The following is a 115006-nucleotide window of genomic DNA, read 5'->3' on the forward strand; positions in this document are numbered from 1 at the left end:
CCTGGCCGTTCATCATGTACTCGCCGTCGCCCGCGAAGGTGATCACGGTGCGCGCCGGGTCGATGATCTTGGCCGCCACGCCGGCAGGCACGCTGTAGCCCATGGCGCCGCTGGTGGGCGCCAGCTGGGTGCGCATGCCGCCGTAGCGATGGAAGCGGTGCGCCCAGGTAGCGTAGTTGCCGGCGCCGTTGGTGATGATGGTGTCGGCCGGCGTCAGCGCATCCATGTCCTGCACCAGCTGCCACAGGTCCAGCGGGGCCTTGCCGTCCTGGAAGATCGGCGGCTGCTGCTGGAAGGCCAGGTAGTCGGCCCTGGCCTCGGCCACGCTGCCCTGCCAGGCGGAAGCGTCCACCGGCTCCATCTGCGCCAGCATGGCGGCCGCTTGCGGCATGCCGCTGGCGATCATCAGCTCGCCCTGGTAGACGCTGCCCAGTTCCTCCGGGCTGGCGTGGATGTGCACCAGGCGCTGCTGCGGCACCGGCGAGGACAGCAGCTCGTAGCCGCTGGTGGTCATCTCGCCCAGGCGCGGGCCGATGGCGATCAGCACGTCCGCGTTCTTCACGCGCGCGGCCAGTTTCGGGTTGATGCCGATGCCCACGTCGCCTGCGTAGTGCGGGTGATGGTTGTCCAGCAGATCCTGGAAGCGGAAGGCGCAAGCGACCGGCAGCGCGTTCGCCTCGGCGAAGCGCTGCACGTCGGCGCAGGCCTGCGCATTCCAGCCGCCGCCGCCCAGCAGTACCAGCGGGCGCCTGGCCTCGGCCAGCATGGCGCGCAGCTGCGCCATCTGCGGCTGCGACGGTGCGCCCTGGGTCGGCTGGTAGCGGCCGGTGTCGGCCACCGCCGCCATGGTGGTCAGCATGTCTTCGGGCAAAGCCAGCACCACCGGGCCGGGGCGGCCGCTGGTGGCCACTTGGAAGGCGCGCGCCATGTATTCGGGGATGCGGTCGGCGCGGTCGATCTGCGCCACCCATTTCGCCATCTGGCCATACATGCGGCGGTAATCGATTTCCTGGAAAGCCTCGCGGTCCATGAAATCGCTGCCCACCTGGCCGATGAACAGGATCATCGGGGTCGAGTCCTGGAACGCCGTGTGCACGCCGATGGACGCGTTGGTGGCGCCCGGGCCGCGCGTGACGAAGCAGATGCCTGGCTGGCCGGTCATCTTGCCGTAGGCCTCGGCCATGAATGCCGCGCCGCCCTCCTGGCGGTTGATGATGAAGCGGATGCCGGACTCGTGCAGGGCGTCCAGCACGTCCAGGTAGCTTTCGCCGGGCACGCCGAAGGCGGTGTCGACGCCGTGGATCTTCAGGGCGTCCACCAGAATCTGGCCACCGGTGCGGGAGGGATGCGTCATGGTCTAACCTTTATGGTGAGAAATGCGGGAAAGTGATGCGGCATTCTACGGCCACCCCGGCGCTGCGGCTTTTGAAATGGCGACATCAAATTTCCAAAATGGGGTCAGGGTTAATTTTCACGGCAACTTTTCGCGTGGCGAAAACTAACCCTGACCCCATTTTTTTTGCGACAGGGGCGCGTGGTACAATATGCCCTGAAGCAAGCCAGACAGCCGCTGGCCGATGCAGCAATGCAGAGGCGGGAGGAAGGTCCGGACTCCATAGAGCGGGGTGACGGTTAACGGCCGTCCGCTGAAAGCCGCAAGGTATAAGGCGAGGAATAGGGCCACAGAGACGAGCGTATTAAGTTACGGTGAAACGCGGTAACCTCCACCTGGTGCAATTTCAAATAGGCACGCGATGATGCTGCTCGCGGAGCGTGCGGGTAGAAAGCTTGAGCGCTGGAGTAATCCAGCGCCTAGAGGAATGGCTGTCATAGCGCGGACCCGCAAGGGCGAGCGCCGTAACAAAATCCGGCCTATCGGCTTGCTTCAACTGAATACATTGTTTTGCATGGGGACATGCCAATGAAACGATACATCCTGGCGCTCGACCAGGGGACCACCAGCTCGCGCGCCATCCTGTTCGATCATCAGGGCCACATCCACGGCAGCGCGGCGCTGGAATATCCGCAGCATTACCCTCGTCCCGGCTGGGTCGAGCACGACCCCAACGAAATCTGGAACAGCCAGCTCACCGTCGCCCGCAAGGTGCTGCACGACAACCATGTCGACCCGCAGCAGGTGCGCGCCATCGGCATCGCCAACCAGCGCGAAACCACCGTGGTGTGGGACCGCAAGACCGGCGAGCCGATTGCGCCCGCCATCGTCTGGCAAGACCGGCGTACCGCCGACATCTGCGACCAGCTGCGCGCCGACGGCAAGGCCAGGCAGATCGCCGAGTGCACCGGCCTGGAGCTGGACGCTTACTTCTCCGCCACCAAGATCAAATGGCTGCTGGACCACGTGCCCGGCGCGCGCGAGCGGGCCCGCCACGGCGCCCTGGCCTTCGGCACCATCGATTCCTGGCTGGCCTGGAAGCTGTGCGGCGTGCACGTGACCGACGTCAGCAACGCCTCCCGTACCATGCTGTTCAACATCCACCTGATGCGCTGGGACGCGGACCTGCTGGCGCTGTTCGACATCCCCGAGCAGATGCTGCCGCAGGTGGTGTCTTCCAGCGAAGAAATCGGCATGACGCGGGCAGCCCTGTTCGGGCGCGAAATCCCGGTGGCGGGCATCGCGGGCGACCAGCAGGCCGCCACGTTCGGCCAGGCCTGCCATCAGCCGGGCATGGTCAAGAACACTTATGGCACCGGCTGTTTCATGCTGATGCACGCCGGGCGGCACGCGGCCGTGTCGCGCAACCGCCTGCTGTCCACGGTGGGCTGGCGCGTGGACGGGCACACCGACTACCTGCTGGAAGGCAGCGTTTTCATGGGCGGCGCCACGGTGCAGTGGCTGCGCGACGGCCTGGGTATCATCAAGCAGTCCAGCGACGTGGAAGCGCTGGCCAGCAGCGTGCCCGACAGCGATGGCGTGCTGCTGGTGCCGGCCTTCACCGGTTTGGGCGCGCCGCACTGGGACCCGTATGCGCGCGGCACGCTGATGGGCATGACGCGCGGCACCACGGCGGCGCACATCGCGCGCGCGGCGGTGGAGGCCATCGCCTACCAGAGCGCCGAGCTGCTGGCCGCCATGCAAAGGGACGTGGCCACGTCGCACCGTTCCATTCCGGTGACGGAAGTGCGCGCCGACGGCGGCGCCGCCCGCAACGACTTGCTGATGCAGTTCCAGGCCGATTTGCTGGGCGTGCCGGTGCTGCGGCCCAAGGTCACCGAGACCACGGCGCTGGGCGCGGCCTACCTGGCGGGGCTGGCGGTCGGGTTCTGGGAGTCGACCGCGGAGATCGCCGCACAATGGCAATGCGAACGCCGCTTCGAGCCCGCCATGGGCGCCGACCAGCGCGCCGCGCTGCTGTCCCGCTGGTCCCGCGCCGTCGAGCGCGCCAAGGGCTGGGACGCGCCGCTCTGAGCGGCTGGCGTTCCCGACTACCTCATGGGCAACACATTCCATACCGCCGTTCCGCTCCTCCAGACCGGGCGATTGACGCTGCGTGAATACCGGCGTGCGGACTTCGGCGCATTTGCGGACCATTTGACGGACCCGGAAAGTTCGGCTCACCTGGGGCCGTCCGATCGTTACACGGCCTGGCGAATTTTCAGTTCCCAGTCTGGCCTTTGGCTCATAGATGGCGCTGGCTGGTGGGCTGTGGAGAACAGCCACACCGGCCAGCTTGTCGGCAACGTAGGCGCGTTCTTTCGCGAGGACTCCACCGCGATGGAGATCGGCTGGAATACTTACCGGGCGTTCTGGGGACAGGGTATCGCCATCGAAGCAGCAGCGGCAGTCCTGGACCATGTGTTCGACGTTCGGCGCGAGCCGAAAGTTCGCGCGCTGATCACCGCTGCCAATGTATCGTCGCGCCGCGTTGCCGAGCGGCTTGGCATGACTTACGAAATGGAAACTGAGCTTCACGGCAAAGTTATCCAGAGCTATATGCGTGAACGCTGACGGCCGTTTGCATTAACGGACGATTTTTGCGTTGCGGCCCCGAAAGCATGTCGATTTCGTGCGCCGCTATCCGTCGTAGGGAAGAAGCACCGCATGCCCATTCCACTTTTCGAAGGAAGACGCCATGAAAAAACAAATCATCCTCAACTTGCCGGTAAAAGACTTGAACAAGTCGAAGGCCTTCTTTTCCGCACTCGGCTTCACATTCGATGCCCGGTTCAGCGGCGAGAACGCAGTCTTCATGCACATCGCCGGCGACACCATCCAGGCCATGCTGACGAGCGAGCCTTTCTTCCAGTCCCTGATCGACAAGCCCGTCGTGCAGGCGAAGGAAGCCAACGAGGTCGTCATCTGCCTGAGCTGCGAAAGCCGGGAAGAAGTCGACATGCTCATCGCCAGGGCCGTCGCCGCGGGCGGCCGCACGCCGCACCCGCCGGAGGACCACGGCTTCATGTATGACCAGGGTTTCGAGGACATTGACGGCCACCTGTGGAACCTGGTCTGGTCGGCGCCGGAAGCCTGAACGCCTGCGCTTTGTGTCAACCGCCCATCATCGGCAGGAAGCTCTTGCTGAGCGGGACCGTCACGGCCGCCAGCAGGGTTTGCAGGGTGATCAGGGCCGCCATCAGGCGCGTGTCGCCGCCCAGCTGCTTGGACATGATGTAGGCGTTGGGCGCGGCCGGCAGTGCGCAGTAGAAGGTGGCCGCCAGCGCCACCGGCGCGGACACCGCAAACAGCACGCATACCTTGGCCGCCACCAGCGGCAGCGCCACCAGCTTGAGCAGCGAGGCCCAGCCCAGCGCCACCGGCCGCAACCCCTGCAGCGAGAACACCAGCCCGCTGCCCACGCACACCAGGCCCAGGCACAGCGCGGCCTTGCCCAGGATGTCGAGCGTGTTCATCAGCGGCAGCGGGACGGCGATGCCGGACAGGCTCACCAGCATGCCCGCCAGCGTGGACAGGATGATGGGATTGCGCGCCAGCGTCTTGCCGATCTGGCGCAGGTCGGCCTTGCTGCCGCTCCACCATGACAGCGCAATGATGGACACCACGTTCACCACCGGCAGGCACAGCGCCAGCGACAGCATCACCAGCGCGGCCGTCCCGGCGTCGAAAAACAGCGAGGACACGGCCAGCCCGAAGTAGGTGTTGGGCCGCATCGCGCCCTGCACCACGGACGAGCGGCTGGCGCCGGGCAGGCCGCGCGCGCCCAGCATGCCCAGCAGCGTGACGCCGATGATGATGAAGGTCGGCAGCAGCGTGGCCAGCGCCAGTTCCCCCACCTGGCCGCCGGCAAAGCTGAGCCGTGCCGTGCCGGCGAACAGCAGCGCGGGGAAGGCGATGTTGTAGGAGAACTTTTCTATCGAGGGAAAGAACGCTTCCGGCAGCCACTCGTAGTGGCGGATGGCCACGCCCAGCAGGATGATCAGAAAAACGGGAAGGATGGATGCGAGCATGTCAGTCTGCCGAAATTCCCGACGGCCCGATGCGCCGGGCGTTGGGCGTGTTGGAAATGCGGATGCGTATCAAATGCCGCGCCGGATCGGTGTAGCTGGCCCGGCCGTGCAGGGTGCGGTGGTTGTCTGCCCACAGCAGGGTATCGTCCGGCAGGCAGCGGTCGAAGCGCGGCGCACGCCGTTCGATGATGTCGTTCAGCAGTTCCACCGCGGCCGACAGCTGCGGCGTGGCCAGGTCGGGCCGCGCCGCCAGTCCTTTGACGATGGCGTCGTAGCGCCAGCGCATCGCCGGCCCGTTCTCCAGCGTGAACACCGGTGCCAGATGATACTCGACTTGCTGTTCGCTTGCTGCGTAGACCGACGGCACGCGGAAGGGCACGGGCTGCGCGCATAGCAGCTGGTAGGCGGCGCGTCCGGCGGCCGTCCTGTTCAGCTCGGCCACGATGTCTTCGATGTCGATCAGCAGCGAGGCGCCGCCGTTGCAGCGTGCCGCGTTCACCACGTAGAGCAGGAATTGCTCTTCCGGCATGGGGTAAAACGAGGAGTCGGTGTGCATGTCGGCGTTGCCCACCCGCTCGGAAAAGGTCACGAAGCGCGCCTGCGCGGCCTCGGCGGCAGGGGCTCCCGCGCCGCCGCGGGCGCGCACGTCCCAGGCCACGCGCCGGGTGCGCTGGTCGGTGGAGGTGGGGTAGCCCTGCGTGAGGGCGATGGCGTACAGCGCGGCGTTGCGGCGCGCCTCGTCGAGTTCTGCCAGCCCCAGGCCGGTGATGGCCAGGCCGCGCGCAGCGCGCCCGGCGATGGCCTGCGCCAGGCGCTGCAGGGTCGGGATGGCCAGCAGCTGGCGCCGCAGCGCTTCTTCGTCCGGATGGGGGTAGAAGCCGTTGCCGTTGAAATCGTCGAAGTGCTGGGCCACGAGGGCGTACGTGGCGTCCAGATCCGCACCCCAGGAGAAGTTGCGCTTGACGATGGAAATTTTGCCGGATTGTTCGATGGTGGTCAGCATGATGGCTCCTGGTCATTGTTGCCACACGGCAACTATGCGCAAATAGTACTACGGCAGGAGCGAATTGCAAGCATTTTGTTGCGATGCGTCAATTTACGAAAAAGCACGGCGGTATACGCTGGAAAAATTGCTAAGTGTCAGGAGATCAACACTTTCTCATAGGTGATTTTTGCTGTGGATGGGCAATTGTGGATAACACGTAGTTACCAGCACACGTACGCTATTCATCGTGAAACAGTCCGTTCCACGGTAGGGCAAGCAAAAAATATTGCGATGCGGTAGAATATTTCCATACGGAAAAATACTTGTCAAAAGGATTAAATATGAAATGGCTGCGTGAACTCAAGCTATCGACCAAGCTGGGACTGGCTTTCGCCTCGGTGCTGGCGCTGACGGCGTGCGTCGGGGTGTTCTCCATCGTCAAGCTGGCGGACGTGAACCGCACCGCGAACGAGCTGTCGTCCCGCTGGATGCCCAGCATGCGCGTGATCCAGGACATCAAGTCCCAGATCGCCCGCGTGCGCACGCGCGAGTTCCAGTACATCATCTCGACCGAGCAGGCCGACATGGACAAATACGACAAGGTGATCGCCAATGACCTGGTGGAGCTGGGCAAGATGCAGGCCGAGTACGTGCAGCTGCTGGCCACGCCGGAAGAGAAGGAGCTGTACGCTGGCTTCCTGGCCATGTGGGAGCGTTACCTGGCCGAGGACGCGAAAATCCGCGCCGCCGCCCGCGCCAACGACGACGTGGCCGCCAAGGCCCTGATCCGTGGGGAATCGAACAAGCTGATCGTGGCGCTGCGCGGCCAGGTGGACAAGCTGGTGGCGCTGTACGGCGCCGGCGGCATGCAGGCGGCGCAGGACGGCGAGCGCCTGTACACCTCGGCGCGCAGCTGGATCATCGGCTTGCTGGCGGCCAGCGTGGCGCTGGGCGCACTGGGCGCGGCGCTGATCACGCGCTGGCTGGTGCGCCGCCTGGGCGGCGAGCCGGACTATGCGGCCGAGATCGCCAACCGCATCGCGGCCGGCGAACTGTCGGTGGCCGTGCGCACCGCGCCCGGCGACGAGAGCAGCCTGCTGTACGCCATGAGCAGCATGCGCGCCAGCCTGGCCCACATCGTCGGCCAGGTGCGCGCGGCAACCGACACCATCGCCAGCGCCTCGGACCAGATCGTGGCAGGCAACCTGGACCTGTCCTCGCGCACCGAGCAGCAGGCCAGCTCGCTGGAGGAAACCGCCGCCTCGATGGAGGAGCTGACTTCGACCGTGAAGCAGAATTCGGCCAGCGCGCGCCAGGCCAACCAGCTGGCGCTGACGGCCTCCGGCATCGCCGAGAAGGGCGGTGCGGTGGTGGGCCAGGTGGTGGAAACCATGGGCAGCATCAACGCTTCCGCGCGCAAGATCGTCGACATCATCGGCGTGATCGACGGCATCGCGTTTCAAACCAATATCCTGGCGCTAAACGCGGCCGTGGAAGCGGCCCGGGCCGGCGAACAGGGGCGCGGCTTTGCCGTGGTGGCCTCGGAAGTGCGCAACCTGGCGCAGCGCTCGGCCGCCGCCGCCAAGGAAATCAAGGTGCTGATCGGCGACTCGGTCAACCAGGTCGAGGCGGGCAGCATGCTGGTCAGCCAGGCCGGCGCCACCATGGAGGAAGTGGTGGTGAGCGTGCGCCGCGTAACGGAAATCATGAGCGAAATCACCCTGGCCGGCCAGGAGCAGAGCGCCGGCATCGAGCAGGTCAACCAGGCCATCGCCCAGATGGACAGCGTGACCCAGCAGAACGCCGCGCTGGTGGAGGAAGCCACGGCCGCCTCGCAAAGCATGCGCGTGCAGGCCGGCGGGCTGGAGTCGCTGGTGAGCATCTTTACGCTGGACGGCGGCGCTGCGCCAAGCGCGCGGCGCGCGCTGGCCGTGGCGCCGGGCGGGCGCGCAGGCGGCACCCCGCGCCCCCGCGCCGCGCTGGGCCACAGGCTCGGCAAGGCGGCCTGAGCCGGGCGGCCGGACGCCGCGCAGATCGGGTAATATCCGCCGTTATTCCTACAATAATGCGGCGGAGGGGACATGTTCCATGTAGAACTGGCGGCCATCGAAACGCTGTTCGATGCCTTGAGCGACGTGGCGTTTTTCGTCAAGGACCGCGACGGCCGCTACCTGGCCGCCAACCATACGCTGGTGCGGCGCTGCGGCTTGCGCAGCAAGCAGGAGCTGGCCGGCAAAACGGTGCTGGAAGTGCATCCGCGCGCGCTGGCGCAGACCTATATCGCGCAGGACCGCCAGGTGATCGAGCTGGGCTGCACCATCCGCCAGCACCTGGAACTGCACCTGTATCCCAACCGGCGCCACGGCTGGTGCCTGACCCACAAGGTGCCGCTGCGCGACGCGGCGGGCGCCATCGTCGGCCTGGTCGGCACCTCGCACGACCTGGGGCTGGCGGACGAGCACCATCCCGTTTACCGGCAGATCGCCGGCATTGCCCAGCACATCCGCGAGCATTACCGCGAACCGCTGTGCCTGAAGCAGCTGGCGCGCGAGGCTGGCTTGCCGCTGGCGCGCGTGGAACGGCTGTTCCAGCGCGTGTTCCACTACAGCCCGCGCCAGCTGTTGCTGCAGACGCGCCTCAACGGCGCGCTGGCCTTGATCGAGTCCGGCCGCGAGTTGAGCATCGCCGAGATCGCCGGCGAGTGCGGCTATACCGACCACAGCGCGTTCAGCCGCCAGTTCAAGGCGCTCACCGGGCAGACGCCGGTGCAGTACCGCGCGCAGTGCCGGGCGGGCGCGGCCGGCGGCAGCCAGACCAGCCGCGCCGCCGCATCGCTGCTGGCGTCGCTCTCCCATTGATAGCTGTGGCTTTTGCGCGCCGCCGGTGCGCCGCCATTGTGCCGATCCCCAGCCCCTTGCCGTTTAAATAGAGCGAACGGCTTCGCAAGACTGTTTTTGCTGTCATTCCGGAAATCTTGCCACGCTAGTATTTCCTGGCCGGGCTCGTCCCGGTGACCTTATCGACAACAAAAAACAGGAGCGGTAAAACATGTCATTTCCAAGAAATGCAGCAACCTTGGCGGCGCTGATAGCGTCCTGCTGCGCCAGCGCAGCCGACACCCACGACGGCGAGCACGCCCGCCTGCGCCAGGCGCCCATGCCCCATGCGCGCCAGACCTTGCCGCCGTCGGCCGAACAGAGCCGCTACAACCTCCCCATGAGCAAGAAGCCGCGCCACGACCTGATGCCGCGCCAGCTGCGCAGCAGCGCCCCCGCCGACGCCGGACCGGCCGCCCTGGCCGCCACGCCCGAGTGCAAGGACATGGCCAGGCTGGCCACCTACAGCGGCGCCGCGCTGGCCGACTACCTGGCCGGCCTGCCGGATTACGAGTGCACCTATGGCCTGTTTTCGCTCGGCGCGCAGCAGGCCGCCGTCATCTATTCGGCAGCCAACATGGGCGCCGTGGCGAGCCGGCTCACGCAGGAGGCCGCCGCCTACAACGCCAGCAACATGAAGCTGGTGAACCTGGTGCTGTACCTGCGCGCCGGCTACTACCTGGCCGGCGCCGGCACCATGCCGGAACCGGCCGCCGCGCTGGCCGCGTCGCTGCGCACGCCGATCAGGCAACTGGCCGAGGGCGCGGCGCTGTACCAGGCGAACGCGGCGGCCGACAGCACGGCCATGGAAACCTTCAAGCTCATCACCAATATGCACGACGAGCTGTACTACCTGCCCACCGTGAAGAGCGTGGTGGCCCGCTTCACCAACCGCAGCGGCTACCCGAACGCGGCCGATGCGCTCAAGCAGAGCAGCGCGGCCGGTGGCCTGACCGGCGCGCTGACGGTGCTGTTCTATGCGCACGGCCGGCCGGGCGGCGCCGACTTGCTCAAGGCCGACCTCTCGTATGCCACCACGCTGAACACCTTCGTCACCGCCAACAAGGCGGCGCTGCTGGGCAGCAACGCCGCCTACCAGCTGACCGACGCCGCCAGCGAAGCGTTCCGCTTCATGCAGTACGCGACGATCAAGGCCGGGGTCAAGCCCATGGTGCTGAATACGCTGCAGGGCAGCAGCATGACCGGCGCCGACAGCGGGCTGTGGCTGGCGGCCGCGTCCGCCGTGAAGTATTACGACAGTGCGGCGTGCGCGGAATACGGCACCTGCAACTACGAGCAGCAACTCGCGGACACCGTGCTCAAGTTCAGCCGCCAGTGCAGCCCCAGCCTGCGCCTGCGCGCCCAGGACATGACCGAGGCCCAGATGACGGAGGTGTGCGCCGCGCTGCAGCAGGAGGAGGGCTATGCGCACGCGATGCTGCAAACCGGCCGCACGCCGGTGGCCAGCGACAACAACACCGCGCTGGAGCTGGTGGTATTTGACGACTACAGCAACTACAGCAAATACGCCGGTATCATCTACGATATCGGCACCGACAACGGCGGCATGTACCTGGAGGGCAATCCGGCGCAGGCGGGCAACCAGGCGCGCTTCATCGCGCACGAGGCGTCCTGGCTGCGGCCGGCGTTCAAAGTCTGGAACCTGGAGCACGAGTACGTGCATTATCTGGACGGCCGCTACAATATGTACGGCGATTTCGGCGCGTCCACCGCCGTGCCCACGGTCTGGTGGATAGAAGGCATCGCGGAATACCTGTCGCTGAAGAACAATAACCAGGTTGCCATCGACATCGCGCGAACCCGCGCCTACCGCCTGAGCGAGATCTTCGGCAACACCTACAGCATGGGCGACTACACCAACCGCGCCTACCGCTGGGGCTACATGGCCACCCGCTTCATGATGGAAAAGCACCGCGCGGACGTGGACGGCATGCTGGCCAAATTCCGCCTGGGCGACTACACGCGTTATCAAACCGCCATCAGCCAGATCGGCACCGCCTATGACAACGAATTCGCCGCCTGGGCGGACACGGCCACCACGGCCGGCGAGCCGCCGATGCCGAACGACGACCCGGGCGCCAGGCTGCCGGATTGCGCCTCGTCCACCAGCCTGGGCAAGAACTGCACAGTGCGCAACCTGGCGTCCAGCTACCGTTCCTACTTCACCTTGATGCTGCCGGCCGGCGCAAAGAACCTGAAGCTGGCCACGCGCAACGGCAGCGGCGACGTGAATATGTATCTGGCGCTGGACCGCTGGCCCACGCCGTCCAGCTATGACCTGGCGTCGGCCAGGGCCGGCAATGCGGAGGACATCGCGCTGGCCAGCCCGGCGGCGGTGCGCTGGTATTACATCACGCTGGACGCGAAACAGCCCTTCAGCGGGGTGTCGCTGAGCGTCATGTACGAGTAAAGAACAGGATGCAAGCTGCGCTTTGCGTATAATGAGAGCAGGTCAGGCCCGCGCCTCGTGGGCCTGAATTTGTCTAGACAAGTTGTCGCGGTGGCAGTCAGAAGGAAATGTTCAGCACTGGTTCGGTCCCAAGATTCCCCATCCTGCCTGATCGCGCGCAAAGCGCGGCAGAGTGCCAAATCCCACGAAAAATCCCCACTCCGTCCGTCCCGGCATAGCCGCATCCGCATCGCGCGCAGCTGTTGTCAACTTGCTACGCTGTTGTTGTCATATGGCAACCTTATAATTATTTTTCAATTTTTTCTTGACATCTTTTTGACCCTGAGACTAGCCATGTTGGGCGGCAGATTGATGAGGTAGCACTTTCAGTATCTTGTGTAAGTCTCTAATTTAACGAAACATTTTTACTAGAGCCTGCATCAAGGATCGACGCTAAGTCCTTAATTTCATTAATAAAATCCATGTTTTCCCAATAGGAAAGCGCTTGACCACTATCTTTCCATCCTCTAAAGTGGGCAACTGTGTGAAAAAGTGTAGTTTTGTGGGATTTTCCAGCCTCTTTTTCTGCCTCCTCATTTAAAAGGTAATACGTGTTTCAAGGCGCTTCCGCGATCACTCTCGATGCGAAAGGCAGGATGTCCATCCCGGCCAAGCATCGCGACGCACTGGCTATCCAGTGCGAAGGACGCCTCACGCTTACCAAGCACCCGGATGGCTGCCTGCTGATGTACCCGCGCCATGTGTGGGAAGCCAAGCGCGACCAGATCGCTGCCTGGCCGATGTCCGCCCGCGGCTGGCAGCGCATTCTGCTGGGCAACGCTAACGACGTGGAAATGGACTCGGCCGGCCGCATCCTGGTGGCGCCCGAACTGCGCGACGCAGTCGGCCTGGGCCGCGAAGTCGTGCTGTCCGGCATGCTGACCCATTTCGAAATCTGGGATCCGGCCCGCCGTGCCGAAAACGAGCAAGCCACCATCGACGTCGGCATGCCCGACGCACTTTCCGATTTTTCTTTCTAAGGCCCGCCCAAAATGACTTCAGTTGCGGTGCCAGAATTCCAGCATCGTACGGTGCTGCTAGACGAGGCGGTCGACGCGCTCCAGCTGGAAGGCGAGCGCGCCAACGGCCTGTATATCGACGGCACTTTCGGGCGCGGCGGCCACAGCCGCCTGATCCTGTCGCGCCTGGGCGCGCAAGGCCGTTTGCTGGCCTTCGACAAGGACTTGCAGGCCATCGCCACCGCCGAGCAGATTACCGACCCCCGTTTCCAGATCGTGCATGACAGTTTCGCCACCATGGCGTCCGCACTGGCGGAACGCGCCATGCCCAAGGTGGACGGCGTGCTGCTGGACCTGGGCATCTCTTCGCCGCAGGTGGACGACGCCGCCCGTGGCTTCAGTTTCCGCAACGATGGTCCGCTCGACATGCGCATGGACACCACGCGCGGCATGTCGGCTGCGGAATGGCTGGCTACCGAAACCGTAGAGACACTGGAAAAGGTGATAAAAGAATATGGGGAAGAACGGTTTGCTTTTCAGATTGCAAAGGCGATTGTTGCTCGCCGGGCAGTCGAACCAATTTCAAGCACACGACAGCTTGCCACAATCGTGGCAAATGCGGTCAAGACCCGTGAAAAGGGCAAGGATCCGGCCACCCGGACTTTTCAAGCTATCCGGATTCACATCAATAAGGAACTTGAGGATCTCGAAGCCGGACTGACCCACGCCTACGACTGCGTGGCGCCGGGCGGCATCCTGGCCATCATCAGCTTCCATTCGCTGGAAGACCGCATGGTCAAGCGCTTCTTCGCCTCCAAGGCCAATGTGCCGCAGCCGGACCGGCGCCTGCCGATCCGCGCGGTGGACTTGCCGCAGCCGGAACTCAAGCTGCTGGCCAAGATCAAGCCGTCCGACGCCGAAGTCGAGGCCAACCCGCGCGCCCGCTCGGCGGTGATGCGCGTGGCGCGCCGCCTTCCCTACGACGAGAAGGCGGCGGCGTGAGTTTCAAGATCAACATCGTCCTGGCGGCCCTGCTGGTGGGCTGCGCGCTCTCGCTGGTGAACGCGCAGTACCAGGCACGCCACCTGTTCATCGACCTGGAGCGCGCGCAAGCGAAGGCGCGCCAGCTCGACATCGACTGGGCGCAACTGCAGCTGGACCAGTCCAAGCTGGGCAAGCACGCCCGTATCGAGGAAATCGCCCGCCGCGACCTGAACATGACGCAGCTGACGCCGAACCGCACGCAGTACCTCACGCAAGGGGAGCAGTGATGCGCGCAGGCGGCGGAGCAAACAGCGCACGCGTGGCACGCTCGAAGGGCATGCCATTCTCGAAAAGCCCGATGCTGGCGGTGAGCCTGCCGCCGTGGCGTTCGCGCGTGGTGCTGTTCGTGCTGTTCGCCGCTTTCGCCGCGCTGGGCATACGCGCCGTGTGGCTGCAGGGCGTGAAGACCCAGTTCCTGCAGCAGCAGGGCGAGAACCGCTACGCCTTCACGCTGGAACTGCCGGCCACGCGCGGCAAGATCACCGACCGCAACGGCCAGGTGCTGGCCTCGTCCGTCCCGGTGAAAGCCATCTGGGCGATTCCGGAAGACGTGCTGGCCGCGCCGGCCGACAAAATCCGCGCGCTGGCGGCCTTGCTGGAAATGAGCGAGGCCGACCTGCGCAAGAAGCTGGATTCGGACCGCGACCTGGTCTACCTGAAGCGCCAGGTGGAAATGGACGTGGCGGCCAAGATCGCCGAACTGAAGATCGACGGCATCGAGGCGCGCAAGGAATACAAGCGCTTCTACCCGCAGGGCGAAGTAATGACGCACGTGGTGGGCTTCACCAACGTCGAGGACGTAGGCCAGGAATCGATGGAGCTGGCGCAGCAGAAAACGCTGCAGGGCGCCACCGGCAGCCGCCGCGTGATCAAGGACCGCCTGGGCCACATCGTCGAGGACATCGGCTCCGTCCACGAGCCGCACGACGGCAAGGACCTGACCCTGTCGGTGGACAGCAAGATCCAGTACATCGCCTACACCCAGCTGAAAGGCGCGGTGGAGAAGTTCAAGGCCAAGGCCGGCGGCGCCGTGGTGCTGGACGTGCATACCGGCGAAGTGCTGGCGCTGGCCAACTACCCGAGCTACGACCCGAACGACCGCCGCTCGCTGACCGGCGCGCAGCTGCGCAACCGCGTCATGACCGACACCTTCGAGCCCGGCTCCACGCTGAAGCCCATCACCGTGGCGCTGGCGCTCGACAGCGGCCGCGTGAACCCGAATTCCTATATCGACACCGGCGCCGGCCGCTATACCATCCTGGACCGCACCATCAGCGATACCAAGGGCCACGGCGTGATCAACGTGTCGCAGATCATCGAGATGTCGTCCAACATCGGCACCTCGAAAATTGCGCTGAGCATGCCGCCGCAGGAAATGTGGGAGATGTTTACCAAGGTCGGTTTCGGCCAGCAGCCGAAGTGGGGCTTCCCCGGCGCGGTGGCCGGCCGCGTGCGTCCTTATAAATCCTGGCGCCCGATCGAGCAGGCCACCATGAGCTACGGTAACGGCATTTCGGTGTCGCTGATCCAGCTGGCGCGTTCCTACATGATGTTTGCCCGGAACGGCGACACCATCCCGCTGTCGTTCCAGAAGGTGACCGAGCCGCCGCAGGGCCAGCAGATCATCAAGCCCAGGACCGCCGAGCAGATGCGCGCCATGCTGGAGAGCGTGGTGTCGGGCAAGGATGGCACCGCCAAGCAGGCACAGATTCCAGGCTACCGCGCGGGCGGCAAGACCGGCACCGCCTACAAGGTGGAAAACGGCCGCTACGCCATACCGCGCAAGTACATCGGCTCCTTCGTCGGCATGGTGCCGATGTCGAATCCGCGCTTCATTATCGCTGTCATGATCGACGAACCTACCCAGGGCGGCCACTTCGGCGGCCAGGTTGCAGCGCCGACCTTCGCCGCCGTTGCGGCCAACGCCTTGCGTTCCCTGAATGTGCCGCCGGATTCGTCCGTCACCGAAATCGTCATCCCTGCCGACGGCGGGGCGGACGTTATGTAATGAGCGCCATGACACCTAACGAAATCAGCAACTGGATAAAGCAGACCGCGCTTGCAGGCCAAGCCGGGCAACTGGCCTCCGACTCGCGCCGCGTCAAGCCGGGCGACGTGTTCTTCGCCTATCCCGGCGACGGCAAGGATGGCCGCGCCTTCATTGCCGCCGCCATCGCGCAGGGCGCGGCCGGCATCGTGTATGAAGAGCAGGGCGCCGAGGCCTGGCCGTGGGACGCGTCGTGGACCACGCCGCGCCTGGCCGTGGCGGACCTGAAACGCCGCTCCGGCCTGATCGCGCACGCCTTCTACGGCTATCCGGACGCCAGTATGTACACCGTGGGCGTGACCGGCACCAACGGCAAGACCTCGTGCGCCGTCTGGCTGGGCCAGGCCCTGAGCCGCCTGGGCGACCTGACCGCCGTCATCGGCACGCTGGGCGTGGGCATGTCGCGCGCGCGCGGCGAAGTGGAATTCGACCCCACCGGCTACACCACGCCGGACGCGGTGCTGCTGGCCCAGAAGCTGGCCGAAACGCGCGACCAGGGCGCCACCGCGCTGGCCATCGAAGTGACTTCCATCGGCCTGGACCTGGGCCGCACCGACGGCATGCACTTCGACGTGGCGCTGTTTACCAACCTCACGCGCGACCACCTGGACCACCACGGCAGCATGGACGCGTACGAGGCGGCCAAGACCAAGCTGTTCGACAGCCCCGGCCTGCAAGCCTCTGTGGTCAACCTGGACGACGCCATGGGACGGCGCCTGGCCGACCGCATCGTGGCGCGCAAGGACCGCGTGGTGGGCTACACGCTGGCCGATGCCGCCGCGCTGCCGGACCTGCCGGGCGTGGACATGCTGCGCGCCGGCCAGCTGCGCACGCGCAGCGCCGGCACCGAGTTCCATCTGGATACGCCGCAGGGCAGCACGCTGGTGAAGACCCATCTGGTGGGCCAGTTCAACATCAGCAATGCGCTGGCGGTGCTGGGCGCGCTGCTGGTGAAGGGCGCCACCCTGCGCGCCGCCGTGGAAGCCATCGAGAGCCTGACCCCGGCGCCCGGCCGCATGCAGCAGATCGGCGGCAACGACGCGCCCATGGTGGTGATCGACTACGCGCACACGCCGGACGCGCTGGAAAAGACGCTGGAGACGCTGCGCAGCGTGGCGGCCGAGCGCGGCGGACAGCTGTGGTGCGTGTTCGGCTGCGGCGGCGACCGCGATCCGGGCAAGCGCCCGCAGATGGGCCGCATCGCGCAGATGGCCGAGCACGTGCTGGTCACCAGCGACAACCCGCGCAGCGAAGAGCCGCACGCCATCATCGAGCAGATTATCGCCGGCATGGACCCGCAGCACCCGACTTCCGTGTTCCAGGCGGTGGACGACCGCGCAGCGGCCATCCTGTCCGCCATCAAGCACGCCGCCAAGCCGGACGTGATCCTGCTGGCCGGGAAGGGCCATGAGCCCTACCAGGAAATCAAGGGCCGCAAGATCCCGTTCTCGGACGCCGACCACGCCCAGCTGGCGCTGTCCGCCCGCCTCACCATGATGAGGACCAATTGATGCAAGCAACACTGGCCCAGCTGCTGACCGCTATCCCTGGCGCGGTGTATGTCCCCGCGCTCGGGCCGGGGATCGCCGTCTCCGCTTCCGCTGCGGCCGCCGCCACGCCTGACGCCGTCGTCTTCGACGGCGTCTCCACCGACAGCCGCAACGCGCCTGCCGGTTCGCTGTTCGTCGCCCTGCGCGGCGAGAACTTCGACGCGCACGACTTCCTGCTGGACGGCCCCAACGCCGTGGCGGGCAAGGGCGTTGCCGCCGTCGTCGCCGAGCGCCTGCCCGAAGGCTGGACCCTGCCGGCCCTGCTGGTGCCGGACACGCTGGCGGCCCTGGGCCGCATCGCCAACTACTGGCGCAGGCAGTACGCGCTGCCCGTCATCGGCGTCACCGGCAGCAACGGCAAGACCACGGTCAAGGAAATGATCGCCGCCATCCTGGCGGCAGCGCACGGCGAAGACGGCCGCCTGGCCACGCGCGGCAACCTGAATAACGAGATCGGCGTGCCGCTCACGCTGTTCCGCCTGGGTGCCGCGCACCGGTCGGCGGTGATTGAGCTGGGCATGAACCACCCCGGCGAAATCGGCCGCCTGAGCGCCATCGCCGAGCCCACCATCGCCATGGTGAACAACGCCCAGCGCGAGCACCAGGAATTCATGCATACCGTGGAAGCGGTGGCGCGCGAGAACGGCGCCGTGCTGGCAGGGTTGCCGGCGGACGGCGTGGCCGTGTTCCCGCAAGGGGACGAGTTCACACCCATCTGGCGGGAACTGGCCGCTGGCCGCCGCACGCTCACCTTCGGCCTGACCAAGGAAGCCAACGTCTCCTGCACCTACCGCGCGGGCGATTTCGGCAACCAGATGTTCATCACCGTGCAGGAAGGCGACGCTGCAGCCGAGCCGCTGCAGTTCTTCGTCGCCCTGCAGGCGGCGGGCGAGCACAACGTGCTGAACGCACTGGCTGCCGTGGCATGCACCCACGCCGCCGGCATCGGCGCCCAGCACATCAAGCTGGGCCTGGACACCTTTGCGCCCGTCAGCGGCCGGCTGCAGAAAAAGCTTGCCGTAAACGGCGCCACCGTCATCGACGACAGCTACAACGCCAACCCGGATTCGGTGCGCGCCGCCATCGACGTGCTGGCCAAGGCCGCCGCGCCGCGCGTGCTGGTGCTGGGCGACATGGGCGAGGTGGGCGCGCAGGGCCGCGAATTCCACGAGGAGATCGCCGCCTACGCCGCCGGCAGGAACATTGAACACGTCCTCGTCACCGGCGCCCTGGCGCGCTTCATGAGCCAGCCCGGCGCGGCTGGCAACGTTCGGCATTTTGAAGAATTCGACGCGCTGCTCGCCGCTGTGGACGCGGCAGCAACGCCGGATGCAACCGTATTGATCAAGGGCTCCCGCTTCATGAAAATGGAACGGGTCGTGCAGCATTTGATTGGATCGCAACAAGCTAACAAAGGAACTCACTAATCATGCTGCTCTGGCTCGCACAGATGTACCAGGACGACTTCGGTCCCCTGCGCGTATTCAACTTCATTACCGCGCGCGCGGTGTTCGCCACCATCACGGCGCTGGTGATCGGCCTGTGGGCCGGCCCGTCCGTCATCCGCAAGCTGACCGCCATGAAGTACGGCCAGGCCGTGCGCACCGACGGTCCGCAAACCCACCTGAAAAAGCACGGCACCCCCACCATGGGCGGCGTGCTGCTGCTGATCGCCGTGGGGGTGTCCACGCTGCTGTGGTGCGACTGGTCCAACCGCCTGATCTGGCCCGTCATGGTTGTCACGCTGGGCTTCGGCGCCGTGGGCTGGGTGGACGACTACCGCAAGGTGGTGCGCCAGGACCCGGAAGGCATGCGCTCGGCTGAAAAATACTTCTGGCAGTCGCTGGTGGGCATAGGCGCAGCGCTGTACCTGGCGTTCTCGGTGTCCGCGCCCACGCCGGCCAAGGTGTTCGAGCTGTTCTTCGCCTGGGTGCAGTCGGGCTTCTCGATGGACCTGCCGCCCAAGGCCGACTTGATCGTGCCGTTCTTTAAAACCATCAGCTATCCGCTGGGCGTGTGGGGCTTCATCGCGCTGACCTATTGCGTCATCGTCGGCACCAGCAACGCCGTGAACTTCACTGACGGCCTCGATGGCCTGGCCATCATGCCGACCGTGATGGTGGGCTCGGCGCTCGGCCTGTTCGCCTACCTGACCGGCAGCACCGTGTACTCGAAATACCTGTTCATCCCCTACATCCCGGGCGCAGGTGAGCTGATCATCTTCTGCGGTGCCATGGCGGGGGCCGGCCTGGCCTTCCTCTGGTATAACACCCACCCCGCGCAAGTGTTCATGGGCGACGTCGGCGCGCTGGCGCTGGGCGGCGCGCTCGGCACCATCGCCGTCATCGTGCGCCAGGAAATCGTGCTGTTCATCATGGGCGGCATCTTCGTGGCAGAAACCGTGTCCGTCATCATCCAGGTGGGCTGGTTCAAGTACACCAAGAAGCGCTACGGCACCGGCCGCCGCGTGTTCCTGATGGCGCCCTTGCACCACCACTTTGAACAAAAGGGCTGGAAAGAGACCCAGGTCGTCGTCCGTTTCTGGATCGTGACGATGATGCTGGTATTGGTTGGCCTCTCCACCTTGAAGCTGCGCTGATGAACTACGAAGGCAAACGGGCACTGGTACTCGGGCTGGGCGAATCCGGCCTGGCGATGGCGTTGTGGCTGGCCCGCGGCGGCGCGCGCGTGCGCGTGGCCGACACGCGCGATGAAAGCGCCGTGGCGGACCGTCTGGCCGCGCTGAAGGCCGCCGCGCCGGACGCCGGATTCATCGGCGGCCCGCTCGACATCGCGCTGCTGTACGACACCGACTTCGTCGCCATCAGCCCCGGCCTGGCGCCCAAGGGCGACGTGGCGGACCTGATGCGCGCGGCGGCCGCCGTGAGCATTCCCGTGTGGGGCGAAATCGAACTGTTCGCGCAGGCGCTGGCTTCGCTGAAAGAAGAACGCGGCTACGCGCCGAAAGTCATCGCCATCACCGGCACCAACGGCAAGACCACCGTCACCAGCCTGACCGGCCAGCTGTGCCAGCGCGCCGGCTTCAGCGTGCGCGTGGCGGGCAATATCAGCCCGGCCGCGCTGGACGTGCTGCGCGACGTGCTTGACGCCGACGCGCTGGCGCCGCAGTTGCCTCAAATCTGGGTGCTGGAACTGTCCAGCTTCCAGCTGCACACCACCTTCAGCCTGCAGGCCGATGCCGCCACCGTATTGAATATCACCCAGGATCACCTGGACTGGCACGGCTCGATGGACGCCTACGCCGCCGACAAGGCGCGCATCTTCGGCGCCGGCACGGTGCGCGTGCTCAACCGCGACGACGCCACCGTGATGCGCATGGCGAACCCGGTCGGCGAGAACGTGAGCTTCGGCACCGGCGAGCCGCAGGAAGCGGGCAGCTTCGGCCTGCACAACGAGCGCGGCATCTACTGGCTGGCGACCTCGGTGCCGGACGAGGATGCCGAGCCGCCCAGGAAGCGCAAGAAGAACGGCCCCGCGCCCGAGCCTGTGCCGACCACCGTCAAGAACCTGATGCCGTCGGATGCGCTGCAGATCCGCGGCCTGCACAATGCCTCCAACGCGCTGGCCGCGCTGGCCCTGTGCCGCGCCATCGGCCTGCCGTTCGCGCCGCTGCTGCACGGCCTGCGCGAATACCGGGGCGAGCCGCACCGCGTGGAGCTGGTGGCGTCCATCAACGAGGTTGAATACTACGACGACAGCAAGGGCACCAACGTGGGCGCCACCGTGGCCGCGCTCAATGGCCTGGGCAAGAGCTTCACCGGCGCCGGCCAGCGCTTGCTGCTGATCGCCGGCGGCGACGGCAAGGGCCAGGAATTCGATCCGCTGGCCGAACCGGTGTCGCGCTATGTGCGCGCGGTAATGCTGATCGGCCGCGACGCGCCGGCGCTGCGAGCCGCGCTGGAGCAGGGCGGCGTGGCTGAGGCGGGCGTGGACCTGGCCGACTGCGGCAGCGACCTGCCGTCCGCCGTGCGCCTGGCCGCCAAGCTGGCCAAGCCGGGCGACGCCGTGCTGCTGTCGCCCGCCTGCGCCAGCCTGGACATGTTCAAGAACTACGCGCACCGCGCGCAGGTGTTCATCGACAGCGTGCGCGAGATCGCGCTCGACGCCGGGCAGGAGCTCTGATCCATGGCCTTCCAGCTGCCATTCCGTTTCGCGTCGCGCCTGTCGTCCTCCTCGGGCTCGACGGCGATCGACAGCCGCGCGCGCCCGTCGAAGATGATGGAGTACGACCAGCTGCTGGTGTGGGTGGTGCTGATCCTCATGCTGCTGGGGATGGTGATGGTGTATTCGGCGTCCATTGCGCTGCCCGATTCGCCCAAGTACGCCGCCTACAAGAACAACTACTTCCTGGTGCGCCAGGCCATGTTCATCGGCATCTCGGTGATGGTGGGCCTGATGACCTTCCGCATCCCGGTCGCCGTCTGGCAGCGCAGCGCGCCCTACCTGTTCATCGGCACGCTGGTGCTGCTGATGGCCGTGTTCCTGCCCGGCCTGGGCGTGACCGTGAACGGCGGCAAGCGCTGGATCTCGCTCAAGGTGTTCAACTTCCAGCCGTCCGAGCTGATGAAGGTGGTGATCGTGCTGTACGCGGCCGATTACACCGTGCGCAAGCAGGAATACATGCACAAGCTGACCAAGGGCTTCATGCCGATGGCGCTGGCGGTGAGCTTCGTCGGCCTGCTGCTGCTGCTGGAGCCCGACCTGGGTGCGTTCGGCGTGATCGTCTGCATCGCCATGGGCATCCTGTTCCTGGGCGGGATCAACGCGATCTGGTTCGGCGGCATCGGCGCCATGCTGGTGACGATTTTCGTGTCCATCATCGCCTTGTCCAAGTTCAGGCGGGACCGCTTCTTCGCCTACCTCAATCCATGGGAAGAGGACAACGCCCTGAACAAGGCTTACCAGCTGACGCACTCGCTGATCGCTTTCGGGCGCGGCGAGTTTTTTGGCGTGGGCCTGGGCGGCAGCCTGGAAAAGCTGCACTACCTGCCGGAAGCGCATACCGACTTCCTGCTGGCGGTGATCGGCGAGGAGCTGGGCCTGGCCGGCGTGCTGTGCGTGGTCGCCATGTTCTACTGGCTGGTCAAGCGCGCCTTCGACATCGGCCGCCAGGCCATCGCCATCGACCAGACCTTTGCCGGGCTGACGGCCAAGGGCATCGGCATCTGGATCGGCGTACAGACCTTCATCAACATGGGCGTGAACCTTGGCCTGCTGCCGACCAAGGGCCTGACCCTGCCGCTGATGAGCTACGGCGGCACCGGCATCATGATTAACTGCGTCGGACTCGCGATCCTGCTCCGGATCGACTACGAGAACCGGGTCCTGATGCGCGGCGGCAGAATATGAAACGACTGATGATCATGGCGGCCGGCACTGGCGGCCACATTTTCCCGGGCCTGGCGATCGCGCAGACCATGCGCGCGCGCGGCTGGGAAGTGAGCTGGCTGGGCACCAGCCACGGCATGGAGCAGGAGCTGGTGCCGCAGCACGGCATCGCCATGGACGCGATCCACTTCTCCGGCATGCGCGGCAAGGGCATCCGGCACAGCGTGGGCGGCGCCATCAAGATGCTGGGCGCCTTCGCTGACTGCTTCCGCTTCCTCGGCCAGCGCAAGCCGGACGCGGTGCTGGGCATGGGCGGCTACGTCACGGTGCCGGGCGGCCTGATGGCGCGCCTGCGCGGCGTGCCTTCCGTGCTGGTGAACGCCGACGCGGCGCTGCTGCTGTCGAACAAAACGCTGGCGCCGTTCGCCGAGCGCGTGTGCTTCGGCTTCCCGGCCGATTTCGGCGCGGCGGCCGGCAAGGCTGTGGTCACCGGCAACCCGGTGCGCAAGGAAATCCTGGACATGGCCGCGCCCGAGGCGCGCTTCGAAGGCCGCGGCGGCGCGCTGCGCGTGCTGGTGGTGGGCGGCAGCCTGGGCGCCAAGGCGCTCAACGACAACCTGCCCGCCGCGCTGGCGCTGATCCCGGATGCCCAGCGCCCGGTGGTGACGCACCAGTCGGGCAAGAAGAACATCGACGCGCTGCGCACGGCCTACGCCGAGGCGGGCGTGCAGGCCACGGTGGTGGACTTCATCGACGACATGGCGCGCGCCTACGCCGAGGCCGACGTGGTGGTCTGCCGCGCCGGCGCCATCACCGTATCCGAACTGACGGCGGCGGGCGTGGCCAGCGTGCTGGTGCCGCTGGTGGCCTCGACCACCAGCCACCAGCGCGACAACGCGCAGTGGATGGCGAAGCAGAACGCTGCCATCCACATGCCGCAGACGGAAATGAATCCGCGCAGCGTGGCAACCCTGCTGGAGACGCTCACGCGCGGCGCCTGCCTGACCATGGCCGCGGCAGCCCGCAAGGCGGGCAAACGCGACGCCAACGAGGCGATCGCACAAGTACTGGAACAGATTGTGGAACACAAATCATGAAGCATAAAGTCAAGAACATACACTTCGTCGGCATCGGCGGCAGCGGCATGAGCGGCATCGCCGAAGTGCTGCTCACGCTGGGCTATAAGGTCAGCGGCTCCGACCTGGGCGCCAACGCCGTCACCCAGCGCCTGGTCGACATGGGCGCCACGGTGCACCAGGGGCACGCCGAAACCCACATCGGCGACGCCGACGCGGTGGTCACCTCCACCGCCGTCAAGGCCGACAATCCGGAAGTGGTGGCGGCGCGCGCGCGCAAGATCCCCATCGTGCCGCGCGCGGTGATGCTCGGCGAGCTGATGCGCCTGAAGCGCGGCATCGCCATCGCCGGCACGCACGGCAAGACCACCACCACCAGCCTGGTGGCCTCGGTGCTGGCGCAGGGCGGCCTGGACCCGACCTTCGTGATCGGCGGCCGCCTGACCGCAGCCGGCGCGAACGCGAAGCTGGGCAGCGGCGACTACCTGGTGGCGGAGGCCGATGAATCGGACGCTTCCTTCCTGAACCTGACGCCGATGATTGAAGTGATTACCAATATCGACGCCGACCATATGGAAACGTATGAGCACGACTTCGAAAAGCTGAAACAGGCCTTCGTCCACTTCACGCACCGCCTGCCGTTCTACGGCCGCGCCATGCTGTGCATCGACGACGAGCACGTACGCAGCATCATCCCGCACGTGACCAAGCCGATCACCACCTACGGCTTCCGCGAGGAGGCCGAAGTGCGCGCCGTGAACGCGCGCGCGGTCGGCGTGCAGATGCACTTCACCGTGCTGCAGGAAGGCTATCCGGACCTGGACGTGGTGCTGAACCAGCCCGGCATGCACAATGTGCTGAACGCCTGCTCGGCGGTCGCCATCGCGCGCGAAATCGGCATCAAGGACAGCGACACCCAGGCCGGCCTGGCCGGTTTTGCAGGCGTGGGCCGCCGCTTTACCCGCTACGGCGACGTTGCCGTCGGCGGCGACACCGCCAAGGGCAGCTTCGCCCTGGTGGACGACTTCGGACACCACCCTGTGGAAACGGAAGTGACCGTGGCCGCCGCGCGCGCAGCCTATCCGGGCCGGCGCCTGGTGCTGGCCTTCCAGCCGCACCGCTACAGCCGCACGCGCGACCTTTTCGAGGACTTCGCGCGCGTGCTCAGCTCCGTGGACGTGCTGGTGCTGGCCGACGTGTACGCGGCCGGCGAGCAAGCGATTGTGGCGGCCGACGGCCGCTCCCTGGCGCACGCGATCCGTGCGCGCGGCAAGGTCGAGCCGGTGTTCGTCGAGAACATCGCCGACATGCCGGAAACCATCATGAACGTGGTGCGCGACGGCGACGTCGTGCTCACCATGGGCGCAGGCTCGATCAGCGGCGTCCCTGCAAAACTGACTACTTACGCTAAGGCCTGAAGAAGTGAACGCGACGACACAATTCCTCTCCGCGCAAGAAGCGCAAGCCTTCGGCAAAGTGGGCGTGCTGTTCGGCGGCCGCTCGGCCGAACGCGACGTGTCCATCATGTCCGGCAGCGGCGTGCTGGCGGCGCTGCAAAGCCAGGGCATCGATGCCCACGCCTTCGACCCCGGCCAGCGCTCGCTGGCCGAGCTGGCCGCTGAACAGTTCGACCGCGTGTTCATCGCGCTGCACGGCCGCTTCGGCGAAGACGGCAGCCTGCAGGGCGCGCTGGAACTGCTGGGCATTCCTTACACCGGCAGCGGCGTGCTGGCCAGCTCGGTGGGCATGGACAAGATCACCACCAAGATCCTGTGGCTGGCAGAAAACCTGCCGACCCCGAAGTACGCCGTGCTCAATGCGCACTCCGACCTGGGCCAGGTGGCGGCCGACCTCGGCCTGCCGCTGATCGTCAAGCCGCCGCATGAAGGCTCGACCATCGGCATCACCAAGGTGGAGCAGGCCGGCGCCTTCCAGGCCGCCTACGACATCGCCGCCGCGCTGGACGACTCGGTGCTGGCCGAGGAATTCGTCACCGGCCGCGAATTCACGGTGGCCGTGCTGGGCACCGGCGCCAGCGCGCGCGCGCTGCCCGTCGTCGAGATCGTGGCGCCGCAGGGCAATTACGACTACCAGAACAAATACTTCACCGACGACACGCAGTATTTCTGCCCGGCGGCGCTGGACCCGGCCCTGGCGGCGGAAATGCAGCGCATCGCCGTGCAGGCTTACCGTTCGCTGGGCTGCGAGGGATGGGGCCGGGTCGACGTGCTGCTGCGCGTGGCCGACAACAAGCCCTTCCTGCTGGAGGTGAACACCTCGCCCGGCATGACCAGCCACTCGCTGGTGCCGATGGCGGCGCGTGCGGAAGGCATCAGCTATGAACAGTTGTGCGTGGAGATCCTGCGCAGCGCACGACTGAAGATGAAGGGATAAGCAGCATGTGGCAAGACGCGAAAGCCTTGAACGCAACCGCCAGCGGCATTTTTGCCGCGGTGGTGCTGGCTTGCGCGGCTTCCGTGGTGTGGTGGGTATCGCAGCGGCCGATGTTCAACCTGCGCACCATCCGCGTTGAAACGATGGACCGCGCCGAACTGCGCCATGTGAACCACCTGACGCTGCAGGCCGGCACCGCCGGCCGCATCCGGGGCAATTTCTTCACCAGCAACCTGGACTCGGTGCGGCAGGCATTCGAATCCGTGCCCTGGGTGCGGCGCGCCACAGTGCGCCGCGAATGGCCGGACCAGCTGGTGGTGGCGCTGGAAGAGCACGAGGCGCTGGGCACCTGGGGCGAGGATGGCCGCCTGCTGTCGACCAAGGGCGACGTGTTTACCGCCAACCTGGCCGAGGCGGAAGAGGACCACGAGCTGCCTGCCTTCTCCGGACCGGAGGGCAGCGAGAAGGAAGTGCTGTCGCGCTTCGGCGAACTGAAGGCGTGGTTCGCGCCGGCGCAGCTGGAGCCGCAGGCGCTGGACCTGTCGGGCCGATACGCCTGGAAGGTGAAGCTGAACAACGGCATGAGCGTGGAGCTGGGGCGCGAGCAGTCGCGCTCCATGCTGAAGGAGCGGGTGGACCGGCTGGTGGGCATCTGGCCGCAGCTGGCGAGCCGGGTGCAGAACATTGAAACGATAGACATGCGGTACCAGAACGGATTGGCGCTGAGCGCAACGGGTTTGAAGATTCCGCCCGAAGTTAAGAAAACCAAGTAAAGCAGGCAAAACAGATGACAAAAGACGCGAAAAACCTGATCGTCGGCCTCGACATCGGCACCTCGAAAGTGGTGGCCGTGGTGGCCGAGGTGATGGGCGATGGACGCCACGAAGTGATCGGGCTGGGCCAGCACGAATCGAAGGGCTTGAAGAAGGGCGTGGTGGTCAACATCGAAGCGACCGTCGAGTCCATCCAGCGCGCGCTGGAAGAAGCCGAGCTGATGGCCGACTGCAAGATCCGCAATGTGTACGCGGGCATCGCCGGCAGCCATATCCGCTCCTTCAATTCGAGCGGCATGGTGGCCATCAAGGACAAGGAAGTGACGGCCACCGACGTGGCGCGCGTCATCGAAACGGCCAAGGCGGTTAACATCCCGACCGACCAGCAGCTGCTGCATACGGTGCCGCAGGAATTCATCGTCGACAGCCAGGAAGACGTGCGCGAGCCGATCGGCATGAGCGGCATCCGCCTGGAAGTGAAGGTGCACATCGTCACCGGCGCGGTGAGCGCGGTGCAGAACATCGTCAAGTGCGTGCGCCGCTGCGGCCTGGAAGTGTCGGACCTGATCCTGCAGCCGATGGCCTCGGCCGACGCGGTGCTCACGCCGGACGAGAAGGAACTGGGCGTGGTGCTGATCGACATTGGCGGCGGCACCACCGACGTGGCCGTGTTCTCGGACGGCGCCATCCGCCACACCGCGGTGATTCCGATCGCCGGCGACCAGATCACCAACGACATCGCCATGGCGCTGCGCACCCCGACCTCGGAAGCGGAAGAGATCAAGATCCGCTACGGCGTGGCCAAGCAGGTGCTGGCCGATCCCGGCGAGCACCTGGAAGTGCCTGGCCTGGGCGACCGCGGCCCGCGCAACCTGTCGCGCCAGGCGCTGGCGGCGGTGATCGAGCCGCGCGTCGAAGAGCTGTTCGCCATGGTGCACCAGGTGGTGCGCGAATCGGGCTACGAAGGCGTGCTGTCTTCGGGCATCGTGCTCACCGGCGGCACCTCCATCATGCCGGGCATGGTGGAAATGGCGGAAGACATATTCCTCAAGCCGGCGCGCATGGGCACGCCGGACTATCGCGGCCAGCTGGCGGACGTGGTGCGCTCCCCGCGCTACGCCACCGTGCTGGGCCTGTTGTTGGAAGCGAAAAAGCAGTACCTGCGCGGCCATATCGTTACGCGCCAGGATGGGTCGGTGAAGGCAGTGTGGCAGCGCATGAAGGAATGGTTCCTCGGTAATTTCTGAAGTAGTGGTTTGCGGCGTGAAGTTCGGATAAATATTTTTAATTGAAACCGCAGTTTTCAATCCCCAGCTCTCCTAACGATATGAGGACTGGCGATTGAAAACGGCATTCTGATAGGAGCACATCATGGAGTTTGATATGGTCGATAACGCAGCTTTGGGCACCGTCATCAAGGTCGTCGGCGTCGGCGGAGCAGGTGGCAATGCAGTTCAGCACATGATCAACAAGGGTATGAGCGGCGTGGAGTTCATCGCCGCCAATACCGACGCGCAGGCGCTGTCGGCCTCGAAGGCGAGCAACATCATCCAGATCGGCGAGACCGGCCTGGGCGCGGGCATGAAGCCGGAAGTGGGCCGCAAGCTGGCCGAAGAATCGCGCGCGCGCATTGAAGACGCGCTGCGCGGCGCGCACATGGTGTTCATCGCCGCAGGCATGGGCGGCGGCACCGGCACCGGCGCCGCGCCGATCGTCGCAGAAGTGGCGAAAGCCATGGGCGCGCTGACCGTGGCGGTGGTGTCGAAACCGTTCTCGCACGAAGGCCAGAAGTGCATGGACATCGCCGACGAAGGCCTGGAGCAGCTGAGCCAGAACGTCGACTCGCTGATCGTGATCCTGAACGAGAAGCTGGAAGAGATCTACGAAGACGAATCGCTGATCGAGTGGCTGCAGCACGCCGACGATGTGCTCAACAACGCGGTGGCCGGCATTGCCGAGATCATCAACGTGCCGGGCCACATCAACGTCGACTTCAACGACGTGAAAACCATCATGGGCGAGCAGGGCAAGGCCATGATGGGCACCGCCACCGCGTCCGGCGTGGACCGCGCACGCATCGCCGCCGAGCAGGCCGTGGCCTCGCCGCTGCTGGACGGCGTGGACCTGTCCGGCGCGCGCGGCGTGCTGGTGAACGTGACCGCGTCGCGCGGCCTGAAAGGTAAAGAGATCAAGGAAGTCATGGCTGCCGTGCGCGCCTTCGCCGCGCCGGACGCGTCGATCGCGCAGGGCATCGCCTACGACGACGAGATGGGCGACGCGATCCGCGTGACCGTGGTGGCCACCGGCCTGGGCAAGGGCAAGAAGCATGTGCAGCTGGTACAGCAGCCAATGCTGCGCACCGGCACCCACAACGCCCCGCAGGCAGCGCTGGGCGGCGGCGCCGTGACCTCGTCGGTGACGATGGGCGGCGCGGGCGGCGGCATTTCGGGCGGCGGCGCGCAAGCGTTCGACGGCATGAAAGCACCGGCCGTGTGGCGCCGCGAATCGGCTTCCGAGCAGGTCAACGCGCTGCAGAAGTCGGGCATGGAGACCTACGACATCCCGGCCTTCCTGCGCAAGCAAGCCGACTAAGTCCGCTTCCGACGCTTCCCCGTAACCTCTGGCATACTGCTAGTTCGTGCCAGAGGCATGCCGCGCCCTGCGCGGCTTTTTTACAACCATACAAAAGGAGTCAAGACATGACCATCAAGATTGGCGACAAACTGCCGGAAGGCACCCTGTCCGAATTCATCGAAACCGAAACCGAAGGCTGCTCGCTGGGCCCGAACACGTTCAAAGTCGAAGACCTGGTCAAGGGCAAGAAGATCGCGATCTTCGGCCTGCCAGGCGCCTACACCCCTACCTGCTCGGCGCAGCACGTGCCGGGCTACGTCAAGCACGCCGCCGACCTGAAGGCCAAGGGCGTGGACGAGATCTGGTGCATCAGCGTGAACGACGCCTTCGTCATGGGCGCCTGGGGCCGCGACCAGAAAGCCACCGGCACCGTGCGCATGATGGCTGACGGCAACGCCGCCTACTCCAAGGCACTGGGCCTGGACGCCGACTTCAGCAAGTTCGGCATGGGCACCCGCTCGCAGCGCTACTCCATGCTGGTGGAAGACGGCGTGGTCAAGCAGCTCAACGTGGAACAGGGCGGCAAGTTCGAAGTCTCGAACGCGGAAACCCTGCTGGGCCAGCTGTAATCACAGCCCCTCCGCAGCACAGCAAGACGGCGCCGAGGCGCCGTTTTTTGTTTACGCGGCTTTTTGCGCGGCGCTTTTTACCGGCTTGCGGCTGCGGCGCTTGGGGGCCAGCATGACGCCGCTGCAGGACGGGGCGCCGCAGTAGCAGGCGAAGGCGCGCTTGACGGCGGGCGTGTGGCGCGCCTCGTAGATCAGGGCGTAGTTGTAGTTGAGCTCATCGCCGGCTTCGATGTGGTGCAGCGAGTAGATGAACACCCGGCCGTCTTCCTCGTAGGCTTCGCAGTTCGGTTCGCAGGCGTGGTTGATGAAGCGCGCCTCGTTGCCGCCGCTGCCGCCGTCGATCAGATTGCCGTCTTCCAGGCTGAAGAAGAAGGTGTGGTTGATGGGGCCGCCGCCCGCTTCCGCGCGGCGCGCCGACTCGTCGCTGGTGATGCGCTCGCCGGTGTACTCGATGATGCGCGTGCCGGGCGGGATATCCACGCGCGCGAACACGCCGCGGCCGTGGATGGGCGATTCTTTGACGATGAAGAGCGGGGTGTCGGTGGAGGTCAGCATGGCGGTAATATACCGTGCTTGCGGCGCGCGTGCCATACCCGCCGCAAGCGTGTCATGCCGCCGTCAGAACCAGCCGTTCTCGGACAGCATTACCTTCTTGTAGTAGTCGATATTGGCGCGCGTGGCGAACCAGGCGGCGCCGACGATCCACAGCGCGCGGTCGACCGATTGCTCGGGCATGCCGAGCGCCACCAGCACCAGGCCGATGAGGGTGCTGGCCACCATGGTCAGCAGGGTGTAGCTGATGGCTTTGCGCCACATGCCCTTGACCAGGTAGTAGATCGTGCTGAACAGGAAGGCCCAGATATTGAAGCTGACCCGAAAGCGCTCGCCGAAAGCCAGCTCCTTGAACCTGGGCAGCTTCACGCCGCCCGCTTTTTCCAGCAGTGCGAATTTGTGTTTCCAGCCGGGCGACAACGACAGGTAGGCGGCGTTGTCTTTGCTGGTGGTTTCGGACAATGATGCGGCCGGCGGGGCGTACGGGGAAGGCTGGTCCATGTGGTCTTTTTCGCGGATGGTGGATGGAGTCGAATTCTACGACTCCGTCACCGCGCGAATGTACGTGCATTGTCACAAATCTGTATCTGAGTGGAAATTATTGTATCCCTGGCGTACAGCCGGCCGGTGGGCCGGCTGCGCCGCGTTCAGTCGGCGGCCGGGAAGTCCAGCGCCGTGTCGTTGACGCGGTTCACCAGGTTGGTGAACGTGATGCTGGAAATCGCGAGCAGGGTGTCGACGATTTGCGCGTCGCTGTAGCCTGCCGCTTTCACTGCCGCCACCACCTCGGCCGGTACGGTACCGCTGCTGGTGGCCAGGGCGTGGGCGAAGCTGGCCAGGGCGTCGGTGCGTTCGTCGCCGGAGGGCTCGCCTTTGCGCACGGCCAGGATGGCTGGACGGCTCAAGCCGGCTTTCGACCCCATCAGCGTGTGCGCGGCCAGGCAGTAGTCACAGCCCGCGTCTTCGCTGATGGCCAACTTGATGACCTCGATTTCCCTGGCGCTCAGGCTGGATTTTTTCAGCGCGCCGTCCAGGTTGAGGGCGGCTTCCAGTGCTACCGGGCTGTTGCTGCCCACTGCCACATAGGCGTTCGGCACCATGCCGATGGCGCCTTTGATGGCGGTGAACAGCTGGGCGGCGTGGCCGGTGGCTTCAGGGATGGCGATGGTGTGCAGGCGGCTCATGATGGTTTCCTTTTCAGTTGGGGACCGACTGGTTTGTGTGTCGGCATGGAAAGAAGTTTAAGCCGCTGGGATGAATCTTTTAATGCCTGAAATGCGCTAAAATTTGCTCAACCGTCTCATCTGAGGAAGGTCATGGATGCCTTGAGCCGTTTGTTGTCGCTGCACCCGGTACACACCGCGCTGGACATCCGCTGCCATTTCGGCGCGCCGTGGATGCTGGACCATCCGGCGGAGGCGCCCGGCGTGGCGCCGTATCACCTGATCGTCAGCGGCGGCGGGTGGCTGGACATGGACGGGCGGCAGCGCATCGCTGTGCAGGCGGGCGACATCGTGCTGTTCCCGCACGGCGCAGCGCACCGCCTGCACACGGGCGCGCCGCAGCCGCTGGCGCCGGTGCAGCGCGCAGCCGATGCCGGCGGCGTGGTGCGCGTGTTCGAGAACGGCGGCACGGGCGCCGTCACCGACATCCTGTGCGGCAGGCTGGAGTTCGGCGCGGCCGGGCAGGCCGGTGCGCAGCACGCCTTGCTGGCGGCGCTGCCGGACCTGATCCATGTCCGCACGGCAGGGCGCGCCGATTTTGCCGGACTGCACGCGCTGATTGCCATGCTGCGCGCCGAGACGGAAACGGTAAGGCCGGGCGCAGGCGCCGTGGTGTCGCAGCTGGCCTCGGCCCTGTTCGCGCTGCTGATGCGGGCCTGGCTGGAGCAGGCGGCCGCCATGCCGGGCCTGTTCGCCCTGCTGGCCGAGCCGCGCCTGCAGCCGGCGCTGCTCGCCATGCTGGCCGAGCCTGACAAGCCCTGGACCCTGGAACAGCTGGCAGGCCGGTGCCACATGTCGCGCGCCACGTTCGCGCGGGTGTTCCAGAAGGCGGCGGGCGGCACGCCGGCCGCCGTGCTCACGCAAACGCGGATGGCAAGGGCAGCGGGCTTGCTGGCGCAGGGCCGCCTGCCGGTGGGGCAGATCGCGGAACAGGTGGGCTATCAGTCCGAGGCCGCGTTCAACCGCGTGTTCAAGCGCAGCTACGGCGTCGGCCCCGGCGCCTACCGCCGCAGCGCTGCCTGAACCGACGCACGGCAAGGTGCGCAGGCTACAGCCAGCCCTCGTCGTCCAGCACCATCTTCTTGAAGTAGTCGATATTGGCGCGGGTGGCGAACAGGGCGGAGGGAATGAAGCAGACCAGCGCCGACGCCATCACGCTTTGCAAGCCCAGCGCGCCTGCCACCAGCCGCGCGGCGCCCACCAGCACGGCCGCCAGCAGGCACAGCGCCAGCGCCTTGCGGCCCATGCCCTTGGCCAGGTAGTAGAACGGCCCGAACAGGAAAGCCCAAGGATTGAACAGCACCATGGCGCGCTCGGCCAGGCTCAGTTCGATCGACTGCGGCAGCTCCACGCCGCCGCCTTTGTGCAGCGCGGCGAAAATGGACTTCCAGCCCGGCGACAAACCCGGCAGCGCGATCGCCGTGGCCGCGACGTCGGCGCCGCAATTGAAGCAGAAGTGGGCGGTGGACGAAGCCTGGGATCCGCAGTGCTGGCAGAACGGCATGGGTTTCCTTGCGAAACTTGGGTAGAGGGATGCTTGCCATGATACCGTCCCGCACCGCCGCAAAAACACTCGCTTTGTCACAGCGGGGCGCGCGGCGCGGAATAAAGTCCGTGCGCCGGCCCGCCTGTGCGTAAACGCAACAGTTGCTATAATGGTTCGCTCCCTCACACACGCCGCCCGCCGCGCGCAAGGAGCTCCTCTGACACCGCAAGCCGAAAACCTGCGCAGCATCTACGCCATGCTGATCGCTGTCGCCATGTTCGCGCTGATGGACACGGCCATGAAACTGCTGTCCGCCCACTATCCCGCCGTGCAGGTGACTGCGCTGCGCTCGCTGTCCTCGCTGCCGCTGCTGTGCGCCTACATTGCCTACCGCGGCAAGTTCGGCGGCCTGCACAAAGTGCGCTGGCCCTTGCAGCTGCTGCGCGGCGTGCTGGGTATCGGCATGCTCACCATGTTCGCCTACGCGCTGCGCAGCCTGCCGCTGGCCGACACCTATTCCATTTTCTTCATCGCTCCCGCGCTGATCACGGCGCTGTCGGTGTTCATCCTGAAGGAAAAAGTGGACGCCATGCAGTGGGTGGCCATCGTGGTGGGCCTGGCCGGCGTGCTGGTGGTGCTGCGCCCGGACGGCAGCAACTTTATTTCGCTGGCGGGCCTGGCCGTGCTGGGCTCGGCCGCCTGCTATGCGGTGTCCGCCATCGCCAGCCGCATCCTGAGCCGCACCGACGCCAGCGAGCACATCATGTTCTGGCTGCTGGTGATGATGAGCACCGGCTCGGTGGCCATGGCGTGGCAGGGCTGGGTGGCGATCCGGCCCGAAGACTGGCTGGTCATCGGCGGGCTGGCGCTGAGCGGCTTCTTCGGCCAGCTGGCCATCACCATTGCCTTCAGCACCGGCAAGGCGTCCATCGTGGCGCCGTTTGAATATTCGGCGCTGGCCTGGGGCGTGGCGATCGACTGGCTGCTGTGGGACACGCTGCCGGACGCCTACACCCTGCTGGGGGCGGCCATCATCATCGGCAGCGGCGTCTACCTGGTGCGGCGCGAGGCAGTGCACGCCGAAGCCGAGCACCCCTAACTCCGCTATAATTTGCCGATGTTAAAACAACGCACCATCAAAGAAAAAGTCTGCACCACCGGCGTCGGCCTGCACTCGGGCACCAAGGTGGTGCTCACCCTGCGTCCCGCCGCGCCGGGCGTGGGCGTCGTGTTCCGCCGCGTGGACCAGGAGCCGCCGGTGGAATTTCCGGCCAGCGCCATGGCCGTGACCGACACCCGCATGGCTACCGTGCTGAGCAAGGGCGACATCCGCATCTCCACTGTCGAGCACCTGATGTCGGCCTGCGCCGGCCTGGGCATCGACAACCTGTACGTGGACGTGAGCGCCGAAGAAATCCCCATCATGGACGGCTCGGCCTCGTCCTTCGTCTACCTGTTGCAGCAGGCCGGCGTGCAGGAGCAGGACGCGGCCAAGAAATTCATCCGCGTGCTGAAACCCGTGGAAGTGCGGGAGGGCAAGCCCGGCAACGAGAAGTGGGCGCGCCTGGTGCCGCACGACGGCTTCAAGCTGGATTTCTTCATCGAGTTCAACCACCCCGCCGTGGACGGCACGGCGCAGCGCGCCACGGTCGACTTCGGCGACGTCACTTATGTGCAGGCAATCGCCCGCGCGCGCACCTTCGGCTTCATGCAGGACGTGGAAATGCTGCGCGGCATAGGCCTGGCGCGCGGCGGCTCGCTGGAGAACGCCATCGTGATGGACGAGTACCGCATCCTCAACGCGGACGGGCTGCGCTATGACGACGAGTTCGTGCGCCACAAGATCCTGGACGCGATCGGCGACCTGTTCCTGGTCGGCCACCCGCTGGTGGCCAGCTACGAGGCGCACAAGTCCGGCCACGCGCTGAACAACCAGCTGCTGCGCGCGCTGCTGGCGGACCCGGAAGCGTATGAAATCGTGACCTACGACACGCTGGAGGCGGCGCCGGAATCCTACGTGCGCCAGATGACGCACGAGTGGGACCTGAGCCAATAATCAATAATCCGTGATCAGTGATCAGTGATCAGCGATCAGCGATCGTGATCAGTAATCGGGCCGGTCGCGGCGGCGCTGCACCAGTAGCTGCAGCGCCTGGATCAGGCTGTCGTTCTGCTTGCTCTGTTCCAGCGACTTGCTCAATTCCTCGAAAGCGGTGACGGCCGTGGGCGGCAGGGTCAGCGCCCGCATCTGCTCCTTGATCTCGGCCGCCTTCATCATCTGCACCCGCAGCTTGATGTTGGTGACATGCCAGCCGCGCTTGAGCAGTGCGTCCTGCAGTTTCGGCAACTGCTGTTTGAGCTTGGCCGCCACGGCCGAACTGGGCGTGGACAAGAGCAGGTTGCCCTCCTCGAACGCAAGGATCTCGCACAGGCTGAACATGCTGGGCAGGGTGGCGGCGCAATCCTTCTGCAGCGCGGCCATGCGCTCGACTGCCGGCAGCAGGGCAGCCATCTTGTCGTTTCTTTTAAGAAAGTCCGTGGCGACCTTGGGTGTCCGGCCTTGATTGAGGGAATTGAAAAAGCGCATGGCCGAAACATACCACAGCCCGCCTGCCCGCCCAAGCGAACTGAGCCGCATTTTGCCGACTTCGGGGTCTGACCCCGATTGGGTGGCAAATGCGGCTCAGTTCGCTTGTAGGAATGGGACGAAAGTGGCGGAAAAATCCGGATTAGTTACAATTGTGGCTATTGTTATACAGGGCAATAACCCAACCTTGGCCGGACGGCATGATAAAATCATCGGTCTTTTGCCCCCGGCAAGCTGAGCACCTTACACCATAGCTTTTTTTAACGGCGTTAACCAATGTCCTTACTGACCCAGATTTTCGGCAGCCGCAACCAGCGTCTGCTCAAGCAATATCAAAAAACGGTACGCGAAATCAATGCGCTCGAGCCGGCCATGGAAAAGCTGTCGGATGCCGAGCTGCAAGCGAAAACCCCCGCCTTCAAGGAACGCATCGCCAACGGCGAAACGCTGGACGCGCTGCTGCCGGAAGCGTTCGCCGTGTGCCGCGAGGCGTCCAAGCGCGTATTCAAGATGCGCCACTTCGACGTGCAGCTGATCGGCGGCATGGTGCTGCACTTCGGTAAGATCGCTGAAATGGGCACCGGCGAGGGCAAGACCCTGACCGCGACCCTGCCGGCTTACCTCAATGCGCTGTCGGGCAAGGGCGTGCACATCGTGACCGTCAACGATTACCTGGCGCAGCGCGACGCCGAAACCATGGGCAAGCTGTACGCCTGGCTGGGCCTGAGCACCGGCATCAACCTGTCGCAGATGGAGCACGCGGCCAAGCAGGCCGCCTACGGTTCGGACATCACCTACGGCACCAACAACGAATTCGGCTTCGATTACCTGCGCGACAACATGGTGTTCGAAGCGCGCGACCGCGTGCAGCGCGCGCTCAATTTCGGCATCGTCGATGAAGTCGACTCCATCCTGATCGACGAAGCCCGCACCCCGCTGATCATCTCCGGCCAGGCCGAGAACCACACCGACCTGTACTACAAGATCAACGAAGTGCCGAAGATGCTGACCCAGCAGATCGGCGAGGAAACCTCGGACGGCAAGGGCAACATCGAAGTGCCGGGCGATTACACCAAGGACGAGAAGGCGCACTCGGTGCTGCTGACCGAAGCCGGCCACGAGAAGGCCGAAGGCATCCTGGTGCAGATGGGCCTGCTGCCTGAAGGCGCGTCGCTCTACGACTCGGCCAACATCACCCTGGTGCACCACCTGTACGCGGCGCTGCGCGCGCACGCGCTGTACTTCAAGGACCAGCACTACGTGGTGCAGAACAATGAAGTGGTGATCGTCGACGAATTCACCGGCCGCCTGATGACGGGCCGCCGCTGGTCGGACGGCCTGCACCAGGCGGTGGAAGCGAAAGAGGGCGTGAAGATCCAGAACGAGAACCAGACGCTGGCCTCGATCACCTTCCAGAACTACTTCCGCATGTACGGCAAGCTGGCCGGCATGACCGGTACCGCCGACACCGAAGCCTACGAATTCCAGGAAATCTATGGCCTGGAAACCGTGGTGATCCCGCCCAACCGCCCGTCGGCGCGCAAGGACAAGCAGGACCAGGTCTACAAGACCAACCAGGAAAAATACAACGCCATGATGCTGGATATCCGCGACTGCTACGAGCGCGGCCAGCCTGTCCTGGTGGGCACCACCTCGATTGAAAACTCGGAACTGCTGTCGGGCATCCTCACCAAGGGCGGCCTGCCGCACAACGTGCTGAACGCCAAGCAGCACGCCCGCGAAGCGGAAATCATCGCCCAGGCGGGCCGTCCGCAAGCCATCACCATCGCCACCAACATGGCCGGCCGCGGTACCGACATCGTGCTGGGCGGTAACGTGGAAAACCAGATCAAGTTCATCGATGCCAATCCCGAGCTGAGCGACGCCGACAAGGCGGCGCAAGCCCAGGCGCTGCGCGACGGCTGGCAGGCGCTGCACGAGCAAGTAGTGGCCGCCGGCGGCCTGCACATCGTGGGCACCGAGCGCCACGAGTCGCGCCGCGTCGACAACCAGCTGCGCGGCCGCGCGGCGCGCCAGGGCGACCCGGGTTCCTCCCGCTTCTACCTGTCGCTGGACGATCCTTTGCTGCGCATCTTCGCGGGCGACCGCGTGCGCGCCGTGATGGACCGCCTGAAGATGCCGGAAGGCGAACCGATCGAGGCGGGCATCGTGTCGCGCTCCATCGAATCGGCGCAGCGCAAGGTCGAGGCGCGCAACTTCGATATCCGCAAGCAGCTGCTGGAATACGACGACGTCGCCAACGACCAGCGCAAGGTGATCTACCAGCAGCGCAACGAGCTGCTGGAAGCGACCGACATTTCCGAGATGATCGCCTCGCTGCGCCACGGCCTGTTCACCGACATCGTGCGCGAGTACGTGCCGGAAGAGTCGGTGGAAGAGCAGTGGAACATCAAGGGCCTGGAAACGGTGCTGGCCTCCGAATGGCAGGTGCAGGTGGACCTGCAGGCTGCGCTGGCGGCCGATTCCAGCCTGACCGACGAGGAAGTGCTGGAAAAGGTGCTGGCCGCGGCCGACGCCGTGTACCAGGCCAAGATCGACATGGTGGGCAAGGAAGCGTTCGGCGGCTTCGAGCGCAACGTCATGCTGCAAAGCGTGGACAGCCACTGGCGCGAGCACCTGGCCGCGCTGGACCACCTGCGCCAGGGTATCCACCTGCGCGGCTACGCGCAGAAGAATCCCAAGCAGGAATACAAGCGCGAAGCGTTCGAGCTGTTCGGCCAGATGCTGGACCTGATCAAGAACGAGGTGGTGCGCCACGTGATGACGGTGCGCATCCAGTCGCGCGAGGAAATCGACGCGGCGGAAGCGGCCATGCAGGCCACCCACCTGGAGAACGTACACTACCAGCACGCCGACTTCAATCCGAACGCGGCGCCGGAAGAATTGCTGGCGCCGACGGCGGCAGCGCCGGCCGCGGCTGCCGACGACGGCATGCGCGTGGGCCGCAACGACCCTTGCCCTTGCGGCAGCGGCAAGAAGTACAAGGCTTGCCACGGCAAGCTGGCCTAAGCAAGATCGAACCGGAGCCTGGCTCCGGTTTTTTTTTACGCGCGCACCGGCGAGCTGCGCGGAATCACGATGCGCACCGCCGTGCCCTGGCCCGGCTGCGATTCCACCGCAACCCGTCCGCCCAGCACGCCGGTGACGATGTTGTAGACGATGTTCATGCCCAGCCCGGTGCCGCCGCTGCCCATCTTGGTGGTGAAGAAGGGATCGAACACGTGGCGCCTGACCTCGTCGGGCATGCCGGCGCCGTTGTCGCTGAACAGCACCTCCACCATGTTCCCGTCCAGTTCGCGCGCGCTGATGGCGATGGCGCAGTCGCTGCGCCCGTCGAAGGCGTGCACCAGGGCGTTGTTGATCAGGTTGTTGAAGATCTGGTACCAGCTGCCCGGATAGGAGTCCAGCGCCAGGCCGGGCGGCACGTCGAAGGTGGTGGCGCAGCAGGCGCGGCGCAGGCGCGGCACATAGGTCGCCGCCGTGTCCAGCACCACTGCCTGCAGCTTGAACACGCGGCGCTGGTCGTTGGTCTGGTCCACCGCGATCTGCTTGAATGACGCGATCAGGTTGGCCGCCTTGTTGAGCGAGCTTGAAATCAGCCCGGAGGCCAGCTTCACTTCCGCATTGTAGTTGGTGAGCGCGGAGCGGCGCAGGGTGCCGCCGCTGAGCATGGCCTCGAATTCCTGCACGCGGTCGCCCAGCGCGGTGGAGGCCAGCAGGCTGTTGCCGATCGGCGTGTTGAGCTCGTGCGCGATGCCGGCCACCAGCGAGCCCAGCGACGCCATCTTCTCGGCCGCCAGCAGGTCGTGCTGGGTGCGCTGCAGGGTCTGCAGCGCGTGCGACAGGTCGGCGTTGGCGCGCTCCAGCTCGGCCGAGCGCTCGCGCACCCGGCTTTCCAGCGAGGCGTTCAATTCCTCCAGCTCCTGCTTGGCCCGCAGCTCGGCCGTCATGTCCAGCAGCGCCCAGATGATGGCGTCCACCCCGTCCAGGTTCAGCGAGGACGACCAGATCGCCACCTGGCCGGTGCCCCCGTCGCGCAGGGCCATGCTGGCCACTTCGCCGTGCACGCTGCCGTTGCGCATGTAGAGCTGCCAGATGCGCTCGCGCTCCTCCGGCGCCCCCCAAAAGGTAAAGGCGTCCGAGCGCTTGCCGATCAGCTGCTCCGGGCCGTAGCCGAAGGCGCGCGTGAGGGCCTGGTTGGCGCCGATGATGTGGCCGTGGCGGTCGGTCACGCTGAGCGGCACGGGCGCCATGTCGAACAGGGTCTTGAAGCGCGCTTCCGATTCGGACAGGCGCTGCTGCGACGCTTCCAGCTGCAGCACCCGTTCGCGCAGCGCCTCGCTCATCGAATTCAGCGAGCGCGCATACACTTCGATCTCGTCGCCTTCGCCTTCCGGCAGGCGGCGGCCGAAGGCGCTCAGCATCATCTGCTCGGTCTGGCCGGTGAGGGTGCGCAGGCGCCGGCCTATGCCTTGGGTGAAGGCGAAGAACAGCAGCACGCCCAGCGCCAGGCCGAACAGGGAAATCAGGCCCGACTGCAGGAACACTTCCTCGCGCGCCTTGCTCAGCTCGCTCGTCGAGAGGCCGAAGTTGAGCGAGCCGATCTGGTTATCCTTGAGCAGGATGGGGGCGCGCGCGTGCAGGGTGCCGTCGCGCTGCCAGGTGCGCACGCCATTCATGGCCGGCGCGCTGCCGTCGCGCAGCGCCGCCGGCAGTTCGGCCGGGCGCTCGCCGGCGGTGGCCACCGGCACGTCGTTCTGGTCCAGCACGACGATGTAGCGCACGAAGCTGTCCTGCGGGTCGGACAGCATCTCGCTCCAGTAGTCGCTCAACTCGCTGAGCCGGCCGCGGATGGCGTAGGGGCTCAGGGTGAGGTTCAGCGTGACGGCGTACTCGTGCGCTACGCGCTCGGCGTTCTTGCCCACCGCGTTGTCCATCACGCGCTGGCTGTTGCCGATCAACAGGGCCACCACCAGCGCCTGGACGATGGCACTCAACAACAGAAACTTCGCGCGCAGCGATAAAGTCACACCCACTCCCAGCTGTCCAGGACCGCGTGGTCCTCCAGCCAGCAATATACCGTATGCAACTATGCAAGGGGAGGGGCTGGCGCCTTTTCCCCCGCGTAAACGGCACAGCGCCCGCCGGGCGGACCGGGCGGGCGCTGCTGGGGTAGGCTGCCGGTAAGGTGGGCTTACGGCAGGGTCAGGATGACCTTGACGCTGTCGTCCACGGCCGACTTGTCGATGTAGCCGATGGCCTTGGGATCGTCCGCCACGGCCTTCTTCACCTCGGCGTTGGACTTGTACTCCTTGGGCGGCGTGGCCTTGCCGGTAAACACCAGCTTGGACCAGATGGCTTTCACCTGGGCCGCATCCTTTTCCGCCACTTTCTGGTAGAAGTCGTTGCGGATGGCCGAGCCTTCGGCCTGGTCCACCGGCGTGAACATATTCGATTTGCCCAGGAAGAACTGGGAGGCCTGCTCCGAGAACATGCGGGTGGCCGGGTTGGCCTTGTTGACGATCACCACCGTTTCGGCCGAGGCCGGCACGGCAGCCGCGGCGAAGGCAGCCAGGATCAGGGAGGTCGTTATTTTTTTCATAGAGATCACCTTAGAATACGAAATCCAGACCGGCTGCCACCACGGTCACGCTGTCCTTCTGGCCGGCGGCCGGCGTGAAGATCAGCTGGCCCGACTTGACCTTGGGCTTGACGCGGTCGACCTGCACCTTCAGCGCCATGGACTTGGCGAAGTCCCAGCGTACGCCGACCAGGTCGGTCGATTGCTCGGGCGAGACCAGCAGGTTGTTGACGGCGGCGTTCAGCGCGGGAATCTTGGCCAGCGCGGCCGGCACGGTAATCGAGCTGCCGGCGCCCTTGCTGGCGGCGTGTGCGTAGTAGGGCAGCACTTTGCCGACGCGGTAGCCGGCCATGGCGTACCAGGAATTGGTTTCCGGGATGTAGACCGGGTCGTGCGCGCGGCGCTGCGCGTACTCGGACTGGATCACGATGTTGTTCCAGTCCACCGTCAGGCCCAGTTCGGTGAAGCTCATTTTCTTGCCTTGCACGATGCCCAGGTCCTGGCCCAGCTGGCCGAAGCCCACTTGCTTCAGGGTGGCGGCCAGGCTGTTGATCGGCAGCAGGTTGTCGCTATGCAGCTCGGCGCGGGCGTGGCCCAGGCGCAGGGTGACCGGACCGCGTTCCAGCGACAGGCTCACGCCCTGGGCCGGCGCGCGGTACTTGGCGACCGAGCCGCCCGCGGTCGGCACGAACAGCTTGCCGCGGCTGGAGCCGAAGAAGGCTTGCGCGGTGAAGTTGGTGTCGCCGAAGGCGTGCTGGTAGTTCATGTCCACGCCGTCCACGTTCTCGATCGGGTCCTGGCCGTAGACTTCGATCGGCGGACGCATCATGGTGTTGGCGTAGCCCACGTTCTGGTAGTCGGAGATCAGGAAGGCCGGGATCACCACGCGGCCGACGCGCACGCTGATTTCGTCGTTCACCTTCATCTTCAGGAAGGCCCAGGTCAGGTCGGTGGTGAAGCTGGGGCTGGTGTTCTTGCGGGTCAGCACCTGCGCGGTGCCGGACAGCCAGTCGTTGATCTTGTAGGTGGCTTGCAGGCCGAGATTGGTGTCCAGGCCCAGGCGCGGGCTGTCGCCGACGCCGGTGGCCTGGTTGTAGCGGGCGAACTGGGCGGTGTCGCTGTCGCTCTTGGCGGCAGCCAGCGTGCCGAAGCCGCTGATGCTCAGGTTACCGTCGTCCAGGGAGCCTGCCTGGGCTTGCATGACGCTGCAGGCGGCCAGGACGGATGCTACTAGAAGTTGCTTTTTCATCGTACGGATTCCAATCACATTATTTTTCAAGAAAGCGGCGAGCACGGGGCACCGCATGCGTCGCCTACCTTAGATGAATTTCTTTCAGGCATCATCGAGAAAACGTTGTACTGAGCAAGTACTCTAAAATTCTGTGGCTTTTTAGCGATAAATAGTGGGCAATTCGGCATGATTGCCGTGCTGTTGAGCGATTTTGCAAAATTGGACAAAATACAGTGGGCGCCGCCGCTGTGACTGAAAGTAGCGGACCGCATGGGGCCGCCGCAGGTATTACAATAACGGCTTCCCATACACTTGCCCGAGAACCCACATGGCCGTCAATTCCCCCATCCCCGTCGCTGCTGATCTGAAGCCGGTTGCCGGTATCGAGATCGGTTTTGCCGAAGCCGGCATCAAGAAACCGAACCGCAAGGACTTGCTGGTGCTGCGCCTGGCGCCGGGCGCCACCGTGTCCGGCGTGTTCACCTTGAACCGCTTCTGCGCCGCGCCGGTGCAGATCTCGAAGGCCAACCTGGCGGCCGTGAACGCCGGCGGCCAGCCGATCCGCGCGCTGATGGTCAACACCGGCAACGCCAACGCCGGCACCGGTGACGAAGGCCTGGCGCGCGCGCAGCAGAGCTGCGCCGCGCTGGCCGGTCTGCTGGGCTGCGAAGCCGGCCAGATCCTGCCGTTCTCCACCGGCGTGATCCTGGAGCCGCTGCCGGTCGACCGCATCGTGGCCGGCCTGCCCGCCGCCGTGGCCAACCTGACGGGCGACAACTGGTTCAACGCGGCCGAAGCCATCATGACCACCGACACCCAGCCCAAAGCCGGCTCGCGCACGGTGGACATCGGTGGCCACAAGGTGACCCTGACTGGCATCTCCAAGGGCGCCGGCATGATCAAGCCGAACATGGCCACCATGCTGGGCTTCCTGGCCTTCGACGCCAAGGTGGCGCAGCCGGTGCTGGACGTGCTGGTCAAGCAGGCTGCCGACCAGTCCTTCAACTGCATCACCATCGACGGCGACACCTCCACCAACGATTCCTTCATGCTGGTCGCCACCGGCGCCGGCACGCTGGAAGTGAATTCGGTCGACTCGCCCGAGTTCAAGGCGCTGGCCGCCGCGGTGACCGAGCTGTCCGTGTTCCTCGCCCAAGCCATCATCCGCGACGGCGAAGGCGCCACCAAGTTCATGACGATCACGGTGGAAGACGGCAAGGACGTGGATGAATGCCGCAAGATCGCGTATTCCATCGCCCACTCGCCGCTGGTCAAGACCGCCTTCTTCGCCTCCGACCCCAACCTGGGCCGCATCCTGGCCGCCATCGGCTACGCGGGCGTGGAAGACCTGGACGTGAGCACGCTCAACCTGTACCTGGACGATGTGTGGGTGGCCAAGAATGGCGGCCGCAACCCGGACTACAAGGAAGAAGACGGCCAGCGCGTGATGAAGCAGAGCGAGATCGGCGTGCGCGTGAAGCTGGCGCGCGGCAACGCCAAGGCCACTGTGTACACCTGTGACCTGTCGCACGACTACGTCAGCATCAACGCCGACTACCGCTCCTGATATGGCGACCCCACTTGAGCAGTTCCTGGTGCGCGCCGAGGCCTTGCTGCAAAGGGTGGAGGCCATCCTGCCGCAAGCGCCGCGCGAGCCGGACTGGAAGCTGGGCCATGCCTACCGCTGGCGGCGCGGAAACGGCGGCGGCGGCGCCAGCCACCTGCAGGCGGTGAAGCACGTGTCCAGCATTGCGCTGGACGACCTGCACAACATCGGCCCGCAAAAGGCCGCCATCGAGCAGAATACGCGCCAGTTCGTGTCCGGCCGGCCGGCCAACAACGTGCTGCTCACGGGCGCGCGCGGCACCGGCAAATCGTCGCTGATCAAGGCATGTTTGAACCAGTTCGCGCAAGATGGGCTGCGCCTGATCGAAGTCGACAAGGCCGACCTGGCCGAACTGCCGGACATCGTGGACCTGGTGGCGGGGCGTCCCGAGCGCTTCATCATCTTCTGCGACGACCTGTCGTTCGAAGAAGGTGAGAGCGGCTACAAGGCGCTCAAGGTGGCGCTGGACGGCTCGATTGCCGCCCAGTCCAACAACGTGCTGATCTACGCCACCTCCAACCGGCGCCACCTGATGCCGGAGCGCATGGCCGACAATATGAGCTACACGCACGACGAGGACGGCGACCTGCATCCCGGCGAAACGGTGGAAGAGAAGATCTCGCTGTCCGAGCGTTTCGGTTTGTGGCTGTCGTTCTACGCCTTCAAGCAGGACGACTACCTCGACATCTGCGCGCACTGGCTGGCCAGCTTCGGCTGCACGCCGGCGCAGGTGGACGCGGCGCGCGGCGACGCGCTGCGCTGGGCGCTGCAGCGCGGCTCGCGCTCGGGCCGCGTGGCCTGGCAGTTCGCCAAGGACTATGCCGGCAAACTTCCCGAGGGTACGGCATGAGCGACCAGAAAGTGGACGTCGCGGTCGGCATCCTGATCCAGCCTAACGGCGACGTGCTCCTGGGCCAGCGCCCGGCCGGCAAACCCTATGACGGCTACTGGGAATTCCCCGGCGGCAAGGTCGATCCGGGCGAGACGGTGCTCGAAGCGCTCAAGCGCGAGTTTCTTGAAGAGCTGGGATTGACGATCAACAGCGCGCAGGCGTGGTGCGGTATCGAGCACGTCTACCCGCACGCCCACGTGCGGCTGCACTTCTACATCAGCCGCGACTGGCACGGCGAACCGCAAAGCCTGGAAGGCCAGGCTTTCGCATGGCAAGGCACGGTGGGCGTCGAACCGCTGCTGCCGGCCACCATCCCTCTGCTCGCATGGCTGGAGCAGATCCGCCACGATCCGGCTGCGCTGCCCTAAAAAATGGAAAAATGGGGTCAGGGTTAGTCTTCGCGTCCGCGAAAACTAACCCTGACCCCATTTTTTTTATTCTTCGTCGAGCGGATCGCGCGGCGGCGCGGCGGGGATGGCGTATTTCTCTTCAGCCCAGGCGCCCAGGTCGATTTGCTTGCACCGTTCGGAACAGAAGGGGCGGTATTTGTTTTTTTCGCTCCACTCCACTTTGGCGGAGCAGGTCGGGCATTCAACTACGGTCATGGCTATTCTTTAAAAATTACAGAGCGTGAGCTCGAATGGTACATCTTCTTCCAGCGGCTTGGGTTTCAGGTCGCCGCCCTGGGTGGTGAAGCGCACCCACAGCATGTATTTGTTGGCCGAGATTTCGGGAATCGCACCCATGGATTCGTCCAGCGTCAGCCGCAGCATCTGGTACACCTTGCCTTGCAGCATTTGCTGGTAGCTGCCGGCGTTGGCGATCATCTTGACCGGGCCGCCCGAGTCGCGCAGCAGGCGCAGCACCAGGGCCAGCGCGTCGAACAGCGGCGCCAGCGGGGCGAACCAGCCGGCGATGTCGTTGAAGCGCTGCTCGGCGCTGCGTTTTTGCCAGGCGTAGTAGGAGGGCAGGTCGAATTCGCAGGCGCCGCCGGGGATGATGGTGCGGCCGCGTATGCTCATCAGCCATTCATTGTCGCGCACGTTCTGGCCGGTCTTGCCCTGGGCGGCGACGAGGGCGCTGCTCACGCTGTCCAGCTCGGACAGGATGGCATCCAGCGTTTCTGCCTGTACATTCGGGTTGGAACGGTAGCTCAGCAAAGTCTGGCGCTGGCGCTCCAGTTCCTGCAGCAAGTCCGACTTCAGGTCCGCCCGGCCTGCCACTTCGAGCATGTCGAAGATCGTGGCCAGCGCGACGTGGTGCTGCATGGGGTGTTCTTGATGCACAAAGAACTTGAATTTCTCGTACAGGTCTTCCAGCCGCAACAACGTGCGTATGCGCTCGTTGAAAGGGTATTCGTAGACAATCAAAATGACTTCCCTCTATAGATGGGCCTGCAAAGAATTCCGTGATTCTGAACCAAGCGAAGCAAAATTACAAACGTTGCGATGGTATTGTTATCGTTCCTGCGGAAAATGCCAGGTATAAATTGTGTAATCGCGCAATTTGCGGCCCCAATGCGGCCAATTCCCCCTCATTATTAATGATATCGTCCGCCGCTGCCAACCGCGCTGAACGGGGCGCCTGCGCCGCCATGATGGCTTGCACCTGGGCGGCCGGCATGTTGTTGCGGGCCATCACACGCGCCACCTGCACCGCCTCGGGGCAGTCGACCACCAGCACGCGCTGCACCCGGCTGCGCCAGGTGCCGGACTCGACCAGCAGCGGCACGTCGTAGATCACATAGGGGCCGGTGGCGGCCGCGCCTGCCGCTTCGGCGGCGCTGCGGATCAGGGGATGGAGGATGGCTTCGAGCCTGGCCTTGGCGGTGGCGTCGCTAAACACCAGCGCGCGCATGCGGGCGCGGTCCAGGGCACCGCTGGCGTCGGCGAATTCGGCGCCGAATTCGGCCAGCAGGGCCGGCATGGCGGGGCCGCCCGGCACGGTCATGCTGTGGGCGATGCGGTCAGTGTCGACTATGGTGGCGCCCAGCTCGGCGAAGCGCGCCGCCACTGCACTCTTGCCGCTGCCGATACCGCCGGTGAGGCCGACGCTGAACTTGCCTTCCACGCTGGGTGTGCCGGCCGCCACGTCAGTTGCCCAGCAGGCTGGAGGTGAGGTTGGCCAGCGGGCCGCCGAACATCAGGGCGATCATGCCGGCTGCCGCCAGGTAGGGGCCGAAAGGGATGGGATTGTTGCGGCCGCGTTTGGCGAACACCATGAGGCAGATGCCGACCACCGCGCCCACCACGGACGACAGCAGGATGATGGTGGGCAGCGTGGCCCAGCCCAGCCAGGCACCCAGCGCTGCCAGCAGCTTGAAGTCGCCGTAGCCCATGCCTTCCTTGCCGGTGGCCAGCTTGAAGAGCCAATAGATCGACCACAGCGCCAGGTAGCCGGCCGCCGCGCCGATCACGGCGTCCTGCAGCGGCACGAACATGCCGTTGATGTTGAGCAGCAGGCCGGCCCACAGCAGTGGCAGGGTCAGGTCGTCCGGCAGCAGCTGGGTGTCGGCGTCGATGAAGGTCATGGCGATCAGCATGTAGGCGAAGAACAGCGTGGCCAGGCCCATCCAGCCGCTGCCGAACTGCCACACCAGCGCGGCCGACAGCAGGCCCGTGAAGGCTTCGATGACGGGGTAGCGCGGCGAGATCTTCGCCTTGCAGTTGCTGCACTTGCCGCCCAGGACCAGGTAGCTCACCACGGGGATGTTTTCCAGCGCGGTGATCTGGTGCTGGCAATGCGGGCAGGCAGAGCGCGGCGCCACCAGGCTGTAGCGCGTGGTGTGCGGCAGCTCCTTGCCCAGTTCGGACGCCACGTAGTTGTCCGACTCGCGCTGCATCATGATGGGCAGGCGGTGGATGACGACGTTCAGGAAGCTGCCGATCAGCAGGCCGAATATGCCGGCCGCAACGGCGGCAATCAGGGTGGCGGGCGGGGCGAACAGCAAGATATCCTGCATCGGTGGGTTCCGGTGGTGTTGTGTGCAGACAGTATAAGGCAGGGCGTGGCACAACTACAGTTGCAGCTGCGCCATTTTTTCGTACAAGGTGGCGCGTGAAATGCCGAGCAGGCGCGCGGCCTCGGTCTTCTTGCCGCCCGCCGCCAGCAGGGCCGCTTCGATGGCGCCGCGCTCGGCCACCGCCACCGCCTGCGCCAGCGGCTGCACCGCAGCTGGTCCGCCCGGTCCGCCCGGTCCGTGCAGGCGCGCGGCGGGCACGGCATCGGCCACGGCGCGCGGCAGGATGGCGTCGAAGTCGTCCGCCACCAGGCGCCGGTTGTCGCTGTGCAGCACGGCTTTCTCCAGCACGTTGCGCAGCTCGCGCACATTGCCCGGCCAGTCGTAGGCGGCCAGGCGCTGCAGCGCGCCCGGCGTAAGTTCGCGCCGGCCCATGCCGGTGCGTTCGACGATCTGCTCCAGCGCGCCTTCGCACAGCGCTTCCAGGTCGCCCAGGCGCTCGCGCAGCGGCGGCAGGGTGATGGACAGCACGTTCAGGCGGTAGTACAGGTCGCGCCGCAGGCGGCCCTGGGCCAGCGCCTGCACCAGGTCGATACTGGTGGCCGCGATGATGCGCACGTCCACCTTGATCACCTTGTTCGATCCCAGCGGCTCCACCTCCTGCTCCTGCAGCACGCGCAGCAGCTTGGCCTGGATCTGCAGCGGCATGTCGCCCACTTCGTCCAGGAACAGGGTGCCGCCGTGGGCCAGCTTGAATTTGCCGTCGCGGCCGCGCTTGTCGGCGCCGGTGTAGGCCCCCGGCGCGGCGCCGAAGAATTCGGATTCCAGCAGCGCCTCGGGAATGGCGGCGGCGTTGACGGCGATGAAGGGCTGGCCGGCGCGCTCGGAGCTGGCGTGGATGGCTTGCGCCAGCAGCTCCTTGCCGGTGCCGGTTTCGCCCAGCAGCAGCACGGTGCTGCCCAGCTGCGCGGCGCGCCGGGCCTGGCGCTTCACTTCCAGGCTGGCCGGGCTGTTGCCCACGTAGCTGGCCAGCGTGTAGCGCGGACGCCGGTCCTGCACCAGCAGGCGCCGGGTTTCCGCCAGCTCGTCCTGCAGCTGGGCGAACTTGCCGAGCAGGGGCTTGAGGTGGTGCAGCTTGTCGTACAGGCAGATGCCGACCGCGCCGATCACCTTGCCGTCCGGCCCGGTCAGCGGCAGGCGCGACACGACGAAGGTGTCGCTGCCGAAGGCCATCAGGTCCAGCAGGATGGGCTCGCCGCTCTTGACCACCTGGCGCATCAGGCTGTTGGGGATGATCTCCTCCACGTCCCGGCCCAGCAGGGACTGCGGGTCGGTGTAGCCCAGCATGTGCAGGTATTTGTCGTTGCACCAGACGATGCGCGCTTCGGTGTCCACCGCGATGGTGCCTTCGCATAGCGCATCCAGCCGTTCCAGCAGCTTGGGAATGGCCAGATGGCGCAGGCCGCCGCCGCCGGGATTCCCGGTAAACCAGTGCATCAGCTCCATCGTGTCCGCCCGCCAAAAAGGCCGATTCTGGCTGCTGCCGGGCCGGCTGTCCAGTATTTCATACGCGGCGTCCGGTTTTCCAGACATGATTCCGCATTGTTTGGCGGCCGCTGTCTGCTTATCCGGACAATATGCACCTGAGCGGCACCCCGGCATCACGGCCGCTTATATCTAAGCTCTTGAATTTACAGGACTTTATGTCTCAGGCATGGATAGTGCTTTAGACAACGTTCTACCTTAATGGAGCGTGTATGAGCTTTCTGATCGTTTTGCTGGCGCTGGTCTTCCTGATGGTGGTCGCCTACCGCGGCTTCAGCGTCATCCTGTTTGCCCCGGTGGCGGCCATGCTGGCCGTGCTGCTGACCGATCCCGGCCTGGTGCCGCCCATGTTTACCAGCGTGTTCATGGACAAGATGGTGGGCTTTGTGAAGCTGTATTTCCCTGTGTTCCTGCTGGGCGCGGTATTCGGCAAGGTGATCGAGCTGTCGGGCTTTTCCAAGTCCATCGTCGCGCTGGTCATCCGCCTGGTGGGACGCGAGCGCGCCATGCTGGCCATCGTGCTGGTGTGCGCCGTGCTCACCTACGGCGGCGTGTCGCTGTTCGTGGTGGTGTTCGCGGTGTACCCGTTCGCTGCCGAGATGTTCAGGCAAAGCAACATCCCCAAGCGCCTGATTCCCGGCACCATCGCGCTGGGCGCCTTCACCTTCACCATGGACGCGCTGCCCGGCACGCCGCAGATCCAGAACATCATTCCCACCTCCTTCTTCCAGACCGACACCTGGGCCGCGCCCTGGCTGGGCGTGATCGGCTCGGTGTTCATCCTGGCCACCGGCCTGGCCTACCTCGAATGGCGCCGCCGCCAGGCGCTGGCCAAGGGCGAAGGCTATGGCACCGGCCACAGCAACGAGCCGGAGGAATTCACCCAGCAGAACCTGCCGCATCCGCTGCTGGCGCTGCTGCCGCTGGTGCTGGTGGGCGTGCTGAACAAGGTGTTTACCGTGATGATTCCGCTTTACTACGGCAAGAGCCACAGCCTGGCGCTGGCCGGTTCGGCCAAGCCGGTGGTGACCGAGGTGTCGAAAGTGGCGGCCATCTGGGCCGTGGAAGCGGCGCTGCTGGTGGGCATCGCCAGCGTGCTGCTGCTGGCCTTCGACACCGTGCGCCGCCGCTTTGCCGAAGGCAGCAAGCTGGCCATTTCGGGCGCGCTGCTGGCGTCCATGAACACCGCCTCCGAGTACGGTTTCGGCGCCGTCATCGCCGGCCTGCCGGGCTTCCTGGTGGTGGCGGACGCGCTGCGCGCCGTGCCCAATCCGCTGGTCAACGAGGCCATCGCCGTCACGTCGCTGGCCGGCATCACCGGCTCCGCCTCGGGCGGCATGAGCATTGCGCTGGCCGCCATGTCGGACACCTTCATCCAGGCCGCCAGCGCCGCCCATATTCCGATGGAGGTGCTGCACCGCGTGGCCGCCATGGCCAGCGGCGGCATGGACACCCTGCCGCACAACGGCGCCGTCATCACCCTGCTGGCGGTGAGCGGGCTGACGCACCGCGTGTCCTACGGCGACATTTTCGCCGTCACCTGCATCAAGACCATGGCCGTGTTCGTGGTCATCGGTGCCTACTACGCATTTGGAATCTACTGAGGAGCTAGCCATGTTGAAGAATAAATCCGCCATCGTCACCGGTTCCACCAGCGGCATCGGGCTGGGCATCGCCCGCGCGCTGGCCGCGCAGGGCGCCAACGTCATGCTGAACGGCTTTGGCGACGCCGCCGCCATCGACGCCATCGCTGCCGAGCTGCGCGCGCTGGGCGTGCAGGTGCGCCACAGCGCGGCCGACATGGCGCAGCCGGAGCAGGTCGCCGCCATGGTGGCCGAGGCCACGGCGGCTTTCGGCGCGGTGGACATCCTGGTCAACAACGCCGGCATCCAGCACACCGCGCCGGTGCACGAGTTCCCGCTGGAGAAATGGGACCAGATCATGGCCATCAACCTGTCCTCCAACTTCCACGCCATCCGCGCCGCGCTGCCGCTGATGCAGCAGCGCGGCTGGGGCCGCATCATCAACGTCGCGTCGGTGCACGGGCTGGTGGCCTCGGTGAACAAGTCCGCCTACGTGGCGGCCAAGCACGGCGTGATCGGGCTGACCAAGGCGGTGGCGCTGGAGAACGCGCGCAGCGGCATCACCTGCAACGCCATCTGCCCGGGCTGGGTGCTGACGCCGCTGGTGCAAAAGCAGATCGACGACCTGGCCGCTCGGTCCGGCCTGGGTGCGGACGACGCGCGCGCCAGGCTGCTGGGCGAAAAACAGCCATCGCAGGAATTCGCCACGCCCGAGCAGATCGGCGCGCTGGCCGTGTTCCTGTGCAGCGAGGCGGCCGCCCAGATCCGCGGCGCAGCCCTGAACATGGATGGCGGCTGGGCCGCGCAATGAGCGCCGGCGCGGACGACCGCCAGCATGCGGACGGCCTGCGCACGCGCAAGCAGGTGATGGGGGAGGAGTTCGTGGCGCGCGCGCTGGACGGCGCCACCGCCTTCACGCAGCCGCTGCAGGACTACATCACGCGCGAAGCCTGGGGCACAGTGTGGCAGCGCCCCGGCCTGGACCTGCGCACGCGCAGCCTGGCGACGGTGGCCATGCTGGCGGCCATGGGCCGCACGCACGAACTGAAGGGCCACATCCGCGGCGCCCTGAACAACGGCGCCACGGTGGGCGAGCTGCAGGAAGTGCTGCTGCACGCCGCGGTCTACTGCGGCGTGCCGCTGGCGGCGGAGGCCTTCCGCGCCGCGCAGGAGGGGCTGCGGGAGGCAGCCCTTACACCACCGAACCCAGCTTGAAGATCGGCAGGTACATGGCGATCACCAGGCCGCCGATCAGCACGCCCAGGATCACCATGATCAGCGGCTCCATCAGGCTCGACAGCGAAGCCACCGCCTCGTCCACTTCGTCTTCAAAGAAGTCGGCCACCTTGCCCAGCATGGCGTCCAGCGAGCCGGATTCCTCGCCGATGGACACCATCTGCGTCACCATATTCGGGAACACGTCGGCGTTCTGCATGGCCACGGTCAGGCTGGTGCCGGTGCTCACTTCCTTCTGGATGCGGCGCGTCGCTTCCAGGTAGACGATGTTGCCGGAAGCGCCGCCCACCGAGTCCAGCGATTCCACCAGCGGCACGCCTGCCGCGAACATGGTCGACAGGGTGCGCGTCCAGCGCGCGATGGTGGCCTTGCGGATCACCTCGCCGAAGATCGGCAGCTTGAGCAGGGTCACGTCCATGAAGCGCTGCACTTGCGGCGAGCGCCGCCAGGCCTGGAAGAAGAAGTAGATCGAGCCGAACAGGCCGCCGAAAATGATGTACCAGTAGGACACGAAAAATTCGGAAATCGCCATCACCGCCAGCGTGGGCGCGGGCAGGTCGGCGCCGAAGCTGGCGAACACCTGCTTGAACGCCGGCACCACCCAGATCATGATCACGGCGGTGACGATGAAGGCCACGCCCAGGATGGACACCGGATAGGTCAGCGCGGACTTGATCTTGGCCTTCATGGCCAGGGTCTTTTCTTTGTAGATGGCCAGCCGCGTCAGCAGGTCTTCCAGGATGCCGGCCTGCTCGCCGGCGCCCACCAGGTTGCAGAACAGCGGGTCGAAATACAGCGGGAACTTGCGGAAGGCCTGGTTCAGGCTGGTGCCGGTCTCGATGTCGGCGCGCAGGTCCATCACCAGCTTGGATACCGATGGATTCGAGTGGCCCTTGCCGACAATGTCGAAGGACTGCAGCAGCGGCACGCCGGCCTTCATCATGGTGGCCAGCTGGCGCGTGAACAGGGAGATGTCCTTGTCGGTGACTTTCTTGCCGCTGCGGTAGACCTTTTTCTTGACCTTGGTCACCATGATGCCCTGGCGCCGCAAGGTCACGTTGACCACCGCCTCGCCCCCTGCGCGCAGCTCGCCGCGCACGGTCTTGCCGGTTTTGTCCTTGCCTTCCCAGGCGAAGACCGATTCCTTGACCGGATTGCCCGGGGTGCTGGTAGTGGCCATGATTCACATCCTATTCATTGGTGCAGCCGAGGACTTCCTCAAGGCTGGTCAAGCCGTTTTTCACCTTGACCAGGCCGGACTGGCGCAGGGACTTCACGCCCTCGCTTTCCGACTGGGCCGCAATCTGCATCGAGTTGCCGTGTGCCAGGATAATGGCCTCGATGGCCGGCGTGATCGGCATAATCTGGTAGATGCCGACCCGGCCCTTGTAGCCGCCGCCGTTGCAGCGCTCGCAGCCCACCGGGCCGTAGGGCTTCCAGCTGCCGTCCAGCTCTTCGGGCTTGTAGCCGGCCTTGAGCAGCAGGTCGTTGGAGATGTCCACCGGCTGCTTGCAGCTGCACAGGCGGCGCGCCAGGCGCTGCGCGGTGATCAAAATCACGGAGGAGGCGATGTTGAACGGCGCCACGCCCATGTTCATTAAGCGGGTCAGGGTGGACGGCGCGTCGTTGGTGTGCAGGGTGGAGAACACCATGTGGCCGGTCTGCGCGGCCTTGATGGCGATGTCGGCCGTTTCCAGGTCGCGGATCTCGCCCACCATGATGATGTCCGGATCCTGGCGCAGGAAGGACTTCAGCGCCACCGGGAAGGTCAGGCCGGCGCGGTCGTTCACATTCACCTGGTTCACGCCCGGCAAGTTGATCTCGGCCGGGTCTTCGGCGGTGGAGATGTTGATGCCGGGCTTGTTCAGGATGTTCAAACAGGTGTACAGCGACACCGTCTTGCCCGAGCCGGTCGGCCCCGTCACCAGCACCATGCCGTAGGGGCGCTGGATGGCGTCCAACAGCAGCGCCTTCTGGTCCGGGTCGTAGCCCAGCGAGTCGATGCCCATCTGGGCCTGGGTCGCGTCCAGGATACGCATCACGGTCTTTTCGCCGAACAGCGTGGGCAGGGTGGACACGCGCAGGTCGATGGTCTTGGTGGGCGAGACGATCAGGCGCATGCGGCCGTCCTGCGGCACGCGCTTTTCCGAGATGTCCAGCTTGGCCAGCACCTTGATGCGCGACACCAGCTTGTCCTTGATCGACACTGGCGGCTGCGCGTGTTCCATCAGCACGCCGTCCACCCGGAAGCGGATGCGGTAGAACTTTTCGAATGGTTCGAAATGCAAGTCCGATGCACCCATGTTAACGGCGTCCATCAGCATCTTGTTCAGGAAGCGCACGATGGGCGCGTCTTCCACCTCGTTGGCGGCCTGCTCGGCGGCGGCCGAGGGTGCTTCGGTCTCGTCGGCGAACTGGATTTCCTGCTCGTCGCCGGCCAGTTCGTTCAGGTTCTGCTCGGCGCTGCGGCCCAGGCTGCCCAGCATGGCCAGCAGCGCGTCGTGCGCCACGATCACCGGTTCCACCAGCGACTCGGTCTGGAACTTGATCTGGTCCAGCGCCTGGGTGTTGGTGGGGTCGGAGATCGCCACCGACATCTTGTTGCCGCGCTTGGCCAGCGCAATCACGCGCTGCGCCTGCATCAGCTTGGCGTCGATGATCTTGGGCGGCAACGCGTCGATGCTGAACGCCGCCAGGTCCATCAGCGGGTAGGCAAAGGTCTCGGAACAGAAGGAAGCCAGCTCGCGGGGCTGGATGGCGTTGGCGGCCAACAAGGTGTCAATGAAGGGCAGCTTGTCGGCCAGGGCCTTCTTTTGCAGCGCGTCGGCCTGCGCCGGCGTCAGCCGGCCGGCCTGCATCAAGGCCCGCGCCAGACCCGCCATGGGGGCGCCGGACGCTGGATTGGGTTGAACTGCTGCCATAGAAGCGCGCTGTCAGGAAAACTACACAAGGGAGGCTGGCCCTGCGGCCATCCTCCGGATGATGCCCGTGGGCATCACTTTTGTAAAGCAAGATCCCTACCGTGCGCCGATCTGCGACTAGCTTAGGCGCCGGCCCGTATCAATTTCACGACTTTGATTGCCTGGTTCTGCACCTGCACCACTTCAATGACGCAACCGCCAAGGCGCACGCTGATGGCTGCCTCGGGGATTTCCTGCAAATACTCCAGCAGCATGCCGTTCAGGGTTTTCGGTCCGTCCAGGGGAAAGTGTAATCCCAGTCGCTTATTGATGTCACGCAAGGCCGTGGTGCCTTCCAGCAGGCAGTCGCCGGCTGCGGTCCAGTTGAAGCTGTCGGCGCGCGCGGCGCCCGGCGTTGATGTCGTAAAGTCACCGATCATTTCCTCGATGATATCGTCCAGCGTCACCAGGCCCTGCACCTCGCCGTACTCGTCCACGATGATGCCCAGGCGTTCCTTGTTTTCCTGGAAGTACTGCAGCTGGGCGAACACACCGGTGTCCTGCGGGATGAAGTAGGGCTCGGACAGCAGCGCGCGGAAGTGCTCGGCCGTCAATTCCTCTTCCTGCGTCAGCAGCGACATGGCCTTGCGCACGTGCAGAATGCCGGCGATCTGGTTGATCTCGCCTTCGTACACCGGCAGCTTGTTGTGGTAGCAGGTGGTCAGCTGCTGCACGATTTCCTCCACCGGCGCGGCCAGGTTGAGGGCCTCGATCTGGGCGCGCGGGGTCATCACGTCCTCGATCGAAATGGCTTCCAGGTCGAACAGGTTGAGCAGGATGCTCTTGTGCTTTTGCGGAATGAAGTTGCCGCCTTCCAGCACCAGCGAGCGCAGTTCCTCGGGCGATAACCTGGTGTCGCGCAGCGGCGTGCCCATCTTGATGCGGAACAGTTTCAGCACCACGCCCACGAACAGGTTGATGAACCAGATGACAGGCTTGGCGGCCGCCATCAGCGGGCGCAGGATGGTGGCGGTGGGCAGGGCGATCTGCTCGGGATAGGTGGCGCCTATCATTTTCGGCGAAATCTCGGCGAACACCACCAGCAGGAAGGTCATGCAGGCGGTGGAGGCCACGATCAGCCATTCGTCGTAGCCGAAGGTGTGGATCACGATGGCGGTGACCAGCGCGATGGCGGTGGCGTTGATCAGCGTGTTGGCGATCAGCACCAGCGACAGCAGCTTGTCAGTGCGGTCGAGCAGCCACAGGGTGGCCAGCGCGCGCCGGCTGCCGCGCTTGGCCTGGTGGCGCAAGCGGAAACGGTTGGCCGCCATCAGGGCGGTTTCGGCCATGGCGAAGAACGCCGAGCAAAATATCAGGAAGGCGAGCGCAAGAAATTGCGCCCATATGGGAACGGTATCCAATGGGTCACCGTGAAGAAACTGGCATGGGGAGTAGCTGGTCAGGCGTTGCCGGCCCAGAGCGGGAAGCTGCACAATGCGGCTTCAGAGTTGTGGATTTTAAGTCAAGCCCAGCCGGGGTGCAAGCCGGGCACATTTTCCGCAGTGCAAGCTTGACAATTTTCAAACGGGGCGGGGCTATAATCCGGCCATGGACCTTCCATCTCATCCCGCCCGGGCGGCATTGCGGCTGGCGCTGGCGCCGCCGCCCGCGCTGGCCGGCCTGGTGCACCATTTCCACGTCGAGTACGCCAGCGCTGGCCGGGTGGTGGTGCCCGCCTCGCCGCTGGCCCAGCTGACTTTTTTCATCGCCGGCGGCTCGCTGCTGCCGCCCGAACAGGGACGGCGGCGCCTGCTGGACCGGGCCTTCGTGTGCGGGCCCATGTCGCGCGCCATCCCGGCCGAGTGGCAGCCGGGCACCACCTTCGTGAGCGCGCTGATCGAGCCGTCGCGCTTCAGCGGCCTGTTCGGCTTGCCGCTCAATGCCTTGCTCAACCTGCCCGTGCCGCTGGACGACGCCGTGCCCGGCCTGCCATACCGTGAACTGCAGGAAGCCTTGCTGGCCACCCGGCACGCCGCAGCCTGGGTGGAGCTGGTGTCGGCCTGGCTGCTGCGGCTGGCGGCGCGCCGCGAGGACGCGCTGCGCACGGCCTTCCGCCTGCCTGCCGCCCTGCTGTTCAGCCCGGCCGAGACCCTCGCCCGTGAGCACGGCATCAGCGTGCGCCAGTTCGAACGCCGCTTCCTGGCCGCGTACGGGCAGAACCTGCGCGAGAGCCGCCGGCTGGCGCGCTATGCGTGCGCGCTGGGGATGATGCTGACCGGGCCGCAGCCCTTGCCGCGCGGCCAGCTGACGCGCATCGCGATGGACGCCGGCTACCACGACCAGGCCCACATGGTGCGCGACTTCACCGAGCTGCTGGGCCAGGCGCCGGGCAGCCTGCTGGCGGGGCCGGAAGCCGGCGAGCTGCGTCTGCTGCGCTACGACGAACGCTCGCGCCTGGCGGTGGCGCGGGGCTGGTGAATTTCCCGCGCGTGTCGTGTCGGTACAATGAAGCGCGCGCTGTTCCACTTATCGTGTGGCCAAACGAAAGGGGAATGCGATGAATGACACCAGCAATATCGCGCCGGCCGGCGCGGCGCCCATGCCCACGCTGGAAGGCGACGGCTTCATACTGGCCTCGGTGGACGCGCTGCTGCACGCGGCCAAGAGCGACAGCCTGTGGTACCTGAGCTTCGGCCTGGCGTGCTGCGCGGTGGAGATGATGCAGGCCGCAGCGGCGCGCTACGACATGGACCGCTTCGGCATGGTGCCGCGTCCGTCGCCGCGCCATGCGGACCTGATGATCATCTCCGGTACGCTGACCAACAAGATGGCGCGCGCCGTGCGCCGCTCCTACGACCAGATGCCGGAGCCGCGCTACGTGGTGTCCATGGGCTCGTGCGCCAACGGCGGCGGCTACTACCACTACAGCTATTCGGTGGTGCGCGGCTGCGACCGCATTGTGCCGGTGGACATCTACGTGCCCGGCTGCCCGCCGACGCCGGAAGCGCTGCTGTATGGCCTGCTCCAGCTGCAAAACAAGATACGCGGGCCGAAGGCCGGCCGGCTGCCCAACGAGATCGCCCGCTAATTTCCCGCTAATTCCCCGCTGACCGGCCGCTGACCGCCCGCCCAGCGCCCCCCCAGCGCCCGCTCAGCGCCGAAAATCTGCGGGCAGGCGCCGGCTTCGGCGTAAAATTGCAATTCCAAAAATTAGGAGAATTGCACATGAAGTTGCGCGCCTGCAGCCTGGCTATGGCCTTATCGATGACTTTCTGCGCCGCCGCCTGGGGCGCCACGCTGAGCGTGGGGCCCGGCATGGCGTACGCGCGCCCCTGCCAGGCTTTCGCGGCCGCCCGCAGCGGCGACACGGTGGAAATCGAGGCGGGCCTGTACCCGGGCGAGCTGTGCCGCATTGCGCCCAACTTCCTCACCATCCGCGGCATGCGCGGCCGCGCGCGCATCGACGCGCAGGGGCGCGGCGTGGAAGGCAAGGGCGCCTGGATCATCGCCGGCAACGACGTGACGGTGGACAATGTGGAAATCTTCAACACCAGGGTGTCGGACAGGAACGGCGCTGCATTGCGCATCGAGGGCAACAATTTCACCCTGAAGAACAGCTTCTTGCATGACAACGAGAACGGCGTGCTGACGGGCGCCTCGCCCACCAGCCGCATCGTCATCGAGAACAGCGAGTTCGGCCACAACGGCGACGGCAGCGGCCAGACCCACAACATCTACGTCGGCGACGTGGCCAGCCTGAGCTTCCGCTTCAATTATTCGCACGACGCCAACATCGGCCACAACCTGAAGTCGCGCGCGCGCATCAACACCATTGCCTACAACCGCTTCTCCAGCCTGGCCCCGGGCGAGAAGGGCTCCACTGCCGCCGGCCGGCCCAGCTTCGAGATCGACCTGCCGAATGGCGGCGCAGCCTATGTGCTGGGCAACGTCATCGAGCAGCCGGCCGACAACGACAACAATACCCTGCTGGCGTACGGCAACGAGGCCAGCGGCCCGAACGACATGCTGTACGTGGTGAACAACACCTTCCTCAACGACGACAAGCGCAACGGCGTGTTCGTGCGCGTGCACGAACGCATCCAGGCACCCGCCCATATCCAGAACAACCTCTTCGTGGGCAAGGGCATCGTCACCAACCAGGCCAAGGCCATCGACCGGCGCAACTATGCGGCCATGGAAGTGGACTTCGTCGACCGTGCAAACTACAACCTGATCCCGACCGAGAACGCCAGGATCATCAACGCCGGCGCCGAGCCGCCGATGCTGCCGTCCGGCGTGGCGCTGCGGCCCGTCATGCAGTACAAGCACGTGGCTGGCGGCATGACCCGGCCGGTGGTCGGCACGCTGGACATCGGCGCCTACCAGGCGGTGATTGTGGAGAAGAGCAAGAAGAGCTGGTACGAGGGCCTGCTGAAGTAAGCGCAGGCGCGGCCCCGTGTGCCCGGCTAGCTCAGCATGCGCAGGAAGGCGCTGATCACCGGCGCATTGGTCAGGTCGATCAGGAAGCCGCCGGTGGGCGGCACGATGGTGGTGGCGCGCGGCGCCGGTCCGCGCTGGCGCGTGATGGCGTCCATCGCGGCAACCGCCGTGGCGGTGGAGCCGATGCCGTAGCCCGACAGGCCCGCCGTGGCCACGCCTGCTTCATGGTTGCGGCCCAGCAGCGGCCAGACGATGGCGGCGCAGAACAGCAAGGTCAGCGCAATGTTGACAGCCAGGATGGCCAGCATGGGGCCGGCCACGGTGGCCAGGTCGGCCAGGTTCAGCGCGGCCAGCGTCACGGCCAGGAATAGCGGCAGCAGCACGGCGGCGATGCGGGCGATGGTCTCGCCGCGCAGCCAGCTGCCGCCGAGCGCGTCGTGGACGGCGCGCACCGTAAAACCCAGCAGCAGCGCGCCCATGTAGGCGGGCAGGGCGGCGCCGGCGCGGTCCAGCCCGAAGCTCACCCACGCCCCCGCTTTCACACAGGCCGCCACCACCAGCAGGTGCAGCACGGCCCCGCGCCCCAGCGCGAGCAGCGCCCGCACATCGGCCATGAAATTCGCCACCGCAGGCAGCGCGCCGGCGTGCCGGCCGGCAGGCGCTTCAGCGCTTGCCAGGGGCGGGACCCTGCGCAGCAGCCACGCGCCCAGCGGCCCGGACAGCAGCGCACCGGCGACCAGCCCGAAGGTGGCGGCCGAGGCGCCGATGGCGGCGGCCGACGTCAGCCCGGCCTGCTCGAAGCGCGACGCGAAGCCCAGCGCCGTGCCGTGCCCGCCGACCAGGGTCAGCGAACCGCACGCCACGCCCAGCAAGGCCGGCGCGCCGAGCGCCACGGCCACCGCAACGCCCGCCGCGTTCTGCACGGCCGCCAGCGCCGTGGTCGCCAGCAGCAGCACCACCAGCATGCGTCCGCCGCCCAGCAGCACGCGCAGCGGCGCGCCCAGGCCCACGCACGTGAAGAAGGCGATCAACAGCGGTAAATTGAGGTTCTTGGCCGGGCGTGCCAGCCATTCGGTATCCGGCGTCACCAGCCAGGTCCACCAGCCGGCGCTGACCTTGGTGCCGAAACTGACGTGCGCCAGGCCGGACAGATTGATGCACAGGCAGGCTGCGCTGAACAGCAGCCCGCCTGCGACGGGGACGGGAATATTGATGCGTGCCAGCAGCGGTATCCGTCTCAGCAGCCATTCCCCCAGCAACAGGATGGGAATGGCGAGCAGCAGCAGATACCAGGGTGAATAGGCTGGCGTCATCAGCGCTTTACTTCTTGGCGCTCAGGCATTCCTTCATGAAGGCTTTGCGTTCGTCGCCTTTTTTGCCGGTGGCGTCGGCGTTGCAGGTTTTCATCTTGTCCTGCTGCGTGACAGGCGCGGCAGGCTTGGCGCTCAGGCATTCCTTCATGAAGGCCTTGCGCTCGTCGCCCTTCTTGCCGGCGGCATCGGCGTTACAGGTCGCCATCTTGGACTGCTGCGAATTCTTCGGCGCCGTCGCTGCTGCCGGTGCCGAGGCGGACGCCGAAGCGGACGCGGGCGCGGCGAACGCCGAGCTGGCGAAACCGAAGGCAGCGATAACAGCAATAATTTTTTTCATGTCGTATTCCTGTAAAGTTGAGTGGCGGAACTGCTAGGGCTAACTATACGACAGTATTTCCGATTCCATGGTATCTAAGTGTTTCGTTAGCAACACAAACTGAAAGGAGTGCGCTATGCAAACGTTGGGAAAATGGATGATGGCCGCCGCCGTGAGCGGCACGCTGGCCCTGGCCGCCGGCTGTAGCACCAGCGGCACCGGCGGCACCGGCGGCACCGCCGCCGCGCCGTCGAGCACAGCGCTGGCCGGCACGTCGTGGCAGCTTGCCGAACTGGGCGGCCAGCCTGCGGGCAAGCAGTCGCTGACGTTTGACGCGTCGAAGGGTATGGTGTCCGGCAGCGGCGGCTGCAACAACTTCAACGGCGCCTACCAGTGGAGCGGCAAGTCCCTGAAGATGGGCCCGCTCGCCTCCACCCGCCGCGCCTGTGCAGAAGAGTCCGCCAGCCGCCAGGAAACCGCCTACCTGCAAGCGCTGGACGCCACCCGCACCTGGAAGGTGGAAGGCAACACCCTCATCCTCAGCGGCGACAGCGGCCCGCTGGCGCGGTTTACCGCGCAGTAAGCCGGTTACGCTATGATTTGCTCACCAATATTTCCTGCGGGAGTAGCGATGGGCAAACGGAGAGGCGTGACGAAGGGCGGCGTGCCGCTGGCGGCGTTTATTGCAGCGCTGGCCTTGGGCACGGTGGCCGCCAGCGCGGCGGCGGCCGAGGCGGGCAAGCCGGACAGGGCACTGCTGGCCAAGGCGGAACAGGCCAGGCCGGAGGCGCTGAAGCTGCTGGAGCGCCTCGTCAATATCGACTCCGGCACGTTCAATGGCGCAGGGCTGGACCGGATCGGCGCCATCGCCCAGGAAGAACTGCAGCGGCTCGGTGCGAAGGTGGAGACCTTTCCCGCCACGCCCGCCCTGAGCCGCAACATCCAGGCCACGCTTACCGGCACCGGCAAGGGCCGCATCCTGCTGGTGGCGCACATGGACACCGTATTCCCGGACGGCGCAGCGGCCGCGCGCCCGTTCCGCATCGAGGGCACGCGCGCCTACGGGCCGGGCATCATGGACGACAAGGGCGGCATCGTGGTGGCGCTGGCGGCGCTGAAGGTGCTGAAACAGTCCGGCGACACCGGCTACGCCAGGATCACCCTGCTGCTCAACACCAACGAGGAAACCGGTTCGCAGGGCACGCGCGCGCTGATGGACAAGCTGGCACGCGAGCATGACGTGGCGCTGAACTTAGAGCCTGGCCGCCCAGCGGACGGGCTGGTGGTGGTGCGCAAGGGCAGCGGGGAAATCGAACTGGAGGTGAGCGGCAAGGCCGCGCACGCGGGCGTGGCGCCGGACGCGGGCCGCAACGCGGCCATGGAGGCGGCGCACCAGGTGCTGCAGCTGTCCAGGCTGGCGGACCCGGGCAAGCAGACCACGGTCAATTTCACCGTCATCAAGGCGGGCGAGCGCACCAATGTGATCCCGGACCGCGCCATCGCCCAGGCCGACGTGCGGGTGGCCGTGCCGGAGGAATTCGACCGCGTGGAGCAGGACCTGGCGCGCATCTCGGCCGCGCATCTGATTCCGGACACCAAAGTCAGCGCCAGGCTGCGGCGCGGCTTCCCGCCCATGCCGAAAAGCGCCGTGACGGATGCGGTGGCGGCCAGGGCGCAGGCGGTGTATGGCGAGCTGGGACGCAAGCTGACGCTGGAGGGTTCCGGCGGCGCGGCGGACTCCAGCCTGACCTTTGCCGCCGGCGTGCCGACCATCGACGGGCTGGGCATCGTCGGCGGGGGCATCCATACCCCGGAGGAGTATGCGGAGGTGGAGTCCATCGCGCCGCGCGTGTATTTGCTGGCGCGGCTGATACAGGAGTACGGGCGGTAGCGGGAGCAGCGGCGCTGGCGGGTTACGCACCTGCGGTGCTAACCCGCCCTACGGTTTTTTCTGCCTGCGTTTATGTGCTGCGGAGGAGGGCGATTGCGGCGCTGGTGGCGCCGGCGATGATGTCTTCGCGGTATTTGGCGTCCTTGCTGTCGTGCGCGGTGTAGACGGCGATGACGATGGGCGCCTGACCGGGCGGCCAGATGACCGCGATGTCGTTGCGCGCGCCGTAGGCGCCGCCGCCGGTCTTGTCGCCAACCGTCCAGCCGGCTGGCGTGCCGGCACGGATCAGCTTGCCGCCCGTGGTGTTCCCGACCAGCCAGTCCTTCAGCTGCTGGCGCTGCGTCGCGGGCAGCGCGTCGCCCACCACCAGTGCCTGCAGGCTGCGCATCATGGCCAGCGGCGTGGTGGTGTCGCGCGGGTCGCCGGGAATGGCGCTGTTGAGCTCGGTTTCCCAGCGGTCCAGGCGGAAATCGGTGTCGCCGATGCTGCGCGCGTAGGCAGTCACGGCTTCCGGGCCGCCCAGCACTTTCATCAGCAGGTTGGCGGCCGGGTTGTCGCTGTATTGCACGGTGGCCGCGCACAGCTCCGCCACCGTCATGCCTTGGGCGATGTTTTTTTCCGTGATGGGCGCGTGCGGCACCATGTCCTTGCTGGTATAGCTGATGCGCCGCTGCAGCAGCGCAGGGTCGCTAACGCTGCGGTGCAGGATGGCGCCGGCCAGTACGGCCTTGAAGGTGCTGCACACGGGGAAGCGCTCGCCCGCGCGGTGGCCCACCTGCTTGCCGGTCGCCAGGTTGATGGCGGCAATGCCCAGGCGGCCGCCCAGGTCTTTTTCCAGCGAGGCGAAGGCGCTCATGGGGGCGTCGGGCGCGCCGGGCGCCTCGGCCGCGAAGGCGTCCAGGCTGGCGAAGGGAATCAGGGCGGCGGCGCCCAGGAAGTGTCGGCGTCGCATCAGCTGCCCCGGTAGGTGGAGTAGGACCATGGCGTCACCACCAGCGGCACGTGGTAGTTCTGCGCCGGGTCGGCAATGCCGAACGCCAGCGTGACCAGGTCGATGAAGCGCGGCGACGGCAGGTCCACGCCCTGGCCGGCGAAGTAGTCGCCGGCGTTGAACACCAGCTCGTATTGGCCGGCCTTCATGCTGTCGCCTTCCAGCAGCGGCGCGGCGCAGCGGCCGTCGGCGTTGGTGATGTCCATCTTCAGCAGGACCTTGCCTTCCGGCCGGACTGCAAACAGCGCCACTTTCACGCCCGCGCCGGGCTTGCCGGCCGAGGTGTCGAGCACGTGCGTACTGAGTTTTCCCATGTCGCTTCCTATATCCGTTGAGTGAAGCACGATATCGTACAAATCTTATACTGATGTCGGCAATGCCATATATTATTGGCGGATGAGCACTTACGACAACTACCCCCGCGACATGATCGGCTACGGCCGCACTCCACCCCATGCGCAATGGCCGGGCGGCGCCCGCGTGGCGCTGCAGTTCGTTCTCAATTATGAGGAGGGTGCCGAGAACAACGTGCTGCACGGCGATCCGGCCTCCGAAACCTTCCTGTCCGAGATCATAGGCGCTGCCGCGTTTCCCATGCGCCACCTTAGCATGGAGACCATCTACGAGTACGGCTCACGGGCCGGCTTGTGGCGGTTGCTGCGCATGTTCGAGGAACGCAAGCTGCCGCTGACCATTTTCGGCGTCTCCATGGCGCTCAAGCGCAACCCGGAAGCGGTGGCCGCCTTCCAGGAGCTGAACCACGAAATCGCCTGCCACGGCCTGCGCTGGATCTCCTACCAGAACATGGACGAGGCCACCGAGCGCGCCCACATGAAGGAAGCGGTCGAGATCATCAAGGACCTGACCGGCAGCGCGCCGCAGGGCTGGTACACCGGGCGCGATTCGCCCAACACCCACAAGCTGGTGATGGAGCACGGCGGCTTCCGCTACGACGCCGACCACTACGGCGACGACCTGCCGTTCTGGCTGCCGGTGGCGCACAAGAACGCAGCGGGGCTGGATGTGGTGAGTCCGCAACTGATCGTGCCCTACACCTTGGACACCAACGACATGCGCTTTGCCGCCATGCAGGGCTTCAATTCGGGCACCCAGTTCTTCGATTATCTCAAGGACGCCTTCGACACCCTGTACGCCGAGGGCGACCCGAATGGCCTGAACCAGCCGAAAATGCTGTCCATCGGCCTGCATTGCCGCCTGATCGGCCGTCCCGGCCGCGCCGCCGCCCTGGCGCGCTTCCTGGACTACGTGCAGAGCGTGGACAAAGTCTGGATCACGCGCCGCATCGATATCGCCGAGCATTGGCACGCGACCCACCCTTATTTAGCCTGACGAATATCTGACATCATCAGAATAATATAAGTAACGGGGGCCGTGAACTGCTAACCTTGTAATCTGGGACAACGCCGAGGCTACAATGTCAGATCCGATTCGTTTTTACTACCGGGGCGCCGTGCATGAAGTGAGCACGGCCTCGCCGACGCAGACCGTGCTGCAGCATTTGCGCGAGGATCTGCACTGTACGGGCACCAAGGAAGGCTGTGCCGAGGGCGACTGCGGCGCATGCACTGTGGTGCTCGGTACGCTGGTGGATGGCAAGGTCGAACTCAAGGCCGTCAATTCCTGCATCCAGTTCACGCCCACGCTGGACGGCAAGGCTTTGTTCACCGTGGAAGACCTGCAGCAGCCGGACGGCGCGCTGCATCCGGTGCAGCAGGCGCTGGTGGAATGCCACGGCTCCCAGTGCGGCTTCTGTACCCCCGGTTTCGTCATGTCGCTGTGGGGCATGTATCTCAAGAACGACGCGCAGCCCTGCGCGCGCAAGGAAGTGGACGATGCGCTGTCCGGCAACCTGTGCCGCTGCACCGGCTACCGCCCCATCATCGATGCCGCGCAGCGCATGACCGAACTGCCCAAGGTGGCATTCGACCGCGCCGCGCTGGCGCAGCGGCTGGAAGCGCTCAAGCGCGACAGACTGGCCACCTACAGCGTGGGCGAGCGCCACTTCCACGCGCCACGCACCCTGGACGAACTCACTGCGCTGCGCGCCGCCCGTCCGGCCGCGCTGATCCTGGCCGGCTCCACCGACGTCGGCCTGTGGGTGACCAAGCAGATGCGCGAGCTGAACGACATCATCTACCTTGGCCATGTCGATGCGCTGAAGACCATCGCGCAGGACGGTGCCATGCTGGAAATCGGCGCCGGCGTGCCGCTGAACGACGCCTACAACGCCTTGTGCCGGCACTACCCCGAGCAGCTCTCGGAGATGCAGCAGCGCTTCGCCTCGCTGCCGATCCGCAACGCGGGCACGCTGGGCGGCAACGTCGCCAATGGCTCGCCCATCGGCGACTCCATGCCGTGGATGATCGCGCTGGGCAGCGAGGTGGTGCTGCGCGGCCCTGCCGGCCGGCGCGTGCTGCCGCTGGAGGCGTTCTATCTCGACTATCAGAAGAAGGACCTGCGCGCGGACGAATTCGTGCAGGCCGTGCGCGTGCCGCTGCCGCAGCCGGGTTCCGGCGTGCAGTTCCGCACCTACAAGCTGGCCAAGCGCTTCGACCAGGATATCTCCGCCGTGTGCGCCGCCTTCGCGTTCGCGCTGGACGGCGGCACCGTGCGCGAGGCGCGCATCGCTTTCGGCGGCATGGCCGCCACGCCCAAGCGCGCCGCGCTGGCCGAGGCGGCGCTGAACGGCAAGCCGTGGAGCGAAGGGAACATGGCCATCGCCATGGAAGCGCTGGCGCTGGATTACAAACCGCTGAGCGACATGCGCGCCTCCAGCGAATACCGCATGAAGACGGCGCAGAACCTGCTGCGCCGCTTCTGGTTCGAAACCCGAGTTGACGCGCCGCTTGCGGCGGACGCGGTTAACGCGTTCGCCTGCCGCGCCTGAAAGGAGCCGCCATGAACCATCCCGGCGCAACGGACATCAAAGCCATGGCGTGGACCGCCGTCGGCCTCGGAAAACCGCACGAGTCGGCCGCGCTGCACGTGCTCGGCCAGGCTACCTACACCGACGATATCCCGGAGCTGCGCGGCACCTTGCACGCCGCGCTCGGCCTGTCCTCCAAGGCGCACGCCAACATCCTCGCGGTGGACCTGGACGCGGTGCGCGCCGCGCCCGGCGTGGCGGCGGTGTACACGGCGAAGGATATCCCCGGCACCAACGACTGCGGCCCCATCATCCACGACGATCCCATCCTCGCCGACGGCAAGGTGGAATACGTGGGCCAGCCCATCTTCATCGTGGTGGCGGATACGCACGACAACGCCCGCCGCGCCGCGCGCCGCGCCAACGTCACCTACGAAGAGCTGCCGGCCATCCTGACGCCGCAGGCAGCCAAGGCCGCGCAGTCCTACGTGCTGCCGCCCATGCAGCTGAAGCGCGGGGACTACCAGGCCGCGTTCGAGCAAGCGCCGCGCACCGTGAAGGGCACGCTGTACGTGGGCGGCCAGGAGCAGTTCTACCTGGAAGGCCAGATCGCCTATGCCATCCCGAAAGAGCAGAACGGCATGCAGGTGCTGTGTTCCACCCAGCACCCGAGCGAGATGCAGCACGTGGTGGCGCATGCGCTGGGCGTGCATTCGCATCACATCCAGGTCGAATGCCGCCGCATGGGCGGCGGTTTCGGCGGCAAGGAGTCGCAGTCGGCGCTGTGGTGCGCGGCGGCCGCCATCGCCGCGAAGAAGACCGGGCGCCCGGTCAAGCTGCGCGCCGACCGCGACGACGACATGCTCGTTACCGGCAAGCGCCATTGCTTCTACTATGAATATGAGGTGGGCTACGGCGACGACGGCAGGATCATCGCCGCCAAGGTGGACATGGTGTCGCGCGCAGGCTATTCGGCCGATTTGTCCGGGCCGGTCGCCACGCGCGCGGTCTGCCACTTCGACAATACCTATTACCTGAGCGACGTGGACATCCGCGCCGCCTGCGGCAAGACCAACACGCAATCCAACACCGCCTTCCGTGGCTTCGGCGGCCCGCAGGGCGCCATCGCCATCGAATACATCATCGACGAGATCGCGCGCGAACTGGGGCAGGACGCGTACGATATCCGCCGCCTGAATTTCTACGGCAAGGACGAGCGCAACGTCACCCCTTACGGCCAGGTGATCGTGGACAACGTGATCGCCGAGCTGACGGCGGAACTGGAGCAGAGCAGCGAATACCGCGCGCGCCGCGCAGCCATTGCCGCGTACAACGCCACCAGTCCGCTGCTGAAGAAAGGGCTGGCGCTCACGCCGCTCAAGTTCGGCATCGCCTTCAACGTCACACACCTGAACCAGGCCGGCGCGCTGGTGCACGTGTACGTGGACGGCTCGGTGCTGGTCAACCACGGCGGCACGGAGATGGGGCAGGGCATCAACACCAAGGTGCTGCAAGTGGTGGCGCATGAACTGGGTCTGGACCTGGAGTACGTGCGCATCACCGCCACCGACACCAGCAAGGTGGCCAACACGTCCGCCACTGCTGCCTCCACCGGCGCGGACCTGAACGGCAAGGCCGCCCAGGACGCGGCGCGCCAGATCCGCGAGCGCCTGTCCGCCTATGCCGTGAAGCTGTACGGCGGCGACGCCGCTGCGGTGCAGTTCTACGACAACCGCATCCACGTCAACGGCCATGCCGTGCCGTTCGCGGAACTGGTGCAGAAGGCATACCTGGCGCGCGTGCAGCTGTGGTCGGACGGCTACTACGCCACGCCGCACCTGCACTGGGACCCGAAGACCATGAACGGCCATCCCTTCTCCTACTACGCTTACGGCGCGGCCGTATCGGAAGTGGTGGTGGATACGCTCACCGGCGAATGGAAGCTGCTGCGCGCGGACGCGCTGTACGACGCGGGGCAATCGCTGAACCCGGCCATCGATATCGGCCAGGTGGAAGGCGCTTTCATCCAGGGCATGGGCTGGCTCACCACCGAGCAGCTGTGGTGGAACGCGGGCGGCAAGCTGATGACGCATGCGCCGTCGACCTACAAGATTCCCGGCGTGTCCGACTGCCCGGAAGACTTCCGCGTGCGCCTGTTCGAGAACCGCAACGTGGAAGACAGCATCCACCGCTCCAAGGCCGTGGGCGAGCCGCCGCTGCTGCTGCCGTTCTCGGTGTTCTTCGCTATCCGCGACGCCATTTCGGCCGTGGGCGGCCACAAGGTCAACCCGCCGCTGAATGCGCCGGCTACTGCCGAAGAAATCCTCAAGGCCATCGCCGCTGTCGAGGTGGCTGTTGAGGTGGCTGTTGAGGCGGCTGCGAAGCGCGGCGGCGTATCGTCCACGGATATGCCATGAGCGGCTGGCTGACAGAGCCCTCGGCGCCGTCGGTGCTGATCACGGTGGCGCGCGTGGACGGCTCCGGCCCGCGCGAGGCCGGCACCAAGATGCTGGTGACGGCGGAGCACGAGTTCGACACCATCGGCGGCGGCCACCTGGAAATGCGCGCCATCGACATCGCGCGCGAGATGCTGTCCGGCCAGGCGGTGCGCTATGAACGCTTCGCGCTCGGCCCCAGCCTGGGGCAGTGCTGCGGCGGCGTGGTCTACCTGCTGTTCGAGCGCGTCGATACCCGCCTGGGGGCCGTCATGGCGGCGCTGCGCGAGCGCCGCCGCGAAGACTGCTGGCGCCTGACCGCCGTTGACGGCCCCGCGTGCGTGGCGCTGTTCGACATGCACGGACAGCCGTTGTCGGCTGGTCACCCTCCCGCTGCCGCTGCCGGCCCGCTGGCCACGCCTGTGAGCGATCCGCTGTCGGCCCCCGCCTTTGCGCGCGACCGTGGCGCCCACCTGATGCAGGACGCCTCCGGCCGCCGCTGGATGGTCGATCCCATCCTGGCGCCGCGCGCGCACCTGACCCTGTTCGGCGCCGGCCACGTTGGCGCCGCCATCGTGCGCGCGCTGGCCGAGCTGCCGTGCACCGTCACCTGGGTGGACGAACGCGAGGACATGTTCCCCGCCGATATCCCTGCCAACGTCACGGTGGAGGCGAGCGAGCTGCCGGAAGCCTGCGTGGCCGAAGCGCCGCCCAACAGCAGTTACCTGGTGCTGACCCACAACCACGCGCTGGACCAGCGTCTCACCGAAACCATCCTGCAGCGCCAGGACGTGTACTGGTTCGGCCTGATCGGCTCCAAGACCAAGCGCATGCAGTTCGAGCACCGCCTGCAGGCCAAGGGCATAGACCAGGCCCGCATCGACGCCATGGTGTGCCCGATCGGCATCGCCGGTATCACCAACAAGGCGCCGGCCGTTATCGCCGCCTCCGTGTGCGCCCAGCTGCTGGGCGTGTGGGAGCAGCAGGACGCCGAACGCATGCCCAAGCCACTCAGCCAGACCGCGACCCTGCTGCGCGCAGCCGGTTCCACGCAATACAAGATTTAGAAAGCCCCACTATGCAAACGACCCAGGTGCAAGCCTACCGCGCAGGCTTGCTGCACTTTCACGCCGATCCCGCCTTCACGCCGGACGCCCACCACTGGCACGAGGATGGCCTGCTGGTGGTGGCGGACGGGAAGGTGCAGGCGGCAGGGGATTACGCCGCGCTGCACGCCACGCTGCCGCCCGGCGCGCAGGTGCACGACTATCGCGGCAAGGTGATCACGCCCGGCTTCATCGACACCCACGTGCACTATCCGCAGACCGACATGATCGCCTCCCCGGCGCCCGGCCTGCTGCCCTGGCTGAACACCTACACCTTCCCGACCGAGCGCCAGTTCGAGGATCCGGCGCACGCCGCCGCCACCGCCGAGTTCTTCCTCGACGAGCTGCTGCGTGTGGGCACTACCACGGCCATGGTGTACTGCACCGTGCATCCGCAATCGGTGGACGCTTTCTTTGAAGCGAGCGCAAAGCGCAACCTGCGCATGGTGGCCGGCAAGGTGCTGATGGACCGCCATTGCCCCACGTTCCTGCAGGACTGCGCGGAAACCGGCGGCCGAGAAAGCGAGGAGCTGATCAAGCGCTGGCACAATCGCGGCCGTGCGCAGTACGCCATCACGCCGCGCTTCGCGCCCACCTCCACCGAGGCCCAACTGGGCGTGGCCGGAGAACTGGCGCGCGCCTACCCGGACACTTACATCCAGACCCACGTTTCCGAGAACGAGGACGAAGTGAAGTGGGTGCGCGAGCTGTTCCCGCAGGCGCGCAGCTACCTGGACGTGTACGACAGCTACGGCATGCTGCGGCCGCGCGCCATGTACGGGCACTGCATCTGGCTAGACGAGGGCGACCGCCGCCGCATGGCCGAGACGCAGGCGGCGGCCGCCGTGTGCCCGACCTCCAACCTGTTCCTGGGCAGCGGCCTGTTCGACTTCGAACGTGCCGATGAAGCGGGCATGCTGCTGTCGCTGGCGACGGACGTGGGCGCGGGCACTTCCTTCTCCATGTTGCAAACCATGAACGAAGCCTATAAAGTAGCGCGCTTGAAGGGCAGTTACCTGCCGGCGCTGCGCATGTTCTACCTGGCCACGCTGGGCGCGGCCCGCAGCATGCAGCTGGAAGGCACGATAGGCAGTTTCGTGGCCGGTGCGGAGGCCGATTTCGTGGTGCTGGACCCGACAGCGACGCCGCTGCTGGCGCGCCGCACGGGGCATACCGAAAGCCTGGAAGAGCTGCTGTTCGCGTTGGCCTTGCTGGGCGACGACCGCGCTGTGGCCGCGACGTATTCGGCGGGCCGCGAGGTGCACCGGCGTCCGTAGGGCGGGTTAGCGCAACGCGCGTAACCCGCCGAGCGCCGCCAAGCGCCGCCGGGCTGCCCACTTGGCGGGTTCCGCACTGCGTGCTAACCCGCCCTACAATTAACCGAGGGCAGCTGATGAACAAAATTTTCCCGAAACTGATGATGGCGCTGGCCGTGGCGGCAGCGTGCAATGCGCAGGCTCAAAAAGCCGCGCCTGTGGCCGCGAGCGCCAACGAGCAGGCCACCAGCCGCCATTTCGCGTCCCTGGTTTCGGGCGGGCAGCCCAAGTCGGCCGAACTGACTTTGTTCTTCACCATGATGCCCAAGGGCGGCGACCTGCATCACCACTATTCCGGCGCCATCTACGCCGAGCAGTTCCTGCACTGGGTGGACAAGCAGGGCTACTGCGTCCACAAGGGCACCTACCAGATTGAAACCGACGCCGGCAAGCTGGCCATGGAGCGCGCCGCGTCGCCGGCCACCCGCACCTGCATCAGCGGCGAAGCCGTGATGCTGGACAACGGCATGCTGGCCGAGCTGCTGCAGCGCTGGGGCACCAAGGACTTCTACAACCACAGCGCCCTGCAGACGCCGCCCGACCGCACCTTCTTCGACACCTTCGGCTACTTCAACCCGGTGGCTTCCACCAACACCGCGGACGGCCTGCGCACGCTGAAGCAGCGCGCCATCAACGAGAACGTCAGCTACATCGAAACCGTGTTCGAACTGGCGCCGTTCACCGTGAACGCCGATTTCGACAAGGCCGTGCTGGCCCCCGGCCTGGACAGCGCCGCGCTGAACGCCAGGCTGGAAGCGCTGCTGCCGGTGCTGGACAAGGACGCCGGCTGGACCGGCTGGCTGGAGGCCTACAAGAAGAATGTGGACAGCGCCAGCGCCGGCATCGACGACGAGCAGTTCACCATGCGCTACCAGCCCTTCGTGCTGCGCTTCCAGTCGCCGTCCCAGGTATTCTCGTCCATGGTGTCGGCCTTCAGGCTGGCGCGAGAGAACCCCAAGGTGGTGGGCGTGAATATTGTCGGCCAGGAAAGTACCTACGTTTCCATGCGCGACTACAAGCTGCACATGCAGATGTTCAAGTTCCTGAAAACGAAGTACCCGGAGGTGAAGCTGTCGCTGCACGCGGGCGAGCTGGCGCTGGGCATGGTGCCGCCGGAAGGCCTGCAGTCCCACATCGCGGACGCCATCAACGTGGCTGGCGCCGGCCGCATCGGCCACGGCATGGACATCGCGCACGAAGCGAACGCGCTGGCCACCATGAAAGCCATGCGCGAGCGCGGCATCGCGGTGGAAGTGAACCTGACCAGCAATGATTTCATTCTCGGCATCAAGGGCGATGCCCACCCGGTCACCCTGTACCGCAAGTACGGCGTGCCCTTTGTCATCTCCACCGACGACGCCGGCGTATCGCGTAATAATCTGGCCAACGAGTACACCCTGTTCGCCAGCCGCTACCCGACCTCCTACGCGGAAGTAAAGAAACTGTCATATGACAGCATCCGCTACTCCTTCCTCTCCGCTGCTGAAAAACAACGCTTGAGCGCCCAGCTGGACACGCGTTTCAAGAAGTTTGAAGCCGATGTGGCCGCCGGCAGCGCCACCGCGGCAGCCGCCGCTGCGGCCCGCCCGCGCTGATGTAATAAGCGGTATCAGGCTGAAATTGCCAGACTTTTTCGCCTGATACCGTAATTTTCCGGCAAGTTTGTGGTCCTTATGCCACAGATAACCATTCTTTCATGAAAGAAACCCATGAAAGAATTTCATCCGCTTGACGAAGCCCTTATAATTCCGCCCATATAGGTCACGCGACCGGCACGTCTACGTCTTCCAACATCTGCTTTTCTCTCGCTTTTTTCCGTATTTATATGGTTTTCGTATGAATCGCCAAACGAAAACGTATTTGTCATGCATTTTTTACTAATGCATAGTTGGCGATAGCGTTGCTGAAGTTGCAGTCCATTCGTGTCATGAAGCCGTCATAAAGATGACATCAGTAGGAAATATTGCCAGGTTAGACTGCTCCGTTTCTTGCAGAGTCTGACTGCAGTTTTAAAGAAAATTCACATAACCCCACGGGAGTTTTACATGCAATACGTTAATCAGCCCAAGCTGCGTTTGAGCCTGATCGCTGTGGCTTGCCAGATGGCATGCGCTTCGGCCGCCTTCGCGCAAACCGCGTCCGAAGTCGCGCCGCAAGTGACCACCGGCAGTGGTACCAACCAGGTCGTCATTACCAGCAAGAAACTCGGCATGGGCCTGATGGTGACGGAAGACGCGCCAAAAGCACGTTCGACGATCACTGCCGAAGAGCTGGAAAAACAGCGTCCGACCGGTAACGCATATGAAGCGCTGGAAATGCTGCCTGCAGTGAACAGCTACAACTACGATGCAACCGGCCTGTTCGGCGGCGGCATGACCCTGCGCGGCTTCAACAGCGACCAGATCGGCGCCACCATCAACGGCGTGCCGGTCAACGATTCGGGTTCCTTCTCGGTCTACCCGCAAGAATACGTGGACCAGGAAAACACCTGCTCGCAGTTCGTGACCCAGGGCTCGACCGACGTGGACTCCCCGCAAGTGGGCGCAACTGGCGGTAACTTCGGCATTAACACCTGCAACCCCGAGAGCAAGCAGCGCCTGCGCTTCATGCAGACCTTCGGTCAGCTGAACATGAAGAAGACCTTCCTGCGCTATGACAGCGGCCTGTTCCCTGACGGCCGTTCCAAGCTGTTTATCTCCGCCTCGCACGCCGAGACCGACAAATGGAAAGGCAAGGGTACCGCCAAGCGCGACCACATCGACGCCGGCTTCAACTACGACTGGGACCGCTTCAACTACATCCACGCCACCGCGCTGTGGAACGATGCTGTCAACAACAACATCAACAACCTGACCCTGACCGAACTGCAAACCCAGGGCTACCATGGCGACTTCGCCGATACCTTCAAGGGCCACCTGACCCCGGTCAAGGGCACCCCGCAAACTGAAACCACCCAGTCGCCGGCCTACTACAAGCTGGGCATCAATCCGTTCAAGAACGCGATCGTGTCGGCCACCGCCAAGTTCCGCCTGAACGACAACCTGGACATCAAGATCCTGCCATACCTGTGGTACGGCTTCGGCAACGGCGGCATCCAGCAGCGCGCACAGCGCGAGAACCAGTTCTACAGCACCGCCAACGGCACCCGCACGTCCGCCAAGGACCTGAACGGCGACGGCGACACCCTGGACACCATCCTGGTGGCCAACGCGTCCGTGACCAAGACCTACCGTCCTGGCGTGACCGCGTCCGCCATCTACACCCTGGGCAACCACGAAATCCTGGGCGGCTTCTGGTGGGAGCGCGCACGCCACGAGCAGACCGGCCCGATGCTGGCACTGAGCAACGAAGGCGAACGCGAAGACATCTACCTGCAAGACGGCAAGATCACCCGTCCTGACGGCACCTTCGCCAACAGCCGCGACCAGCTGACCATTTCGACCGCACGCCAGGTGTTCATCCAGGACACCATCAGCATGATGGACGACAAGCTGAAAGTGAACATCGGCGTGCGTACGCCGGACATCAAGCGTGACTTCACCAACTGGGGCGACGAGAACAACACCGTGCGCCAGTACAAGATGGTGCGCAAGTATGACGACGTGCTGCCGCAGCTGGGCGCGCGCTACCGCATCACCAACGACGACCAGGTCTTCATGTCGGTCGCCAAGAACATGAAAGCGCCGCCTAACTTCGTGTTCGGCAACGTCGGCACCAACGTGATCGTCACCAACGGCGTGGGCAACTTCGTCGGCGAAGTGAAGCCTGAAGTGTCGTGGAACACCGACGTGGGCTACCGCCACCAGGATTCCAAGTACATCGCCACCGTGACCGTGTTCGCAGTGGACTTCAAGGACCGCCAGGCAACCGCCTTCGATCCAGTGACCCAGGTGAGCAGCTACACCAACGTGGGCCGCGTGAAGAGCCATGGCCTGGAAGTTGAACTGGGCAATACGCCGATCAACGGCTGGGCGTTCTACGGTTCGATCGGCTACAACAAGTCGGAGATCCAGGACAATATGCGCGTTGGCGCCAATGCCTTCCTGCCAACCGCAGGCAAGGAAATGATCAACGCGCCCAAGCTGAAGACCAGCGTGTCGGCCGAGTACCAGGACGGTCCGTTCTGGGCCCGCCTGAAAGCGCGCCAGACCGGCAAGCAGCAGGCATCGTTCGTCAACGACGAAACCGCGCCAGGCTACACCACCTTCGGCCTGGACGGCGGCTACACCTTCGCCAACTTCGGTATCTTCAAGCGTCCGAAGCTGACCTTCAACGTGAGCAACATCACCAACAAGGAATACCGCAACCCGTCGTCGGTGTCGATCACCAACGTCAAGCCGGTACCGGGCGTGACCACCACCACCGGCACCCAGCGCTACTACCTGGGCGCGCCACGCTTCTTCTCGGCCACCCTGTCGATCGATATCTAAGATATCCAGGCACGGCATAGCTGCAAAGCGGACCTGCGGGTCCGCTTTTTTTTGAGCCGTCTTTTTTGTATCAGCCTTGTTTCGGCGGCGCAGTGGCGGCGCCGTTTCAGGTATGCTGCAATTCTTTTCCGTAGCGCTTTTTTCCCTTCGCAATGACCACATTTTTCAAGCTCCGCGCCGGCGCGCTGGCAATGGCCGCCGCGCTGCTGGCCGGCTGCGCCAGCCAGCGTCCCGCCACCGTGGTGGACATCAACATCGCCACCCTGAACGACTTCCATGGCTACATCGAAGCGAGCAAATTCACCTACACCGACGCGCGCGGCAATGAACGCAGCCAGCTGGCCGGCGGCATCGACACCATCGCCGCCGCGCTGCAGGCCTGGCGCAAGGAAGACCCGCAGCTGCTGCTGGTGGGCGCGGGCGACCTGATCGGCGCCAGCCCGGCCATCTCCTCCATGTGGGCCGACGAGACCACCCTGGGCGCGCTCAACCTGCTGCGCATGAACGCCACCTCGGTGGGCAACCATGAATTCGATGCCGGCCGCGCCGAGCTGCTGCGCCAGCAGAAGGGCGGCTGCGTGTCGCCGCGGCCGGACAAGGCCTGCAAATTCGAGCCGGTCTACCCCGGCGCCAAATTCCAGTACCTGGCCGCCAACGTGGTGGACATGGCCACCGGCAAGCCCTTCCTGCCGGCCTATCACGTGGAGGAGGTACGCGGCGTGAAGGTGGGCTTCATCGGCGCCGTGCTCAAGGACACGGCGCAGGTGGTGCTGGCCTCCGGCATCGCCGGCCTGCAGTTCAACGACGAGGCGCAAGCGATCAACCGCGTGCTGCCGGAGCTGCGCGCGCAGGGCGTGAACGTGTTCGTGGTGCTGATTCACCAGGGCGGCCGCACCAAGGATGCGCTGGACCAGCCGGACTGCCCCAACCTGCAAGGCGAAATCGTGGACGTGGTGAAGCGCCTCGACCCGGCCGTGCGCGTGGTGATCAGCGGCCATTCGCACAAGGGCTATCTGTGCCGCGTGGACGGGCGCCTGGTGACGCAGGCTGAAACGGCGGGCCACGTCATGTCGCGCATCACCCTGAGCGTGGACACGGCCAGCAACAGCGTGGTGGGCGAGCGCGCGCGCAACGTGGTGATGGAGCAGGACCGCTACCCGGCCGATCCGGCCATGGTGGCCTACATGGACACCGTGCGCAAGCGCAGCGCCGAAGTGCTGGGCAAGCCGGTGGCGCGCCTGGCCGTGGCCAGAGTGGCGCGCGCCACGGGCGACGACAGCAGCGAATCGGCCATCGGCAACCTGGTGGCGGACTCCATGCTGGCGGCCGCCAAGCCGTATGGCGCGCAGATCGCCTTCATGAACCGCGGCGGCCTGCGCAACGACCTGCTGTCGGGCGCCGGCAACGTGGCCGCGCTGTCGCACCTGCACGCCGTGCTGCCGTTCGGGAATACCCTGGACGTGATGAACCTCACCGGCGCGCAGTTGCGCGCGCTGCTCGAAGAGCAGTGGCGCGAAGGCCGTAATATTTCGCGCGGCCTGCTGCAAGTGTCCGAGGGCTTCAGCTATCAATGGGATGGGAAGAAGCCGGAAGGCCAGCGCGTGGTGCCGGGCAGCGTGCTGCTGCACGGCGTGCCCATCGAGGACGGCGCCAGCTACCGCGTGGTGACCAACCACTTCCTGGCCGAGGGCGGCGATTACTACCCGACCTTCGCGCGCGGCACCGGCCGCGCCCCCACCACCATACGCGACATCGACGCGCTGGCCGGCTACCTGGTCCAGCGCGACCGCGACGGCAAGCCTGCCGGCGCGGCCCGCCAGGCCGGCCGCGTGCAGCGCCTGCAATCACCATGACAACCAAGGAGTCCACCATGCGCAAACTCTTCCTCTCAGCACTGCTGGCAGCGGGCTTCGGCAGCGCCCGCGCCGATTTCAGCATCCCCGGCTACGAGCTGGTGCTGACCACGCCGGTGGAAACCACGCTGGCCAACCCGGACCTGCGCGAAGCGGCGGCGGTGTGGGCGGAGCTGTTCGACAACGCCAGGAAGGACATCGCCATCGGCCAGTTCTACGCCGTGGTGCGCGAGGGCAGCGCCTTCGAGAAGGTGTTCGAGCGGCTGGAGGCGGCGGGCAAGCGCGGCGTGAAGATCCGCTTCCTGCTCGACAAGAAGGGCATCGGCCTGTCCGAAGCGCCCACCATCGAGCGCCTGAAGGCCATTCCCAACCTGGAACTGCGCATACTTGATTACAACCAGCTGACCGGCAACGGCATCATCCACGCCAAGTACCTGGTGGTGGACCACCAGGTGGCGTACATGGGCAGCCAGAACTTCGACTGGCGCTCGTTCGCGCACATCCACGAAACCGGCCTGCGCATCACGGACGGCAAGGTGGTCAAGCAGATCCAGGCCATCTTCGACCAGGACTGGAACGCCCAGTCGCGCCTGGCGCACGGCCAGCGCGTGGCGGAAATCGGCACGGCGGTGTCGAGCGCGAACTACGCGCCGGACGCCTTCCTGATGGCCAGTCCCTACGCCTACAATCCGCCCGGCGTGGCCGATTCCGAGCGCGGCCTGCCGGCCCTGCTGGAGGAGGCGCAAAGCGAAGTGCGGGTGCAGCTGCTGGACTACGCGCCGCTCAGCTACGGGCCGAAGGGTACGCGTCCCTACTATCCGGTGGTGGACAACGCGGTGCGCGCCGCCGCGCAGCGCGGCGTGAAGATCAAGCTGATGGTATCGAACTGGAACACCGAGGCGCCCGCCATCGCCTACCTGAAAAGCCTGGCGATGCTGCCCAACGTGGAAGTGCGCGTGGTCACATTGCCGAAGGCATCGGACGGTTTCATCCCGTTCGCGCGCGTCATCCACAGCAAGACCATGAGCATCGACGGCAAGGTGGCCTGGGTGGGCACCAGCAACTGGGCCGGCGGCTACTTCGACCTGTCGCGCAACCTGGAAGTGGTGATGCGCAATGCGCAGATGGCACAGCGCCTGGCCGCGCTGCACCAGCAGCTGTGGGACTCGTCGTACGCCGCGCCGCTGGACGTGAACAAGAACTATCCGAAACCTAGCAAAGGGAAAGAAGAATAAATGAAGAAGCTCGCATGTGTGCTGGCGCTGGGCGCCGCCTTTGTATCGACCAACGCGCTGGCCTGGGGTAACGATGGCCACCGCATCGTCGGTGCCATCGCCGACCAGCTGATCAAGGGCAGCTACGCCGAGAAGCAGGTGCGCGCGCTGCTCCTGCCGGGCGAGAGCCTGGAGAAGGTCTCCACCTGGATGGACTGCGTGAAGGGCACGTATTGCGGCCCGCAGACGCCGGAGATGACCGACTACACGGCCGCCAACCCCAAGCACACGGAATACCATTACACCGACGTGCCCTTCCAGCTCGATGAGTACCACGACCACGGCGTGGGCACCGAGGAGCACGACATCGTGCAGTCGCTGCGCCAGGCCATCTGGGTCCTGCAGGGCAAGGACGGCGCAGCCGTCAATCCGCACAAGTTCACCAGGCGCCAGGCCCTGCTGCTGCTGGCCCACCTGGCAGGCGACGTGCACCAGCCGCTGCACGTGGGGTCGGCCTTTATCAGCAAGGATGGCGTGTTCGTGGTGCCGCTCAAGCAGGAGCAGATCGACGGCGTCAACATCTTCAATCCGCAGGGCGGCAACAACATGCTGCTGGACGACGCGCGCATTGCGGCCCTGGGCGGCGCGCTGATTCCTGCGCCGGCGCCGAAGGAAAGCGAGGGCGCCAAGCCCGCCGCCGCCGCCGGTGTTCCGGCGGCCGCCGACGCCAAGCCGGCCGTGAAGACCAAGCCCTTCCACTCCTACTGGGACACCACCGTGGTGGACTACGCCATGCGCCGCGTGAGCGCGCGCACGCCGGAGCAGTTCGCGCAGATCGCCATCGCCGGCAAGCCGGCCGTGGCGCTCAACACCGGCGACCCCGCCGAGTGGCCGTACCAGTGGGCCAACGATGCGCTGGCGGTGGCCAAGGCTGCGCACGCAGACGTGACCGTGGGCCCGGCCGGCAAGCAGACCAGCCGAAACGGCACCGTCTACACCGTGTGGCAGCTGAACGTGCCGGACAACTATCCGGTGCCGTCGTCGGCCATCGCCAAGGAGCAGCTGGTCAAGGGCGGCTACCACCTGGCGTCGCTGCTGCAGGCCATCTGGCCCGAGCCGGCGGCAAAGTAAGCTATTTGGCGGCGGGCGGCCGGTACCATAACTCCGGCCGGTTCAGCGGCGTCTCCGGCGAGATGCCGGGATGGCGCAGCGACAGCACGCGGCGCTTGTCCAGGCCGCAGCGCTCGATCACCGGGCCCTTGTGCTTGCGGAACAGGGCGTTCAGCGTCCCGTCCTGCACCATGCTTTCCAGGCCGGCCGTGATGCGCCTGGCCAGCCGTTCGCCCTCGGCGTCGCGCCGCACGAAGAGGTAGCGCGGCAGGGGGTACTCCAGCAGCAGGCTCGGTTCCAGCGCCATGCCGGGATACAGGGCCCCGGCCTCACGCAGCTCGCGCGGCGCTTCATCCACCCCGCGCGAATAAAAATCGAAGCGGCCCGCCATCAGCATCGAATACAGGCGTTCATAGGTGCCCTCGATCACCTCGATGCCGGCCGCGCGCAGGATGGCCACGTCGGCCCAGTCCTTGCCCTGGCCGGCGCGCATGGCGCGCAGGTCCGGCACGCTGCGGATGGCCGCGAAACGCGGCAGGTCGGCTGCGCGCACCAGGAACACGCGCAAGCCCAGCAGGCCTTTATCGATGGGGATGCGGATCGGCAGGAACTGCTGCTCCACCGCCGGCGAGGTGGCGCGCGCGAGCACGTTGATGCGGCCCTGCGGCAGCGTCAGCTCCTGCGCCACGCGCGGCGGCGACATGGCTTCGCCCAGCTGCCGCATCTCGAACGGCCCGAAGGCCGCAGCGGACTTCTCCAGCGCGGTGCGCAGGATCAGCCAGTCGTAGTCGTAGCGGTTGTCCAGCGTGTCGATGTGGCGTGGATAGACGACGAGCTGCGGGGCGGTGCGCGCGTGTGCGCTGCCGAGCAGCGGCAGCAGGCAGCCGGACACGCTGCCCTGGAGGAACCGCCTGCGGGTGGGGAAGGAGCTCGCCATGCACCCAGTGTGCCACGTCCAGTGGCGCGGCAGCAAGCACCGTACAGACTCGCTTCACATTTGATTGTCAATGTCGCAATTTTTTACAATCGCGAATGTTAGAATAATTGAATCCTTTTCCAATCATGGACTTAGGCGCTTGGCATGGAACGTGCTCGGCATGGCGTACGCCCATTTCCGCCGGAGCCGTCCATGACCTTTCTTACGCGCTGTGTCGCCACCCTGCTGGCCTCGCTTGGTATCGGCCTCGGCGGCACGGCATCGGCCGCCACCTTGACCTACGGTTTTGACACCTTCGGCGACGGCACCAGCCTGAGCACGCAGTACGCGGGACTGACGTTCAGCCATGCCTCCGTGCTCAAGGCGGGCATCAGCCTGAATGAGCTGGCTTTCCCGCCGCGCTCCGGCGACGGCGTGCTGTTCGACGACGGCGGCCCGATCGAGATCGGCCTGGGTGCGCTGGCCCACAGCGTATCCGTGTACGTCACCTATCTGGAAGGCCTGACCCTGTCGGCCTACGACAGCAACAACAATCTGCTATCCAGCGCCACGGCGGCCTATCTGGTCAACGTGGCCGACGGCAGCGGCGATCCCGGCAGCAGCCCCAACGAATTGCTGACCGTGAGCAGCGCGGACGGGCTGATTGCCCGCATCGTGGTCGCTTCCAGCGCCGGCGGCGGCTCCCTGACGCTGGACGACCTGACCATCGCCGGCGCCGCCGCCGCAGTGCCGGAACCGGGCACGCTGCCGCTGCTGCTGGCCGGCCTGGGCGCCGCCTGCTGGCGGCGATACCGGCGGCCGCTGCGGCCTTAGCATCGGCAGTCCTTCCATTCCACCCCTGGTAAGCAAGCCGCGCAGCGCGCACCGACGCGCGTGCGCCAAGGAGCTAGCATGCGTCTTCCCCGCACTGTCAAGAAGCTGGCTGCGCTGGCCGGTGCCGTGCTGTTCGGCCAGGCCGCAGCGGGCAACCTCGGCACGCCGGCGCTCAGTCCCGCCAGCATCACGGCCGGGACCCCGGCCACGGTCCGCTTCACGGTCGCCATCAGCGACCCGAACTATCTGGCGGGCAGCGCCAATGTGCAGCGCCTGAACGCGGACGGCAGCGTGCAAAGCGTGCTCGGCCTGATGCGCGACGACGGCCAGGGCGGCGACGCTGCCGCCGGGGACCAGGTCTATACGCTCAGCCTGCCGGTGCAGGAGGCGGCGGCGGGCACGCTGCGCTTCCAGGTGTCGGCAGCCTACAAGCGCGAACTGAAGCGCACGGTGTCGGCGCCGCTCTCGCTCACGGTGAACCCGGCCACGGCCGCGCCGGCCTTCCGCGCCGCGCGCCTCAGCGTCGGCAGCGTGGCGGCCGGCAGCGGCGTGGTGGCGCTGGCCAGCGCGGAACTGGAAGGCGGGGTACCGGCCACCATCGTGCTGCAGAAGATCGACAGCGCCGGCAATGTGCTGGCCAGCCTGGGCGCGCTGCACGATGATGGCGCCGAGGGCGACGCGGCTGCCGGCGACGGCACCTACAGCGTGCGCGCCACATTGCTGGAAAATGCGCCTGGCAACGTGCTGTACCGCATCGCCGCCGGCTTCGCCGGGGTGGCGCAGCCGGTGTACTCGGCCCAGCTGGCCGTGGTGGTCACCGGCGTGGCCACCGGCGTCACGATCAGCGCGCCCGCCAGCGGCGCTTACCTGAATACCCCCGTCATCACGGTCTCTGGCCAGGCCGCCGATCCGTCCGCGCAGGTGACGCTGAACGGCGTGCCCGCCGTGCTGAGCGGCACATCGTTCAGTGCGTCCGTGCCGCTCAACGAGGGGCCCAACACCATCACCGCGGTGGCCGCCAATAGCGGCGGCAGCACCAGCACCAGCAGCATCCTGGTCACCCTGGACACCACCGCGCCCAAGGTGGAGATCTACAGCCCGTCGGCCGGCGGCAGCACCGGCGCGGCCAGCGTCACCGTCAGCGGCATGGTCAACGACATCGTGGTGGGCACCGTCAACCCGCAGCAAGCCACGGTCACGGTCAACGGCGTGGCGGCCGAGGTGCTCAACCGCAGCTTCGTGGCGCGCGGCGTGCCGCTGGCGCTGGGTGCCAATACCGTGCAGGCGGTGGCCACCGACCGCGCCGGCAACCGCGCCACCACCAGCGCGGCCGTCACGCGGGTGGCGGCGGCCGGTTTGACGCTGGTGTCCGGCAACAACCAGAGCGCGCCGGCCGCCAGCACGCTGCCCGCGCCGTTGGTGGTGGCACTGGCGGGCCCGCAGGGCGCGCCGCTGGCCAACCGGCCCGTGGTGTTCAGGGTGCTGGGCCTGGACGGCACGCTGGGCGCGAGCAGCGCCGCCCTGGCAGCGGCCGGCGGCGGCCTGTCCGCGCTGGCCGTCAATACCGACAGCGAAGGCAAGGCGCGGGTGTACTACAAGCTGGGTCGGCGCGCCGGGGCCGGCAACCTGGTCGAGGCCAGCAGCGCCGGCGTGGCCGCCACGGCGGACTTCGTGGCCACCGGCACGCCCGGCGGCGCCAGCCTGGTGGTGGTCGATTCGGGCAACAGCCAGACCGGCGTGGTGGGCCAGCCGCTGCCACTGCCCTTCATCGCCATCGTCACCGACGGCAACAACAACCGCCTGGCCAATGTGCCGGTGACGTTTGCAGTGAAAGAGGGCGGCGGCGGCTTCGGCGTGGCGCGCCTGAAGACCTTCAACACCACCAGCGACAGCGATGGCCGGGTGGCGGCCACCCTGGTGCTGGGCCCGGAACAGGGCGTCAACAACAATGTGGTGGAAGCGAATTACAGCGGCGGCACCGGCTACGCGGCCGCGTTCGCCGCCACCGGCCTGGTGCCGGGGCCTGCGGCGCAAACCCGCATCAGCGGCGTCGTGCTCGACAACAGCAACCAGCCGCTGCCGGGCGTGACCATCCGGCTGCTGCAGATCACGCAGGGCAACCGCAGCAACATCCCGCAGGAGATGGCCACGGCGGTGCAGACCGATGCGCAAGGCCAGTTCCTGATGCAGCCGGTGCCGGTCGGCGTGTTCAAGCTGATGACGGACGGCGGCACGGCGCAGCGCGCCGGTACCTGGCCGACCCTGGACTTCGACATGATCACGGTGTCCGGCCGCAACAACACCCTGGGCATGCCGATCTTCCTGCCGGAAATCAATCCGGCCAACCGCATCTGCGTCAACGAGACCACCGGCGGCACGCTGACCCTGGCCGAGGTGCCCGGCTTCGCGCTGACCATCGCGCCCGGCTCGGCCACTTTCCCGGGCGGCGCGCGCAGCGGCTGCGTGTCGGTCACCCCGGTCAATATGGACAAGGTGCCGATGTCGCCCGGCTTCGGCCAGCAGCCGCGCTTCGTGGTTACCATCCAGCCGGCCGGCACCCACTTCAGCCCGGCCGCCCGCATGACCATTCCCAACGTGGACGGCCTGGCGCCGCGCGCCGTCACCGAGATGTATTCCTACGACCACGACCTGGCCAGCTTCGTCGCCATCGGCAGCGCCACCGTGAGCGAGGACGGCGCCACCATCACCTCCGACCCCGGTTCCGGCGTCATCAAGGCCGGCTGGCACTGCGGCGGCGACCCCAATACCACCGGCTCGGCCGGCACCTGCCCCACCTGCAAGCGCTGCGAAGGCACCAGCTGCGTGCCGGTGGCGGACAGCCCGCCCATCGCGCCGGCCGCCGCGTCGCCGGTCCCGCCCGCCGTGCAGGACGCCGGCGACGCGGTGGCGCTGAACGAATTCGGCGCCAACACCGGCTTCGGCTATACGCCGTCGCTGACCTGCAGCGCGATGTGCGTGGCCGGCGGCGAGAAGGCGGGCATGAGCGGCGACATCACGCCGGCCGCCGCCTGGAGCGTCAAGATCCATACGCGGGCCCAGCTGCCCGGCTGCGCGGCCGCCACGCGCACGGCCGCCAATATTGCGCGCACCACGACCCATGAGCTGAAACACGCGAGCCTGCTCATGTCCGTCATCAATAACGCGAAAAGCGTGGTCGGCACCGTGTATGGTTCCATGCAGGCCTGCACGCAGGCCAAGACCGCCGCGATCAGCCAGCTGCAGGCGGCCTGGAGCGCCATGGTGGCGCGGCAGGTGGCGCACACCGATTTTGCCGGCGAGATGCGCTACGGCTTTGCTTGCCAGGGCGGGGTGACAGTCGAGGTCCCAAGTGGTACAACATACTGATTGTGGTGGGAGAACCGTATGAAGCAATTTGTCAGAGCACTGCTGATGCTGGCTGTGTGGAGCGCCAGCGTGCCGGTCATGGCGGAAGAGGTGTGGTATCCGGGTGGCAAGCGGCTGATTCTGCCGCTCGCGGACAAGATTCAGCGCAGCATGAGCGGCGCGGCCTTCGTCGCTGAAGGCATGTTCGTGGAGCTGCAGCCGGAGCGGCCCCTGGAGGTGCTGGACGAGCGCCGCGGCCTGCGCGAAGTGGGCTTCCAGGTCACGCGCCGGCTGGACCAGGGCAAGGCCTTGGCCGGCCCCCTGGTCACCTTGAAGCTGGTGGCCTACCGGCCGCTCGCGGGTGCAGCCAACGCACCGGCCGACAGCGCGGCGCTGGCCATGAGCCGCGAGGTGGAACGCGCCGCCGGCGGCAACCTGGTCGTGTACAAGCAATACCTGGACGCGATGAACGGCGCCACCGCCGCGCTGCTGTCCGCGCGTGGCTACATGAAGGACTTCTTCGTGCTGCCGGTGGCGGTGGGCGGGCTGGACGCGCCCTACCGGGTGGCCGACGTCGTGGTTCAGTTCGGCAAAAAATACGTCATCTTTGTCATGCGCGATATTGCCGGCGCCGCTGCGGCGCCGCTGTATCCGTCGGACGTGGACATCTACAACGCGGATGAGCCCGCAGTGCTGGCGACAGTACGCCCCGGCGGCTAGGCTTCGCTGCCGACGCGCCAGGCCTAAGCCCTACCCCTGCAGCCGACCAGACTTCGGAGCTTATGATGCGAGTGAGCCATAGAGTGCCCCATATCGTGCCAGCGCTGCTGGCTTGCCTGTCCCTCGCCCTGGCGGTGCCGGCGCGCGCGCAGCTCAACGAGAACTGCACGGTCAGCGTGCTCAACCGCAATGTGCAGGCCAAGGCGGACGGCAGCTGGGTGCTGCCCAACCTGCCTGCCAACTTCGGCACGGTGCGCGCACGCGCCACCTGCGTGCAGGGCGGCGCCACCACCTACGGCGAATCGGCCGCGTTCACCATTCCCGCCAACGGCTCGGTGACCTTGCCGGCCATCACCCTGGGGCCGACCACGCCGATTCCCACCCAGCTGCGCGTGAGCACGCCCACCGCGCTGCTGGCCAGCGCCGGCGCCACCGCCCAGCTGCAGGCGCAAGCCAGCTATCCCGGCGGCACCCAGGCCGACGTCACCGCCAGCGGCACCAGCTACACCATCAGCAACCCGGCCATTGCCACCGTGAGCGCGGGCGGCCTGGTGACGGCCGTGCGCAGCGGCACGGTGGTGGTGCAGGCCACCAACGAGGGTACCCAGGGCATCGTGCAGCTGCGGGTGGCGCTGGCCGGCGCCGACAGCGACGGCGACGGCATCCCGGACGACGAGGAACTGCGCCTCGGCATGAACCCGCACAACGCGGCGGACGCCCAGCTGGACCTGGACCACGACGGCCTGAGCGCGCTGGAGGAATACCGCGCCGGCACCAATCCGCGCCTGGCCGACAGCGACGGCGACGGCTTGAGCGACGGCGCCGAGGCCAAGTGCGCCGGCGGCTATTGCACCAACCCGCTGCTGGCCGACACCGACGGCGACGGTGTGCGCGACGGCCTGGAAATCCAGACCGGCAGCGATCCCACCAGCGCGGCCAGCGTCAATTTCGGCGCGGCCCTGGCCAGCGTGCGCGTGGCGCCCGGCAATTTCACCCTGGTCGTCAACTCGCTCACCGGCAGCGCCAGCGTGCAGCTGACCGTGACCGGCACGCTGATCGACGGCAGCGAACTGAACCTTACCAGCAGCGCGCGCCAGACCCAGTACGCCAGCAGCAACGTGGCGGTGTGCAATTTCGGCGCGCCGGACGGGCGCGTCTACGCCAGCACGGCCGGCAGCTGCCAGATCACCGTCAGCAACAATGGCCACAGCGCCACCGTGCAGGGCACGGTGCAGGACTTCGCGCCCGGCGCGCTGTCCTTCGTGGCGCTGCCCGGCTACGCCAACGGCGTGGCCGTGAGCGGCGAGTTCGCCTTCGTCGCTGCCGGCGCGGCCGGCCTGCAGGTGGTGCGCCTGAGCAGCGACCGGCGCACCCCGTCGGTGCTGGCCGCGCTGGCGCTGGGCGGCAACGCCAACGACATCGCCCTGGCCGGCAACCTGGCCTACCTGGCCACCAGCGCCGGCCTGAAAGTGGTGGACGTCACCACGCCGGCCGCGCCGCGCCTGCTGGGCACCTTCGGCGCCGTGGGCAACGCCATGGGCGTGAAGGTGCGCGGCACCACCGCCTACGTGGCGGCGGGCAGCGGCCTGACCATCGTCAGCGTGGCCAATCCGGGCGCCATGATCCAGGCAGGCGCCATCAGCCTGGGCGGCACGGCCTGGAACCTGGACCTGGACACCACGCGCAACCTGGCTGCCGTTGCCATGGGCAGCGCCGGGCTCAAGCTGGTTGACGTGAGCAATCTGTCGGCGCCGCTGCTGCGCGGCAGCGCCGCCACCGGCGACGCGCGCGGCGTGGCGCTGCGCGGCAACAGCGCCATCGTGGCCGACTACGCCAGCAGCATGACGTCGGTCGACATTGCCAACCCGGCGGCGCCCGCGGTGCTCTCGCGCACCGAGCAGTCGCTCGGCGGACTGCTCAACAACGTCATCCTGTCCGGCAATTTCGCGCTGGGCGCCGATGTGCTGTTCGTCAATGGCGTACCGATCGTGGACATCAGCAACCCGGCCGCGCTGCAGCCGCGCGCCGTGCTCAACTTCAGCGAGCGCGACGACAACGGCATGGGCATCGCCGCTGACGACAGCTACATCTATCTGGCGGCCGAGCGCAGCGGCCTGGTGCGCGGCGGCAGCAGCGGTGACAGCCGCCTCTACATCGGCCAGTACCAGCCGCGCATCGACCTGGCCGGGGTGCCGCCCAGCGCCGCCATCACCCAGCCGGCAAGCGGCGCCCAGGTGTACGAGGGCGCGGCGCTGACCGTGGTGGTGGACGCGCAGGACGACATCACGGTGTCGTCGGTGCAGTTCACCGTCAACGGCGTGCCGGCCTTTACCAGCACCGGAGCGCCCTACCAGTACACCTTTACCGTGCCCGCCGGCGTCAGCAGCCTGACCGTGGGCGCCGTGGCGCGCGACCTGGGCGGCAACGAGGGGACCGCTGCGCCGGTGACGGTGGCGGTGGCGCCCGATCCGCTGACCGAGGCGCGCGGCATGGTGGTGGACGCGGAAGGCCAGCCGCTGGCCGGCGCGGTGGTGACCGCGCCCGGCGGCCGCAGCGCCGTCACCGGCGCCGACGGGCGCTTCCAGATCACCGGCGTGCCCACGGTGCTGGGCAACCTAGTGCTGCAGGCGGCCTACACGCCGCCCGGCGGGTTGGCCCGCCACGGCGCGTCGGCCGCGGTGGCGCCGGTGCTGGGCGGGGTGACCGAGGCCGGCCGCATCACCGTGATCGACGTGCGCTTCGAAACCGAGTACGGCACCTTGTGGACCACCTGCGACGACTGCGCCACCGAACGCACCTTGCCGTTCAGCTTCCCGTTCTACGGCCAGCAGCACAGTACGGTCCACGTCGGCAGCAACGGCTACGTCACGTTCGATTCCGGCGACAGCACCTATACCGAGAACGTGCCGGCGTTCAGCAACCGCAAGCGCATCGCCGCCTTCTTCGACGACCTGATCGGCGGAGGCGGCGTGCTGATCAACGACCAGTTGCCGGACCGTTTCATCGTCACCTACGACCGCACCCGCCACTTCAGCGAGGGCGGCAGCAACACGCTGCAGATCCAGCTGTTCCGCGACGGCCGCATCGTGTTTGCCTTCCAGGGCGTGACGGCGCTGGGTACCGGCAGCATCACCGGCATCACGCCGGGACCGAACGCGCCCTTCCAGCAGGTGGACTTCAGCGCCGCGCCGGCCTTCGACGTGGCGCCGGGCAATGCCGTGTACGAGTACTTCACCTCGGCCAGCCCGTTCGACCTGGACCGAAGCTTCGTGGTGCTCACGCCCAACCAGGCCGGCGGCTACAGCGTGCGCACGGTGCTGCCGCCGCCGGCCGCGCCGGCCGCCACGCTGACCGGCACGGCCGCCGCCGCGCCCGCGCCCGCTGCCGGACCGGCGCAGCTGCGGGCGGCAGCCGCGCCTGCGCGGCGCAGCGCGGGCGCCGCGCAAGGCCTGGCCCAGGCGCTGGCCAACGCGGAAATCCGGGTCACCTCGTCCGGTAACCCGCACTACCTCGGCATGACCAATGCCGATGCCCAGGGGCGCTTCAGCCTGGCCGGCGTGCCGCCGGGCGGCATCAACGTGACGGCATGGCGCGACGGCGTGCTGGTGGGGCGCGGCAGCGCCATCTCCAGCGGCGCGGCAGCCGACCTGCTGCGCATCGAGCTGGCGTCGCCCGAAGCGCGGCCGAAAGGCGGAGGCAGCAAATGAAGCGGCTGACATGGCAAGCCTGGCGCACCGGGCGCCCTGGACGGGTGCGGCGCCCGGCCGTGCTGCTGGCGGCGCTGTCCGTGCTGGCGGCCGGCGCAGCCGGCGGCAGCCTGCTGGTGGACGCGTCGCAGCGCCAGGGCGAGCTGGGGCTCGAGCTGGGCCTGCCTGCCCACATGCAGGACGACGAGGAATACACCGCCCCGCTGGAGCGGCTGCTGGAGCATGGCCGGCGCGTGTTTTCCGCCAACTGGACCACGGCCGAGGGCGGCGGCCGCCCGCTTACCAAAGGCAACGGGCGCGGCCTGTCGGACGTGTCGGCGCCGCTGGTGGGCGCGCGTGCCTTCAACCGCATCTCCGGGCCGGACGCCAATTCCTGCATGGGCTGCCACAACCAGCCCTACGGCGTATCCGGCGGCAGCGGCGACTTCGTGGCCAATGTGTTCGTGCAGGGCCAGCGCTTCGACTTCGCCACCTTCGAGCGCGCCGACCTGGTGCCCACGCGCGGCGCGCTCGATGAGCGCGGCATGCCGGTCACGCTGGCCAGCATCGGCAACTCGCGCCACACGCCGGGCATGTTCGGCGCCGGCTACATCGAGATGCTGGCGCGCGAAATCACCACCGAGCTGCAGCGCATCCGCGACAAGATGCAGCGCGGCGAAACCCGCGTGCTGCTGGCCAAGGGCATCGATTTCGGCCGCCTCACGCGGCGCGCCGACGGCCTGTGGGACGTGAGCCAGGTGACCGGCTTGCCGCGCCTGAGCCTGATCACCGCCACGCCGCTGGACCCGCCCACGCTGGTGGTGCGGCCGTGGCACCAGGCCGGCAATTCGGTGTCGCTGCGCGACTTCACCAATACGTCCTTCAACCACCACCACGGCATCCAGTCCACCGAGCGCTTCGGCGCCGGCACCGACCAGGACGGCGACGGCTACAGCAATGAACTCACGCGCGCCGACGTGACGGCGGCCTCGCTGTACCAGGCGGTGATGGCCGTGCCCGGCCAGGTGATCCCGAATGATCCCAAGATCGCGCAGGCCATCGTGCACGGACAGCGCAAGTTCGAGGAATTCCGCTGCGCCGCCTGCCACGTGCCGGCGCTGCCGCTCAGCCGGGAAGGCTGGACCTATAGCGAGCCCGGTCCGTTCAATCCGGCCGGCAACCTGCGCAGCGGTGACGCCAAGACCGTCAGGGTCAACCTGAACGACCCGGCGCTGCCGCTGCCGCGCCTGGCGCCCGACCATCCGGCAGACCACGTGATGATGGTGCCGGCGTACACCGACCTCAAGCTGCACGACGTGTCCGATCCGTCCGAAGCCATGCCGGTGGAAGCGCTGGACATGAACTGGCCCGTGTGGGCGCCGAAGTTCCCGGCCGGGAACCGGCGCTTCCTGACGCGGCGGCTGTGGGGCATTGCCAACTCCGGGCCGTATTTCCACCACGGCTTGTACAGCACCATGCGCGAGGCGGTGCTCGGCCACGCCGGGGAAGCGCTGGCCTCGCGCAAGGCCTACCAGGCCGCCAGCAAGTATGACCAGGACGCGCTGATCGAGTTCCTGAAGTCGCTGCAGGTGCTGCCGCCGGGCACGCCCGCCCTGGTGGTGGACGAGAACTTCAAGCCGAAGCAGCGCTAGCGGCCTGCGCCGGCGGGCTTTATTTGCCCAGGAACAGCTGCTGGATGTCGCCGTAGGCCATGGCGCGCTGCGCCAGCGGGCCCGCGCTGCCGCTGGCCAGGAAGCCCTGCGCCATCTCGCGCGCGGCACCCCACAGCGCCTGCGCGATGCCGGAACCGGCGCTGAAGCGGCGCACGCCCAGCTTGTCCAGTTCGGCTGCCGCCGGTATGCCCGGCCAGTCCATCACGTTCAGCGGCAGGCCGGCCCCGGCCGCGACCTCGCGGATCTCGTCCGGCAGGCAGATGCCCGGCACGAACAGGCCGTCCGCGCCGGCCGAGCGGTAGATCTCGGCGCGTGCCAGCACTTCCCGCACGTGCTGGCCGGCAGGCGCCAGGCCGCGCAGGTAGACGTCGGTGCGCACGTTGACGAAGATGTCGCCGCCGGCCTTGGCCACCGCGTCCTTGACGGCTTCCACCTTGCGCGCCAGCAGCGCGGGCGCGTCGCCGCCGTCCTCGATGTTGATGCCTGCCACGCCGCTGTCGACCAGCAGCATGATGTAGGCCGCTACGGTGGCGGGCTTGTCCGAATAGCCGTTCTCCATGTCCACCGTGAGCGGCACGCTAAGGACGCGCACGATGTTCTGCGCGGCCGCGATGGCGGCGCTGGCCGGCATGTTGTGGCCGTCCGCATAGCCCAGCGACCAGGCCAGGCCGGCGCTGGTGGTGGCCACGGCGGGCGCACCCAGGCTTTCGATCAGGCGGGCGCTGCCGGCGTCCCAGGCGTTGGCCAGGCGCAGCAGCTCGGGGCCCTGGTGCAGTTGGCGGAAGGCGGTTGCGGATCGGGTCATGTCGGGCTCCGGGTGGGCAGTGGAAGGATGGCCTATTTTACATTGTTATCGATTTAAGTTGCCAATGTGATAGCGATTCCCATGCTGCGGTAAGGGGCGAGCAGCGCCTCGTCCACGCCCGCGTTGACGATGATGTCGCTGACCTGGGCCAGCGGCACGGTGTGGAAGGGCGCTGCCGTGTCCAGCTTCTCCGGCGAAGCCAGCACCACGGTGCGCAGCGCGGCCGCGCTGATGGCGCGCTTGACGCAGCCTTCCTCGTAGTCGCCGGTGGTGACGCCCGCCTCCGGGTGCACGCTGCACACGCCCATGAAGAAAATGTCGGCCCGGATCTGGCCGATGGCTTCCATGGTGGCCGCGCCCACGCCCACGATGGAGTGCTTGAACAGGCGCCCGCCTATCATGATCACTTCCACCGTCGGATGCTCGGCCAGCTCCACGGCGATGCTGGGGCTGTGCGTGACCACTACTGCGCGCAGCTCGCGCGGCAGGTGGCGCGCCACCTGGAGCGCGGTGGTGCCGCCGTCGATGAACACCACTTGGCCAGGGCGCACCATGGCGGCGGCGGCGCGGCCGATGGCGGGCTTGCAGTCGGCCGAAATCTGCTGGCGCTGGGCGAAGTTGCCCAGCGCGGGCGAGGCGGGCAGGGCGCCACCGTGCACGCGCTCCAGCAAGCCCTCCTTTGCCAGCTCGCGCAGGTCGCGCCGGATGGTGTCCTCGGAAAGCCCCAGTTTGCCGCTCAGCGTCTTGGCCACGATCTGGCCATCCTCGCGCAGGATCTTGAGCAGCAGCTCTTTGCGTTGGCGTGTCAGCATTGCACGAATTTCCTTGATATTGCACGAATTTGCATACTATCATGGAAACCCGATCACCAAGCAAGGAGAGCAGCATGCCGGAAGACCGCGTCAGGATACGCGCCGTGGAGACTTTGTCGGATGACTGGTATCTGCTGCGCAAGACCACCTTCGACTACCGCCGCAGCGACGGCAGCTGGCAGACCATGTCGCGCGAGACCTACGACCGGGGCCACGGCGCCGCCATCCTGCTGTATCACCGCGCGCAGCGCAGCGTGGTCCTGGTGCGCCAGTTCCGCTTCCCCGCCTACGGCCAGGACGGCCACGACGGTTTCCTGATCGAAGCGCCGGCCGGCCTGCTGGACCAGGCCAGCCCGGAAGAGCGCATCAAGGCCGAAGTGGAGGAGGAGACCGGCTACCGGGTGGCCACGGTGCGCAAGATCTTCTCGGCCTTCATGAGCCCAGGCTCGGTCACCGAGCGGCTGCACTTTTTCGTGGCCGAATACGATCCCGCCTCGCGTCCTGGCAACGGCGGCGGCGTCGCTGCGGAGGGCGAGGACATCGAGGTGCTGGAACTGCCGCTGGAGGAGGCGGTGCGCATGATGGAAAGCGGTGCCATCTGCGACGCCAAGACCATCATGCTGCTGCAATACGCGCAGCTGCACCTGTTCCAGGCCGGCTGATACCGGCACGCCTACAGGGCGGTATAGACGACCGAATCCGCCGAGCGCTTGAACGGCCCGTGGAAGACTGCCTCGACGTTGTTGCCGTCCGGGTCGAAGGCGAAGGCGGCATAGTAGCCTGGGTGATATTCGCGCTCGCCGGGGCCGCCGTTGTCGCGCCCGCCTGCCGCCAGCACGGCCTTGTGGAAGGCCTGCACTGTTTCACGGTCCTTGGCGATGAAGGCGATGTGCACGTGCGACACCGGGCCGTCAGCCTTGTCCACGTATAGATCGTCGAGATAGAAATTGCCGTCGCCCTCGACTACTTCGCCGCCCAGGCCCAGCGCGTCGAACGCCGCCCGGTAGAAACGTTTGCTTGCGTCCACATCGGCCACGCGCAAATGCACGTGGTCAAACAGTCTGCCTCGATGGAATTCCATGGCGCGCTCCTTGAAATGGGTCGGGCCAGTATAGAAGCGCTAGCGCGGCGGGCGCGCCAGTTTGACTGCCGTCAATGTCCGAATCCGTAGCGCAGCACCATGCCCAGGATCACGCAGCCGCCGGCGGTGAACAGCAGCTTGTTGCGCAGGCCGTCCGAGCCGATCGCCGCCTGGCGCTGCTGCTGCGCCATGTCGCTTTTTTTCTTGCCGATGATGAGGGGGCTGAGGAACCACAGCACGCCCAGCAGCAGCCAGCCGATGCCGGTAACGGTCATGCCGGTGGAGCCGGTCTTGATGCCGTCCACGACGCGGATGGCGGCCATCACGGCGCCGAAAGCCAGCCAGCAGACGCGGGCCAGGAGGTGGGTTTTGATTTTTTCCATGGGCCGCATTATACGGGCCCGGCGGCCTCAGTCGCCACCGCCGCCGCAGCCACCGCCGCCGCAGCCGCCATCGCCCCCGCCGCTGCCGCCGTCGCTGTCGCAGCCGGCGTCGCTGCCGCTGCCGCCATCGCTGCCGCCACCGTCGCTGCAGCCGAGGTCGGCGCCGCAGTAGACCGTCGCGCCACTGTCGTCCTGCCGCTGGAAGCCGCTGCAGTTGGGCGTATAGACGAAGCCGTTCGGGATGGCCAGCTTGGCGTCCAGCGCGAACAGCAGCGGCAGGCGGCTGGGCTTGGCCGGATTGATGTTTTCCTCCAGGCAGGCGAAATGCCAGCAGCGCTTGAGCCCGCCATTGTCCTGCCGCGCCGTGCCCATCACGATGGCCGGTGTGTGGTGCAGGAAGCGGCCGAAGGCGCGCTGGCAGAACTGGTGGTAGTTCTTGGTGTACAGGATGAATTCATGCCACAGGTCATCCACCACCTGGGACGGCATGGAGACAAACTTCCTGCCGCTTTTCAGGTGCGCCAGGAAGAACTGGCGCAAGCCCTGCGCCACCAGCTGGCATTCCTTGGTGGTGAGATGCGGATGCTGCTGCATCAGCTTCTCGAACAGGCCCTTGGGCAGCACGAAGCTGCGGATATGGGCTTCCCGCTTCAGCTTGGCCTGGCGCCGCCACAGCAGGGCCGACACGCCGGCCAGCGAGGCGCAGGCGATGTAGATGAAAACGGACACGGTCAAGCCTTGGCGCGGAACGCGGACAGATGGTTGGCCAGGTGCATGGCGTGGGCCAGCTCATAGTCCTGCTTGCCGAGCGCGCCGTAGGCGAAGTGCGGGCGCAGCGCCCCTGTCCAGGCGCGGAACGCCGCGATCGCCCCGCGCAGCCGCTGCATCGCCTGCGCGGGATCGGCCGCCGCATCCAGGGCCGGCGCACCGGGGATGGGCTCGGCCAGGTCGTGGCTCATGCGGCCGCGCCAGGAGAACACGCCCAGCGCGGCCGCGCCGACGGTGCGCTGGAACAGCGCGGATTTCGATTGCGGAAAGCCGGACATTGAGAACTCGATGCTTTGCGCGCAGTGCGCCAGCGTCTGCGCCCAGCTCCATGCTGCGCTGGAAGCGAGTGCGCCGGCCTGGGCCAGTCGCTCCAGCTCCGCCTCGGCCGCCGCCAGGCTGGCGAACTGCAGCTGGCGGTCTTCCGTTGAGTTGCCCCGGCAACCGGCCAGGCCTGCGGCAGCGGCACCGGTGGCCGCGATGAGAATGGCGCGCCGCTTTGCATCGAGCTGGTTTTGCATACAGGGCCTGAGGCTGTGATGGAATGCACTCGATGATTGCACATGCGAAATATCGAGTCAACAATATGGACGGCTTAAGGTATCGGAGCGGAGGCGAGGTTGTCGACCGTGAGCGGGCTGTCGTAGTACGTGACGACCGGCTCGCTGCCGTACTTTCCGCGCACGAAGGTGCGCCAGGCGTCGGTGTACATCGCCTCGGCTTCGGTGCGCGAATTCCACAGGTACACGCCGCCTGCCGTGGCCCCGTCTTCCGAGAGGATGTAGTGCTTGCGGTGCAGGCCCGGCACGCCCTGGTACTTCGGCGCGGTGCTCAGGAAGATGGCGTGCGCCTGCTCGCGCGTGATGGGTTCGGGCAGGGCGAATGAGGTGATGGCGATGATCAATTGCGCCTCCTGATGTGATGTGGGGAACATCAAGATTATCGGGAGGCGGGGACGGCCGCAAGCGCGGTTTGCGCATGGGCTGCATGCCTGCCGCGCATGCGGATGGCGCGTGCGGCGCCATCCACGGAACAACGCTTAGCGCGATTTGACGAAGGGGACGCCGATCGCTTTCGGCGCCACCGACTTGGCCATCAGGCCGGCCAGCACGATGACGGTGACCACGTAGGGCACCATCTGGATCAGCGAGCCGGGAATGCGGCCCACGACCGGCAGGTCCACGCCCTCGATCTGGATCTGCACCGCGCCGAAGAAGCCGAACATCAGGCAGCCGAAGAAGGTGTACAGCGGACGCCAGTTGCCGAACACCATGGCGGTCAGCGCCAGGTAGCCGGCGCCGGCCGACATGTCGCGCAGGAAAAAGCCACTCTGCACGATGGCCAGGTAGGCGCCCGAGAACGAGCACAGCACGCCGGCAATCAGCATGGCCTTGTAGCGGGTCCATTCCACCGACACGCCGGCCGCGTCGGCAGCGTGCGGGTTCTCGCCGCAGGCGCGCAGGCGCAGGCCGAAGCGGGTGTGGTACAGCACCCAGTGCACCAGCGGCACCAGCGCGAACGCCAGGTAGACCAGCACCGAATGGCCGCCGATCAGCTTGGTGTACAGCCAGCCCAGGAAGGGCACGTCCACCACCGCGGCGCTGCCCGGCAGCACCACGTCGAACAGGCGCGCCTGGCCCAGGTCCGGGGTGCGGCCGCCCTGCTGGAAGAAGAACTGGGCGACAACGAAGGTCAGCCCACTCATGGCGATGTTGATGGCGATGCCGGCCACCAGCTGGTTGCCTTTCTGCGTGATGCTGACATAGCCTTGCAAGGTGGCCAGCGCCACCGACACGGCCACGCCGGCCGCTACGCCGTACCACGGGTTCTGGGTGGCGAAGGCCACCGCCGCCGAGACGAAGGCCGAGGCCAGGATCTTGCCCTCCAGGCCGATGTCGATCACGCCCGAGCGTTCTGCGAACAGGCCGGCCATGGCGGCGAAAATCAGCACCGGCGCGTTGCGCACGGTCGATACCAGGATGCTGCCGATATGCAGGTCTTCAAAAGTCATGTCATTACCCCTTGGCCTTGATCAGCTTCATGATGGCCGGTGCGTAGAAGTTCTCCATGGCGCCGCAGAACAGGATGATCAGGCCCTGGATGAAGATAAACGTTTCGGTCGGGATGTTCGGCTTTTCCAGCGACAGGTCGAAGCCGCCCTGGATCAGCGCGCCGAACAGCACCGCCGACAGGAAGATGCCGACCGGGTGCTGGCGCCCCATCAGCGCAATCGCGATGCCGACAAAGCCCGCGCCGCCGACGAAGTTGAGCGACAGATAGTGCGTCGAGCCCATGATGGAGTTGACCGAACCCAGGCCGGCCAGCGCGCCGGAAATCAGCATGACCACGATGATCATCTTGCTGATGCGGATACCGGCGTAGTGCGCGGCGTGCTTGTTCAAGCCGGTGGCGCGCAGCTTGTAGCCCCAGGCCGAACGCGACACCACCACGCCGTAGATGGCCAGCGCGACGATGGCCAGCAGGAAGCTCACGTTGAGCGGCGTGTCGCCCAGCACCGGGAACCAGCTGTTCAAGCGCGGCATTTCGGCGGCGGCCGAGAACACGCGGCTGGCGGTGTTCTGCTCGCCCGGCGGGATCAGGTATTTGACGATGAAGAAGTTCATCAGCGAGGCCGCGATGAAGTTGAACATGATGGTGGTCACCACGATGTGGCTGCCTCGCCTGGCCTGCAGGTAGCCCGGCAGGAAGCCCCACAGCGCGCCGAACAACGCCGCGCCGAGGATGCCGCACGGGATCAGCAGCCACCACGGCAGCGTGGCGTCGAAGGCCAGCATGGCCAGGGTCAGGCCCAGGCCGCCGATATACATCTGGCCTTCGGAGCCGATGTTGAACAGGCCGGCCTGCATGGCGATCGACACCGACAGGCCGGTGAAGATGAAGGTGGAGGCGTAGAACAGCGTGTAGCTCAAGCCTTCCGGATTGACGATGGCGCTGTTGATCAGGATGCGCATGGAGTCCACCGGGTCTTCACCGAGCAGGTGGATCACCAGCGCCGCCACCAGCAGCGCCGACAGCAGGTTCAGTACGGGCAGGACAAAGGCTGTCGCCCAGCGTGGCATATCGTTAGTGTTCATGATTTGTGCATCCCGCCCATCAGCAAGCCGATGCGGGTGGTGTCGAATTCGTCGATTTTCAGTTCGCCGGTGATGCTGCCGCCGCACATGACCAGGATGCGGTCGGCCAGCGCGCGCACTTCTTCCAGCTCCACGGAAACCAGCAGGATGGCCACGCCCGCGTCGCGCAGCGCGAGCAGCTGGGTGTGGATGGACTCGATGGTGCCGATGTCCACGCCGCGCGTGGGCTGGCCCACCAGCATCAGCTTGGGCTTGGCCAGCACTTCGCGCGCAATCACGACTTTCTGCTGGTTGCCGCCGGAGAGCAGGCCGATGCGCAGGTCCGGATTGGCCGGGCGCACGTCGAAGGCCTTCAGCAGGCCGGCGCAGCGCTCTGCCACGCCCTTGAAGTCGATCAGGCCCCAGGCGTTCTTCACGCGGTCCTGGTAGCCGAAGAAGGTGTTGTGCATGACCGAGAAGTTCTTGATCACGCCGTCGCGCAGGCGGTCTTCCGGCACGTGGCCGATGCCCAGGTGGCGGAACGCCAGCGGCAGGCCGTCGGCGTCGGAGCGGCCGGCGTAGGGCAGGGCCTTGCCCTGGAAGTCCACTGCGCCGGACGTGGGCAAGCGCATGCCCGACAGGATTTCCATCAGCTCGCTCTGGCCGTTGCCGGACACGCCCGCGATGGCGACGATCTCGCCCGCGCGCAGCGTGAAGTTCAGTTTGTTCAGCAGCGTCACGCCCTGGTCGTCGGTCAGCTGCAGGTCGCGCACTTCCAGCACCGGCGCGCCGGGATTGTAGGCGCCGCGCGGCAGGTTGTTTTCGATGGGGCGGCCCACCATCATGTTGGCCAGCTCTTCTTTCGAGGTCTGCGCGGTTTCCACCGCGCCCACCACGCGGCCGCCGCGCATCACCGTCACGGTGTCGGTGATGTCCAGGATCTCCTGCAGCTTGTGGGTGATCAGGATGATGGTCTTGCCCTGCTCCTTGAACAGGCGCAGGATCTCGAACAGCGAGGCGGTTTCCTGCGCGGTCAGCACGGCGGTCGGCTCGTCCAGGATCAGGATGTTGGCGCTGCGGTAAATCTGCTTGAGGATCTCCACGCGCTGCTGCGCGCCCACCGACAGGTCGTGGATGGTGGCCAGCGGATCGACGTCCAGGCGGTAGCGTGCGCAGATCTCGCGCAGCTGCGCTTCCACGGCGGCGCGCTTGCCGGCCAGCTTGAAGCCGCCCTCGGCGCCCAGCATCACGTTGTCCAGCACGGTCATGTTCTCGACCAGCATGAAGTGCTGGTGCACCATGCCGATGCCCAGGCGGATCGCCTCGTGGCTGCTGTGGATGGGGCGGACCTGTCCGTCCAGCAGGATCTCCCCGCCGTCGGCGCGGTAGTATCCGTACAGGATGCTCATCAGGGTCGATTTGCCGGCGCCGTTCTCGCCCACCAGGCCATGGATGGCGCCCTTGGCGATGGAGAAGCTGACGTCCGTGTTCGCCTTGACCGCCCCGAAGTGCTTGGAGATGCCGCGAAATTCTACTGCTGGGTGCATAGGATCACTGGATGATGGTTGCTATGACTAAAAAACGCGCCGGACGGGATCACCCGCCGGCGCGTTCTCTTTTTGAATCACGTGATTAGACCGGGCAGCTGTTGCCGGTGCGGTAGTCGATCACTTTGACTTTGCCGTCGATGATGTCTTTACGGACGCCCAGGACTTTCTTTTCGATTTCCGGCGTGATCAGCTTGCGGTTGTGCTCGTCCAGCGCCCAGTCCACGCCGCCTTCCTTCAAGCCCTTGGCGGTGACGCCGGCTTTCCAGGTGCCGTTCTTCATCTGCATGAAGGAATCGTAGACCGCGTTGTCCACGCGCTTGACCATGGAGGTCAGCACGCTGCCGGGGTACAGGCTGTTCTGGTTGGAATCGACGCCGATGGACAGCTTGCCTTTTTCCTTGGCGGTCTGCAGCGTGCCCATGCCCGAGCCGCCGGCCACCGCGAACACCACGTCCACGCCGCGCTCGAACTGCGAGCGCGCCAGTTCGCCGCCCTTGGCCGGATCGTTCCAGGCGGCCGAGGTGGTGCCCACCATGTTCTGGAATACTTCGGCCTTCTTGTCGGCCGACTTGGCGCCCTGGGCATAGCCGCAGGCGAAGGTGCGGATCAGCGGAATGTCGATGCCGCCGATGAAGCCCAGCTTTTTGGTCTTGGAGGCCATGGCGGCGGCCACGCCCACCAGGTAGGAACCTTCTTCTTCCTTGAAGGTGACCGAGTTCACGTTGGCGCCTTGCGCCACGCCGTCGATCAGCACGAAGCGCACTTTCGGGAATTCCTTGGCAACCTTCTGCACCGCCTGCGTCTGCGCGAAGCCGATCGAGGCGATCAGGTCCAGGTTCTTGCGGGCCAGGCCGCGCAGCACCTGCTCAGCCTGGGTGTCGCTGCTGGCCTGCACTTCGATGAACTTGATGTTGGTTTCTTTGCTGAAGCGCGAGGCGCCTTCAAACGCGGACTGGTTGAACGACTTGTCGAACTTACCGCCCGCGTCGTAGACGACCGCCAGTTTCGGGTCAGCGGCGCAGGCGCCTGCTGCCACGCACATGGCGGCGATCGTCATACTGAGTTGTTTGATTTTCATGAGTAGGCTCCTGGAAGTTCGATATTGTATATTTTTTGCGGCCGAAACATGTACTTCGGGCTGCTTTTTAGAGGCCGGCATCCTGATTTTGCGCCCACCCCGCACGCAGCCGGTTTTCTTTATTGTTAGTATTGCATCGCAGCCAAAACGTGAAACTTGGTCATAATGTGTCGCGCCCATGTCGTGCTGATGCAACATTGCTGACACACCCAGAAATAATTTCCCTTGTTGCTTTTTCATGCAGTTGCCGATTGGTCTTGCCAAATCGGCACCGCCGCCGGCCCCTCCCGCTAGCCCCTGCCGCACTATGGCGCAAGAGCCCTATATAAATGGTCTGTATTGCGGTTGGATAGTCGCTTACTATGCCCGACTGGGTATATGTATGGCAAATACGTTTTTTGTTGCTTATTTATACGTCGAAAATATAAATCAAAACTATTGCGCCGTAATTTCCAGTCAAAACTTTTCATGCTAGGATTCGCGCTTGTAACGATTTTTCTTTGTTTTTTGTAAAGCTTAATCGAATAATTCGCACCGCCCGGTGCAATCCCAGCAAGGAGTTGGTTCATGATGACAAAAACTAAGTACGCGTCCCGTACGCTGATCGCCCTCGCGGTCGCCGGCGCCTTCCCGCTGCACAGCGCGATGGCCCAGGAAGCGGCCCAGGCCGAAGCCAAGCCACAGTCCGGCCAGCTCGAAACGGTGATCGTGACGGCGGCGCGCCGCTCGGAGAACATCAAGGATGTGCCGATGGCCATCTCCACCATGAAAGGCGAAAAGCTGGACGTGCTGACCGCCGGCGGCGACGACATCCGCTTCATGTCCGGCCGTACCCCGTCGCTGAACGTGGAGTCGGACTTCGGCCGTTCCTTCCCGCGCTTCTACATCCGCGGCCTGGGCAACACCGACTTCGACCTGAACGCATCCCAGCCCGTGGGCCTGGTGTACGACGGCGTGGTGCAGGAATCGCCGATGCTGAAAGGCTTCCCGGTCTTCGACGTGGAACAGATCGAAGTGCTGCGCGGCCCGCAGGGCACGCTGTTCGGCCGTAACTCCCCGGCCGGCGTGATCAAGTTCGACTCGGTCAAGCCGTCCAACAAGCAGGAGGGCTACGTGTCGGCCGGCTTCGGCAAGGACGGCGTGTTCAACGCCGAAGGCGCGTTCAACATGCCTGTAAACGAGATGATCAGCGCCCGCGTGTCGCTGCAGTCGCAGTCGCGCGACGACCGCGTGCACAACCCGCGCATCACCGGCACCCAGGACTTCGAAGGCTACAAGGACAACGCGGCCCGCGTGCAGGTGGCGTTCAAGCCGAACAAGGACTTCAGCGCGCTGTTCAACATCCATCACCGCGACATGGACGGCAGCGCCACCCTGTTCCGCGCCGGCATCATCAAGAAGGGCACCAACGACATCGTCGACGGCTTCGACTACGGCAGCTACCCGACCGACGGCTTCAACACCCAGAAGCTGAAAGTGACCGGTTCCAGCCTGACCTTGCGCTACGACCTGCCAACGATGACGCTGCATTCCATCACCGGCTACGAGAAGGCCAAGTTCTACAGCCGTGCCGACGTGGACGGCGGCTACGGTTCCGGCGCCACCTCCGGTCCTGCCCCAGCCTTCATTCCGTTCACGTCCGAAACCGCCGACGGCCTGCCGGACCACAAGCAGATCTCGCAAGAGTTCCGCGTCGAGTCCAACACCAAGGACCGCCTGCAGTGGATCGCCGGCGTGTACTACTTCAAGGAAGACATCGTCGTCGACAGCTTCAACTTCGACACCCTGGGCGGCGGCGTGGTCAACGGCTATGCGCAGCAGACCCAGAACTCGCGTTCGTGGGCGGCCTTCGGCTCGGTGAACTACGCGCTCTCCGATGTCTGGAAAGTACGCGCCGGCGTGCGCTACACCGACGACAAGAAGGACTTCGTGGCAGCCCGCACCCTGACGCCGTTCGGCGGCAAGAACGTCGGCCCGCTGTTCGCGCATCCGCAAGACACCAACATCAGCTGGGACCTGAGCACCAACTACGAGATCGACAAGAACACCAACGTATACGGCCGCATCGCGACCGGCTACCGCGCACCGTCGATCCAGGGCCGCGTGCTGTTCGGCGACACCATCTCGGTGGGCGACTCGGAGAAGAACCTGTCGGTGGAAGCCGGTATCAAGCAGGACTTCCTGAACAAGCGTGCGCGCCTGTCGGCATCGGTGTTCAAGTACCGCGTGAAAGACCTGCAGCTGACCGCCGGTTCGGGCGCCGTCAACCAGAACCGCCTGGTCAACGCGGACAAGGCTGAAGGCCAGGGCTTCGAGCTCGACCTGCAAGCCATCATTTCGGACGAATGGCGCGCTACCATCGGCGGCAGCTACAACGACACCGAGATCAAGGATGCGGGCCTGTTCGTGTCCCCATGCGGCAACGGCTGCACCGTGACCAACCCGACCCAGACCGTGGGCGGCAGCCGCGTCGCGCTGATCAACGGCAATCCGCTGCCGCGTGCGCCCAAGTGGGTTGGCAACTTCACGCTGCGCTACAGCACCCCTGTGGGCAACGGCGAGTTCTATGCGTACACCGACTGGGCCTACCGCGACAAGTACAACATGTTCCTGTACGAAGCGAAGGAATACAAAGCCAAGTCCATGCTGGAAGGCGGCCTGCGCGCCGGCTACAAGTGGGCAGACGGCAAGTATGAAGTCGCCGCTTACGGCCGCAACATCACCGGCCGCGAGCAAGTCATCGCCGCGATCGACTTCAACAACCTGACCGGCATCGTCAACGAACCGCGCACCTACGGTGTGCAGTTCAAAGCGAACTTCTGATAATTCGCTGATAATTCGCTGATAACGCAGTCACCGAAACACCCCTCTCGCAGGGGTGTTTTTTTATGGCCTGTTGGCCGTGCGCATAAAATCGACGAAGGCACGCAGCTTGCCGGGCATGTGCTTGCGATGCGGATAGTAGAGATGAAACGCATCGTCCAATCCGCTGTACCGCGTCAGTATTCGCCGCAGCCTGCCATTTGCCAGCTCTTGCTTCGCAAAGTTCTCCAGGATGAAGGCTACGCCTCGGCCCTGCATTGCTGCATCAAGGACCGAGCGCATCTCGTCAAAAACATAGCGCCCCTGGACGTCGATTTGAACCGTCTGGCCGCTATCGTCGAATTTCCAATCATACAAACGGCCGCCAGCGGAATAGCGCTGGCGGATGCAGTTGTGCTCCAGCAGTTCATCAATCGTTTCCGGTTCTGTGCGTTCGCGGAAGTAGTCCGGGGCCGCCACCACCACTCGCTTTTGCACTGCACCCAGCTGCACGGCGACCATGTCGTTCTGCACCTTTCTCCCCATGCGTATGCCGATATCGAAACCGGTGCTGACGATATCGCTAAGTTGATTGTCCAGCGAAATTTCGACATTAATCAGCGGGTACTTTTCCAGGAACCCATCCAGATGCGGTTCGATCAAGATGCGGTACGCGACGTATGAAGAACTGACGCGCACTGTGCCGGATGGCTGGTCGGTCGCGAGCAAGGCCCGCGACAAGGAGTCCCGGATCAGCGAGAGCGCAGGCGCCAATGCCGCGTTCAGTGAGGCGCCGGCCTCGGTCAGGCCGACACTGCGCGTGGTGCGGTTGAACAGCCGCACGTTCAATTGTGCTTCCACATTCTTGATCGTGCGGGATACCGCTGTTGGCGTGACCCCCAATTCCGCGGCGGCGCGAGCGAAGTTCAAATGCCTTGCGGCAGCCTCGAAGGTCAACAGGCCGGGGAGATGCACCGCGGGAGCGGGCGGTGCGCCTGTGCTGCCTCCAGCATTGGCTGGTTCGTCGATTATGACTAATTTGCTCATACTCTATGTCCAGTTATGACTATTCACGTCATTATCGCCGATCTCCATACTCTGGCTATTCGACACCTTTCAAGCACAGAACAATGAGCAAAATTTTTGAACCACTGACCCTGCGCGGCGTCACCCTGCGCAACCGCTTCGCCCTCAGCCCGATGTGCCAGTACACGGCAAGGGACGGCCATGCAGGCGAATACCACGCCGTCCACTATGGCCGTTTCGCGCTCGGCGGCTTCGGCCTGCTGATGGTCGAGGCGACGGCGGTCTCGCCCGAGGGGCGGATCACGCACGGCGATCTGGGCCTCTGGGATGAAGCCCACGTGCAAGGCCTGTCACGCATCGCCGCATTCGCCAAGGCCCATGGGGCAACGCCGGGAATCCAGATTGGCCATGCCGGACCTAAAGCCAGCATTCAGCGGGCCTTCGAGGGTAACGGTCCGCTGAACGAACGCGATGCGGCACGCGGCGAGCATCCTTGGGCGGTCGTGTCGCCCAGCGCGCGCCCGGTCGCTGACGGCTGGCTGGTGCCCAGTGCCCTGGACGCAAACGGGATCGCCAAGGTGCGGTCGGACTTTCTCGCTTCGGCGCGGCGCGCCCTGCAGGCAGGTTTCGACGTGCTGGAATTGCACTTTGCGCATGGCTTCCTGCTCAATGCCTTCCTGTCGCCGCTGACCAACGATCGCACCGATGAATACGGCGGCAGCTTCGAGAACCGCATCCGCCTGCCGCTGGAAATCGCCCGCGAGGTGCGTGAGGCCTGGCCGCAGGACAAGCCGCTATTCATACGCCTGTCAGCGGTCGATGGCAGCAGCAGCGGCTGGACGATAAACGACAGCGTCGCTTTCGCCGTGGTCTTGAAGGCTGCCGGCGTCGATGTCGTCGACTGCTCGTCCGGCGGCTTCGGCGTCTTCGAATACCCCAGCGGCTATGGTTTCCAGGTGCCGTTCGCAGCGCAGATCCGCCGCGAAGCGGAAATCGCCACGATGGCCGTGGGGCTGATCGTCGATCCGTGGCAGGCCGACGCCGTCGTCGCCTCCGGCCAGGCCGACCTGGTGGCGCTGGGCCATGCAGCGCTGCGCGAGCCGCACTTTCCCTTGCATGCACAACAGGTGCTGGGGGCGGCCAGCCCGGGCGCAGCCTATGCCGACTGGAACGTGCAGGCCGGCTGGTGGTTGGATCACCGCGAAAGCAAACTTCTCCAGTTGGGTCCATGGGCCCGAACGACTCGAATTGACCACCATTTAACCCAGGAGTGAAAACATGAGCAAACCTACCTACGTGCAAGACTATCAAGCCATCGTCGAGGTGCTGAACAAGTACAACGAAGGCTGCAAACAGGCCGACAGCGGCATCATGAAGCCGGCCTTCAGCGAGCGGGCCACGATTTTTGGCGTCGACGGCGAAGGCAAACTGACCGGCGGTCCGATCCAGCTTCTGTTCGACGGCATCGACAGCGTCTTCCGCCCGTCTCCCGAAGCCCAAGGGGAGATCGTCAAAGTGGACATCGCAGGCACGGCCGCCAGCGCGCGCATCGACACCAACGACGTCTCTGGCTTCTGCTTTACCGATTTCTTCAATCTGCTGAAAGTCGACGGCAATTGGACCGTGGTCAGCAAGATCTACCACACCCACGTCGCGCCTTGAACAGGAGAGGCCAGATGAGACTGACCATCCTCAAGACTTTGTTGTGCGCGGCAGCCATCGCCGGCGTGGGCGCGGCGGCTCAGGCAGAAGACCGGCCGCGCAGCCAGCAAGCTGCCAAGCCTGTCTACGTGCAAGAATACCGGGCCATCGTCGAGGTACTGAACAAATACAACGAAGGCTGTAAACAGGCCAAGAGCAGCATCATGAAGCCAGCCTTCAGCGAACAGGCAACCATCTTTGGCGTTGACGCCAACGGCAAGCTGGCCGGCGGTCCGATCCAAGGGCTATTCAGCGCCATCGACAAGCCGCCGTTTCGCCCATCGCCCGAGGCTCGGAGCGCGATCGTCAGAATTGACATCGCCGGCACGGCTGCCAGCGCACGTATTGACAGCAACGACGTCTCTGGCTTCTCCTTCACTGACTTCTTCAACCTGTTGAAGGTCGAGGGAAAATGGACCGTAGTCAGCAAGATCTACCACACCCACGCCGCGCCCTGATGTACGTGTGACGCGTAAGGCGCTACGATGTGCGGGCTTTGTTCATTTCGGGGAGCGCCGCATGCAGTCTGTAGTGAGTTTATGGCCCTTGCTGGGCGTGGGTGTCATCGTGATCGGCTTCCTGCTGCGCGCGCACCCGGTGCTGGTGGTGGTGGCGGCATGCTTCACCACCGGGTTCGCGGCCATGATGCCGGGGGAGGCCTTGCTGGCGTCGCTGGGCCGGGCCTTCGTCAAGACGCGCAACCTGCCGCTGATCTACCTGCTGCCGCTGGCCGCCATCGGGCTGCTGGAGCGCTACGGCTTGCGCGAGCACGCGCAGGCCGCCATCGCGCGCGTGAAGTCGGCCACGGCGGGGCGCATCCTGATCGTCTACCTGACGGTGCGCGAGCTGTCGGCGGCGGGCGGGCTCACCAGCCTGGGCGGACATCCCAACATGGTGCGGCCGCTGGTGTCGCCCATGGCCGAAGCGGCGGCCGAACTGCGCCACCCTGGCCTGAGCGAACGCCTGCGCCAGCGCGTGCGCGCCATGGCCGCCGCCACCGACAACGTGGGCCTGTTCTTTGGCGAGGACATCTTCGTCGCCTTCGGCGCCATCGTCCTGATGCAAACCATCCTGCACGGCGAGGGCATCGAGGTGAATCCGCTGCACGTGGCCATGTGGGGCATTCCGACCGCCGTCACGGCTTATGTGATCCACGCCTGGCGCCTGCGCCGGCTGGACCGCGAGATCGAGCGCGAGCTGCTCGCCGCCGCCGGCAAGGCTGCCGCCGCGCAGCATGCCGCAGCGGGCCAGCCCGGGCCGAAGGCACCGGAGGGCCGGCCATGATCTTCAAGCTCGACTACTTCTACATGCTGCTCGGCGCGGTGCTGGCCCTCAGCGCGGTGCTCACGCTGATGGACCGCAGCAACCCGCGCCGCCACAGCACGGCCTTGTTCTGGGCGCTGTATGCCACCGTCTACCTGGCCGGGGAAGCGCTGCCGGACGTTACGGCCGGCGCCATCATGATCGCCATGGCCCTGCTGGCCGGCTTCGGCGGCGTGCGCATGGGCGCGCCCCGCAACCTGCCAGAGGCCGAGCGCCGCAGCAGCGCCCAGCGCCTGGGCCACAAGCTGTTCGTGCCCGCGCTCATCATCCCCGCCGTCACCATGGCCTGCGCCACGCTGTTGAAAGACGTGAAGCTGGGCGGCCTGTTCCTGTTCGACCAGAAGCACCTCACGCTGTCCGCGCTGGGCTGCGCCTCGGTGATCGCGGTGGCGGTCGCCTGCATCATGCTGCGTGCCTCGCCGCTGCAGGCCGGGCGCGAGCAGCGCCGCCTGGTGGACGCCATGGGCTGGGCCATCGTGCTGCCGCACATGCTGGCCGTGCTTGGCCTGCTGTTCACCGAGGCGGGCGTGGGCAAGGCAGTGGCCCACGTAAGCACCTCCTACATCAACATGGACTGGAAGCTGGTGGCGGTGGCCGTGTACTGCGGCGGCATGGCCCTGTTCACCATCGTCATGGGCAACGGCTTCGCCGCCTTTCCCGTCATGGCCGGTGGCGTCGGCATCCCGGTGCTGGTGAACGTCTACCACGCCAATCCCGCCCTGATGGCCGCCATCGGCATGTTCAGCGGCTACTGCGGCACGCTGATGACACCCATGGCCGCCAACTTCAACATCGTGCCCGCCGCGCTGCTCGACCTGCACGACAAGCACGCCGTGATCAAGGCCCAGATCCCCACCGCGCTGCCGCTGCTGGGGGCGAATATACTGCTGCTGTACTTCCTGATGAATTATTGATGACACCAAATCTGATGAAAACCATACTGCTGACCGGCTTCGAACCCTTCAACCGGGAGACCGTCAATCCCGCCTGGGAAACCGTGCGCGCGCTGGACGGCTGGCGCGAGGACGGCTTCCAGGTGGTGGCGCGCCAGCTGCCCTGCGTGTTTGGGGCGGCCAACGAGGTAATGGCGCAGGCCCTGGCCGAGCTCCAGCCTGCCGTGGTGATCGCGGTGGGGCAGGCGGGCGGCCGCTGCGAGCTGTCGGTCGAGCGCATCGCCATCAACATCGACGATGCGCCCATCATGGACAACCGCCAGCAGCAGCTGGTGGACGCACCCATCGTGCCCGGCGGGCCGGCTGCCTATTTCTCCACGCTGCCCATCAAGGCCATCGTGCAGGCGCTGCGGGCCGCCGGCTTGCCGGCCTCGGTATCGCAGACCGCCGGCACCTTCGTCTGCAACCACGTGTTCTACGGCCTGATGCACGCTGCCGCCGCGCGGCCGGGCGTGCAGCGCGCGGGCTTCATCCATATTCCCTACCTGCCGCAGCAAGCCGCAGCCCATCCCGGGGCGCCCAGCATGTCGCTGGCGGACATGGTGGAGGGCTTGCGCATTGCCGTGCGCACGGCGCTCGCGGTTGGCGCCGATGTCTATGCTACCGGAGGCACTACTCATTAACTGGCGGCAACGGCTTGCATTTTGCATTCAACTTGAACGCAACGCGGTCGTGTAAGAGTTTCCCTGATTTGCGTTTTTTTGCTCCCCCAGGACTAGAATGGTCGTTCCAATTCGTTCCCTGTGGCACGACAACTTGAAAGTCGATCAGGAGAAACTGATGCATAGTCCGATCCCTATCCCCATCCGAATCCGGCGCGGCGCCGCCGCGCTGGTCCTGCTGGCGGGCGCCGGCTGGAGCGCTCCCGGTTCCGCCTGCAGTTCCGAGCCCTACCTGGGCAGCATGTGCATCATGGCGTGGCCGGTCAACAGCAATTTCGGCGGCGGCATGTACCAGCTTGCCGATGGCCGCACCTTGCAGGTCAACGTCTACCAGGCCTTGTACGCGGTGATCGGCACCACCTACGGCGGCAGCAACAACGTCACCTTCCAGCTGCCCGACCTGCGCGGCCGCGCACTGATCGGCGCGGGGCAGGGCACGGGCTTGCCCGGCTATTCCTTCGGACAGTCCGGCGGCTCCCTGTCCGCCACGTTCACGGCGGCGCAGCTTCCCGCGCACGCGCACACGCTGAACAACGGCACCACGGCGGCCAAAGCCACCGTCACGCTGGGAACTATGGCGGCCGCCACCACGTTCTCCGGGCTTGCCGCCACCACGTCGCTGGCCGGTGTCACGGGCAGCGTGTCCGGCAGCGCCCTGAGCCTCAAGGCCTACAGCGGCGCCGGTGCTGTCAGCAACGCCGGCGGCAATGCGCTGGCGACGGTGAACACGCCATCGGCCAAGCTGTATGCCGCCAGCGCGCCGGATGTGGCCATGGCGGCGGGCAGCATTGCCGGCACGGCGGCCGTGACGTTCGCGGGCACGCCCACCACCACCATCACCGGCAGCAGCGCCAGCACCACGCTGAGCGGCTTGCCCACGGTGGCGCTGTCCGGCAGCACCGACATGAACCCAGGTGGCGCGCCGCTGATCCTGCCCATGGCGCCCTTCGTGGCGATGCCGATCTATATCGCCGTGCAGGGGCTGTTCCCCACCAGGGATTAGGGGCGCATGCCATGAGGCTGCCCGCCTGGTGCGCACCGCGTTGGCCGGCGCTGCCGGCGGCGCTGGCCATACTGCTATGGCTGGCGTCGCCCTGCGCGGCACGCGCGGCCGCGCCCGGCGGCGCGGAGCCGGCGGGGCGGGCGCAGGCGACAGTGAGGGCGTACGCAAAAGCACAGCCGTACGCACAAGCACTGGTGCACCCGAAAGCACAGGCGCAGGAGGCGCGGGCGCAGGCGGCGCTGGCGGCCGGCGATTACGCTGCCGCCTACGCGGCCTATGTCCGCGCCGCGCCGCGCAGCCCGCTGGCGCAGTTCATGGCCGGGGTGTTCCATCAGCAGGGATGGGGTCGCGCGCGCGACCCGGCAGCGGCTTGCGCCTGGTTCGAGAAAGCGGCGGCGCGCGGCGTGCCGGCTGCCGCGCATTTCTGGGGCGACTGCCTCGCGCAAGGCACGGGCCGCCCGGCCGATAGTCCGGCTGATAGTCGGGCTGATAGTCCGGCTGATATTCCGCGCGCACTGGCCGCTTACCGCAGCGCGGCCGAAGGCGGCCACCTGATTTCATGGTGCGCCGCCGCTGACTACCTGATCGAAGGGCGGGGCGTGCCCAAAGACGCCGCGTTGGGCCTGGCGCTGTGCGCACAAGCGGCCCAGGCGCACTCCGCGCCCGCCATGCTCAAGCTGGCGGGCTACCATCAATCCGGCAGCGCCCTGCCGCAGGACCTGGCCGCCGCGCGCCGCTGGTACGCCGAGGCGGCGCGGCACGGCGCGCCGGAAGGACAGTACCGCCTGGGCCTGATGCTGGCGCAGGGCGAGGGCGGCCCGCCGGACCTGGATGCCGCCCTGCACTGGCTGGAGCGCGCCGCTGCCGCCGGCTTTGCCCCCGCCTATCTGCCCACCGCGCAACTGTACGCCAGCCTGCCGGTGCAGGCCAACAGCGGGGCGCTGGCCCCTGAACACTTGGCCAAAATCTACCTCTGGACCAGTGCCGCCAAAGCCGCCGCCGCCGATGCGCAGCAGCGCGCAGCGGCCGGCCAGCTCGAAGCGCAAGTGCTGGCAGCCATGCCCGTCAGCTGGCGCCCGGCGCTGGACAGGCGGGTAACCGAACATTTAGCGAAATCCTCCCCTGGTGCGGCTTCGGCCGTCGTCGTCAACAGGTAACGTCATGACCATCGCCCACACTCCCCACACTTCCCACATTCCCCACATTCCCGTCACGCCGCGCCGCCCCATGCAGTGGGAGCAGCCCGCCCCCTGCGTTTTGCCCATCGCGCCCGCAACGCCGCCGCTCCTGCTGCGCGCGGCCGAGCCGGCGCTGAACGGCGGCAGGCAGGAAGCGGTCTTCGTCGATACCGGCCTGGCCGAACACTGGCTGCTGCAGGCGGCGGTGCGCAAAGGGCTGGCGGTGCTGGAGCTCGACGCGCAGCAGGACGGCCTGCGCCAGCTCGCGCTATGGGCGGCCGCCAACCGCGGCTACCACGCGCTGCACATCCTGTCGCACGCGGCTCCCGGCGTGCTGAACCTGGGCGCGGCCCGGCTGACGCACGCAGCGCTGGCCGACCACGGCGTGCGCGGCGCGCTGGCGGCAGTCGGCGCCGCGCTGGCGCCGGACGGCGCACTGCTGCTGTACGGCTGCGAACTGGCGGCCGGCAGTGCAGGCCGCAAACTGATCGGCCGGATCGCCGCGCTCACCGGCACCGGCGTGGCGGCCTCCGTCACGCCCACCGGCGCGGCGTCCCTTGGCGCGGACTGGCAGCTGGCTTGCGTGCGCGGCGCCGTCGACTGCGCGCTGCCCCTGGACGAAGCCGGCGCGCAGGCCTACCCCGGCCTGCTGGCCACTACGGTCAGCTTCAACGACGGCGACCCGGATGACCCGGAGGGCGGCCTCGGGTCGTTCAACCGCAACGTGGGCGGCGCCGCGTTCACATTCGCGGCCGGGTCGGCGACCCAGAACGCGGCCTACTACGACATGCTGTACGACCCCACATGGAGCGTGACCGGCGTGTACGCCCTGACGGACCGGGCCGGAGGCAGCGGGGTGGACTTCACCATCACGGCGCAGGCGGGCTATACCTTCGACCTCACCGGCTTCGCCGCCGGCGCCTCCACCGGCACGGTAAGGGTCTACTACAACGGCATGAGCACCTATGTGGATTTCGGCAAGGTGTCGAGCGTGGGGTTGAGCACCGAGTCCGGACTGACCGCCTTCAACGACGTCACCTCCATCACCTTCACCTCCGAACAATACGCCCTGTTCCAGGACCTGGTCATCGACGACGTGAAGGCCGTGGCACCGCCGCCCACCGTCAGCGACGCGGCCATCGCCGTCACCTCCAGCGGGTCCGGCACCGGCGGCGCCTACAAGGTTGGCGACACTATCACCGCCACCTGGAACAATACCGCCGGCGGCGACAACAACAGCGGCGTCACCGGCGTGACCATGGACTTCAGCCAGTTCGGCGGCAGCGCGGCGGTGGCCGCCAGCGACGCGTCCGGCACCTGGACCGCCAGCTACACCATCACCGCAGGCAGCATCGACCAAACGGGCAGGAATGTCTCGGTCAGCGCCACCAGCGGCGGCGGCACCGCCACCAAGGCCGATACCACCGGCCTCAAGGTGGACAACCAGGCCGCGGTGGTCAGCGACGCCAATCTCAGCATCAGCGGCGGCTCGGGCACCGCCGGCGCGTTCAAGATCGGCGACACCGTCACCGCCACCTGGAACAACACGGCCGGCGGCGACAACAACAGCGACATGGCCAGCGCCACGGTGGACTTCAGCCAGTTCGGCGGCGGTTCGGCGGTCACCGCCAGCGCATCTTCCGGCACCTGGACCGCCACCTTTACCGTCACCGCCGGCGCTGTCGACAGCGGCACCCGCAACGTGAGCTTCACCGTCACCGACGATGCCGGCAACGTCACCACCAAGGCCGACGGCAGCAACGCCGTGGTGGACAGCATCGCGCCCACGGTCAGCGATGCGCGCATCGCCATTTCCGGCGCCAGCGGCACCGGCGGCGCCTACAAGATCGGTGATACTGTCACCGCCAGCTGGAACAACACTGCCGGCGGCGACAATAACGGCGACATCGCCGGCGTCACGGTGGATTTCAGCCAGTTCGGCGGCGGCGCCGCAGTGGCAGCCACCAACTCGTCCGGCACCTGGAGCGCCAGCTACACCATCGCTGCCGGGGCCCTGAACGGCGTCACCGGCCGCAACGTATCCGTCACCGCCACCGACGATGCCGGCAACAGCAGCACCGCCGCCGACGGCAGCAACGCCGCCGTGGACAGCGTGGCGCCCACCGTTACCTTCAGTGCCCTGGCGCTGTCGAACGACACCGGCACGGCCGGCGACTTTGTCACCGGCAGCGCTGCGCAAACCGTTACCGCCACGCTGAGCGGCGCGCCGGGGGGATCGGATCTGGTGTACGGCTCGCTCGACGGCGGCGCCACCTGGAGCAACATCACCAGCAAGGTTTCCGGCACCACGCTGACGTGGAACGGCGTCACGCTGGCCGCCAGCGGCACGCTGCGGCTGAAGGTGACCGACGCCGCCGGCAACGACGGCGCTGCCGCCAGCCAGGCCTATACGGTGGATGCGTCCGCGCCGTCCGCGCCGTCCGCGCCCGACCTGGACATGGGCAGCGACAGCGGCAGCTCGGCCAGCGACAACATCACCAGCGACACCACGCCCGCCCTCAGCGGCACGGCCGAAAGCGGCAGCACCGTCACCTTGTACGACACCGACGGCGTGACTGTGCTGGGCAGCGGCGTGGCCACCGGCGGCAACTGGTCCATTACCGCTTCGGCCATGGCCGAAGGCAGCCACACGGTCACCGTCAAGGCCACCGACGCGGCAGGCAACGTGTCCTCGGCCTCGTCCGGGCTGGCGCTCAAGATCGACACCACGGCGCCGTCCGGCGTGGCGCTGAGCGGCACCACCGTGGCCGTGGCCTCCGCC

General features: G+C 66.2%; 100 protein-coding genes, 1 other RNA gene and 2 pseudogenes (2 of these 103 cut by a window edge). 66 read left to right on the forward strand and 37 right to left on the reverse strand.

The features are described from left to right. A protein-coding gene (locus tag ASC94_RS19115) for a thiamine pyrophosphate-binding protein (RefSeq protein ID WP_056398776.1) crosses the window boundary here: on the reverse strand, positions 1-1354 show its 5' portion. Its footprint begins 347 nt before the window's first position; 1354 of the gene's 1701 nt are visible here — the first part of the coding sequence; it begins with the start codon at positions 1352-1354; the stop codon falls past the left edge of the window. Positions 1355-1551: 197 nt separating this feature from the next. Here ASC94_RS19115 and rnpB point away from each other — a divergent pair. The 4 genes from rnpB (at position 1552) to ASC94_RS19130 (ending at position 4490) form a co-directional block, all read left to right on the forward strand. Beyond that, positions 1552-1891: RNase P RNA component class A (gene rnpB, locus ASC94_RS20500), an RNA gene on the forward strand. A gap of 30 nt (positions 1892-1921) precedes the next feature. Further along, a complete protein-coding gene (gene glpK / locus ASC94_RS19120) occupies positions 1922-3427 on the forward strand; it encodes a glycerol kinase GlpK (RefSeq protein ID WP_056398779.1) in 1506 nt (501 codons plus the stop codon). Between the two features lie 24 nt (positions 3428-3451). Continuing rightward, entirely contained in the window at positions 3452-3967 is a 516-nt protein-coding gene (locus ASC94_RS19125; protein ID WP_056398781.1) for a GNAT family N-acetyltransferase, read from the forward strand. A gap of 124 nt (positions 3968-4091) precedes the next feature. Then, positions 4092-4490, forward strand: a complete 399-nt coding sequence (locus ASC94_RS19130) for a VOC family protein (protein WP_056398783.1) — start codon at positions 4092-4094, stop codon at positions 4488-4490. Positions 4491-4506: 16 nt separating this feature from the next. Here the strand turns inward: ASC94_RS19130 and ASC94_RS19135 are convergent, their stop codons facing one another. Further along, on the reverse strand, positions 4507-5424 hold the full coding sequence (locus ASC94_RS19135; RefSeq protein ID WP_056398786.1) for an AEC family transporter: 918 nt from the start codon (positions 5422-5424) through the stop codon (positions 4507-4509). 1 nt (position 5425) lies between these two features. Continuing rightward, complete coding sequence (locus ASC94_RS19140; protein WP_056398789.1) at positions 5426-6427, reverse strand: TauD/TfdA family dioxygenase; 1002 nt, start codon at positions 6425-6427, stop codon at positions 5426-5428. Between the two features lie 323 nt (positions 6428-6750). Here ASC94_RS19140 and ASC94_RS19145 point away from each other — a divergent pair, with 323 nt between their 5' ends. The 20 genes and pseudogenes from ASC94_RS19145 to ASC94_RS19235 all read left to right on the forward strand — a co-directional run bounded on the left by ASC94_RS19145 (position 6751) and on the right by ASC94_RS19235 (position 30150). Then, positions 6751-8418 carry a methyl-accepting chemotaxis protein gene (locus ASC94_RS19145; RefSeq protein ID WP_082616668.1) on the forward strand — a complete coding sequence of 556 codons (1668 nt, stop codon included), beginning with the start codon at positions 6751-6753 and terminating at the stop codon, positions 8416-8418. 72 nt (positions 8419-8490) lie between these two features. Then, positions 8491-9267 carry an AraC family transcriptional regulator gene (locus ASC94_RS19150; RefSeq protein ID WP_056398791.1) on the forward strand — a complete coding sequence of 259 codons (777 nt, stop codon included), beginning with the start codon at positions 8491-8493 and terminating at the stop codon, positions 9265-9267. Between the two features lie 190 nt (positions 9268-9457). Then, positions 9458-11368 (forward strand): annotated as a pseudogene (locus ASC94_RS19155) (collagenase); the annotation flags it as partial. A 108-nt stretch (positions 11369-11476) separates the two neighbouring features. After that, complete coding sequence (locus tag ASC94_RS34355) at positions 11477-11716, forward strand: PPC domain-containing protein (RefSeq protein WP_373888126.1); 240 nt, start codon at positions 11477-11479, stop codon at positions 11714-11716. A gap of 590 nt (positions 11717-12306) precedes the next feature. Continuing rightward, on the forward strand, positions 12307-12735 hold the full coding sequence (mraZ, locus tag ASC94_RS19160) for a division/cell wall cluster transcriptional repressor MraZ (RefSeq protein WP_056398795.1): 429 nt from the start codon (positions 12307-12309) through the stop codon (positions 12733-12735). A gap of 12 nt (positions 12736-12747) precedes the next feature. Further along, entirely contained in the window at positions 12748-13716 is a 969-nt protein-coding gene (rsmH, locus tag ASC94_RS19165) for a 16S rRNA (cytosine(1402)-N(4))-methyltransferase RsmH (protein WP_056398799.1), read from the forward strand. Next, on the forward strand, positions 13713-13985 hold the full coding sequence (gene ftsL / locus ASC94_RS19170; RefSeq protein ID WP_056398802.1) for a cell division protein FtsL: 273 nt from the start codon (positions 13713-13715) through the stop codon (positions 13983-13985). The genes rsmH and ftsL overlap by 4 nt, the downstream gene beginning before the upstream one ends. Further along, complete coding sequence (locus ASC94_RS19175; RefSeq protein ID WP_056398805.1) at positions 13985-15766, forward strand: penicillin-binding protein 2; 1782 nt, start codon at positions 13985-13987, stop codon at positions 15764-15766. The genes ftsL and ASC94_RS19175 overlap by 1 nt, the downstream gene beginning before the upstream one ends. Before the next feature lie 8 nt (positions 15767-15774). Then, the gene (locus ASC94_RS19180) at positions 15775-17316 is read left to right on the forward strand and encodes a UDP-N-acetylmuramoyl-L-alanyl-D-glutamate--2,6-diaminopimelate ligase (protein ID WP_056399682.1); all 1542 of its coding nucleotides are present in this window, start codon (positions 15775-15777) and stop codon (positions 17314-17316) included. Beyond that, positions 17316-18782, forward strand: a complete 1467-nt coding sequence (murF, locus tag ASC94_RS19185) for a UDP-N-acetylmuramoyl-tripeptide--D-alanyl-D-alanine ligase (RefSeq protein WP_056398808.1) — start codon at positions 17316-17318, stop codon at positions 18780-18782. Before ASC94_RS19180 ends, murF begins: the two co-directional genes overlap by 1 nt. Positions 18783-18784: 2 nt before the next feature. After that, complete coding sequence (mraY, locus tag ASC94_RS19190) at positions 18785-19954, forward strand: phospho-N-acetylmuramoyl-pentapeptide-transferase (RefSeq protein WP_056398811.1); 1170 nt, start codon at positions 18785-18787, stop codon at positions 19952-19954. Continuing rightward, on the forward strand, positions 19954-21498 hold the full coding sequence (murD, locus tag ASC94_RS19195; protein WP_056398814.1) for a UDP-N-acetylmuramoyl-L-alanine--D-glutamate ligase: 1545 nt from the start codon (positions 19954-19956) through the stop codon (positions 21496-21498). The genes mraY and murD overlap by 1 nt, the downstream gene beginning before the upstream one ends. Before the next feature lie 3 nt (positions 21499-21501). Further along, on the forward strand, positions 21502-22725 hold the full coding sequence (gene ftsW, locus ASC94_RS19200) for a putative lipid II flippase FtsW (protein WP_056398817.1): 1224 nt from the start codon (positions 21502-21504) through the stop codon (positions 22723-22725). Then, positions 22722-23801, forward strand: a complete 1080-nt coding sequence (murG, locus tag ASC94_RS19205; RefSeq protein ID WP_082616669.1) for an undecaprenyldiphospho-muramoylpentapeptide beta-N-acetylglucosaminyltransferase — start codon at positions 22722-22724, stop codon at positions 23799-23801. Before ftsW ends, murG begins: the two co-directional genes overlap by 4 nt. After that, positions 23798-25198 (forward strand): UDP-N-acetylmuramate--L-alanine ligase, encoded by a 1401-nt coding sequence (gene murC / locus ASC94_RS19210; RefSeq protein ID WP_056398822.1) that lies wholly within the window; start codon positions 23798-23800, stop codon positions 25196-25198. Before murG ends, murC begins: the two co-directional genes overlap by 4 nt. A gap of 4 nt (positions 25199-25202) precedes the next feature. After that, positions 25203-26174 (forward strand): D-alanine--D-alanine ligase, encoded by a 972-nt coding sequence (locus tag ASC94_RS19215; protein ID WP_056398825.1) that lies wholly within the window; start codon positions 25203-25205, stop codon positions 26172-26174. A gap of 5 nt (positions 26175-26179) precedes the next feature. Beyond that, positions 26180-26947 (forward strand): cell division protein FtsQ/DivIB, encoded by a 768-nt coding sequence (locus tag ASC94_RS19220; RefSeq protein ID WP_056398828.1) that lies wholly within the window; start codon positions 26180-26182, stop codon positions 26945-26947. 14 nt (positions 26948-26961) lie between these two features. Continuing rightward, the gene (gene ftsA / locus ASC94_RS19225; RefSeq protein WP_056398831.1) at positions 26962-28194 is read left to right on the forward strand and encodes a cell division protein FtsA; all 1233 of its coding nucleotides are present in this window, start codon (positions 26962-26964) and stop codon (positions 28192-28194) included. A gap of 124 nt (positions 28195-28318) precedes the next feature. Then, complete coding sequence (ftsZ, locus tag ASC94_RS19230) at positions 28319-29539, forward strand: cell division protein FtsZ (protein ID WP_056398835.1); 1221 nt, start codon at positions 28319-28321, stop codon at positions 29537-29539. A gap of 107 nt (positions 29540-29646) precedes the next feature. Then, entirely contained in the window at positions 29647-30150 is a 504-nt protein-coding gene (locus tag ASC94_RS19235; RefSeq protein WP_056398838.1) for a peroxiredoxin, read from the forward strand. A 51-nt stretch (positions 30151-30201) separates the two neighbouring features. Here the strand turns inward: ASC94_RS19235 and ASC94_RS19240 are convergent, their stop codons facing one another. From ASC94_RS19240 to ASC94_RS19250, 3 genes are all read right to left on the reverse strand, one after another. Beyond that, positions 30202-30705, reverse strand: coding sequence for an SET domain-containing protein (locus ASC94_RS19240; RefSeq protein WP_056399685.1), 504 nt, complete (start codon positions 30703-30705; stop codon positions 30202-30204). A 63-nt stretch (positions 30706-30768) separates the two neighbouring features. Then, a complete protein-coding gene (locus tag ASC94_RS19245; protein WP_082616670.1) occupies positions 30769-31203 on the reverse strand; it encodes a DUF2628 domain-containing protein in 435 nt (144 codons plus the stop codon). A gap of 146 nt (positions 31204-31349) precedes the next feature. Beyond that, on the reverse strand, positions 31350-31886 hold the full coding sequence (locus ASC94_RS19250) for a carboxymuconolactone decarboxylase family protein (RefSeq protein WP_056398861.1): 537 nt from the start codon (positions 31884-31886) through the stop codon (positions 31350-31352). 132 nt (positions 31887-32018) lie between these two features. Here ASC94_RS19250 and ASC94_RS19255 point away from each other — a divergent pair, with 132 nt between their 5' ends. Beyond that, on the forward strand, positions 32019-32948 hold the full coding sequence (locus tag ASC94_RS19255; protein WP_056398866.1) for an AraC family transcriptional regulator: 930 nt from the start codon (positions 32019-32021) through the stop codon (positions 32946-32948). A 25-nt stretch (positions 32949-32973) separates the two neighbouring features. Here the strand turns inward: ASC94_RS19255 and ASC94_RS19260 are convergent, their stop codons facing one another. Beyond that, the gene (locus ASC94_RS19260) at positions 32974-33429 is read right to left on the reverse strand and encodes a DUF2628 domain-containing protein (protein ID WP_056398870.1); all 456 of its coding nucleotides are present in this window, start codon (positions 33427-33429) and stop codon (positions 32974-32976) included. Positions 33430-33667: 238 nt separating this feature from the next. Between ASC94_RS19260 and ASC94_RS19265 the strand changes: the two genes are divergently transcribed. Both ASC94_RS19265 and lpxC read left to right on the forward strand, forming a co-directional pair. Then, positions 33668-34510 (forward strand): DMT family transporter, encoded by an 843-nt coding sequence (locus tag ASC94_RS19265; RefSeq protein ID WP_056398875.1) that lies wholly within the window; start codon positions 33668-33670, stop codon positions 34508-34510. 18 nt (positions 34511-34528) lie between these two features. Continuing rightward, the gene (gene lpxC, locus ASC94_RS19270; protein ID WP_056398882.1) at positions 34529-35467 is read left to right on the forward strand and encodes a UDP-3-O-acyl-N-acetylglucosamine deacetylase; all 939 of its coding nucleotides are present in this window, start codon (positions 34529-34531) and stop codon (positions 35465-35467) included. 48 nt (positions 35468-35515) lie between these two features. Here lpxC and ASC94_RS19275 read toward each other — a convergent pair whose 3' ends face one another. Beyond that, positions 35516-35923, reverse strand: coding sequence for a DciA family protein (locus tag ASC94_RS19275; RefSeq protein WP_229417339.1), 408 nt, complete (start codon positions 35921-35923; stop codon positions 35516-35518). A 351-nt stretch (positions 35924-36274) separates the two neighbouring features. Between ASC94_RS19275 and secA the strand changes: the two genes are divergently transcribed. Next, positions 36275-39028, forward strand: a complete 2754-nt coding sequence (secA, locus tag ASC94_RS19280; RefSeq protein WP_056398885.1) for a preprotein translocase subunit SecA — start codon at positions 36275-36277, stop codon at positions 39026-39028. A gap of 35 nt (positions 39029-39063) precedes the next feature. Here the strand turns inward: secA and ASC94_RS19285 are convergent, their stop codons facing one another. The 3 genes from ASC94_RS19285 to ASC94_RS19295 all read right to left on the reverse strand — a co-directional run bounded on the left by ASC94_RS19285 (position 39064) and on the right by ASC94_RS19295 (position 42849). Then, positions 39064-41049, reverse strand: coding sequence for an ATP-binding protein (locus tag ASC94_RS19285; protein WP_056398886.1), 1986 nt, complete (start codon positions 41047-41049; stop codon positions 39064-39066). Between the two features lie 164 nt (positions 41050-41213). Then, a complete protein-coding gene (locus ASC94_RS19290; RefSeq protein ID WP_056398889.1) occupies positions 41214-41621 on the reverse strand; it encodes a hypothetical protein in 408 nt (135 codons plus the stop codon). Positions 41622-41631: 10 nt separating this feature from the next. Next, positions 41632-42849, reverse strand: a complete 1218-nt coding sequence (locus ASC94_RS19295; protein WP_056398892.1) for a porin — start codon at positions 42847-42849, stop codon at positions 41632-41634. Between the two features lie 310 nt (positions 42850-43159). Here ASC94_RS19295 and argJ point away from each other — a divergent pair, with 310 nt between their 5' ends. From argJ to ASC94_RS19310, 3 genes are read left to right on the forward strand one after another with little or no spacing between them, the layout of a single operon-like run. Next, positions 43160-44398, forward strand: coding sequence for a bifunctional glutamate N-acetyltransferase/amino-acid acetyltransferase ArgJ (gene argJ / locus ASC94_RS19300; protein WP_056398896.1), 1239 nt, complete (start codon positions 43160-43162; stop codon positions 44396-44398). Between the two features lies 1 nt (position 44399). Then, positions 44400-45287: an ATP-binding protein gene (locus tag ASC94_RS19305; protein WP_056398901.1), complete on the forward strand. Its 888-nt coding sequence runs from the start codon at positions 44400-44402 to the stop codon at positions 45285-45287. Beyond that, the gene (locus tag ASC94_RS19310) at positions 45284-45697 is read left to right on the forward strand and encodes an NUDIX domain-containing protein (protein WP_056398908.1); all 414 of its coding nucleotides are present in this window, start codon (positions 45284-45286) and stop codon (positions 45695-45697) included. The genes ASC94_RS19305 and ASC94_RS19310 overlap by 4 nt, the downstream gene beginning before the upstream one ends. Before the next feature lie 66 nt (positions 45698-45763). Here the strand turns inward: ASC94_RS19310 and yacG are convergent, their stop codons facing one another. The 5 genes from yacG to ASC94_RS19335 form a co-directional block, all read right to left on the reverse strand. Next, the gene (gene yacG, locus ASC94_RS19315) at positions 45764-45934 is read right to left on the reverse strand and encodes a DNA gyrase inhibitor YacG (protein WP_056398912.1); all 171 of its coding nucleotides are present in this window, start codon (positions 45932-45934) and stop codon (positions 45764-45766) included. A gap of 9 nt (positions 45935-45943) precedes the next feature. Continuing rightward, positions 45944-46699 carry a cell division protein ZapD gene (gene zapD, locus ASC94_RS19320; RefSeq protein WP_056398915.1) on the reverse strand — a complete coding sequence of 252 codons (756 nt, stop codon included), beginning with the start codon at positions 46697-46699 and terminating at the stop codon, positions 45944-45946. A gap of 64 nt (positions 46700-46763) precedes the next feature. Further along, entirely contained in the window at positions 46764-47420 is a 657-nt protein-coding gene (coaE, locus tag ASC94_RS19325) for a dephospho-CoA kinase (protein WP_229417340.1), read from the reverse strand. Position 47421: 1 nt separating this feature from the next. Then, entirely contained in the window at positions 47422-48291 is an 870-nt protein-coding gene (locus tag ASC94_RS19330) for an A24 family peptidase (RefSeq protein WP_056398917.1), read from the reverse strand. A 54-nt stretch (positions 48292-48345) separates the two neighbouring features. Beyond that, a complete protein-coding gene (locus ASC94_RS19335; protein ID WP_056399691.1) occupies positions 48346-49785 on the reverse strand; it encodes a sigma-54-dependent Fis family transcriptional regulator in 1440 nt (479 codons plus the stop codon). 260 nt (positions 49786-50045) lie between these two features. Between ASC94_RS19335 and ASC94_RS19340 the strand changes: the two genes are divergently transcribed. From ASC94_RS19340 to ASC94_RS19350, 3 genes are read left to right on the forward strand one after another with little or no spacing between them, the layout of a single operon-like run. Continuing rightward, on the forward strand, positions 50046-51437 hold the full coding sequence (locus ASC94_RS19340) for a GntP family permease (protein WP_056398920.1): 1392 nt from the start codon (positions 50046-50048) through the stop codon (positions 51435-51437). Positions 51438-51447: 10 nt separating this feature from the next. Next, positions 51448-52227, forward strand: a complete 780-nt coding sequence (locus tag ASC94_RS19345; protein WP_056398924.1) for a 3-hydroxybutyrate dehydrogenase — start codon at positions 51448-51450, stop codon at positions 52225-52227. Then, entirely contained in the window at positions 52224-52631 is a 408-nt protein-coding gene (locus tag ASC94_RS19350; RefSeq protein WP_056398927.1) for a carboxymuconolactone decarboxylase family protein, read from the forward strand. Before ASC94_RS19345 ends, ASC94_RS19350 begins: the two co-directional genes overlap by 4 nt. Here ASC94_RS19350 and ASC94_RS19355 read toward each other — a convergent pair. The 3 genes from ASC94_RS19355 to ASC94_RS19365 form a co-directional block, all read right to left on the reverse strand. Then, the gene (locus ASC94_RS19355) at positions 52609-53832 is read right to left on the reverse strand and encodes a type II secretion system F family protein (protein ID WP_056398931.1); all 1224 of its coding nucleotides are present in this window, start codon (positions 53830-53832) and stop codon (positions 52609-52611) included. The two genes, ASC94_RS19350 and ASC94_RS19355, sit on opposite strands and share 23 nt — an antisense overlap. Positions 53833-53842: 10 nt before the next feature. Continuing rightward, entirely contained in the window at positions 53843-55573 is a 1731-nt protein-coding gene (gene pilB, locus ASC94_RS19360) for a type IV-A pilus assembly ATPase PilB (protein ID WP_056398940.1), read from the reverse strand. A gap of 122 nt (positions 55574-55695) precedes the next feature. Then, positions 55696-56973: an HlyC/CorC family transporter gene (locus ASC94_RS19365; RefSeq protein WP_056398943.1), complete on the reverse strand. Its 1278-nt coding sequence runs from the start codon at positions 56971-56973 to the stop codon at positions 55696-55698. Between the two features lie 187 nt (positions 56974-57160). On the opposite strand from ASC94_RS19365, the gene ASC94_RS19370 reads away from it, so the two are divergent. The 3 genes from ASC94_RS19370 to ASC94_RS19380 all read left to right on the forward strand — a co-directional run bounded on the left by ASC94_RS19370 (position 57161) and on the right by ASC94_RS19380 (position 59992). After that, positions 57161-58030, forward strand: a complete 870-nt coding sequence (locus tag ASC94_RS19370; protein ID WP_082616672.1) for an AraC family transcriptional regulator — start codon at positions 57161-57163, stop codon at positions 58028-58030. Between the two features lie 121 nt (positions 58031-58151). Continuing rightward, positions 58152-58640: an NADH-quinone oxidoreductase subunit B family protein gene (locus ASC94_RS19375; protein WP_056399694.1), complete on the forward strand. Its 489-nt coding sequence runs from the start codon at positions 58152-58154 to the stop codon at positions 58638-58640. A gap of 137 nt (positions 58641-58777) precedes the next feature. After that, positions 58778-59992 (forward strand): hypothetical protein, encoded by a 1215-nt coding sequence (locus ASC94_RS19380; protein WP_229417341.1) that lies wholly within the window; start codon positions 58778-58780, stop codon positions 59990-59992. Between the two features lie 26 nt (positions 59993-60018). On the opposite strand, the gene ASC94_RS19385 is transcribed toward ASC94_RS19380, so the two are convergent. Together ASC94_RS19385 and ASC94_RS19390 are read right to left on the reverse strand one after the other, a co-directional pair. Then, positions 60019-61305 carry a sodium/glutamate symporter gene (locus ASC94_RS19385; RefSeq protein WP_056398948.1) on the reverse strand — a complete coding sequence of 429 codons (1287 nt, stop codon included), beginning with the start codon at positions 61303-61305 and terminating at the stop codon, positions 60019-60021. Between the two features lie 7 nt (positions 61306-61312). Then, positions 61313-61642, reverse strand: a complete 330-nt coding sequence (locus ASC94_RS19390) for a PsiF family protein (RefSeq protein WP_056398951.1) — start codon at positions 61640-61642, stop codon at positions 61313-61315. A 115-nt stretch (positions 61643-61757) separates the two neighbouring features. Here ASC94_RS19390 and ASC94_RS19395 point away from each other — a divergent pair, with 115 nt between their 5' ends. Both ASC94_RS19395 and ASC94_RS19400 read left to right on the forward strand, forming a co-directional pair. Then, complete coding sequence (locus tag ASC94_RS19395; RefSeq protein WP_082616673.1) at positions 61758-62204, forward strand: META domain-containing protein; 447 nt, start codon at positions 61758-61760, stop codon at positions 62202-62204. Positions 62205-62252: 48 nt separating this feature from the next. Further along, complete coding sequence (locus tag ASC94_RS19400; RefSeq protein ID WP_056398961.1) at positions 62253-63512, forward strand: glutamate carboxypeptidase; 1260 nt, start codon at positions 62253-62255, stop codon at positions 63510-63512. Positions 63513-63582: 70 nt separating this feature from the next. On the opposite strand, the gene bla is transcribed toward ASC94_RS19400, so the two are convergent. Both bla and uraH read right to left on the reverse strand, forming a co-directional pair. After that, entirely contained in the window at positions 63583-64464 is an 882-nt protein-coding gene (gene bla, locus ASC94_RS19405) for a class A beta-lactamase (RefSeq protein WP_056398962.1), read from the reverse strand. Continuing rightward, on the reverse strand, positions 64464-64817 hold the full coding sequence (gene uraH, locus ASC94_RS19410; protein WP_056398963.1) for a hydroxyisourate hydrolase: 354 nt from the start codon (positions 64815-64817) through the stop codon (positions 64464-64466). The genes bla and uraH overlap by 1 nt, the downstream gene beginning before the upstream one ends. 82 nt (positions 64818-64899) lie before the next feature. On the opposite strand from uraH, the gene puuE reads away from it, so the two are divergent. The 10 genes from puuE to ASC94_RS19460 all read left to right on the forward strand — a co-directional run bounded on the left by puuE (position 64900) and on the right by ASC94_RS19460 (position 80875). Then, positions 64900-65853 carry an allantoinase PuuE gene (gene puuE / locus ASC94_RS19415; protein ID WP_056398968.1) on the forward strand — a complete coding sequence of 318 codons (954 nt, stop codon included), beginning with the start codon at positions 64900-64902 and terminating at the stop codon, positions 65851-65853. An 85-nt stretch (positions 65854-65938) separates the two neighbouring features. After that, positions 65939-67411: a xanthine dehydrogenase small subunit gene (xdhA, locus tag ASC94_RS19420; RefSeq protein WP_056398970.1), complete on the forward strand. Its 1473-nt coding sequence runs from the start codon at positions 65939-65941 to the stop codon at positions 67409-67411. A gap of 11 nt (positions 67412-67422) precedes the next feature. Continuing rightward, positions 67423-69807 carry a xanthine dehydrogenase molybdopterin binding subunit gene (xdhB, locus tag ASC94_RS19425; RefSeq protein WP_056398971.1) on the forward strand — a complete coding sequence of 795 codons (2385 nt, stop codon included), beginning with the start codon at positions 67423-67425 and terminating at the stop codon, positions 69805-69807. Next, on the forward strand, positions 69804-70892 hold the full coding sequence (gene xdhC / locus ASC94_RS19430) for a xanthine dehydrogenase accessory protein XdhC (protein ID WP_056398972.1): 1089 nt from the start codon (positions 69804-69806) through the stop codon (positions 70890-70892). The genes xdhB and xdhC overlap by 4 nt, the downstream gene beginning before the upstream one ends. 11 nt (positions 70893-70903) lie before the next feature. Further along, positions 70904-72208 carry a guanine deaminase gene (gene guaD / locus ASC94_RS19435; RefSeq protein WP_056398973.1) on the forward strand — a complete coding sequence of 435 codons (1305 nt, stop codon included), beginning with the start codon at positions 70904-70906 and terminating at the stop codon, positions 72206-72208. Positions 72209-72324: 116 nt separating this feature from the next. Beyond that, entirely contained in the window at positions 72325-73842 is a 1518-nt protein-coding gene (locus ASC94_RS19440) for a hypothetical protein (RefSeq protein WP_056398977.1), read from the forward strand. A 450-nt stretch (positions 73843-74292) separates the two neighbouring features. Beyond that, complete coding sequence (locus ASC94_RS19445; RefSeq protein WP_056398979.1) at positions 74293-76677, forward strand: TonB-dependent receptor; 2385 nt, start codon at positions 74293-74295, stop codon at positions 76675-76677. A gap of 152 nt (positions 76678-76829) precedes the next feature. Next, the gene (locus ASC94_RS19450) at positions 76830-78530 is read left to right on the forward strand and encodes a bifunctional UDP-sugar hydrolase/5'-nucleotidase (protein ID WP_056398981.1); all 1701 of its coding nucleotides are present in this window, start codon (positions 76830-76832) and stop codon (positions 78528-78530) included. Between the two features lie 17 nt (positions 78531-78547). Further along, positions 78548-79765: a phospholipase D-like domain-containing protein gene (locus ASC94_RS19455; protein ID WP_056399700.1), complete on the forward strand. Its 1218-nt coding sequence runs from the start codon at positions 78548-78550 to the stop codon at positions 79763-79765. Further along, entirely contained in the window at positions 79766-80875 is a 1110-nt protein-coding gene (locus tag ASC94_RS19460) for a S1/P1 nuclease (RefSeq protein ID WP_056398983.1), read from the forward strand. It begins immediately after the preceding gene. Position 80876: 1 nt separating this feature from the next. On the opposite strand, the gene ASC94_RS19465 is transcribed toward ASC94_RS19460, so the two are convergent. Further along, a complete protein-coding gene (locus tag ASC94_RS19465; RefSeq protein ID WP_056398986.1) occupies positions 80877-81791 on the reverse strand; it encodes an ABC transporter substrate-binding protein in 915 nt (304 codons plus the stop codon). A 192-nt stretch (positions 81792-81983) separates the two neighbouring features. Between ASC94_RS19465 and ASC94_RS19470 the strand changes: the two genes are divergently transcribed. The 5 genes from ASC94_RS19470 (at position 81984) to ASC94_RS19490 (ending at position 92007) form a co-directional block, all read left to right on the forward strand. After that, positions 81984-82604 (forward strand): PEP-CTERM sorting domain-containing protein, encoded by a 621-nt coding sequence (locus ASC94_RS19470; protein WP_056398987.1) that lies wholly within the window; start codon positions 81984-81986, stop codon positions 82602-82604. A 78-nt stretch (positions 82605-82682) separates the two neighbouring features. Further along, on the forward strand, positions 82683-85970 hold the full coding sequence (locus ASC94_RS19475) for a choice-of-anchor X domain-containing protein (protein WP_056398993.1): 3288 nt from the start codon (positions 82683-82685) through the stop codon (positions 85968-85970). Between the two features lie 18 nt (positions 85971-85988). Then, entirely contained in the window at positions 85989-86669 is a 681-nt protein-coding gene (locus ASC94_RS19480; RefSeq protein ID WP_157201521.1) for a hypothetical protein, read from the forward strand. Positions 86670-86740: 71 nt separating this feature from the next. Beyond that, positions 86741-90376, forward strand: coding sequence for an Ig-like domain-containing protein (locus tag ASC94_RS19485; protein WP_162251441.1), 3636 nt, complete (start codon positions 86741-86743; stop codon positions 90374-90376). Next, positions 90373-92007, forward strand: coding sequence for a di-heme oxidoredictase family protein (locus tag ASC94_RS19490; RefSeq protein ID WP_162251442.1), 1635 nt, complete (start codon positions 90373-90375; stop codon positions 92005-92007). Before ASC94_RS19485 ends, ASC94_RS19490 begins: the two co-directional genes overlap by 4 nt. A 19-nt stretch (positions 92008-92026) precedes the next feature. Here the strand turns inward: ASC94_RS19490 and ASC94_RS19495 are convergent, their stop codons facing one another. Both ASC94_RS19495 and ASC94_RS19500 read right to left on the reverse strand, forming a co-directional pair. Next, positions 92027-92833 (reverse strand): isocitrate lyase/phosphoenolpyruvate mutase family protein, encoded by an 807-nt coding sequence (locus ASC94_RS19495; RefSeq protein WP_056399003.1) that lies wholly within the window; start codon positions 92831-92833, stop codon positions 92027-92029. A gap of 53 nt (positions 92834-92886) precedes the next feature. Then, positions 92887-93645 (reverse strand): DeoR/GlpR family DNA-binding transcription regulator, encoded by a 759-nt coding sequence (locus tag ASC94_RS19500; protein ID WP_056399006.1) that lies wholly within the window; start codon positions 93643-93645, stop codon positions 92887-92889. A 74-nt stretch (positions 93646-93719) separates the two neighbouring features. Here ASC94_RS19500 and ASC94_RS19505 point away from each other — a divergent pair, with 74 nt between their 5' ends. After that, positions 93720-94307 carry an NUDIX domain-containing protein gene (locus tag ASC94_RS19505; RefSeq protein ID WP_056399021.1) on the forward strand — a complete coding sequence of 196 codons (588 nt, stop codon included), beginning with the start codon at positions 93720-93722 and terminating at the stop codon, positions 94305-94307. Positions 94308-94318: 11 nt separating this feature from the next. On the opposite strand, the gene ASC94_RS19510 is transcribed toward ASC94_RS19505, so the two are convergent. The 9 genes from ASC94_RS19510 to ASC94_RS19550 all read right to left on the reverse strand — a co-directional run bounded on the left by ASC94_RS19510 (position 94319) and on the right by ASC94_RS19550 (position 101576). Further along, positions 94319-94726 (reverse strand): VOC family protein, encoded by a 408-nt coding sequence (locus ASC94_RS19510; protein ID WP_056399027.1) that lies wholly within the window; start codon positions 94724-94726, stop codon positions 94319-94321. A gap of 71 nt (positions 94727-94797) precedes the next feature. Further along, the gene (locus ASC94_RS19515; protein WP_056399030.1) at positions 94798-95109 is read right to left on the reverse strand and encodes a hypothetical protein; all 312 of its coding nucleotides are present in this window, start codon (positions 95107-95109) and stop codon (positions 94798-94800) included. A 27-nt stretch (positions 95110-95136) separates the two neighbouring features. Then, positions 95137-95838 (reverse strand): hypothetical protein, encoded by a 702-nt coding sequence (locus tag ASC94_RS19520; protein ID WP_157201523.1) that lies wholly within the window; start codon positions 95836-95838, stop codon positions 95137-95139. Between the two features lie 2 nt (positions 95839-95840). Further along, the gene (locus ASC94_RS19525; RefSeq protein ID WP_082616676.1) at positions 95841-96395 is read right to left on the reverse strand and encodes a DUF1569 domain-containing protein; all 555 of its coding nucleotides are present in this window, start codon (positions 96393-96395) and stop codon (positions 95841-95843) included. Between the two features lie 74 nt (positions 96396-96469). Then, positions 96470-96778, reverse strand: a complete 309-nt coding sequence (locus ASC94_RS19530) for a YdhR family protein (protein WP_056399033.1) — start codon at positions 96776-96778, stop codon at positions 96470-96472. Positions 96779-96913: 135 nt separating this feature from the next. Continuing rightward, complete coding sequence (locus tag ASC94_RS19535) at positions 96914-97885, reverse strand: ABC transporter permease (protein ID WP_056399038.1); 972 nt, start codon at positions 97883-97885, stop codon at positions 96914-96916. Positions 97886-97889: 4 nt separating this feature from the next. After that, positions 97890-98969, reverse strand: a complete 1080-nt coding sequence (locus ASC94_RS19540) for an ABC transporter permease (protein WP_056399039.1) — start codon at positions 98967-98969, stop codon at positions 97890-97892. Next, complete coding sequence (locus tag ASC94_RS19545; protein WP_056399042.1) at positions 98966-100495, reverse strand: ABC transporter ATP-binding protein; 1530 nt, start codon at positions 100493-100495, stop codon at positions 98966-98968. The genes ASC94_RS19540 and ASC94_RS19545 overlap by 4 nt, the downstream gene beginning before the upstream one ends. Before the next feature lie 85 nt (positions 100496-100580). Next, on the reverse strand, positions 100581-101576 hold the full coding sequence (locus tag ASC94_RS19550; protein WP_056399045.1) for a BMP family protein: 996 nt from the start codon (positions 101574-101576) through the stop codon (positions 100581-100583). 570 nt (positions 101577-102146) lie between these two features. Between ASC94_RS19550 and ASC94_RS19555 the strand changes: the two genes are divergently transcribed. Next, positions 102147-104399 (forward strand): TonB-dependent receptor, encoded by a 2253-nt coding sequence (locus tag ASC94_RS19555; RefSeq protein WP_056399709.1) that lies wholly within the window; start codon positions 102147-102149, stop codon positions 104397-104399. 63 nt (positions 104400-104462) lie between these two features. Here ASC94_RS19555 and ASC94_RS19560 read toward each other — a convergent pair whose 3' ends face one another. Further along, positions 104463-105425 carry a LysR family transcriptional regulator gene (locus ASC94_RS19560; protein WP_056399048.1) on the reverse strand — a complete coding sequence of 321 codons (963 nt, stop codon included), beginning with the start codon at positions 105423-105425 and terminating at the stop codon, positions 104463-104465. A gap of 83 nt (positions 105426-105508) precedes the next feature. Between ASC94_RS19560 and ASC94_RS19565 the strand changes: the two genes are divergently transcribed. From ASC94_RS19565 to ASC94_RS34360, 9 genes and pseudogenes are all read left to right on the forward strand, one after another. After that, positions 105509-106678, forward strand: a complete 1170-nt coding sequence (locus ASC94_RS19565) for an NADH:flavin oxidoreductase/NADH oxidase (protein ID WP_056399051.1) — start codon at positions 105509-105511, stop codon at positions 106676-106678. Between the two features lie 4 nt (positions 106679-106682). Continuing rightward, complete coding sequence (locus tag ASC94_RS19570) at positions 106683-107066, forward strand: nuclear transport factor 2 family protein (RefSeq protein ID WP_056399054.1); 384 nt, start codon at positions 106683-106685, stop codon at positions 107064-107066. Between the two features lie 14 nt (positions 107067-107080). Then, positions 107081-107563, forward strand: a complete 483-nt coding sequence (locus ASC94_RS19575) for a nuclear transport factor 2 family protein (protein WP_082616677.1) — start codon at positions 107081-107083, stop codon at positions 107561-107563. A 61-nt stretch (positions 107564-107624) separates the two neighbouring features. After that, positions 107625-108389, forward strand: coding sequence for a DUF969 domain-containing protein (locus tag ASC94_RS19580; protein ID WP_056399060.1), 765 nt, complete (start codon positions 107625-107627; stop codon positions 108387-108389). After that, on the forward strand, positions 108386-109342 hold the full coding sequence (locus ASC94_RS19585) for a DUF979 domain-containing protein (RefSeq protein WP_056399063.1): 957 nt from the start codon (positions 108386-108388) through the stop codon (positions 109340-109342). The genes ASC94_RS19580 and ASC94_RS19585 overlap by 4 nt, the downstream gene beginning before the upstream one ends. 14 nt (positions 109343-109356) lie before the next feature. Beyond that, the gene (gene pcp / locus ASC94_RS19590) at positions 109357-110004 is read left to right on the forward strand and encodes a pyroglutamyl-peptidase I (RefSeq protein ID WP_056399066.1); all 648 of its coding nucleotides are present in this window, start codon (positions 109357-109359) and stop codon (positions 110002-110004) included. A 157-nt stretch (positions 110005-110161) separates the two neighbouring features. Continuing rightward, positions 110162-111046 carry a phage tail protein gene (locus ASC94_RS19595; protein WP_056399072.1) on the forward strand — a complete coding sequence of 295 codons (885 nt, stop codon included), beginning with the start codon at positions 110162-110164 and terminating at the stop codon, positions 111044-111046. Between the two features lie 11 nt (positions 111047-111057). Beyond that, positions 111058-112203 (forward strand): tetratricopeptide repeat protein, encoded by a 1146-nt coding sequence (locus tag ASC94_RS19600; RefSeq protein WP_056399074.1) that lies wholly within the window; start codon positions 111058-111060, stop codon positions 112201-112203. Positions 112204-112273: 70 nt separating this feature from the next. Then, positions 112274-112864: pseudogene (locus tag ASC94_RS34360) on the forward strand (DUF4347 domain-containing protein); the annotation flags it as partial. A gap of 689 nt (positions 112865-113553) precedes the next feature. Here ASC94_RS34360 and ASC94_RS34365 read toward each other — a convergent pair. After that, positions 113554-114036: a DUF1775 domain-containing protein gene (locus ASC94_RS34365; RefSeq protein WP_373888127.1), complete on the reverse strand. Its 483-nt coding sequence runs from the start codon at positions 114034-114036 to the stop codon at positions 113554-113556. A gap of 601 nt (positions 114037-114637) precedes the next feature. On the opposite strand from ASC94_RS34365, the gene ASC94_RS34370 reads away from it, so the two are divergent. Then, positions 114638-115006, forward strand: the beginning of a protein-coding gene (locus tag ASC94_RS34370) for a DUF4214 domain-containing protein (RefSeq protein WP_373888128.1). Its footprint extends 3477 nt past the window's final position; only the first 369 of its 3846 coding nucleotides appear in the window; it begins with the start codon at positions 114638-114640; its stop codon lies beyond the right edge, outside the window.

The sequence above is a fragment of the Massilia sp. Root418 genome (assembly GCF_001425265.1).
In the GTDB taxonomy this organism is placed as follows: Bacteria; Pseudomonadota; Gammaproteobacteria; order Burkholderiales; family Burkholderiaceae_D; genus Rugamonas.

Coding starts and splice junctions, on each gene's coding strand:
- glpK (WP_056398779.1), top strand. CDS start 1,922: ATGAAACGATACATCCTGGCGCTCGACCAGGGGACCACCAGCTCGCGC.
- ASC94_RS19125 (WP_056398781.1), top strand. CDS start 3,452: ATGGGCAACACATTCCATACCGCCGTTCCGCTCCTCCAGACCGGGCGA.
- ASC94_RS19130 (WP_056398783.1), top strand. CDS start 4,092: ATGAAAAAACAAATCATCCTCAACTTGCCGGTAAAAGACTTGAACAAG.
- ASC94_RS19135 (WP_056398786.1), bottom strand. CDS start 5,424: ATGCTCGCATCCATCCTTCCCGTTTTTCTGATCATCCTGCTGGGCGTG.
- ASC94_RS19140 (WP_056398789.1), bottom strand. CDS start 6,427: ATGCTGACCACCATCGAACAATCCGGCAAAATTTCCATCGTCAAGCGC.
- ASC94_RS19145 (WP_082616668.1), top strand. CDS start 6,751: ATGAAATGGCTGCGTGAACTCAAGCTATCGACCAAGCTGGGACTGGCT.
- ASC94_RS19150 (WP_056398791.1), top strand. CDS start 8,491: ATGTTCCATGTAGAACTGGCGGCCATCGAAACGCTGTTCGATGCCTTG.
- ASC94_RS34355 (WP_373888126.1), top strand. CDS start 11,477: ATGCTGCCGGCCGGCGCAAAGAACCTGAAGCTGGCCACGCGCAACGGC.
- rsmH (WP_056398799.1), top strand. CDS start 12,748: ATGACTTCAGTTGCGGTGCCAGAATTCCAGCATCGTACGGTGCTGCTA.
- ASC94_RS19175 (WP_056398805.1), top strand. CDS start 13,985: ATGCGCGCAGGCGGCGGAGCAAACAGCGCACGCGTGGCACGCTCGAAG.
- ASC94_RS19180 (WP_056399682.1), top strand. CDS start 15,775: ATGACACCTAACGAAATCAGCAACTGGATAAAGCAGACCGCGCTTGCA.
- murF (WP_056398808.1), top strand. CDS start 17,316: ATGCAAGCAACACTGGCCCAGCTGCTGACCGCTATCCCTGGCGCGGTG.
- mraY (WP_056398811.1), top strand. CDS start 18,785: ATGCTGCTCTGGCTCGCACAGATGTACCAGGACGACTTCGGTCCCCTG.
- murD (WP_056398814.1), top strand. CDS start 19,954: ATGAACTACGAAGGCAAACGGGCACTGGTACTCGGGCTGGGCGAATCC.
- ftsW (WP_056398817.1), top strand. CDS start 21,502: ATGGCCTTCCAGCTGCCATTCCGTTTCGCGTCGCGCCTGTCGTCCTCC.
- murG (WP_082616669.1), top strand. CDS start 22,722: ATGAAACGACTGATGATCATGGCGGCCGGCACTGGCGGCCACATTTTC.
- murC (WP_056398822.1), top strand. CDS start 23,798: ATGAAGCATAAAGTCAAGAACATACACTTCGTCGGCATCGGCGGCAGC.
- ASC94_RS19220 (WP_056398828.1), top strand. CDS start 26,180: ATGTGGCAAGACGCGAAAGCCTTGAACGCAACCGCCAGCGGCATTTTT.
- ftsA (WP_056398831.1), top strand. CDS start 26,962: ATGACAAAAGACGCGAAAAACCTGATCGTCGGCCTCGACATCGGCACC.
- ftsZ (WP_056398835.1), top strand. CDS start 28,319: ATGGAGTTTGATATGGTCGATAACGCAGCTTTGGGCACCGTCATCAAG.
- ASC94_RS19235 (WP_056398838.1), top strand. CDS start 29,647: ATGACCATCAAGATTGGCGACAAACTGCCGGAAGGCACCCTGTCCGAA.
- ASC94_RS19240 (WP_056399685.1), bottom strand. CDS start 30,705: ATGCTGACCTCCACCGACACCCCGCTCTTCATCGTCAAAGAATCGCCC.
- ASC94_RS19245 (WP_082616670.1), bottom strand. CDS start 31,203: ATGGACCAGCCTTCCCCGTACGCCCCGCCGGCCGCATCATTGTCCGAA.
- ASC94_RS19250 (WP_056398861.1), bottom strand. CDS start 31,886: ATGAGCCGCCTGCACACCATCGCCATCCCTGAAGCCACCGGCCACGCC.
- ASC94_RS19255 (WP_056398866.1), top strand. CDS start 32,019: ATGGATGCCTTGAGCCGTTTGTTGTCGCTGCACCCGGTACACACCGCG.
- ASC94_RS19260 (WP_056398870.1), bottom strand. CDS start 33,429: ATGCCGTTCTGCCAGCACTGCGGATCCCAGGCTTCGTCCACCGCCCAC.
- ASC94_RS19265 (WP_056398875.1), top strand. CDS start 33,668: ATGCTGATCGCTGTCGCCATGTTCGCGCTGATGGACACGGCCATGAAA.
- lpxC (WP_056398882.1), top strand. CDS start 34,529: ATGTTAAAACAACGCACCATCAAAGAAAAAGTCTGCACCACCGGCGTC.
- ASC94_RS19275 (WP_229417339.1), bottom strand. CDS start 35,923: ATGGCTGCCCTGCTGCCGGCAGTCGAGCGCATGGCCGCGCTGCAGAAG.
- secA (WP_056398885.1), top strand. CDS start 36,275: ATGTCCTTACTGACCCAGATTTTCGGCAGCCGCAACCAGCGTCTGCTC.
- ASC94_RS19290 (WP_056398889.1), bottom strand. CDS start 41,621: ATGAAAAAAATAACGACCTCCCTGATCCTGGCTGCCTTCGCCGCGGCT.
- ASC94_RS19295 (WP_056398892.1), bottom strand. CDS start 42,849: ATGAAAAAGCAACTTCTAGTAGCATCCGTCCTGGCCGCCTGCAGCGTC.
- argJ (WP_056398896.1), top strand. CDS start 43,160: ATGGCCGTCAATTCCCCCATCCCCGTCGCTGCTGATCTGAAGCCGGTT.
- ASC94_RS19305 (WP_056398901.1), top strand. CDS start 44,400: ATGGCGACCCCACTTGAGCAGTTCCTGGTGCGCGCCGAGGCCTTGCTG.
- ASC94_RS19310 (WP_056398908.1), top strand. CDS start 45,284: ATGAGCGACCAGAAAGTGGACGTCGCGGTCGGCATCCTGATCCAGCCT.
- yacG (WP_056398912.1), bottom strand. CDS start 45,934: ATGACCGTAGTTGAATGCCCGACCTGCTCCGCCAAAGTGGAGTGGAGC.
- ASC94_RS19330 (WP_056398917.1), bottom strand. CDS start 48,291: ATGCAGGATATCTTGCTGTTCGCCCCGCCCGCCACCCTGATTGCCGCC.
- ASC94_RS19335 (WP_056399691.1), bottom strand. CDS start 49,785: ATGCACTGGTTTACCGGGAATCCCGGCGGCGGCGGCCTGCGCCATCTG.
- ASC94_RS19340 (WP_056398920.1), top strand. CDS start 50,046: ATGAGCTTTCTGATCGTTTTGCTGGCGCTGGTCTTCCTGATGGTGGTC.
- ASC94_RS19345 (WP_056398924.1), top strand. CDS start 51,448: ATGTTGAAGAATAAATCCGCCATCGTCACCGGTTCCACCAGCGGCATC.
- ASC94_RS19350 (WP_056398927.1), top strand. CDS start 52,224: ATGAGCGCCGGCGCGGACGACCGCCAGCATGCGGACGGCCTGCGCACG.
- ASC94_RS19355 (WP_056398931.1), bottom strand. CDS start 53,832: ATGGCCACTACCAGCACCCCGGGCAATCCGGTCAAGGAATCGGTCTTC.
- pilB (WP_056398940.1), bottom strand. CDS start 55,573: ATGGCAGCAGTTCAACCCAATCCAGCGTCCGGCGCCCCCATGGCGGGT.
- ASC94_RS19370 (WP_082616672.1), top strand. CDS start 57,161: ATGGACCTTCCATCTCATCCCGCCCGGGCGGCATTGCGGCTGGCGCTG.
- ASC94_RS19375 (WP_056399694.1), top strand. CDS start 58,152: ATGCCCACGCTGGAAGGCGACGGCTTCATACTGGCCTCGGTGGACGCG.
- ASC94_RS19380 (WP_229417341.1), top strand. CDS start 58,778: ATGAAGTTGCGCGCCTGCAGCCTGGCTATGGCCTTATCGATGACTTTC.
- ASC94_RS19385 (WP_056398948.1), bottom strand. CDS start 61,305: ATGACGCCAGCCTATTCACCCTGGTATCTGCTGCTGCTCGCCATTCCC.
- ASC94_RS19390 (WP_056398951.1), bottom strand. CDS start 61,642: ATGAAAAAAATTATTGCTGTTATCGCTGCCTTCGGTTTCGCCAGCTCG.
- ASC94_RS19395 (WP_082616673.1), top strand. CDS start 61,758: ATGCAAACGTTGGGAAAATGGATGATGGCCGCCGCCGTGAGCGGCACG.
- ASC94_RS19400 (WP_056398961.1), top strand. CDS start 62,253: ATGGGCAAACGGAGAGGCGTGACGAAGGGCGGCGTGCCGCTGGCGGCG.
- bla (WP_056398962.1), bottom strand. CDS start 64,464: ATGCGACGCCGACACTTCCTGGGCGCCGCCGCCCTGATTCCCTTCGCC.
- uraH (WP_056398963.1), bottom strand. CDS start 64,817: ATGGGAAAACTCAGTACGCACGTGCTCGACACCTCGGCCGGCAAGCCC.
- puuE (WP_056398968.1), top strand. CDS start 64,900: ATGAGCACTTACGACAACTACCCCCGCGACATGATCGGCTACGGCCGC.
- xdhA (WP_056398970.1), top strand. CDS start 65,939: ATGTCAGATCCGATTCGTTTTTACTACCGGGGCGCCGTGCATGAAGTG.
- xdhB (WP_056398971.1), top strand. CDS start 67,423: ATGAACCATCCCGGCGCAACGGACATCAAAGCCATGGCGTGGACCGCC.
- xdhC (WP_056398972.1), top strand. CDS start 69,804: ATGAGCGGCTGGCTGACAGAGCCCTCGGCGCCGTCGGTGCTGATCACG.
- guaD (WP_056398973.1), top strand. CDS start 70,904: ATGCAAACGACCCAGGTGCAAGCCTACCGCGCAGGCTTGCTGCACTTT.
- ASC94_RS19440 (WP_056398977.1), top strand. CDS start 72,325: ATGAACAAAATTTTCCCGAAACTGATGATGGCGCTGGCCGTGGCGGCA.
- ASC94_RS19445 (WP_056398979.1), top strand. CDS start 74,293: ATGCAATACGTTAATCAGCCCAAGCTGCGTTTGAGCCTGATCGCTGTG.
- ASC94_RS19450 (WP_056398981.1), top strand. CDS start 76,830: ATGACCACATTTTTCAAGCTCCGCGCCGGCGCGCTGGCAATGGCCGCC.
- ASC94_RS19455 (WP_056399700.1), top strand. CDS start 78,548: ATGCGCAAACTCTTCCTCTCAGCACTGCTGGCAGCGGGCTTCGGCAGC.
- ASC94_RS19460 (WP_056398983.1), top strand. CDS start 79,766: ATGAAGAAGCTCGCATGTGTGCTGGCGCTGGGCGCCGCCTTTGTATCG.
- ASC94_RS19465 (WP_056398986.1), bottom strand. CDS start 81,791: ATGGCGAGCTCCTTCCCCACCCGCAGGCGGTTCCTCCAGGGCAGCGTG.
- ASC94_RS19470 (WP_056398987.1), top strand. CDS start 81,984: ATGACCTTTCTTACGCGCTGTGTCGCCACCCTGCTGGCCTCGCTTGGT.
- ASC94_RS19475 (WP_056398993.1), top strand. CDS start 82,683: ATGCGTCTTCCCCGCACTGTCAAGAAGCTGGCTGCGCTGGCCGGTGCC.
- ASC94_RS19480 (WP_157201521.1), top strand. CDS start 85,989: ATGAAGCAATTTGTCAGAGCACTGCTGATGCTGGCTGTGTGGAGCGCC.
- ASC94_RS19490 (WP_162251442.1), top strand. CDS start 90,373: ATGAAGCGGCTGACATGGCAAGCCTGGCGCACCGGGCGCCCTGGACGG.
- ASC94_RS19495 (WP_056399003.1), bottom strand. CDS start 92,833: ATGACCCGATCCGCAACCGCCTTCCGCCAACTGCACCAGGGCCCCGAG.
- ASC94_RS19500 (WP_056399006.1), bottom strand. CDS start 93,645: ATGCTGACACGCCAACGCAAAGAGCTGCTGCTCAAGATCCTGCGCGAG.
- ASC94_RS19505 (WP_056399021.1), top strand. CDS start 93,720: ATGCCGGAAGACCGCGTCAGGATACGCGCCGTGGAGACTTTGTCGGAT.
- ASC94_RS19510 (WP_056399027.1), bottom strand. CDS start 94,726: ATGGAATTCCATCGAGGCAGACTGTTTGACCACGTGCATTTGCGCGTG.
- ASC94_RS19515 (WP_056399030.1), bottom strand. CDS start 95,109: ATGGAAAAAATCAAAACCCACCTCCTGGCCCGCGTCTGCTGGCTGGCT.
- ASC94_RS19525 (WP_082616676.1), bottom strand. CDS start 96,395: ATGCAAAACCAGCTCGATGCAAAGCGGCGCGCCATTCTCATCGCGGCC.
- ASC94_RS19535 (WP_056399038.1), bottom strand. CDS start 97,885: ATGACTTTTGAAGACCTGCATATCGGCAGCATCCTGGTATCGACCGTG.
- ASC94_RS19540 (WP_056399039.1), bottom strand. CDS start 98,969: ATGAACACTAACGATATGCCACGCTGGGCGACAGCCTTTGTCCTGCCC.
- ASC94_RS19545 (WP_056399042.1), bottom strand. CDS start 100,495: ATGCACCCAGCAGTAGAATTTCGCGGCATCTCCAAGCACTTCGGGGCG.
- ASC94_RS19550 (WP_056399045.1), bottom strand. CDS start 101,576: ATGAAAATCAAACAACTCAGTATGACGATCGCCGCCATGTGCGTGGCA.
- ASC94_RS19555 (WP_056399709.1), top strand. CDS start 102,147: ATGACAAAAACTAAGTACGCGTCCCGTACGCTGATCGCCCTCGCGGTC.
- ASC94_RS19560 (WP_056399048.1), bottom strand. CDS start 105,425: ATGAGCAAATTAGTCATAATCGACGAACCAGCCAATGCTGGAGGCAGC.
- ASC94_RS19565 (WP_056399051.1), top strand. CDS start 105,509: ATGAGCAAAATTTTTGAACCACTGACCCTGCGCGGCGTCACCCTGCGC.
- ASC94_RS19570 (WP_056399054.1), top strand. CDS start 106,683: ATGAGCAAACCTACCTACGTGCAAGACTATCAAGCCATCGTCGAGGTG.
- ASC94_RS19575 (WP_082616677.1), top strand. CDS start 107,081: ATGAGACTGACCATCCTCAAGACTTTGTTGTGCGCGGCAGCCATCGCC.
- ASC94_RS19580 (WP_056399060.1), top strand. CDS start 107,625: ATGCAGTCTGTAGTGAGTTTATGGCCCTTGCTGGGCGTGGGTGTCATC.
- ASC94_RS19585 (WP_056399063.1), top strand. CDS start 108,386: ATGATCTTCAAGCTCGACTACTTCTACATGCTGCTCGGCGCGGTGCTG.
- pcp (WP_056399066.1), top strand. CDS start 109,357: ATGAAAACCATACTGCTGACCGGCTTCGAACCCTTCAACCGGGAGACC.
- ASC94_RS19595 (WP_056399072.1), top strand. CDS start 110,162: ATGCATAGTCCGATCCCTATCCCCATCCGAATCCGGCGCGGCGCCGCC.
- ASC94_RS19600 (WP_056399074.1), top strand. CDS start 111,058: ATGAGGCTGCCCGCCTGGTGCGCACCGCGTTGGCCGGCGCTGCCGGCG.
- ASC94_RS34365 (WP_373888127.1), bottom strand. CDS start 114,036: ATGGCGATGCGCGCATCGCTGACCGTGGGCGCGATGCTGTCCACCACG.